95 protein-coding genes and 1 riboswitch are annotated in these 92450 nt (G+C 57.8%); of the genes, 42 read left to right on the top strand and 53 right to left on the bottom strand.

The genetic code is table 11. From position 1 onward, the window contains the following. Window positions 1-4: 4 nt before the first annotated feature. The 4 genes from AC2FJE_RS18655 to ychF form a co-directional block, all read right to left on the bottom strand. Window positions 5-1708, bottom strand: coding sequence for an NAD(P)H-dependent oxidoreductase subunit E (locus AC2FJE_RS18655; protein ID WP_496757574.1), 1704 nt, complete (start codon window positions 1706-1708; stop codon window positions 5-7). 85 nt (window positions 1709-1793) lie between these two features. Beyond that, entirely contained in the window at window positions 1794-2675 is an 882-nt protein-coding gene (locus AC2FJE_RS18660) for a LysR family transcriptional regulator (RefSeq protein WP_496757576.1), read from the bottom strand. Between the two features lie 69 nt (window positions 2676-2744). Beyond that, the gene (locus AC2FJE_RS18665; protein ID WP_496757577.1) at window positions 2745-3254 is read right to left on the bottom strand and encodes a GNAT family N-acetyltransferase; all 510 of its coding nucleotides are present in this window, start codon (window positions 3252-3254) and stop codon (window positions 2745-2747) included. Window positions 3255-3261: 7 nt separating this feature from the next. Continuing rightward, a complete protein-coding gene (gene ychF, locus AC2FJE_RS18670) occupies window positions 3262-4359 on the bottom strand; it encodes a redox-regulated ATPase YchF (protein WP_108860977.1) in 1098 nt (365 codons plus the stop codon). A gap of 199 nt (window positions 4360-4558) precedes the next feature. Between ychF and AC2FJE_RS18675 the strand changes: the two genes are divergently transcribed. From AC2FJE_RS18675 to hmuQ, 8 genes are all read left to right on the top strand, one after another. Next, window positions 4559-5044 (top strand): acyloxyacyl hydrolase, encoded by a 486-nt coding sequence (locus tag AC2FJE_RS18675; protein ID WP_496757579.1) that lies wholly within the window; start codon window positions 4559-4561, stop codon window positions 5042-5044. Between the two features lie 78 nt (window positions 5045-5122). Further along, window positions 5123-5914 (top strand): tryptophan synthase subunit alpha, encoded by a 792-nt coding sequence (trpA, locus tag AC2FJE_RS18680; RefSeq protein ID WP_058279481.1) that lies wholly within the window; start codon window positions 5123-5125, stop codon window positions 5912-5914. Window positions 5915-6067: 153 nt separating this feature from the next. Beyond that, window positions 6068-7234, top strand: coding sequence for an alpha-hydroxy acid oxidase (locus tag AC2FJE_RS18685; RefSeq protein ID WP_109312626.1), 1167 nt, complete (start codon window positions 6068-6070; stop codon window positions 7232-7234). Window positions 7235-7501: 267 nt separating this feature from the next. Further along, window positions 7502-8158, top strand: coding sequence for a 50S ribosomal protein L25/general stress protein Ctc (locus tag AC2FJE_RS18690; protein WP_058279479.1), 657 nt, complete (start codon window positions 7502-7504; stop codon window positions 8156-8158). Between the two features lie 256 nt (window positions 8159-8414). Further along, window positions 8415-9095, top strand: a complete 681-nt coding sequence (gene pth, locus AC2FJE_RS18695; protein WP_282120703.1) for an aminoacyl-tRNA hydrolase — start codon at window positions 8415-8417, stop codon at window positions 9093-9095. 82 nt (window positions 9096-9177) lie between these two features. After that, window positions 9178-10341, top strand: a complete 1164-nt coding sequence (locus tag AC2FJE_RS18700; RefSeq protein ID WP_282120704.1) for a serine hydrolase domain-containing protein — start codon at window positions 9178-9180, stop codon at window positions 10339-10341. A 9-nt stretch (window positions 10342-10350) separates the two neighbouring features. After that, window positions 10351-10728 carry a DUF2237 family protein gene (locus tag AC2FJE_RS18705; RefSeq protein ID WP_109312566.1) on the top strand — a complete coding sequence of 126 codons (378 nt, stop codon included), beginning with the start codon at window positions 10351-10353 and terminating at the stop codon, window positions 10726-10728. 85 nt (window positions 10729-10813) lie between these two features. Continuing rightward, the gene (gene hmuQ, locus AC2FJE_RS18710; RefSeq protein WP_282120706.1) at window positions 10814-11134 is read left to right on the top strand and encodes a heme-degrading protein HmuQ; all 321 of its coding nucleotides are present in this window, start codon (window positions 10814-10816) and stop codon (window positions 11132-11134) included. 31 nt (window positions 11135-11165) lie between these two features. Here hmuQ and AC2FJE_RS18715 read toward each other — a convergent pair whose 3' ends face one another. The 8 genes from AC2FJE_RS18715 to AC2FJE_RS18750 all read right to left on the bottom strand — a co-directional run bounded on the left by AC2FJE_RS18715 (window position 11166) and on the right by AC2FJE_RS18750 (window position 17301). Then, on the bottom strand, window positions 11166-11789 hold the full coding sequence (locus AC2FJE_RS18715) for a class I SAM-dependent methyltransferase (RefSeq protein WP_282120707.1): 624 nt from the start codon (window positions 11787-11789) through the stop codon (window positions 11166-11168). Window positions 11790-11839: 50 nt separating this feature from the next. Beyond that, window positions 11840-13087 carry a tryptophan synthase subunit beta gene (gene trpB / locus AC2FJE_RS18720; RefSeq protein ID WP_282120708.1) on the bottom strand — a complete coding sequence of 416 codons (1248 nt, stop codon included), beginning with the start codon at window positions 13085-13087 and terminating at the stop codon, window positions 11840-11842. A 67-nt stretch (window positions 13088-13154) separates the two neighbouring features. Continuing rightward, on the bottom strand, window positions 13155-13493 hold the full coding sequence (locus tag AC2FJE_RS18725) for a hypothetical protein (RefSeq protein WP_282120709.1): 339 nt from the start codon (window positions 13491-13493) through the stop codon (window positions 13155-13157). A gap of 43 nt (window positions 13494-13536) precedes the next feature. Continuing rightward, window positions 13537-14178, bottom strand: a complete 642-nt coding sequence (locus AC2FJE_RS18730; protein WP_496757585.1) for a phosphoribosylanthranilate isomerase — start codon at window positions 14176-14178, stop codon at window positions 13537-13539. A gap of 9 nt (window positions 14179-14187) precedes the next feature. Further along, the gene (locus AC2FJE_RS18735) at window positions 14188-14538 is read right to left on the bottom strand and encodes a lipopolysaccharide assembly protein LapA domain-containing protein (protein ID WP_058279540.1); all 351 of its coding nucleotides are present in this window, start codon (window positions 14536-14538) and stop codon (window positions 14188-14190) included. Window positions 14539-14545: 7 nt separating this feature from the next. Next, complete coding sequence (ihfB, locus tag AC2FJE_RS18740) at window positions 14546-14830, bottom strand: integration host factor subunit beta (RefSeq protein WP_037310872.1); 285 nt, start codon at window positions 14828-14830, stop codon at window positions 14546-14548. 271 nt (window positions 14831-15101) lie between these two features. Then, on the bottom strand, window positions 15102-16778 hold the full coding sequence (rpsA, locus tag AC2FJE_RS18745) for a 30S ribosomal protein S1 (RefSeq protein ID WP_058279471.1): 1677 nt from the start codon (window positions 16776-16778) through the stop codon (window positions 15102-15104). A gap of 268 nt (window positions 16779-17046) precedes the next feature. Beyond that, on the bottom strand, window positions 17047-17301 hold the full coding sequence (locus AC2FJE_RS18750) for a DUF6525 family protein (protein ID WP_496761289.1): 255 nt from the start codon (window positions 17299-17301) through the stop codon (window positions 17047-17049). Window positions 17302-17514: 213 nt separating this feature from the next. On the opposite strand from AC2FJE_RS18750, the gene AC2FJE_RS18755 reads away from it, so the two are divergent. Beyond that, on the top strand, window positions 17515-18990 hold the full coding sequence (locus AC2FJE_RS18755) for a sulfatase family protein (RefSeq protein ID WP_496757591.1): 1476 nt from the start codon (window positions 17515-17517) through the stop codon (window positions 18988-18990). A gap of 95 nt (window positions 18991-19085) precedes the next feature. Here AC2FJE_RS18755 and AC2FJE_RS18760 read toward each other — a convergent pair whose 3' ends face one another. Further along, window positions 19086-20774 (bottom strand): tryptophan halogenase family protein, encoded by a 1689-nt coding sequence (locus AC2FJE_RS18760; RefSeq protein ID WP_496757593.1) that lies wholly within the window; start codon window positions 20772-20774, stop codon window positions 19086-19088. A 306-nt stretch (window positions 20775-21080) separates the two neighbouring features. Next, on the bottom strand, window positions 21081-21605 hold the full coding sequence (locus AC2FJE_RS18765; RefSeq protein ID WP_496757595.1) for a hypothetical protein: 525 nt from the start codon (window positions 21603-21605) through the stop codon (window positions 21081-21083). Between the two features lie 218 nt (window positions 21606-21823). Here AC2FJE_RS18765 and AC2FJE_RS18770 point away from each other — a divergent pair, with 218 nt between their 5' ends. Beyond that, window positions 21824-22303 carry a YHS domain-containing (seleno)protein gene (locus AC2FJE_RS18770; protein WP_496757597.1) on the top strand — a complete coding sequence of 160 codons (480 nt, stop codon included), beginning with the start codon at window positions 21824-21826 and terminating at the stop codon, window positions 22301-22303. Window positions 22304-22333: 30 nt separating this feature from the next. On the opposite strand, the gene cmk is transcribed toward AC2FJE_RS18770, so the two are convergent. From cmk to miaB, 10 genes are all read right to left on the bottom strand, one after another. Further along, entirely contained in the window at window positions 22334-22960 is a 627-nt protein-coding gene (cmk, locus tag AC2FJE_RS18775; protein WP_496757599.1) for a (d)CMP kinase, read from the bottom strand. A 5-nt stretch (window positions 22961-22965) separates the two neighbouring features. Beyond that, entirely contained in the window at window positions 22966-24318 is a 1353-nt protein-coding gene (aroA, locus tag AC2FJE_RS18780; RefSeq protein ID WP_282170746.1) for a 3-phosphoshikimate 1-carboxyvinyltransferase, read from the bottom strand. 68 nt (window positions 24319-24386) lie between these two features. Continuing rightward, the gene (gene trmB / locus AC2FJE_RS18785; protein ID WP_496757603.1) at window positions 24387-25097 is read right to left on the bottom strand and encodes a tRNA (guanine(46)-N(7))-methyltransferase TrmB; all 711 of its coding nucleotides are present in this window, start codon (window positions 25095-25097) and stop codon (window positions 24387-24389) included. Window positions 25098-25199: 102 nt separating this feature from the next. Then, on the bottom strand, window positions 25200-26381 hold the full coding sequence (gene metK, locus AC2FJE_RS18790; RefSeq protein WP_496699709.1) for a methionine adenosyltransferase: 1182 nt from the start codon (window positions 26379-26381) through the stop codon (window positions 25200-25202). Window positions 26382-26386: 5 nt separating this feature from the next. Beyond that, window positions 26387-26435: riboswitch (SAM-SAH riboswitch) on the bottom strand. A gap of 42 nt (window positions 26436-26477) precedes the next feature. Continuing rightward, the gene (gene lnt / locus AC2FJE_RS18795) at window positions 26478-27974 is read right to left on the bottom strand and encodes an apolipoprotein N-acyltransferase (RefSeq protein ID WP_496757607.1); all 1497 of its coding nucleotides are present in this window, start codon (window positions 27972-27974) and stop codon (window positions 26478-26480) included. Further along, entirely contained in the window at window positions 27971-28858 is an 888-nt protein-coding gene (locus AC2FJE_RS18800) for a hemolysin family protein (RefSeq protein ID WP_108860955.1), read from the bottom strand. Before AC2FJE_RS18800 ends, lnt begins: the two co-directional genes overlap by 4 nt. Window positions 28859-28894: 36 nt before the next feature. Then, window positions 28895-29389: an rRNA maturation RNase YbeY gene (gene ybeY, locus AC2FJE_RS18805; protein ID WP_496757610.1), complete on the bottom strand. Its 495-nt coding sequence runs from the start codon at window positions 29387-29389 to the stop codon at window positions 28895-28897. A 39-nt stretch (window positions 29390-29428) separates the two neighbouring features. Further along, window positions 29429-30451 (bottom strand): PhoH family protein, encoded by a 1023-nt coding sequence (locus AC2FJE_RS18810; RefSeq protein ID WP_496757615.1) that lies wholly within the window; start codon window positions 30449-30451, stop codon window positions 29429-29431. Window positions 30452-30605: 154 nt separating this feature from the next. Beyond that, the gene (locus AC2FJE_RS18815; RefSeq protein WP_496761290.1) at window positions 30606-31361 is read right to left on the bottom strand and encodes an outer membrane protein; all 756 of its coding nucleotides are present in this window, start codon (window positions 31359-31361) and stop codon (window positions 30606-30608) included. Window positions 31362-31554: 193 nt separating this feature from the next. Next, window positions 31555-32874, bottom strand: coding sequence for a tRNA (N6-isopentenyl adenosine(37)-C2)-methylthiotransferase MiaB (miaB, locus tag AC2FJE_RS18820; RefSeq protein ID WP_496757620.1), 1320 nt, complete (start codon window positions 32872-32874; stop codon window positions 31555-31557). 120 nt (window positions 32875-32994) lie between these two features. On the opposite strand from miaB, the gene AC2FJE_RS18825 reads away from it, so the two are divergent. Next, on the top strand, window positions 32995-33858 hold the full coding sequence (locus AC2FJE_RS18825) for a hypothetical protein (protein WP_496761291.1): 864 nt from the start codon (window positions 32995-32997) through the stop codon (window positions 33856-33858). Window positions 33859-33887: 29 nt separating this feature from the next. Here the strand turns inward: AC2FJE_RS18825 and AC2FJE_RS18830 are convergent, their stop codons facing one another. After that, window positions 33888-34685, bottom strand: coding sequence for a phytanoyl-CoA dioxygenase family protein (locus AC2FJE_RS18830; protein ID WP_282170739.1), 798 nt, complete (start codon window positions 34683-34685; stop codon window positions 33888-33890). An 86-nt stretch (window positions 34686-34771) separates the two neighbouring features. Between AC2FJE_RS18830 and AC2FJE_RS18835 the strand changes: the two genes are divergently transcribed. After that, window positions 34772-35662, top strand: coding sequence for a LysR family transcriptional regulator (locus tag AC2FJE_RS18835; RefSeq protein WP_282170738.1), 891 nt, complete (start codon window positions 34772-34774; stop codon window positions 35660-35662). A 1-nt stretch (window position 35663) separates the two neighbouring features. Here the strand turns inward: AC2FJE_RS18835 and irrA are convergent, their stop codons facing one another. Then, window positions 35664-36080 carry an iron response transcriptional regulator IrrA gene (irrA, locus tag AC2FJE_RS18840; protein ID WP_058273233.1) on the bottom strand — a complete coding sequence of 139 codons (417 nt, stop codon included), beginning with the start codon at window positions 36078-36080 and terminating at the stop codon, window positions 35664-35666. 188 nt (window positions 36081-36268) lie between these two features. On the opposite strand from irrA, the gene fabA reads away from it, so the two are divergent. From fabA to AC2FJE_RS18860, 4 genes are read left to right on the top strand one after another with little or no spacing between them, the layout of a single operon-like run. Continuing rightward, the gene (gene fabA, locus AC2FJE_RS18845) at window positions 36269-36778 is read left to right on the top strand and encodes a bifunctional 3-hydroxydecanoyl-ACP dehydratase/trans-2-decenoyl-ACP isomerase (RefSeq protein WP_058279458.1); all 510 of its coding nucleotides are present in this window, start codon (window positions 36269-36271) and stop codon (window positions 36776-36778) included. 31 nt (window positions 36779-36809) lie between these two features. Continuing rightward, the gene (fabB, locus tag AC2FJE_RS18850) at window positions 36810-38039 is read left to right on the top strand and encodes a beta-ketoacyl-ACP synthase I (protein ID WP_282170737.1); all 1230 of its coding nucleotides are present in this window, start codon (window positions 36810-36812) and stop codon (window positions 38037-38039) included. A 5-nt stretch (window positions 38040-38044) separates the two neighbouring features. Next, window positions 38045-38836, top strand: coding sequence for an enoyl-ACP reductase FabI (locus tag AC2FJE_RS18855; RefSeq protein WP_108860946.1), 792 nt, complete (start codon window positions 38045-38047; stop codon window positions 38834-38836). 59 nt (window positions 38837-38895) lie between these two features. Next, complete coding sequence (locus AC2FJE_RS18860; RefSeq protein ID WP_058273151.1) at window positions 38896-39084, top strand: hypothetical protein; 189 nt, start codon at window positions 38896-38898, stop codon at window positions 39082-39084. Window positions 39085-39102: 18 nt separating this feature from the next. Here AC2FJE_RS18860 and AC2FJE_RS18865 read toward each other — a convergent pair whose 3' ends face one another. Beyond that, entirely contained in the window at window positions 39103-39531 is a 429-nt protein-coding gene (locus tag AC2FJE_RS18865) for an FKBP-type peptidyl-prolyl cis-trans isomerase (protein WP_058273150.1), read from the bottom strand. Window positions 39532-39659: 128 nt separating this feature from the next. Between AC2FJE_RS18865 and AC2FJE_RS18870 the strand changes: the two genes are divergently transcribed. The 9 genes from AC2FJE_RS18870 (at window position 39660) to AC2FJE_RS18910 (ending at window position 47833) form a co-directional block, all read left to right on the top strand. Further along, complete coding sequence (locus AC2FJE_RS18870) at window positions 39660-40346, top strand: haloacid dehalogenase type II (RefSeq protein WP_496757627.1); 687 nt, start codon at window positions 39660-39662, stop codon at window positions 40344-40346. After that, window positions 40346-41173, top strand: coding sequence for an alpha/beta fold hydrolase (locus tag AC2FJE_RS18875; RefSeq protein ID WP_496757632.1), 828 nt, complete (start codon window positions 40346-40348; stop codon window positions 41171-41173). Before AC2FJE_RS18870 ends, AC2FJE_RS18875 begins: the two co-directional genes overlap by 1 nt. Then, window positions 41170-42144 (top strand): threonine ammonia-lyase, encoded by a 975-nt coding sequence (locus tag AC2FJE_RS18880; RefSeq protein WP_496757634.1) that lies wholly within the window; start codon window positions 41170-41172, stop codon window positions 42142-42144. Before AC2FJE_RS18875 ends, AC2FJE_RS18880 begins: the two co-directional genes overlap by 4 nt. Window positions 42145-42203: 59 nt before the next feature. Beyond that, complete coding sequence (gene pcaD / locus AC2FJE_RS18885) at window positions 42204-42992, top strand: 3-oxoadipate enol-lactonase (protein WP_496757636.1); 789 nt, start codon at window positions 42204-42206, stop codon at window positions 42990-42992. Window positions 42993-43004: 12 nt separating this feature from the next. Further along, window positions 43005-43733, top strand: a complete 729-nt coding sequence (locus tag AC2FJE_RS18890) for an alpha/beta fold hydrolase (protein WP_496757640.1) — start codon at window positions 43005-43007, stop codon at window positions 43731-43733. A gap of 67 nt (window positions 43734-43800) precedes the next feature. After that, window positions 43801-45000, top strand: a complete 1200-nt coding sequence (locus tag AC2FJE_RS18895) for a TCR/Tet family MFS transporter (RefSeq protein WP_058273145.1) — start codon at window positions 43801-43803, stop codon at window positions 44998-45000. 81 nt (window positions 45001-45081) lie between these two features. Then, window positions 45082-46176 (top strand): Zn-dependent alcohol dehydrogenase, encoded by a 1095-nt coding sequence (locus AC2FJE_RS18900; protein ID WP_496699721.1) that lies wholly within the window; start codon window positions 45082-45084, stop codon window positions 46174-46176. Window positions 46177-46200: 24 nt separating this feature from the next. Further along, on the top strand, window positions 46201-47433 hold the full coding sequence (locus AC2FJE_RS18905; protein WP_282170729.1) for a mandelate racemase/muconate lactonizing enzyme family protein: 1233 nt from the start codon (window positions 46201-46203) through the stop codon (window positions 47431-47433). Window positions 47434-47542: 109 nt separating this feature from the next. Next, window positions 47543-47833, top strand: coding sequence for an ArsR/SmtB family transcription factor (locus AC2FJE_RS18910; protein WP_282170800.1), 291 nt, complete (start codon window positions 47543-47545; stop codon window positions 47831-47833). Window positions 47834-47836: 3 nt separating this feature from the next. Here the strand turns inward: AC2FJE_RS18910 and AC2FJE_RS18915 are convergent, their stop codons facing one another. Continuing rightward, window positions 47837-50833, bottom strand: coding sequence for a cyclic nucleotide-binding domain-containing protein (locus AC2FJE_RS18915; protein ID WP_496761313.1), 2997 nt, complete (start codon window positions 50831-50833; stop codon window positions 47837-47839). Window positions 50834-51076: 243 nt separating this feature from the next. Between AC2FJE_RS18915 and AC2FJE_RS18920 the strand changes: the two genes are divergently transcribed. Beyond that, on the top strand, window positions 51077-51436 hold the full coding sequence (locus AC2FJE_RS18920; protein WP_496761315.1) for a DUF3307 domain-containing protein: 360 nt from the start codon (window positions 51077-51079) through the stop codon (window positions 51434-51436). 12 nt (window positions 51437-51448) lie between these two features. On the opposite strand, the gene AC2FJE_RS18925 is transcribed toward AC2FJE_RS18920, so the two are convergent. The 7 genes from AC2FJE_RS18925 to AC2FJE_RS18955 all read right to left on the bottom strand — a co-directional run bounded on the left by AC2FJE_RS18925 (window position 51449) and on the right by AC2FJE_RS18955 (window position 59425). Then, window positions 51449-52180 (bottom strand): hypothetical protein, encoded by a 732-nt coding sequence (locus tag AC2FJE_RS18925; RefSeq protein ID WP_496761292.1) that lies wholly within the window; start codon window positions 52178-52180, stop codon window positions 51449-51451. Between the two features lie 56 nt (window positions 52181-52236). Beyond that, entirely contained in the window at window positions 52237-53541 is a 1305-nt protein-coding gene (locus AC2FJE_RS18930) for an NAD(P)/FAD-dependent oxidoreductase (RefSeq protein ID WP_496761293.1), read from the bottom strand. Then, complete coding sequence (locus AC2FJE_RS18935; protein WP_496761295.1) at window positions 53538-54212, bottom strand: TetR/AcrR family transcriptional regulator; 675 nt, start codon at window positions 54210-54212, stop codon at window positions 53538-53540. Before AC2FJE_RS18935 ends, AC2FJE_RS18930 begins: the two co-directional genes overlap by 4 nt. Beyond that, entirely contained in the window at window positions 54213-55763 is a 1551-nt protein-coding gene (locus tag AC2FJE_RS18940) for a trimethylamine methyltransferase family protein (protein WP_496761316.1), read from the bottom strand. Window positions 55764-55765: 2 nt separating this feature from the next. Beyond that, window positions 55766-58168, bottom strand: a complete 2403-nt coding sequence (locus AC2FJE_RS18945) for a GcvT family protein (protein ID WP_496761296.1) — start codon at window positions 58166-58168, stop codon at window positions 55766-55768. A 112-nt stretch (window positions 58169-58280) separates the two neighbouring features. Then, complete coding sequence (locus AC2FJE_RS18950; protein ID WP_496757654.1) at window positions 58281-58910, bottom strand: glutathione S-transferase family protein; 630 nt, start codon at window positions 58908-58910, stop codon at window positions 58281-58283. A 17-nt stretch (window positions 58911-58927) separates the two neighbouring features. Next, window positions 58928-59425 (bottom strand): class I SAM-dependent methyltransferase, encoded by a 498-nt coding sequence (locus tag AC2FJE_RS18955; protein ID WP_282170721.1) that lies wholly within the window; start codon window positions 59423-59425, stop codon window positions 58928-58930. Window positions 59426-59658: 233 nt separating this feature from the next. On the opposite strand from AC2FJE_RS18955, the gene AC2FJE_RS18960 reads away from it, so the two are divergent. The 5 genes from AC2FJE_RS18960 to AC2FJE_RS18980 are packed head-to-tail and all read left to right on the top strand — an operon-like array spanning window position 59659 to window position 66880. Then, entirely contained in the window at window positions 59659-61431 is a 1773-nt protein-coding gene (locus AC2FJE_RS18960; RefSeq protein WP_058273134.1) for an ABC transporter ATP-binding protein, read from the top strand. Continuing rightward, window positions 61424-63334, top strand: a complete 1911-nt coding sequence (locus AC2FJE_RS18965) for an ABC transporter substrate-binding protein (protein WP_282170719.1) — start codon at window positions 61424-61426, stop codon at window positions 63332-63334. The genes AC2FJE_RS18960 and AC2FJE_RS18965 overlap by 8 nt, the downstream gene beginning before the upstream one ends. 14 nt (window positions 63335-63348) lie before the next feature. After that, window positions 63349-64377, top strand: a complete 1029-nt coding sequence (locus AC2FJE_RS18970) for an ABC transporter permease (RefSeq protein ID WP_108860926.1) — start codon at window positions 63349-63351, stop codon at window positions 64375-64377. Then, the gene (locus AC2FJE_RS18975) at window positions 64374-65528 is read left to right on the top strand and encodes an ABC transporter permease (protein ID WP_496761297.1); all 1155 of its coding nucleotides are present in this window, start codon (window positions 64374-64376) and stop codon (window positions 65526-65528) included. Before AC2FJE_RS18970 ends, AC2FJE_RS18975 begins: the two co-directional genes overlap by 4 nt. Beyond that, window positions 65525-66880: a CoA transferase gene (locus tag AC2FJE_RS18980; RefSeq protein ID WP_496757665.1), complete on the top strand. Its 1356-nt coding sequence runs from the start codon at window positions 65525-65527 to the stop codon at window positions 66878-66880. The genes AC2FJE_RS18975 and AC2FJE_RS18980 overlap by 4 nt, the downstream gene beginning before the upstream one ends. 88 nt (window positions 66881-66968) lie before the next feature. Here the strand turns inward: AC2FJE_RS18980 and AC2FJE_RS18985 are convergent, their stop codons facing one another. Beyond that, a complete protein-coding gene (locus AC2FJE_RS18985) occupies window positions 66969-69344 on the bottom strand; it encodes a mechanosensitive ion channel domain-containing protein (protein WP_496761298.1) in 2376 nt (791 codons plus the stop codon). A gap of 357 nt (window positions 69345-69701) precedes the next feature. On the opposite strand from AC2FJE_RS18985, the gene AC2FJE_RS18990 reads away from it, so the two are divergent. Genes AC2FJE_RS18990 through AC2FJE_RS19020 form a run of 7 tightly spaced genes read left to right on the top strand, consistent with a single transcriptional unit; the run spans window position 69702 to window position 76199 of the window. Next, window positions 69702-70916 carry a glycosyltransferase family protein gene (locus AC2FJE_RS18990; RefSeq protein ID WP_496757672.1) on the top strand — a complete coding sequence of 405 codons (1215 nt, stop codon included), beginning with the start codon at window positions 69702-69704 and terminating at the stop codon, window positions 70914-70916. Then, window positions 70913-72160, top strand: coding sequence for a glycosyltransferase family 4 protein (locus tag AC2FJE_RS18995; protein WP_282152655.1), 1248 nt, complete (start codon window positions 70913-70915; stop codon window positions 72158-72160). Before AC2FJE_RS18990 ends, AC2FJE_RS18995 begins: the two co-directional genes overlap by 4 nt. After that, a complete protein-coding gene (locus tag AC2FJE_RS19000) occupies window positions 72160-73236 on the top strand; it encodes a glycosyltransferase family 4 protein (RefSeq protein ID WP_496761300.1) in 1077 nt (358 codons plus the stop codon). Before AC2FJE_RS18995 ends, AC2FJE_RS19000 begins: the two co-directional genes overlap by 1 nt. Beyond that, on the top strand, window positions 73233-73817 hold the full coding sequence (locus AC2FJE_RS19005; protein ID WP_496761302.1) for a histidine phosphatase family protein: 585 nt from the start codon (window positions 73233-73235) through the stop codon (window positions 73815-73817). Before AC2FJE_RS19000 ends, AC2FJE_RS19005 begins: the two co-directional genes overlap by 4 nt. Beyond that, window positions 73814-74956: a glycosyltransferase family protein gene (locus AC2FJE_RS19010; RefSeq protein ID WP_496761304.1), complete on the top strand. Its 1143-nt coding sequence runs from the start codon at window positions 73814-73816 to the stop codon at window positions 74954-74956. The genes AC2FJE_RS19005 and AC2FJE_RS19010 overlap by 4 nt, the downstream gene beginning before the upstream one ends. Beyond that, entirely contained in the window at window positions 74953-75708 is a 756-nt protein-coding gene (locus AC2FJE_RS19015) for a polysaccharide deacetylase family protein (protein ID WP_496757683.1), read from the top strand. The genes AC2FJE_RS19010 and AC2FJE_RS19015 overlap by 4 nt, the downstream gene beginning before the upstream one ends. A 14-nt stretch (window positions 75709-75722) precedes the next feature. Next, on the top strand, window positions 75723-76199 hold the full coding sequence (locus AC2FJE_RS19020) for a class I SAM-dependent methyltransferase (protein ID WP_282152660.1): 477 nt from the start codon (window positions 75723-75725) through the stop codon (window positions 76197-76199). Here the strand turns inward: AC2FJE_RS19020 and AC2FJE_RS19025 are convergent, their stop codons facing one another. Further along, window positions 76200-77339, bottom strand: coding sequence for an alpha-D-ribose 1-methylphosphonate 5-triphosphate diphosphatase (locus AC2FJE_RS19025; protein ID WP_282170710.1), 1140 nt, complete (start codon window positions 77337-77339; stop codon window positions 76200-76202). A gap of 52 nt (window positions 77340-77391) precedes the next feature. Between AC2FJE_RS19025 and AC2FJE_RS19030 the strand changes: the two genes are divergently transcribed. Further along, on the top strand, window positions 77392-78075 hold the full coding sequence (locus tag AC2FJE_RS19030; protein ID WP_496761305.1) for a DUF1045 domain-containing protein: 684 nt from the start codon (window positions 77392-77394) through the stop codon (window positions 78073-78075). Here AC2FJE_RS19030 and AC2FJE_RS19035 read toward each other — a convergent pair. From AC2FJE_RS19035 to phnG, 7 genes are all read right to left on the bottom strand, one after another. Next, on the bottom strand, window positions 78057-78605 hold the full coding sequence (locus AC2FJE_RS19035; protein ID WP_282170708.1) for a ribose 1,5-bisphosphate phosphokinase PhnN: 549 nt from the start codon (window positions 78603-78605) through the stop codon (window positions 78057-78059). The genes AC2FJE_RS19030 and AC2FJE_RS19035 overlap by 19 nt on opposite strands. Next, window positions 78602-79285: a phosphonate C-P lyase system protein PhnL gene (gene phnL, locus AC2FJE_RS19040; RefSeq protein ID WP_282170707.1), complete on the bottom strand. Its 684-nt coding sequence runs from the start codon at window positions 79283-79285 to the stop codon at window positions 78602-78604. Before phnL ends, AC2FJE_RS19035 begins: the two co-directional genes overlap by 4 nt. Window positions 79286-79309: 24 nt before the next feature. Next, entirely contained in the window at window positions 79310-80080 is a 771-nt protein-coding gene (gene phnK / locus AC2FJE_RS19045; RefSeq protein WP_496761307.1) for a phosphonate C-P lyase system protein PhnK, read from the bottom strand. Continuing rightward, window positions 80077-80937: an alpha-D-ribose 1-methylphosphonate 5-phosphate C-P-lyase PhnJ gene (locus AC2FJE_RS19050; protein ID WP_496757696.1), complete on the bottom strand. Its 861-nt coding sequence runs from the start codon at window positions 80935-80937 to the stop codon at window positions 80077-80079. The genes phnK and AC2FJE_RS19050 overlap by 4 nt, the downstream gene beginning before the upstream one ends. A gap of 435 nt (window positions 80938-81372) precedes the next feature. After that, a complete protein-coding gene (locus tag AC2FJE_RS19055) occupies window positions 81373-82464 on the bottom strand; it encodes a carbon-phosphorus lyase complex subunit (protein WP_496757698.1) in 1092 nt (363 codons plus the stop codon). A gap of 3 nt (window positions 82465-82467) precedes the next feature. After that, entirely contained in the window at window positions 82468-83043 is a 576-nt protein-coding gene (phnH, locus tag AC2FJE_RS19060; RefSeq protein ID WP_472724327.1) for a phosphonate C-P lyase system protein PhnH, read from the bottom strand. Continuing rightward, window positions 83040-83501, bottom strand: coding sequence for a phosphonate C-P lyase system protein PhnG (gene phnG, locus AC2FJE_RS19065; protein WP_282170702.1), 462 nt, complete (start codon window positions 83499-83501; stop codon window positions 83040-83042). The genes phnH and phnG overlap by 4 nt, the downstream gene beginning before the upstream one ends. Before the next feature lie 103 nt (window positions 83502-83604). Between phnG and phnF the strand changes: the two genes are divergently transcribed. Next, on the top strand, window positions 83605-84315 hold the full coding sequence (phnF, locus tag AC2FJE_RS19070; protein WP_282120764.1) for a phosphonate metabolism transcriptional regulator PhnF: 711 nt from the start codon (window positions 83605-83607) through the stop codon (window positions 84313-84315). Between the two features lie 104 nt (window positions 84316-84419). Here phnF and AC2FJE_RS19075 read toward each other — a convergent pair whose 3' ends face one another. From AC2FJE_RS19075 to phnC, 5 genes are all read right to left on the bottom strand, one after another. Further along, entirely contained in the window at window positions 84420-85040 is a 621-nt protein-coding gene (locus AC2FJE_RS19075; protein ID WP_496757704.1) for an LbetaH domain-containing protein, read from the bottom strand. A gap of 24 nt (window positions 85041-85064) precedes the next feature. Then, entirely contained in the window at window positions 85065-86432 is a 1368-nt protein-coding gene (gene phnE / locus AC2FJE_RS19080; RefSeq protein ID WP_496757707.1) for a phosphonate ABC transporter, permease protein PhnE, read from the bottom strand. Beyond that, window positions 86429-87310, bottom strand: coding sequence for a phosphonate ABC transporter, permease protein PhnE (gene phnE / locus AC2FJE_RS19085; RefSeq protein ID WP_472724332.1), 882 nt, complete (start codon window positions 87308-87310; stop codon window positions 86429-86431). The genes phnE (AC2FJE_RS19080) and phnE (AC2FJE_RS19085) overlap by 4 nt, the downstream gene beginning before the upstream one ends. A 67-nt stretch (window positions 87311-87377) precedes the next feature. Then, window positions 87378-88280, bottom strand: a complete 903-nt coding sequence (gene phnD / locus AC2FJE_RS19090) for a phosphonate ABC transporter substrate-binding protein (RefSeq protein WP_496726761.1) — start codon at window positions 88278-88280, stop codon at window positions 87378-87380. A 65-nt stretch (window positions 88281-88345) separates the two neighbouring features. Beyond that, entirely contained in the window at window positions 88346-89167 is an 822-nt protein-coding gene (gene phnC, locus AC2FJE_RS19095) for a phosphonate ABC transporter ATP-binding protein (protein WP_496761309.1), read from the bottom strand. Between the two features lie 164 nt (window positions 89168-89331). Here phnC and rpe point away from each other — a divergent pair, with 164 nt between their 5' ends. Continuing rightward, window positions 89332-90021, top strand: a complete 690-nt coding sequence (gene rpe, locus AC2FJE_RS19100) for a ribulose-phosphate 3-epimerase (protein WP_496757709.1) — start codon at window positions 89332-89334, stop codon at window positions 90019-90021. 25 nt (window positions 90022-90046) lie between these two features. On the opposite strand, the gene AC2FJE_RS19105 is transcribed toward rpe, so the two are convergent. The 3 genes from AC2FJE_RS19105 to AC2FJE_RS19115 form a co-directional block, all read right to left on the bottom strand. Further along, window positions 90047-90682 (bottom strand): tetratricopeptide repeat protein, encoded by a 636-nt coding sequence (locus tag AC2FJE_RS19105; protein ID WP_496761311.1) that lies wholly within the window; start codon window positions 90680-90682, stop codon window positions 90047-90049. A gap of 186 nt (window positions 90683-90868) precedes the next feature. After that, on the bottom strand, window positions 90869-91189 hold the full coding sequence (locus AC2FJE_RS19110) for a tetratricopeptide repeat protein (RefSeq protein ID WP_496699752.1): 321 nt from the start codon (window positions 91187-91189) through the stop codon (window positions 90869-90871). A gap of 9 nt (window positions 91190-91198) precedes the next feature. After that, window positions 91199-91399, bottom strand: coding sequence for a hypothetical protein (locus tag AC2FJE_RS19115; protein WP_496757714.1), 201 nt, complete (start codon window positions 91397-91399; stop codon window positions 91199-91201). 430 nt (window positions 91400-91829) lie between these two features. Here AC2FJE_RS19115 and AC2FJE_RS19120 point away from each other — a divergent pair, with 430 nt between their 5' ends. Further along, on the top strand, window positions 91830-92171 hold the full coding sequence (locus tag AC2FJE_RS19120; RefSeq protein ID WP_282120772.1) for a RidA family protein: 342 nt from the start codon (window positions 91830-91832) through the stop codon (window positions 92169-92171). Between the two features lie 96 nt (window positions 92172-92267). Here AC2FJE_RS19120 and AC2FJE_RS19125 read toward each other — a convergent pair. Then, on the bottom strand, window positions 92268-92450 hold a 183-nt coding region (locus AC2FJE_RS19125; RefSeq protein ID WP_496691896.1), incomplete at its 5' end, for an EF-Tu C-terminal domain-related protein.

Below are 92450 nucleotides of genomic sequence, written 5' to 3' on the forward strand. Positions count from 1 at the left end.
TCCCTCAGATTTCGTCAGCAAAGTGTTTCATGACCAGACGGATCGGGTTCGGGGCCGCCTGCCCCAGACCGCAGATCGAGGCATCGCCCATGACCTGGCACAGATCTTCCAGAAGATCCTGATCCCACTTGTCAGCCTGCATCAGCTTCACAGCCTTTTCGCAGCCCGCCCGGCAAGGCGTGCACTGCCCACAGCTTTCATCTTCGAAGAAGCGCAGCATGTTCAGCGCTGCATCGCGTGCGGTGTCCTGATCGGACAGAACCACCACAGCGGCGGATCCGATAAAGGTGCCATGTGGCTGCAGCGTGTCAAAATCCAATGGGATATCGTCCATCGACGCAGGCAGCAGACCCGAGGACGGGCCACCCGGCTGATACGCTTTGAAGGTCTGACCTTCGATCATGCCGCCAGCGGCCTCAATCACGTCCAATATGGTCGAACCCGCAGGCAGCAGGTAAACACCCGGCTTGGTCACCCGCCCCGAGATTGAATAGCTGCGCAGGCCCTTGCGACCATTTTTTTCGACAGAGTTCAGAATCTGCGGCCCTTCGCGGCAGATCTTCGAGACCCAATACAGCGTCTCGACATTGTGCACCAAGGTCGGACGATTAAAGACCCCAACCTGCGCCACAAACGGAGGACGGTGGCGCGGCAGGCCCTTCTTACCCTCGATCGACTCGATCATCGCGGATTCTTCACCGCAGATGTAAGCACCAGCACCCCGGCGCAGGTCAATGTAACCCTTTTCGACGATCCCGGCCTCTTCCAACGCGGCAATCTCGCGGGCGAGGATTTCCAGCACCGCCGGGTATTCGTCACGCATGTAGATGAAGCACGTCTCTGCCTCGACCGCCCAAGCAGCGATCAGCATACCCTCAAGGAAAACATGCGGCGCACGCTCTAGATAATAACGGTCTTTGAAGGTACCGGGCTCGCCCTCGTCACCGTTCACGGCCAGATAGCGGGTGCCTTCGTTCATGCGAACAAAGCCCCATTTTTTGCCGGACGGGAAGCCAGCACCACCCAGACCGCGCAGGCCTGAGGACAGAACGTCTTCTTGTACTTTCTCCCAGTCGCCGCTCTCGCGCAACTCTTTCAGCTTGGCGTAGCCACCGTTTGCCTCATAAGCAGCAAAGGTCTCGTATTCGGGCAGATGGGCGTGGGTGTCGTCGGCGGCAATTGCGGCCTGCACCTTTTCAGGCGTCGCTTGGTCGATGTGGTTGTGACCAATCTCAAGCACCGGGGCCGTATCGCAACGCCCCATGCAAGGTGCGCGCACCACACGCACTTCGGATGCATCCAAGCCATCTTCCAGCGCCTTCTGCAACTGCTGGGCACCGGCCATTTCGCAGGAGAGAGAGTCGCAGACACGGATCGTCAACGCAGGCGGCGGCACCTCGCCTTCTTTCACTACGTCGAAATGGGCATAAAACGTCGCGGTCTCGTAGATCTCGGCCTGACCGATCCGCATCTCAACCGCCAGCGCGGCGATATGGTCGGCGCTGATATGGCCGTGCTCATCCTGGATCAAATGCAGGAATTCGATCAACAGATCGCGACGACGCAGGCGGTCGCCCAGTAGGCGCGCAATCTCGGCCTGCGCCTCATCCGTGAACTGACGGCCTTTGGGCGTATGCCGCCCTTTGCCTTTACCTGACTTCCAGACGCCCTTGGGTGCGCCTGATGGCTTGGTATCTAATGGTGCCATGATGCCCTCCGATTAAGGCTCCGTGTCTCATCAGAATAGTATATCGTCAAATCGCTTATCGCTATCGCACGATAACGACACCTTATCACCGCAAAGACGTCACAACAGCGCGCAAAGCCCCAACCGTTGGCAATTCCGGGTCTCGGCTTAAGGTGGCCAGACAAATCGGTTTACTTACAACAGGATCGACCAGAGGCAGCACTTTCGTACCCTTAAGTTCACCCAGCGCCCGAACCAGAACGCGGGGGACAACGGTGGCTGCCAGCCCTTCACGCGCCATGACCATTGAGGCGGTAAAGCCACTGGTTTCAGCGACCACTTGGGGGTGGAGGCCCTGCTCAGCAAAGATGCGGTCCAGAATGCGACGGTTCTGCATCTGCGGCTCAAGCAGGCTGAGTGGAAACTCGGCGACCTGTGTCCATGGGATCGGCCCGATTTCTGCGGTCATATGTGACGGGATCAACAGCACGTAAGTCTCTTCGTACAACGGCTGCACCTGCCGCAAGTCGGTGCCAATGCTGTCGCCATAAGTGATCCCCGCATCCAGACTACCCTCATCCAACCGGTGCTGAATGGACGAGGCCGACATGGTTTCGATCCGTGTGACAACGCGCGGATGCGCCTGATGCAGCCGCTTGATCAGCCGACCGGTAAAGGCAATAGCGGTTGGGATCACCCCCAGTTTGAGTGTCCCGGTAATCTCACCCTTCGAGGCCAGAACCTGCTGTTCCAGCGCCTTTGTCTCATCCAGAATGCGTCGCGCGCGTTGGACGATCATCTCGCCTTCTTCCGTCAGACCCTGAAACCTGTTGGCGCGGCGCACGATGGAGACACCCAGCCGGTCCTCGAGATTCCGAATGCGCATGGAAAACGCTGGCTGAGAAATCCCGCATTCCTCTGCCGCTTTGGCAAAATGGCGATGCCGGGCCAAGGCGCTAAGCAATTGCAGGTCGCGGATTTCGATCATTTTTCGGTATCCCAAGGTGAGGCCAGAAACCCAGATTAGCGCCTTTTACGTTGGGGGAAAGCGATGTGTTCAGGTCAAAGACAAGGCATAGACATTGTTGAGATAGCCCTGATCCGCAATCTGGAACTGGGTTTCGCCAATCTGTACAAAACCATTGGCCAGATAGAAGGCGATGGCCGGATCGTTTTCTGCATTGGTGGTCAACCAGACGGAACCGGCCCGTTGCTCTCGGCAATGCGTCAGTGCTGCCGTAAGCAGGCGCGTGCCGATCCCTTTGCCGTGATGACGCGGCTGAACATAGAATGTCGAAATTTCCATACCCGACCACCCCGCGACGGGGGCATCACAGCCCGGAGAGACGCGAATGAACCCGTCGATCCCCTGTGAATTATTCGACACCAGAATGAACTCTTCCGGATCGCTGATCAGGGCAGCGATACGCGCTGGCGTGAACTCGGTCAGCGCGTAATCCGCGAAAAAACCGCTAACCCCGCGTTTGAGATAGGTGCCGATCCAGACTTCAATCGAGATCGCAGCGATGCTCGACGCATCTGAATGGTCCGCTTCACGCAGGGTCAATCGGCGCTCAGGTATTGAACAAGAAGTGCATCACATCGCCGTCTTTGACGATATAGCCCTTGCCTTCGGCCCGCATCTTACCCGCCTCTTTCGCGCCCTGTTCGCCATTCGCAGCGATGTAGTCGTCATAGGCGATCGTCTCAGCGCGAATGAAACCTTTTTCGAAATCGCCATGGATCACACCAGCGGCCTGTGGCGCAGCGGTGCCGGTGCGGATGGTCCAGGCGCGGGCCTCTTTCGGGCCGACTGTGAAATAGGTTTCCAGCTTGAGCAGGTCATAGCCGGCACGGATTAGACGGTCGAGGCCTGGCTCTTCCAGACCCATTTCCTCCAGGAACATCTGCGCCTCGTCTTCTTCCAGCAGGCTAATCTCTTCTTCGATCTTGGCGCTGATGATGACGTGGGAATTGCCCTGAGCCGCGGCCATTTCAGCCACGCGGGCGGAATATTCGTTACCCTCGGCGGCTTCTTCCTCGGACACGTTGCAGACATAGAGAACCGGTTTTGTGGTCAGCAGCTGCAGCATCGTCCATGCCTTGGCGTCTTCGTCAGAGACTTCGACCAGACGCGCGGGTTTGCCGTCTTCCAGCATCGCCTGCGCTTCAGCCAGTAAACGTTCCTGCTGCTGCGCCTCTTTGTCATTGCCTTTCAGCTTTCGCACCAGATTGGCGCGGCGCTTTTCGATGCTTTCCAGATCGGCCAACATCAACTCGGTCTCGATGGTGTCGGCATCGGCCACAGGATCGACACGGCCGTCCACGTGGGTCACATCGCCATCTTCGAAACAGCGCAGCACGTGGGCAATGGCGTCGGTTTCACGGATGTTGGCCAGAAACTGGTTGCCCAGCCCCTCGCCCTTCGAGGCGCCCTTCACCAGACCAGCGATATCAACAAAGGTCATCCGCGTGGGAATGATCTGTTTCGAGCTTGCGATCGCCGCCAACTTGTCGAGCCGATCATCGGGCACGGCAACATCACCCACATTGGGTTCGATTGTGCAGAACGGGAAATTCGCCGCCTGAGCAGCTGCGGTCTTGGTCAGCGCGTTGAAGAGGGTCGACTTACCCACATTCGGCAGACCCACGATTCCCATTTTAAAGCCCATGACGGCCTCCTGCATACCATTCGAGCGCTGCTTCTATGCAGGTCCGAGGCAATGCGCAAGCCGGACTGCAAAAGGCGCCGCCGATCCGAATTACAACATCACGACCCAGTTGCGCATTCGTGATCTTGCCCGGATTGAAACCAACACACTAAGCTCACCATGTAAGACTTTGTGAACAAACAAATAGTGAATATGAGATATGAAGTATTTAACTGCTACCGTTGCGCTGTTTTTAACTGCCCAAGCGGCGCATGCTCAATCCATTGTCTTTGGCGCCGGGTTCTCGGATTTTTCTGACAGCCTTTCTGACGATGAAGCCGTAATCTCGCTCGAATACCATCACCGTCCCTTTCACGAGGCCACGCGTTTTTCCGCCACATGGGGTGGTGCCCTGACCATAGATACCGCCGCCGACGTTCATATCGGGATTGGCCTGATCGGGACATACACCTTTGCCGACCGTTGGTTCGTCGAAGGAAGCGTTATGCCCGGGTATTTTTCAGAAGGTGACGCACTCAACGATCTGGGTGGTGAATTCCAGATTCGTAGCTTGCTGGGCCTCGGTTACACATTGAACAACGGCAACAGCGTGTCCCTGGCAATTACTCACAAATCGAACGCAAGCACACAGGACGATAACCCGGGCGTCAACTCCGTTTTGCTGCGGTATCATTACGCGTTCTGAAGCAATCTGCCTCGGCGGGATTGATTTCCCCTCAAAGTTTCTGCACATCAGGCCTGAACCTGATTGCAAGGACAGCTTATGACCCGTATCGACGCCAAGTTCGCCGCTCTGAAAGAACAGGGAAAGAAGGCGTTCGTCGCCTACATCATGGCCGGTGACCCGGATTTCGAAACCTCGCTTGAAATCGTAAAGGGCCTGCCCGGCGCAGGTGTCGATGTCATCGAACTGGGTCTGCCCTTTACCGATCCGATGGCAGACGGCCCGACGATCCAAGCCGCCGGTCAACGCGCACTGGACAGCGGCATGACTTTGCAGCGGACTTTGGATCTGGCCCGAGCTTTCCGCGAGACCGACGACACCACTCCGATTGTGCTGATGGGCTACTACAATCCGATCTACAGCCGCGGCGTCGATAAGTTCCTTGCAGATGCCAAAGAGGTCGGAATTGACGGTCTGATCGTCGTCGACCTGCCGCCCGAGGAAGACGAAGAACTGTGCTTGCCTGCGCAGGCTGCTGGATTGAACTTCATTCGTCTGGCCACGCCAACCACCGATGACAAACGCCTGCCCCGCGTTCTGCAGAACACGTCGGGTTTTGTGTATTACGTATCGATCACCGGCATTACGGGTGCGGCCGAAGCCCAAGCCACAAATGTTGGCCCCGAGGTCGCCCGCATCAAATCCGCAACCGATTTACCAGTGATCGTCGGGTTCGGGATCAATACACCTGAAAAATCACAGGCAATCGCAACTGTTGCTGATGGTGCTGTGGTTGGCTCTGCTATCGTCAGCCAGATCGCTGCGGGCAAGCCCACCGGCGAAGTTTTGGATTTCGTGAAATCTCTGGCTGACGGCGCCCACTCGGCCTAAGCGAAGCCTGATCAAATTTCAATGCGGTCGGCCATGTCCGGCCGCGTTTTTTGTTGCCCCGGGATACTTGACGTTGCCTCACAACGTCCCAGCGTTGCGAGGGCCTCAAATGGTTGGTAACAAACATCACCAATACTGCGAAGGCCGAACCTCATGCCCGTCATTACCAATATCGACGATCTGAAACGCATCTACGAACGCCGCGTGCCGCGCATGTTTTTCGACTATGCCGAAAGCGGCAGCTGGACCGAACAGACCTTCCGCGACAACAGCTCAGATTTCGAAGATATCAGGCTGCGCCAGCGGGTCGCCGTGGACATGGACGGGCGCTCGACCGCATCGCAGATGATCGGGCAGGATGTTGCGATGCCGGTGGCTTTGGCCCCAGTGGGCCTGACAGGCATGCAGCACGCGGACGGTGAGATGAAGGCCGCAAAGGCTGCTGAGGAATTCGGCGTGCCCTTCACCCTGTCGACCATGTCGATCAACTCGATCGAGGATGTCGCAGGGCATACAAGCAAACCCTTTTGGTTTCAGCTTTATGCAATGAAGGATCAGGATTACGTCGGTCGCCTGATACAGCGCGCCAAGGATGCCAATTGTTCCGCATTGGTGATCACCCTGGACCTGCAAATTCTGGGGCAGCGCCATAAAGATCTGAAAAATGGCTTGTCCGCGCCTCCGAAACTGACAGCCAAGACAATCGCAAACCTCATGACTAAATGGGCTTGGGGGATAGAAATGCTAGGCGCACATCGGCGCGAATTTGGCAATATCGTTGGTCATGCCGAAGGCGTTTCTGACGCCTCATCGCTGGGCGCGTGGACGGCCGAGCAATTCGACCCCAGCCTCGATTGGAAAAAGGTCGAAAAGCTGATGGAACAATGGGGCGGCAAGGTGATCCTGAAAGGCATTCTGGATGCCGAAGACGCGAAGATGGCGGCTAAGCTGGGCGCAGATGCCATCGTTGTTTCAAACCACGGCGGGCGACAGTTGGACGGGGCGCTCAGTTCGATCCGCGTTTTGCCTGAAATCATGGACGCAGTTGGTGACGACGTCGAAGTCCATCTGGACAGCGGCATCCGGTCTGGGCAGGACGTTCTCAAAGCGCTGGCACTTGGGGCCAAAGGCACTTACATCGGTCGCGCTTTTGTCTATGGGCTGGGTGCGATGGGCCAACAAGGTGTCACCACCGCGCTGGATATCATCCACAAAGAGCTGGATACCACGATGGCCCTGTGCGGCGAGCGGGATGTGAGTAGTCTGGGTCGTCACAACCTGCTGATCCCCGAGGATTTCGGCGGTCGTTGGCAGGCCTGATCTCGCAAAACCTTGCAGCAAACCATGTTAAACGGGGCTCTACGCCCACTGCAGCAAACTGCGAATCCCCTGGGATATTTTTTGCCAGATGAAGCTGGGGATCAGCTCTTCATCTGGCCCCAAATATCCCGGAGCGCGAGGCAGAGCCTCGCAAAGTATGAAGACCGCTAAAAACCCCTTTTCAAACCTGACAATTCAAGCTAAGGACGCGGCTTCACGCGGGCATACAGCCTTGGAGGATGCCCGCCCTAACATTGGAGAATTATCATGGCTGGAGAGATTCCTGATCTCGTAGCTCTGGAACGGACGGGGACAGGCAAGGGCGCCGCTCGTCAGGCACGCCGCGACGGCATGGTTCCGGGCATTGTATTTGGTGGCGACAAAGAACCGCTGCCGATTCAGATCCCGTTCAACGAACTGTTCAAGCGCCTGAAAGCTGGCCGGTTCAAGTCGACCCTGTGGAACCTGAAAGTTGAAGGCCAGGAAGACGTTCGCGTCATCTGCCGCGACGTTCAGCGTGACGTCGTCAAAGACCTGCCGACCCACCTGGATCTGATGCGCCTGCGTCGCACCACCAAGATCGCGCTGTTTATCCCGGTTGAGTTCATCAACGAGGAAGAAGCACCCGGCATCAAGAAGGGCGGCGTTCTGACCGTTGTCCGTCCGGAAGTCGAACTGCTGTGCACCGCAGGTGATATTCCTGAGAAGATCACTGTTGACGTGACCGGCATGAACATCAACGACGTTGCCACCATTTCGTCGGTCGACCTGCCCGAAGGCACCAAGCCGACCATCGATCGTGACTTCGTGATCGCGAACATCTCGGCACCGACCGGTCTGGTAACGGATGATGACGAAGAGGGTGAAGAGGGCGAAGTGGCCGTAGACGAAGTTGAAGTCGTCGGTCAGGAAGCCGAAGAATAAGTTCAGGTTTCAGTACCTTGAATTTGAAACGGGGCTCCTTTGGAGCCCCGTTTTTTTGTCGAATGCGGATCTTCGCGCTAGCTTGCCGCCGGCTCCGGCATTCACTCTGGCGGATTGAAATCACGGCCCCTACTGGCCAGGCGCGCCTCACCTGCTGCTGTTAGCGACAGGCAATGGCAGACGAAGTCTCACTGGAATTCCGATCCAATTCGAGGCATGAGGAAACAAGTCGTACAATGACGCGCGGAGCAGAACCATGAAACTTTTTGTCGGACTGGGCAATCCAGGGCAGAAATATGCCCGGAACCGGCACAATATCGGCTTTATGGCACTGGACAGGATTGCCGACGATCACGGTTTCCGCCCGTGGAAATCAAAGTTCCAGGCAGAAATCGCCGAGGGGCGGTTGGGCTCGGAAAAGGTGCTGCTGATCAAGCCACAAACCTTCATGAACCGCTCGGGTCAATCCGTGGGTGAGGCTATGCGCTTTTACAAGCTGGACTCAACCGATGTGACCGTTTTTCACGACGAGCTGGATCTTGCGCCCGGTAAGGTGCGTGCGAAAGCAGGTGGAGGTCACGCCGGGCATAACGGTCTGCGGTCGATCCATGACCATATCAGCCCGGCCTATGATCGAGTTCGTCTGGGCATTGGGCATCCGGGCCGTAAGGAACTGGTCTCGCCTTATGTCCTGAGTGACTTTGCTAAGGCAGATTCGGATTGGCTGGAAGACGTCTTACGGGGGGTTTCCGAAGGTGCCGGTCATTTGGCAGATGGCGATGGTGGCAAATTCATGAACGCGGTCGCATTGCGCACCGCACCGCCACGGTCATCAAAAACCGCTGCGGCCTCCTCGAAATCGGTCGCTGCAGCTACGCCTGAACCCGAGGCGGACACCAGGTCCGCCATGCAAAAACTGATGGACAAGTTCAAGTAAGGCCAACGATGTTGCCGCTACGTCTCAATTGCGAACTGCGCCAGTCCGCGCTCCAATGCACACCAAAAGCGGGAGGTAACATATGCGAACCCTGATGAAATGGGTGCTGCGCATCGTTTTGATGTTGGTGCTGGCAGCGGTGGTCGTTGGCGTTTGGAAGCGTGAAGAGATTCAGCGCCTGATGGCCGTGAACTCTCTGTTTTCCGAAGAAAAGATCATTCACAACTTCTCTCACATGGATGACGCCTTCCTGACTGTCGACCTGCCAAGGGGGGAAGGTGCGACATTCGAACTGCCCTACGGCCCCGGTTTTGACCTGCCCGAGGGCACGGACAAATGGGTCGAAGACCGGGCTGTAACCTCTTTGCTGGTGATGCAGGACGGGCAGATCAGGTTCGAAGAATACTATTTGGGGACCGCCCCCGAGGATCGCCGGATATCCTGGTCGGTCGCCAAAAGCTATCTGTCCGCCCTGTTCGGCATCCTGATGGCCGAAGGCGCCATCGACTCGCTGGACGATCCGGTGGTCAAATACGCCCCGAAACTGCAGGGCACCGCTTATGACGGCGCAACGATCCGCAATGTTCTGAACATGGCCAGCGGTGTGACCTTCGACGAGGACTATCTGGACTACAACTCCGACATCAACCGAATGGGTCGCGTCGTCGCCCTGGGTGGAGAGCTGGATGACTTTGCCGCCTCGCTGAACGAAACCTTCGTCGAGCCCGGCGAGACATGGCAATATGTCTCGATCGACACACACGTTATCGGCATGGTTGTTCGCGGTGCGACGGATCGGTCTGTGGCTGACTTGCTGACCGAAAAGATCATTGAACCTCTGGGCCTTGAACGCGACGGCTACTATGTCACCGACGGTGCTGGCGTGGCTTTCGTCTTGGGCGGGTTGAACTTCACTACTCGCGACTTTGCCCGGTTTGGACAGATGATCCTGCAAAACGGCGAGCATAATGGCCAGCAGATCGTGCCCGCCGAATGGATTGCGGAATCCGTTTTTCCGAGCGCCCCGACCGAAGCCGGAGAGATCGGGTATGGCTACCAGTGGTGGATCCCCGTCGGCGCGCATGAAGGCGAGTTTCTGGCCCGTGGCGTTTATGGTCAGTACATCTATTTCGACCAACCGCGTGGTGTTGTTATCGTTTCAACCGGGGCTGATCGCAGTTTCCGTGACGATGGCGTCAACGAAACAAACATAGAAATGTTCCGCACAATCGCCCAAAGCCTGTAAGGTGTGCCCATGCAAAAACTGGACAGCATAAACGTTCTGGGGGGCGTCCTTGCCCCCTGCTCCCGCGATCCACAGACCGGTTTTTTTCGGGACGGGGCCTGTAACACCTGCGCCGAAGATCAGGGCAGTCACACGGTCTGCGCGGTCATGACGGCCGAGTTTCTGGCCTATTCCAAGTATGTCGGCAATGACCTGAGCACACCGCGCCCCGAGTTCGATTTTCCCGGTCTCAAGCCCGGTGACAACTGGTGCCTGTGTGCCGGGCGGTTCCTGCAGGCCCATGACGAGGGCTGCGCGCCCAAGGTTGATCTGGAGGCCACGCATCAGCGGGCATTGGACATCGTCCCTATTGGAATTTTACGTGAAAATGCCGTCGAACCTGATTGACCTCAGGGGTAAAAAGACATCAAAGAAACCCGCCAGCCGACACTTTGTTTAGCAAGCGCGAAACCGTCAAAAAACGAGGTAGGCTATGAGCTTTATCGCCATGAACCGCTTCAAAGTCCGTTTGGGCAGCGAAGCCGATTTCGAATCCGTTTGGAAAGACCGCGAAAGCCGGTTGAAAGAACTGCAAGGATTTCAGGAGTTCCGCCTTCTGAAAGGCCCCGAAGGCGACGGGTATCGGCTGTATTCCAGCCACGTGATTTGGGACAATCGCAGCGATTTCGAGGCCTGGACCAAATCCGAACAATTCCGCGATGCGCACAAGAATGCAGGCAACGGCAAGACGCAGTCGGCTCTGATGGGACCACCTCAGTTCGAGGGGTTCGAAACGGTTTTGCATCAGAGCTGATCAATCCATGTCGCCAACACCGGATTGATGTTTACACGGCGCGGGCCAGATAGCCGCGCGATGTGCGCGAGGGCGGACCAGTTGGAAAACTGTGCTCCGCCTCCAACACCCACCCCGCCTCCTTAAGCATCTTGGCCACCTGTTGCGGTCTGTACGACCGGTGACGCCATTGAAGCCAAATAATCGCGTTGCACCAGTGTGGTTTACTGACGACCAACCACAGCTTTGCCGCAGGCGCGGCCTGCCTGCGCATGTGGCGCAGGGCATCGGTAGGGTTATCGCAATGCTCAAGGACATGGGCTGCCAGAACGCAATCAAAAGGCTGGGCTGGTGGAAAATCCTCCAACCGGGATCGCGCGGTATGGGTTGTAACGCCCCTTAGGGCCAGCGCACCCTCGGCCTGTTTCAGCATTTTCCCGGACGGCTCGAGCAGAGTGACTCGAGCTTCGGGCTGAATGACCGCCCGTGCCTCGGCAAAAGCACCTGTCCCGCACCCCACATCCAGCCCGTTCCGGCCTAGATCATCCGCTGAACCGATCGATAGAAACCCCAGATAGGCATCAAAATAGCCCAGCAGACGCATCTTATCCGCCCAGCCGGGGGCTGCGGCATCGTACTTTTGAGCGAGTTTATCTGAACTGGACGCGTCCTGCATACCACGCAGCGTGGCATGAAAGACCCGGGGCGCAAAGCCCCGGGCGCGCGTTATCCGGCCGAACGGCCTTCGGTGTCGGACATATCAAAGTTCAGGTATTTGGCGACCGTCTGAACGTCCTTGTCGCCGCGACCACACATATTCATGCAGATCAGGTGATCCTTGGGCAGTTCCGGCGCGATCTTCATGACATGCGCCAACGCGTGGCTGGGCTCCAACGCGGGGATGATACCTTCGGTTGCACAGCACAGCTGGAACGCTTCCAGCGCCTCTTTATCGGTGATCGAGACATAGTTCGCGCGACCGATATCATTCAGCCAAGAATGCTCGGGGCCAATACCAGGGTAATCCAGACCGGCCGAGATCGAATAGCCTTCGAGGATCTGGCCGTCATCATCCTGCAGCAGGTAGGTACGGTTTCCGTGCAGCACACCCGGACGACCACCGGTCAGCGAGGCGCAATGTTCCATCTTTTCATTCACGCCTTTACCGCCCGCCTCAACACCGATGATGTTGACGCTCTTGTCGTCAAGGAACGGATAAAACAGGCCCATCGCATTCGACCCACCGCCGATGGCGGCGATAAGCGTGTCGGGCAAACGGCCTTCGGCCTTTTGCATCTGTTCCTTAGCTTCCTTGCCGATGATCGACTGGAAATCACGCACCATCGCCGGATACGGGTGCGGGCCCGCCACAGTGCCGATGCAGTAGAACGTGTCGCGCACATTGGTCACCCAATCACGTAGCGCGTCGTTCATCGCGTCCTTAAGCGTGCCACGGCCCGAGGTCACCGGAATCACTTCGGCACCCAGCAAACGCATACGGAATACGTTGGGCGCCTGACGCTGAACGTCGTGTGCGCCCATGTAAACGATGCATTTCAGGCCGAATTTGGCGCAGACGGTAGCTGTCGCCACGCCGTGCTGCCCCGCACCGGTTTCCGCGATGATCCGGGTTTTACCCATGCGCCGCGCCAGAATGATCTGGCCCAACACGTTGTTGATTTTATGCGCGCCCGTGTGGTTCAGTTCGTCGCGTTTCAGATAGATTTTCGCGCCGCCCAGATGCTCGGTCAGGCGTTCCGCGTAATACAGCGGCGAGGGGCGACCCACATAGTTCGCCCACAGATCGTCCATCTCGGCCCAGAAGGTCGGATCATCCTTGGCCTTCTCATATTCCTCTTCAAGCGACAGGATCAGCGGCATCAGCGTTTCGCTGACAAACCGTCCGCCGAAGATGCCAAACCGGCCCTGTTCGTCGGGACCGGACATGAAGGAATTGAATAGATCGTTGGCCATGGGTGTCTCCCTCGTCGTACCCGTTGTTCATAGGAGGTGCTGCCAGGTTTTGCCATGGCAAAACGTATCATTTCGCGGGTCTGTAGCGATGCTTCCAGATCCGCAGGGCCTGTTCTTCGGTCGGCACCGCGATGCATGAGAAATGATGGAACTCATGCGTGATGGACAACCGGTCCGATGCCTCAAGAACCCGCCTGTGTGGTCCCGAATGGGCAAATGTCAGCATGGCCTCGGCGTCTTGCCAAACGCTGAGCGAAAAGTAGAGCCCACCGTGCGGGAACAACTGCGCATGAACGCACAATGGGTCACCACGCGCCTGCTTCAACGCTTGCCCCGCGCGCCAAAAGAACTCTGGCGCGTTGTACCAATGGTTCAGGGTAACCCCGCCAATCGCTGCAAGCATCATTGCTCCTCCCCGACGTTATATACGGGGGAGGTCAGCAAGCAGATCAATGGGCGGCGGACACGAATTCAGAAATCTTAATGGAGTCTTTAACTCCCGGCGCGCTTTCGACACCCGAAGACACATCAACCTGTTTTGCACCGGTCATCCGGATCGCCTCGGCAACGTTATCTGGCGTCAGTCCCCCGGCCAGCATCCATGGCTTTTGCCAGTATTTCCGGCCGGCCAGCAGGCGCCAATCAAAGGCCAACCCATTCCCGCCCGGCAGTTCGGATGTACGCGGAGGTTTCGCGTCGATCAGCAACTGATCTGCAACGTCGGAATACAGGTCAATTGCGCTCAGATCCTCGGCCTCGGCGATGCCGATTGCTTTCATCACCGGCAACCCAAACCTGTCGCGAACCTCAGAAACACGCTGCGGTGTTTCTTTGCCGTGCAATTGCAACATGTCCAAGGGCACGCTTGCGACGACGCGGTCCAGTTCCTCGTCCGTCGCATTAACGGTTAGGGCAACCTTTGCCACGCCTGCCGGCACCAGCTGTGCCAGTGACGCGGCTTCATCAATGCCCAGATGCCGTGGCGATTTGTGGAAGAAGACAAACCCGACATATCGCGCGCCAGCATCAGCTGCTACGCGCACGTGATCAGGTGCGGTCAGCCCGCAGATTTTTACAGCTACGTTCGTCATAAAGGTGCCTTAGCTGGCTTCGTCCAGCAGAGCCAGAACGTCGTCCTTGCCCTCGTTCTGCTTTTTCTTGAGCTTCTTGACCTCACGCTCAAGCTTGCGCACTTCTCCGGTCTTGGTCGAGGCATCGCGGCGGTGTTTATGCTCGCGCAGCCATTCCCACAGGAAGCCGATGATCAAACCGGCCACGACGCCGCCCAGCACCACGATGAACAGTGGCAAAGACGTTGAGAAATTGAGCCCCAGCAACTCGGCCAGGGCATCCGGCATCAGTTTCAACTCGACCATCTGGCGATTGGCCAGCGAGATTGACACAAGAACGATCCCGAGGATCGCCAGGAAAGCATATCGAAGGTAACGCATCATGGTGTCAGGCTTTACCGTTCAATCGGTCCCTTAGCAACTTGCCAGTTTTGAAGAATGGAACACATTTTTCTTCGACCTGCACGGTTTCACCCGTACGAGGATTGCGGCCAACACGCGCGTCACGTTGTTTGACCGAGAACGCACCGAAGCCGCGCAGTTCAACACGGTCGCCACGCGCCATGGCATCTGTCACTTCTTCGAACACGGTATTCACAATCCGCTCGACATCACGCTGATAGAGATGCGGGTTTTCGTCGGCGATTTTCTGAATCAGTTCTGAACGGATCATGAGTGTTACCCTCCCAGGCGACCGGTTAACCATGTCTATACTTCTGGACAGTATAGGAAAAAACCGTGATCGGGGGAACGTAAACTCTGTGTGCAAAGCATTCATTTTACAGAAAAGTCGCGCGATTTTTTGCTTGTTCAGGCAAAATCCGCTCTTAAAGCGTGAACGACGGCCGTAATGAGCCCAAATTTTGGAACATATTGATTCGCAACAAAAACGGCCCCGCGCGTCTGCACGGGGCCGTAAATTCGGCTGAAAATCCAGCCTGAGCTTAGTCGCCGGATTTCAGCGCTGCACCCAGGATATCGCCCAGCGATGCGCCCGAGTCGGAAGAACCGTACTGTTCCACGGCCTCTTTCTCTTCGGCGATCTCACGGGCCTTGATCGACAGACCCAGACGGCGAGTCTTGCTGTCGACATTGGTGACGCGGACGTCGATCTTGTCGTTAACCGAGAAACGCTCGGGGCGCTGCTCTGCACGGTCACGCGACAGGTCGGAACGACGGATGAAGGACTTCATGCCTTCGTATTCTACCTCGATGCCGCCATCTTCGATCGCAGTGACTTCGACAGTGATGATCGAACCGCGCTTCACGCCGCCAACGGCTTCTGCGAACTTGTCACCACCCAGGGCTTTGATCGACAGCGAGATACGCTCTTTTTCCACGTCAACTTCCGAGACAACGGCCGAAACCATGTCGCCTTTGCGGTAGTTCTGGATCGCATCTTCGCCACGTTCGTCCCACGACAGGTCGGACAGGTGAACCATGCCGTCGATGTCGCCTTCGAGGCCAATGAACAGACCAAATTCGGTGATGTTCTTGACTTCGCCTTCGACTTCGGTGCCCTCGGGGTGTGTTTCTGCAAACACTTCCCACGGGTTGCGCATGGTCTGCTTCAGGCCCAGAGACACACGACGCTTGGCGCCGTCGATTTCCAGAACCATGACGTCGACTTCCTGGCTGGTCGAAACGATCTTGCCGGGGTGGACGTTTTTCTTGGTCCAGGACATCTCGGACACGTGCACCAGACCTTCGACACCGGCTTCCAGCTCGACGAACGCGCCGTAGTCGGTGATGTTGGTGACGCGACCCTGATGGACCGAGCTCAGCGGATACTTGGCAGCAACCAGATCCCATGGATCTTCCTGCAGCTGCTTCATGCCCAGGCTGATGCGGTGGGTCTCTTTGTTGATCTTGATGACCTGAACCTTAATGGTTTCGCCGATCGTCAGGATCTCGGACGGGTGATTCACACGACGCCATGCCATGTCGGTGACGTGCAGCAGGCCGTCAACACCGCCCAGGTCAACAAACGCACCGTATTCGGTGATGTTCTTGACCACGCCTTCGACGGTCTGACCTTCGGTCAGGTTGCCAATGACTTCGGCACGCTGTTCGGCACGCGATTCTTCCAGGATTGCGCGACGCGAAACAACGATGTTGCCACGACGACGGTCCATTTTCAGAATCTGGAACGGCTGCTTCAGACCCATCAGCGGGCCAGCGTCGCGTACGGGGCGGACGTCAACCTGCGAACCGGGCAGGAACGCAACTGCGCCACCCAGATCGACGGTGAAGCCACCTTTGACGCGACCAAAGATTGCACCTTCGACGCGCTGGTCGTCGGCATATGCTTTTTCCAGACGGTCCCATGCCTCTTCACGGCGGGCCATCTCGCGCGAGATGACAGCTTCGCCACGGGCGTTCTCTGCGGCACGCAGGTAGACTTCGACCTCGTCACCAACAGCGATTTCAGGGGCTTCGCCGGGATTTGCGAATTCTTTCAGATCAACGCGGCCTTCCATTTTGTAGCCAACGTCGATGATGGCTTGGCCGGCTTCGATCGCCAGTACCTTGCCTTTGACAACAGAACCCTCTTCGGGCGTGTCCATTTCGAAGCTTTCGTTCAGGAGGGCTTCGAATTCCTCCATGGTTGTATCAGCCATCTGGCAGTGTTTTCCTTTACATACGTTTTTACTGGCCGAGCGGTTGTCTCCGCCGGTCTTGTTTCATGGTGTCATCGGACGTGATCCGGTGCGCCCCTGAACAACAAACACAAAGGGCCGAGGTAACCCGGCCCTGCTCAGTAACGTCATCCGGACGTTGACCGCCCTTGTGTAGACAGCGCGCGTATATGCGGAATTCCCAACATGTGCAAGAGGAAAGCCTTGATATACAGGGCATCGACCGCCGTCACACTTGGCACGCCATGTCCTAAACGCGCCGGTCCCGTTGCAACATGGATTGCTCAATCGCATTCAAACGCAAATAGGCATCATCAGGATCATTCGCTCCGCCTACCTTATCCCAAATGCGCAGCGCCGAGGCCGGGCTCCACGGCAAACAAGCCGTGGCAAGCCACAATCGCAATTCGGCAGGCAACGCGTCATAGGCCTGCATTGGCGATCCCGTCTGCCGGCGGCGTTTGATCCGGCTGCGCAAGTTTCGGTTCTTTCTGCGGTCAGTCATTGTGCGCTCCTTTCATCGGCGCGCACGAACCTAGGCTTTCAGGTGTCAGTGGGTCGTCATGCTCGCTCGAAAATTTTGATATGTTATTACATTATTTTTATCCGTATACAACCGCCCTCGTTAGGCGCAACTCCCGATTCCTGCGAAGAATGTCGTGTTTCGAACAGCAAAGTCCGCGCCAATTGCGAAGCTTTGAAAAAGTCGGAGGATTTCATGCGTCAAGACCTGAACTTTCTCGTCATCATTTCAGACGAACACCGCAAAGACGCAATGGGATGCGCTGGCCATCCGATTGTCAAAACGCCCAATCTGGATGCACTGGCCGCGCGCGGAACGATGTTTGAGTCCGCCTACACGCCTTCACCCATGTGCGTACCCACACGGGCGGCGCTTGCGACCGGAGACTGGGTTCACACGACAGGAAACTGGGACAGCGCAACACCCTATGACGGACATCCGCGCAGCTGGATGCGGCAGTTGCGCGATGCAGGGCGCGAGGTCGTCGCTATTGGAAAACTGCATTTCAGGTCCAACGAAGACGACAATGGCTTCTCGCGGGAAATCCTGCCGATGCACGTGGTCGGAGGTGTCGGCTGGGCCGTTGGGCTTTTGCGCGAAAACCCACCAGACTATGATTCGGCATCCGAGCTGGCGGGTGATGTGGGCGTCGGGCCCAGCACCTATACCGATTACGATCTGGACATTACCGCAGCAGCCGAGGCCTGGCTGGCCGATCCCGCGCGACAGGACAAACCCTGGGCTGCATTTATGTCGCTGGTCAGTCCGCACTATCCCCTGACCTGTCCCAAGGAATGGTACGCCCTTTACGACCCAGCTCAGATGGATTTGCCGGTCGGGTATGGCAAAGGGCTGCCTAATCATGAAGAGCTTCGCAACATCGCTGCGTTCTTCAACTACGATGACTATTTTGACGTACAGAAAATGCGCGAAGCCAAGGCGGCTTATTATGGTCTGACCTCACTGATGGATGATTGCGTGGGGCGCATCCTGAAAGCCTTGTCCGACGGTGGTCATGCTGAAAATACGGTCGTGATCTATGTATCCGACCACGGTGACATGATGGGGGATCAGGGGTTTTGGACCAAACAGGTAATGTATGAGGCCAGTGCAGGAATTCCGATGATCGCGGCCGGCCCGGGTATCCCGTCGGGGCGACGCGTCACCACATGTACCAATCTGACCGATATCGCTGCAACCGCCCGGGACGTCTGCGGCGTCGAAGCCGACGAGGGCAACACGGGTCAACCCGGCTTGTCTCTGATCGAGTTGGCAAATGCGCCGGACGACCCCGACCGAACCGGCTTCAGCGAATACCACGATGGTGGGTCAAGAACCGGCAGTTTCATGGTGCGATGGGACGAATGGAAATACGTCTATTATGTCGGACAGCCCCCGCAATTGTTCGACCTGTCAACCGATCCTCAAGAACAGACCAACCGCGCGCTGGATCGGGTAAATGACCCGCAGGTTCAGGCTGCGCTGGTCGAAGGGGAACGCCGTCTGCGAGAAATCTGCGACCCCGAAGAGGTCAACTCCTGCGCCTTTGCCGATCAACGCAAGAAAATCGAAGACCTAGGCGGAGAAGAAGCCTGCCGCACGGCCTTTGTCTTCAATCACACGCCGACCCCGTCCGAGCAGGAAAAGCTGCGTGAAGGACCCGCGCTTTAGCGCAGGTATTTTGCATTTCTCCAGTGGGTCCTCGGTCCGCGCAGCGCAGTTCAATGCTGCCACCACCGCAAAGCTGCGCCGAGCGCTAGGACCTTCTAGAACAGTTGCAGGTCCTTCTTGCCGCTTTGGATTTCGGCAAGGTTCGGCATGTTCTGGATTGCCACGGGTGCAAGTTGTTCGCCCGGCATCGCGACGGTCGGTTGCATCGCAGCCGCCATACCAAAGGCTGAGGGCTGCTCCAGCTCTCCTCGGATATCGCGCAACAGTGTTTTGTGATCCGGCATCGCCTTGAGGATCTGCGCAAGATCCACCTTCGCGCCCTTCCACCACTGGAACCAAATCGGTTTCTTCAACGGCCGCAGACGATCACGGATGCCGGTCCCATAGCCGGTGTCATAGACCTGCTTGCCCAAAAGAACCGTCTGATAAACGCGGAAATTAAACAGTGTGGCGAATTCGATATCGTGTTCCATGGGCAGGCGGTGCTGCCACAATTCCAGGTTTTCGGCCAAACGATCCGGTATCTTCATCTCTGTGCGCGCATCGATCCAATATTGATCATCCGTGCGGTTGCCCAGGCGATAGTGCAGACAGATGAAATCTAGGACCTCATCATACATCTGGTTCATTTGCCGGTTATATCTTGCCCGCAGCGATGGTTCGATGTCGCGTGTAGGCAGGTGTTCTGCGAACCAGCGCACCGCGTGATCAACCATATGGATTGCGGTACTTTCCAACGGTTCAATGAACCCGCCAGACAAACCGATTGCCAGACAGTTCTTGACCCAGGCATTGCGCACGCGCCCGATGCGCATCGGGATCACGCGCGGTGTCAAACCTTTGCCGCTGTCGCCTAGCCATTCGAGATATTCATCTGCCGCCTGATCATCCGTGCGATGCGCCGATGAATACACATATCCTGTGCCCACACGGTTGTAGAGCGGCACCCGCCATGTCCAACCGGCGCCCAGCGCGGTAGACCGGGTGACGCTTTCGATTTTCTCTGGGTCGGGATGTTCAATCTGCAACGCCATGGCGCGGTCGTTGGGCAGGTAATCCGAGTAATCCATAAACGGCTCACCCAGTGCTTTGTTGATGATCAAACCGCGGAACCCGGTGCAATCTATGACCATCTCGATGTCGTGGCGGCCCTTACGCTCTAACATCAGATGGCTGACATTACCCTGTTCATCCAGCTCAACCGCCTGCACCTCATCCTGAATGTGCTCCACCCCGCGCTTGGTGCAGACCTTGGTCAGCATGCCCGCAAATTTCACGGCGTCCAGATGATATGCGTAGCCAAACCGTTGTTCGAACTCGGGCTGACCCAGCGGTCGCCCGCCCTTGCACAGGCGGGCCAGATCGTCGTGCGGCGAGATGGATTGCGTAAAGTCCCGATCGCCATTGCCAAAGCGCAAGAAGTATTCGGCGGCTTCCAATCCTTCCAACAACTGACCGTGGGCAAAAGGGTTCACGTAGTCGATGCGATTGCCCTTTGCGTCCTTATTCCAATTGCAGAACTTCACGCCCAGCTTGAACGACGCATTGGTCTCGCGGAAAAAATCCCGCTCGGAAATGCCCGCTTGGCGCAGTGTGACCGGCATACGCGGTACCGTGGCCTCACCGACGCCAACGGTGGCGATATTGGGGCTTTCGATCAGGCAGATGCGCGGGCGATCCTTGGGGGCCGAGGTGCGTGAAAACACCATGTCCAGTATCAGCGCGGTCATCCAACCCGCCGTGCCACCACCCACGATAGTGATCTTACGCAAACGATTATTCATATTGTTCTGTCCCTGTTGGCTTGAGGGATTTTTTGGCTGCTTCCCCTTTTTGTTTTTGAGGATTGTTTGGCAGCCTTCCCTTCTGGCATGGGCAAAGCATAGCAGGTTTCCTGCGTCCAGCTAGGGTCTAGCGCGCCCTGACCTGAATGTACTTTCCTTCTTTCGGCAAAGCGACGCTCGGTCACGGCACCCTACCCCGGGCAGTACAAATAACCGCGATGCGTTAAAGGCAAACCGGGCCGCCGATGGACCGCAGCTTCTGCGCGGCAACTTGAAATCAGAGCAAACGCAATTCCCGGGCGCGTGTCAGATTTCCTCACCTTTTTTCAGAAGCTCTTCGATCAGATCGCGCTGCAAATCCTGGCTGTCGCCCCCTCCGAATTCCGCCGCGCCACCGGTGTACAAGGTGCCATAAGTCTTGGCGATATTCACTGTCTGGGCCAGCCCCGAGATCAGTTGATTCTTGTCCAGCCGGGATAGCGGATGGATGTACGCAGCCCACAAGATACCGTTCGCAATCGCGTAACGCGCATCCAGCGTACTGTCAAAATTCGCCTGCATCACGCGTTCAAGGTCAGCGGACGACAATTCTTCGGCGCTGCCAATCGCGACCATGGCCCGCATCCGGTCTGCATTGATATCCGTAACGACCAGCACCGTTACGTCCCCAACCTTCAGCTCAAACCCCGGTCCAAACGGTTTCGCGTCAGAATCGAGCGCAAAGATGATCTTTCCCAACCGTTCATACGTCATTGGGGGTTCCGGCTCAGCCGTCTCTTGAGCCAGTGCACTTCCGGCAAGGAAAATCATCAATAAGGCTAGTCGGATCATGGCATCACTCCTGCAGGCTATAGACCGACAATAGGGTCGGGGCGCAGACCTGACCAAACAAAGCTTGGTGAACAGTATTTCGAAGGCACCGACAGCTTTGAACGATCTGCAAGATACTCAGGGCTTTCTGCGATAGCTCGTTCAGAACCTAGTTCCTAGCTTTGGTTCAGCGGCTGGCGGACCTGCTGGCCGGACTCTGAACCGGAAAGGAAATACAAATGAAGTCTCTCGTTCTTACCACCCTGATCGCCACATTGCCCCTGATCGCAGCCCCGGCCTTTGCTGCGGATGAGATCAACGTATCAAACGGTATTTCTGCCGCAGGTGCGCCACTTGCCGCGCATGGGGTCGATCTGGTGACTCTCGTTAACGACGGCAACCCGGTCGATGGCTTTGCCACCCACTCGGCCACTTATGACGGCGCATCCTATTACTTCACGAGCGCCGCCAATCTCGAAGCGTTCGAGGCCAACCCGACGGCCTACCTGCCGCAGCATGGCGGGTTTTGTTCGTTCGGCGTTTCTGTCGGCAAAAAATTCGACGGCGATCCGGATCAATACCTGGTGGCTGACGGAAAGCTGTATCTGTTCCTGAACGCTGATACTCGCGCGGCGTTCCTTGAAGATGTCTCTGCCACATCCGAAACCGCTGACAATCAGTGGTCCAAGATCAAAAGCATCGCGGTCGGAGAACTGTAATCTGGCCACAAAAGACCAAGGCCTGCACGGTTACGACCGTGCGGGCTTTTTTGCTTCAATGACCTTGATAGCTTTTTCCAACGCGGCTTCGACGCCCAAATCTGACGTGTCCAGCAGGACTGCATCCTCTGCTGGCTTCATCGGCGCAGTGCTGCGTTCCGTATCCCGCGCGTCGCGCTCTTTTACGTCCGATAGCACCTGTTCACGCGAGATATCATTACCCTTCGCGCAGAGCTCAAGGAACCGACGCTCGGCCCGAACTTCGGGGCTGGCGGTGACGAACAGTTTCACCTCGGCCTCGGGGCAAATCACAGTACCGATGTCGCGACCATCCAACACAGCGCCCCCGCTGCGGCGCGCAAACGCCCGCTGAAAGTCAACCAACGCGGCCCGAACCTCGGGGATCACAGCTACTTTTGAGGCTGCTTGCGCAATCTCGGCCGTGCGCAAATCGCCCTGCTCCAACTCTTCGGGGGTCAATGCTTGTGCTGCCGCAATCGGCTCCAGTCCTTGCAAGGTCCGTCTGCCGACCGCGCGGTACAAAAGCCCGGTGTCCAGATGCGCGAACCCAAACCGGGCCGCGACCGCTTTTGAGATCGTGCCCTTGCCCGCTGCAGCTGGTCCGTCAATGGCGATTGTGAACTTTGAATCCGACATCAAACCTACCGATTATTTCGCTGCAGTTTCGCACCCAACGTCGCCATCAAAGGTTCAAAAATCGGGAACGAAGTGGCGATCGGGCCCGCATCGTCGACGGTTACACCCTTTTTGGCCCCCATCCCCAAAATCATGAACGACATGGCGATCCGGTGGTCCAGAAAGCTTTCGCAGGTGCCGCCACCGGGGACGTTGCCGATGCCCAACCCTTCAACCGACCACCATTCATCACCTTCTTCGACAGTTACACCATTGGCGCGCAGGCCCTGGGCCATTGCGTCGATCCGGTCGCTTTCCTTTACGCGCAGTTCTTTTACGCCGCCCATCATCGTGACACCGGTGGCATTTGCCGCAATCACGGACAAAACCGGGTATTCATCAATCATCGAGGCCGCGCGTTCCGGTGGAACATCGATCCCCTTCATATCCGGCGAGTACTTTGCGCGCAGATCGGCGACAGGTTCGCCGCCCTCTTCGCGCTCATTCTCATAGGTCAGGTCTGCACCCATCTCGCGCAGCGTAGTGAACAACCCCGCACGGGTGGGGTTCAGGCCGATGCCCGGCACCAAAACGTCCGACCCAGGCGTGAGCAGCGCCGCGCAGACCGGAAAGGCCGCGCTGGACGGGTCGCGTGGCACGGCGATGACCTGCGGTTTCAACTCGGGGCGACCAGTCAGAGTGATAACCCGGCCCTCATCGGTGTCCTCAACGGTGATTTCCGCACCAAAGCCCGCCAGCATCCGCTCGGAATGGTCCCGTGTGGCCTCTTTCTCGATCACCACAGTTTTGCCGGGGGCATTGAGGCCAGCCAGCAGCACCGCAGATTTTACCTGGGCGGAAGGCACGGGTACCTCGTAGCGCACCGGCGTGGAGTCAGCCGCGCCAACGATAGTCATCGGCAAGCGCCCCCCTGAACGGCCCACCGATTGCGTTCCAAACAGCGCCAGCGGATCTGTGACCCGCGCCATGGGGCGTTTGTTCAGGCTAGCGTCGCCCGTAAAAGTCGCCGAAATCGGACAGGTCGCCATCGCGCCCATAATCAAGCGAACACCGGTGCCCGAGTTGCCGCAATCAATCACCTGATCGGGTTCGGCAAAGCCACCGACACCTACACCATGCACAGTCCATTCGCCGCCGCCATGGTCAGTGACCTCAGCCCCGAAGGCGCGCATGGCCTTGGCGGTGTCCAGAACATCTTCACCTTCCAACAGACCCGAGATCCGGGTCTCGCCCACGGCCATCGCACCCAGGATCAGCGACCGGTGCGAAATAGATTTGTCACCGGGCACCTCTGCGGTTCCGGTCAGCGGGCCGCAGGGATGCGAGGTCATCGGGATGGGCGTGCCGTGTCCGGACATGGGGGCTCCTGTTTTCGCTATCAGTTCAAGGCGGATTAGCGAATTGGGGCCGGTTGGTCCAGCCGCAATCAGTCTTTGCGGCGGAAGGTCAGGTAGTGTGGCGTACGGCCTTCACGCAGGGCCTTCTGTTCATAGCGGGTGGAAATCCAGTCATCCCAGGGCTCGCGCCAGTCAGCAGGACGCTCGGCCAGCCATTCGAACCCGGCGCGCGGCACCTCTTCCAATGTCTGGCGCACATAGTCGGGAATGTCCGTAGCAACGCGAAAAATAGACCCCGGCTTCAGGGCACGGGCCAAAGGCTCCAGATGTTCCTGCGTCACGAAACGGCGACGGTGGTGCCGTGTCTTGGGCCATGGGTCGGGATACAGTAGGAAGGCGCGAGAGATGCTGGCCCCGGGCAGAACATCGAACAGATCGCGCACATCGCCCGGATGCACCGCCAGATTTTCAACCCCGGCTTGACGAATCTTACCCAACAGAATCGCGACGCCGTTAATATACGGTTCGGCCCCAATAATGCCGATATCGGGGTTGCTGGCAGCCTGGTGCACAAGATGCTCACCCCCACCAAAGCCGACCTCAAGCCAGACGTCCCTGCCATCGAACAGAGCGTTCAGATCCAGCGGATGGCGTTCGGGATTGGTTTCCCAATCCACCGCACCCGGTGACAGTGCATCAAGGTCTTCGTTCAGATAGGTCTTTTGGCTGGGCTTCAGGGTTTTCCCTTTGAAGCGGCCATAGAAGTTTCTGCGCGGGCGTTGTGGGGTTTGGGTGCTCATGGCGGTGGCCATACTGCGACGCCGAGGTTGGTTCAAGAGGGGCGTAGCAATCACCGTTCAACAAAAAAGCGCGCCGATGTCGGCGCGCTTTGATAATTCGGATCAGACCGTGGCTTTCAGCGCATCGGCCAGATCGGTCCGTTCCCAGCTAAAACCGCCATCCGCCTCGGGTTCGCGGCCAAAGTGGCCGTAAGCCGCCGTGCGCTGATAGATAGGCTTGTTCATCTGCAGGTGCTGCCGGATACCGCGCGGGGTGAGATCCATTACCTGGCCAACAGCCTTTTCGATTTCTGCGTCCGGGATTTCACCAGTGCCGTGAGTGTCGGCATAGATAGACAGCGGCTTGGACACACCAATCGCATAGCTTAGCTGGATCGTGCAGCGTTCTGCCATTCCGGCGGCCACAACATTCTTGGCTAGGTAACGCGCGGCATACGCGGCCGAACGGTCCACCTTGGTCGGGTCCTTACCCGAGAACGCGCCGCCGCCGTGCGGGGCTGCGCCACCATAAGTGTCTACGATGATCTTGCGCCCGGTCAGACCTGCGTCACCATCCGGGCCACCGATCACGAATTTGCCAGTGGGGTTCACGTGCCACTCGGTTTCGTCGCTCAACCACCCTTCGGGCAGTGTTTCACGGATGTAAGGCTCAACAATCGCGCGGATGTCGGCGGAACTCAGCGCTTCGTCCAGGTGTTGTGTCGACAATACGATCGAGCTGACACCCACAGGTTTGCCGTCACGGTAAACGACCGACAATTGCGACTTGGCATCAGGACCCAGCGCGGGTTCGCTGCCATTCTTGCGCACTTCGGCAAGACGGCGCAGGATCGCGTGTGAATACTGGATCGGTGCCGGCATCAGCGCAGGCGTTTCCGTGGTCGCATAACCGAACATGATGCCTTGGTCACCGGCACCTTCGTCCTTGTCTGCGGCGGCATCCACACCTTGGGCGATATGTGCGGACTGTTCGTGCAGCAGGTTCGTTACCTCGACGGTTTCGTGGTGGAACTTGTCCTGCTCGTATCCGATGTCTTTGATGCAGGCGCGCGCAATCTCGTCGATGCGGCCCATGTAGTCGTGCAGCTTTTCCTGATCAGTCAGACCTACTTCGCCACCGATGACGACCCGGTCGGTCGTAGCAAAGGTTTCGCACGCCACGCGCGCTTCGGGTTCTTCATTCAGAAATGCGTCAAGCACGGCATCAGAAATCCGGTCACAAACCTTATCCGGGTGTCCTTCGGAAACGGACTCCGAAGTAAATGTGTAGTTCTGTCGGGACATGAAAGTGCTCCATTAAGGTTTTCCCATCACGCCAGGAAGCCGTTGTGATGAGCATGCAAGGGGATACGCACCATGAAACACAGCGTCAATCCAAAATTACCGTTGTTGTCTTCTGGCGTTGCGTGAAAGCAGCGCATAGAGCGCCAACAGCGCGACAAAGACCGGTGCATCACCCAGCCGGGCGTACACTGTCGGAGCCAGCGCACTGGGCAATGTCGCATCGACAAAACCGGCCTGCCCCAACGGCAAAGCTTCTGTAACCCGACCCAGCGGGTCAATCATCGCCGACACTCCGGTATTTGCCGACCGCATCATTGGCAACCCTTGCTCGATGGCGCGCATTTGCGCCTGAGCCAGGTGCTGATACGGCCCCGAGCGCGTTCCGAACCAAGCGTCATTGGTGATCTGCAGCAGAAAATCGGCACGACCTGGTGCAGACAAGACATCCTGCGTAAAGACCGCCTCATAGCAGATAAGGGGTAACGCCTTCCCCAGCTTGCCAGCGTCCATCAGTGCCGCACCCGGTCCGGAGCTAAAGCCATTGCCGGTGGTAGCAGCCATTCCGTAAATTCCGAACTGAGCCAAGATGTCACCAAATGGGACATATTCGCCAAAGGGCGCCAGATGATGCTTGTCATAAAGCCCCTGCTGCCGGCCATCTTCATCCAGATAGATCATCGAATTGTAAATGCGCGGGCCGTCCCCTCTCTGAATACCCAGAAATACGGGCGTCCCCTGCGCGGCATCGGCGATTGCGGTCAGATAAGGCTGCGCACTGCCCAGCCATGCAGGAACCGAGGTTTCCGGCCAGACAATCAAATCCGGTCGCGGGGCCGCCGCCGTAAACTCTAGTTGTCGGGCAAAAAACAGCGGGGCGTAATCCGGATCCCATTTCTGATGCTGGGGTGCATTTGGTTGAATGAGGCGGACAACATTGTCAGTGTCCGTAACAACCGGGCGCGACATGGCATAAATCAATGCGAAACACGCGGTTCCAACGGTCAGGACTGACGGAACCACATAGCCATCGCGCCGCGACAGCGCGGCCCCGAGCGGCAAAGTCGCCAGCAAAGTCACCGCGCCCAGCCCATATGGCCCGAACAGAGACAATAGCTGCGCGACCTGTGTATTCACCCAGACCTGCGCCAGCCCCGCCCAGGGAAACCCCGTCAGGACATACCCTCGGGCAAATTCCAGCAGTGAGATTGAAATCGCCAGAAACACGGCCTGTGATACGCCATCGCTGTCGGGACGCCGCACCAGCCAAAAGGCAAGCGCCCAAAACAGAGCGAGGCCGCCTGCCATGAATGTCAGGGCAAAAGGCGCCATCCATCCGTGACGCTGGACATCAACGAGGAACGGTTCGACAATCCAACTGAGCGCATGTGCGAAATACCCGGTCGCGAAGGCCCAGCCCAACCACGCCGCCCTCGCCCGCGTCTCAGTCGTAAGAAACAGAGGCGACAGCAGGATCAGTGCGATCACTGTTGCCGGCCAAATGCCGAACGGAGCAAGCCCAAACGCCGCGATCGCGCCCAGCAGAGCTACGGATATTAACCGCAACCAAAACGGCCAGCCCTGTGCAGGGTTCATTCAACGCGATCCGGCAACATGACACGCAGACGTTTGATCCGGCGCGGGTCGGCGTCAATCACCTCGAACTCGGGACCTTCGGGATGCAACACGACCTCGCCCCGTGCTGGGACGCGACCAGACAGCATGAAGACCAATCCGCCCAAGGTGTCGATTTCTTCCTCGTCCACGTCCTCGTGACTTGTCAGAGAACGCCCTATCTCGGCCTCAAATTCCTCCAAGGGGACGCGGGCTTGCACGACATAGTAGCCGGGCTTTTCCTGTATCCAAAGCTGGCCTTCATCGGCATCGTGCTCATCCGCAATCTCACCGACCACCTGTTCGATCAGATCCTCGATCGACACCAGACCATCAACACCGCCGTATTCGTCAATCACCAGCGCCATATGGCGGCGTTCGGTCTGCATCTTCGTCAACAACACGCCAATAGGCATCGACGGCGGCACAAACAGCAAAGTGCGCAGCATCGAGACCAGATCAAACTCTGAACCCGTGCCATTAAATCCGTGCGTAAGCGCAAAATCCTTGAGGTGCACAAACCCCAAAGGCGTATCAAGCGTTCCCTCGTAGACGGGGATCCGGGACAGGCCGCTGTCGCGGAAAACCTGGGCCAGCTCATCCTTGCTGATTGTCGAGGGCACAGACACGATTTCCGCCGTCGGAATAGCCACATCTTCGACCCGCATTCGCCGCAGATTGATCATGCCGCGAGGCTGAACCATGTCGACCTCATGTCCATTGGTCGCGCTGACCTCTTCGTCGCTCTGCGGCGAGAACGCGTCCACTATTCGAGAAAAGAAGCCAGCATTTTTGCTGGCATTTTCACCGCTGTCCTTCGGTTGCGCGCTCTGCGCCGCCATAGAACTGCCGTCTGTATCGCCCATAATCCTGTTCCAAATGATCGGCCAATGCGGCCACTATTACATACTATATGGGTCATCTATACCCATTTTGCCAAGTATCTCGACTTCGACCTCTTCCATCAAAGTGGCGTCGGGGTCACGGATGTGGTCATAGCCCAGCAAGTGTAACACTCCGTGAATGATCAGATGCGTGACGTGATCGTCCATAGTTGTGTTGGCGTCGGCCGCTTCGCGTGCGCAAGTATCAAAGGAAATCGCAATGTCGCCTAGCGCGATTTCGCCCGTAAAGTCTGGCGCGGGTCGGGCAGGTCTCTGCCCCGCTTCGTCAGCGGTCAGCTCTTCGGCTGGCCAACTCAGCACATTGGTCGGAGTGGGCTTTTCCCTAAATTCCGCGTTCAGATCAGCAATTCGCGCATCATCGCAGGCCAGCAGGCTGACTTCGCACAGCTCGGCGTCCAGATCGCAAAAGTCCAAAACAGCCTTTATCGCGCGCACAGCCAACGGTTCAAGCTGTTGCCAGCGCGCATCTTCGATCGTCACTTCCAGGTTCATCTCACCGTGTCCAAAGCCCTGTGGCCGCAACCGGGACGACTATGCTTTCTCGCGGCCCGAGTCGGCCTCATACGCTTCGATAATGGCGGCCACAAGCGGGTGGCGCACAACATCCTTGGACGTGAAGTAGTTGAAGCTGATGTTTGGTATCGTATTCAACAAACGCTCGGCATCGGCCAGCCCTGACTGAACACCGCGCGGCAGGTCAACCTGCGAGCGGTCACCGGTGATCACCATTCGGCTACCTTCACCCAGACGCGTCAGGAACATTTTCATCTGCATGGTCGTGGCATTCTGCGCTTCATCCAGCACAACAAACGCATTCGCCAGCGTACGTCCTCGCATGAAGGCCAGCGGCGCAATTTCGATTCGCTTTTCTTCAATCAGTTTGGCCAACTGCTTTCCGGGAAGAAAGTCATTCAATGCGTCGTACAGCGGCTGCATGTAAGGATCGACCTTGTCTTTCATGTCGCCGGGCAGATAGCCCAGCTTTTCGCCAGCTTCGACTGCAGGGCGGCTGAGAATGATCCGATCTACATGGCCTCCGATAAACATCGACACGCCAGCGGCCACGGCAAGATAGGTCTTACCTGTACCGGCAGGGCCAATTCCAAAGGCCAGTTCGTTCTGGAACAGCGACTGGACATAAGCCTTTTGCGCATCCGTGCGCGGCTCGACCAGTTTCTTGCGCGTCTTGATTTCGACCGTGCCGCCTCTGAACATCTCAAGCTGATCACCGTCGCGGCTGCCGGTTCCCGTCTCCGAGCCACCCATCCGCAACTCGCGGTCCACATCGGCCGCTTCTACGTCACGTCCGCCTTCCAGGCGTGTGTACAGCGCCTGCAGAACCTCGATGGCCTGCTTCTGGGCGTCTTCATCACCCATAACGGCCAACTGATTCCCGCGGCGCACAATTTGAATAGATAGCTTTTGCTCAATATCTGTCAGATTGCGGTCATATTCCCCGCACAGGTCTATTAACAATCGGTTGTCTGGAAACTCAACAAACGCTTCGCGCTGAGGCATTTCATCTTGCGGTGGGTTTAGGGCACCGATGGCCAATCCGCTCTCCTGTCTTGGCGTTTCACCTTGAGCGTAGACAGGAAGTCTTGGTGGGCGCAAGCCACAGTTTCATTTTTTCCGCCCAAATGGCAAAACCGCCAATGCGCCCGGCCCGTGCGCTGCACCTGTTGGCGCCGCTGTTTTAGTCGGCGTGTCAGAACCGATAGTTCAAACCCAGCTTCAGACCGCGATATTTTGGTGTCGATCTGGTTGAGGTTCCATTGCCGAAATCCACGTTTTCAGCGCTGAACTGAACGTATTCGAACTCACCCGTGATCGACCAGTGTTCGGTCAGGTTATGTTCGGCTCCGATGCTGGCGGTAAAGCCGCTGCGTCGGCCGCCACTTTCGAAGAATTGAGAGCCCCCCTGGACGGCCTGTCTGCTTGTTGTGTTGATGTCGCCATTCACATATCCAGCCGACACAAAATACAACACTGTACCGCTTTTATTGGTCAGGCCATTGCGCAGCCGAATCGAGAACACGTCCGATATTTCGGACCCGCCCGTGACCGTCTGGCCGTTGATCTGGTTGGAGGCGTCATCGCTAAGCGAGCCGAACTCGTACCCAAGCTCAAACCCGTAAACATAGTCGCGCCCGCCGCGCGCAGGCAAAACGCCGCGCCACCCGGCACGCACGCCACCCAACGAACCGCTCAGGTCCAGGTCGCCTACTTCCGAGGTTCCGCTGGGTCCAGTCAACCCAAATCGATCGTCGCCCCCGAAAGCGTACGCGCCCGTAGCACCCAGATAAAAGGCGCTGACGTCACTGCCGAACCGTTTTGGGTTGACGACAGGAGGGTCAGAGAGACCTTGATCCAGATTGCCTGCAGCGGTCACGCCGGGAAGCACCGAAACAGCGATCGCGGTTGTAAGGGCGGATCTCAACAGCCGCCCAGAAAAACGTTTCAAAGTCTTCACTCGTACCCTTTCCATTCACCGACCTGCCCATCCCGTCGGCAAGAGATGAGGTTTCCCAAAGGCACAAAACACTCGCCCCCTAAGCAACCTGATTTTTCTCGGAACATAATTCCGAGTAATAAATCAAGGGTAAATTTGGAATTAACAAATCCGCATGGTTTCCAAAATCCAAATAACGGACGCGTTAGCGCAACGCACCCGCCAGTGAATTTGCGCCCGATGACATGATCCGGACATCGCGCAATTCGCCCACCGCAACATCAGCGTCAGATACGTGAACCGAATGAAGATACTCGGATTTTCCGACCATCTGACCTGGCAGACGACCCGGTTTTTCAAACAGAACTTTCACGTCCCGACCAACCATCGCGTCCTGAATCTCGCGCTGGTGACGGGTAATCAACCCCTGAAGCCGCTGCAGACGGTCATCCGCAGCCTTGGGATCAACCTGAGACCGCTCAGCCGCCGGTGTTCCGGGGCGGGTCGAATATTTGAACGAATACGCATATCCGTATTTGACCTCTTCCACCAAATCCATGGTGGCCTGAAAATCCTCTTCGGTCTCTTCAGGGAAGCCGACGATGAAGTCGCCGGACATCACGATATCCGGGCGCGCGGCGCGAATGCGCTCGATCAGGCGCAGATAGCTCTCGGCGGTGTGGCTGCGGTTCATTCGCTTGAGGATGCGATCCGAACCCGACTGAACCGGCAGATGCAGATAAGGCATCAGCTTGTCGCACGTCCCGTGCGCCTCGATCAGGTCGTCGGCCATGTCGTTGGGGTGTGAGGTGGTGAACCGGATCCGCTCCAGCCCGTCGACCTTGTTCAGCTCCCAGATCAGACCGGCCAGCGTCATGTCACCATTCGGACCAGCGCCGTGATAGGCGTTGACGTTCTGCCCCAGCAGAGTGATTTCGCGCACCCCGCGTTCGACCAGATCGTTCGCCTCGCGCAGGATACGATCGGCGGCACGGCTGACTTCGGCCCCCCGCGTATACGGCACTACGCAGAAGGCACAGAACTTGTCGCAGCCTTCCTGCACCGTCAGAAATGCGGTCGGTCCGCGTTTTGCCTTGGGGCGGTTTTTAAGTTTTTCGAATTTGTCTTCTTCGGGGAATTCCGTGTCCAGCGCCTTGGCACCGGTGCGCGTCTTCGCCTCCATCTCGGGCAGGCGGTGATAGCTTTGCGGACCGACAACAAGGTCAACAATCGGCTGGCGGCGCATAATCTCTTTGCCTTCTGCCTGTGCAACACATCCAGCAACACCGATCTTGAGGTCGGGCTTTTCGGTCTTCAAACCTTTGAACCGGCCAAGCTCGGAATAGATTTTTTCCGCAGCTTTTTCCCGAATATGGCAGGTGTTCAGCAGGATCATATCTGCATCATCGGGGCTTTTGGTTTCCACGTAACCCTGACCGCCCAGTGTTTCCGCCATACGCTCGCTGTCGTATACGTTCATCTGGCAACCATAGGTCTTGATGTACAGCTTTTTGGGTTCTGACATGAAAACGGCCTTTGCATTCGCGGGATCGGCGTCGTCTATACCCTACGAACGCCGCTTGCAATGGCGACGCGATTACCCGATTTTGACCCGAAACTCCAGCAAGGCGACAGCGGACAGGCAATGCAATACGAATCTCTCGACTCTTTCCTGCAAACGGGCAAGTCCGCTTTGGCAAAGGGACCCCTCGCGTTGGTTTTTGTCGAAGATGACGTCGAAACTGATAGCACTATCCGTCACCATCTGAATCTGGGCTTCAAGTCCCTGATCGTTTTCATGCCGCAGGAATTTGCGCTGGACCCCGAGCTCGAGGACCGAGTTCACCGCGTCTCTCTCAGCTGCGTCCCGCGCACCGTCGTGTTTGAGACGATCAACAGGATCATTCAGGCGGCGCCAAGTTTGTGGATGTATTACTGCTTCAACGCCGAGTACCTCTTTTTTCCCTTTTGCGAGACGCGCACAATCGGTGAAATGCTGGCGTTTCACACCGAAGAACGCCGCGACTCGATGCTGAGCCATGTTGTCGATCTTTATGCCGAGGATCTGAACGAATTCCCGAACGGCGTCGCACCTGAACACGCGATGATGGATCGCACCGGGTATTTCGCCCAGGCGCGGCTGGATTCGATAAAGCACCCGAAGGAGCGCCAGCTGGATATGTCTGGTGGTTTGCGATGGCGGTTCGAAGAACACGTTCCCGCTCAAAGCCGCCGAATTGATCGGATCGCCCTATTCAAATCCAAGCAAGGATTGTCATTGCGACCGGATCACACGTTCAACGACGAAGAATACAACACGTATTCCTGCCCGTGGCACCACAACCTAACGGCTGCGGTGTGCTCGTTCCGGGCTGCCAAAGCCTTGAAAACCAACGCAGGATCTACTTTCGACATTCCGACATTCCGCTGGCGCAATTCGATTCCGTTCGAATGGTCGTCAAATCAGTTGCTTGAGTTGGGGCTGATCGAAACGGGCCAGTGGTTCTGACCCGCCTCAATGACCTATCCGGAGTCTGATCACCGCCGCAGCAACATCGGAAACCAATCCTCGCGCAAGCGCTGGCCCGGAACCATGTCATGCCCCGGAAACGGCGGCGATGTCCGGCCTGGCCGCTCGACATATCGCGCATCGTCACCAACCAGACGCAGTGAAAACGCGCGGCGGCGGCTGTCGGATTGATTTCCTCGCGCACCGTGAAGCGTGCGATAGTTGAAAGCAACCGCGTCGCCCGGATCCATCTCAAACTCGACAACCCGCATCCCTTCGGCATCCGGGTCCGGGGCCGGGATGTACTGGCCTTCGTCGGGAAAGAACCCATCTTCCGACACCCAGCGAGTCGGCAAGACCTCTTTCTCCCACCGGTGCGAGCCTGCCACACAGCGCAGTGTGGCTTGCGTGACCGGATCAAGCGGCGACCAAAAGCTGATCGTTTGCTGCCCTTCAACAAAGTAATAGGGCCCATCCTGATGCCACGGCGTCGCCATCGAGGTTCCGGGCTCTTTGACCAAAACGTGGTCGTGGAACATCTGCACTGTATCCGACTGCATCAAATCTGCTGCGACTTCTGCCGCCGGGGATTCGTGAATTACCGTCTGAAATTGTTCAATGCGCGACCAATTGCAATAATCGTCGAAAAACCGACCCGTCTGGCCTTTTTTCTTGTTCTCGGATGCATAAGGTCCGGGATCCGCCATATTCGCTGCCACCCCTTCGCGCAGGGCCTCAACGTGATCGGCAAATAGCCCTTTGATCAGGACCACGCCGTCCCGTTGATAGGTGCCGATCATTTCGTGAGTAACCAAGGGGTGCGTCATGTCTGTCTCCGTGCCGGTGGTACGACGATCTGCACATGGATGACCCCTCTGTTCAAATAATATCTTTCTAAGGTAGATTTAATTTCATGTTATATGTTTCACTTCGCCAATACGAATATGTCTGTGCTATCGGCCGCTTCGGCAGCTTGTCTGCCGCGGCGCAACAGCTGAATGTCTCACAACCGGCGCTGTCCACCGCTCTGACGCGCGTCGAATCGCATCTTGGCCATCCGCTATTTTCGCGAAAACGCGGGGCCGCGCTGGCGCTGACCCCGCAAGGACGCAGATTTATCGAAGACGCGGAAAACTTGCTGACCAATGCGGCCCGGCTTGAGAAAGCGGATCAAGTCAGTGCAACCAGGGCACAGTTGCGATTGGGGTGTTTCGTGGATTTGGCCCCTTTTTTGCTGGCCAAGGCGCTGCGCCCGCTGCGCGTGACACTGCCGGATTTGACCGTCTCGTACAAGGTGGACGGGTTCGAAGAGCTAATAACCGACCTGATCGACGGGCGCATAGATTTGGCGCTGACTTACGGCCTGAGCATGGATGCCGAATTTCAACAGCAGACCCTTTTCCCAAGCAGACCAAACGCCATCATGGCCCCGGACCACCCATTGGTACGCGCGCCGTCTGTTTCGCTGAGCGAGCTGGCCGCCCATCCGCTGATCCTGTCAAACGAAGGCCTCTCATCACAGCACGTGCTTGGGCTGTTTCGGCAGATCGGATTGCGACCTTCAGTGGCACACCGGGCGGCAACACTGGAAATCCAGCGCAGTCTTGCCGCTCATCACGAGGGGGTTGCGATCAGCTATGCCACCCCGCCCTCGGACGTCAGCTATGACGGAATGCCCTTGGTCAGCCATCGAATCCTGGATGACATCGCTGCGGAACCTGTGGTTCTGGCCCGTCATGGCACCGGCCCTACAGAGCCACACATCGCGCAGGCGGAACAGATTCTGATGGAGTTTTTGGCCTGAGTTATTTTTTCCGCAGACGGATCACCACATCGACCGACGCGATCTCAACGCCCTCGGGCGCTTCGGGCAGGCGTTGAATCACCAATTGATCCGACGGCGCATCGCTCAGGCGGCTTTCGTCTTCCCAGAAAAAGTGCGGATGATCGTGGGTATTGGTATCGAAATAGCTTTTCGAACCATCAACCGTAATCTCCTGCAGAACTCCGGCATCACAAAACGCGCGCAGCGTGTTGTAGACCGTTGCCAGAGATACCGCGTCCCCATTCTTTTTGGCCGCCTCAAACAGGCTTTCGGCAGTGACGTGCCGATGGCGTCCATCGCCGACTAAAAGCTCGGCCAAAGCGACACGCTGGCGCGTTGGGCGCAGCCCCGCGTCAACCAACCAATCTGTAGCTCTGTTCTGGCTCTGAGGTGTCATCAATCCGAAACCCAATTGTTGCTGAACCATATATAGGTGCTGTGTTCGGGTAATTTCAAATGAAATTCATTCGCAAAGAATGCCGTCTGCACAACAGGATGTGACGTGCTGCTCTTGCAGGACCTTGCATACGGGTGCTAGACGAGGCCAGATATAACGAACGGACCCCTGGCAGGAGAGGCGGCAGAATGGCCCAATTCCCGAGCAGCTTTGACAAGGACGATCTGCTGAAATGCGCCCGTGGCGAATTATTCGGCCCGGGCAATGCGCAATTGCCTGCACCTCCGATGCTGATGATGGATCGGATCACCGACATCTCGGCCGATGGTGGCGCGCATGGCAAAGGCCATATTCTGGCTGAATTCGACATCACCCCTGACCTGTGGTTCTTTGATTGCCACTTCCCCGGCAACCCGATCATGCCCGGCTGTCTGGGGCTGGATGGCCTGTGGCAGCTGACCGGTTTCAACCTGGGCTGGCGTGGCTGGCAGGGACGCGGCATGGCCGTAGGTGTCGGCGAGGTCAAGCTGACCGGCATGGTCCGCCCCGACCGCAAGATGCTGACCTACAAGATCGACTTCAAAAAAGCGATCCAGACCCGCCGTCTGACCATGGGTGTGGCGGATGGTATCGTCGAAGCGGACGGTGAAATGATTTACGATGTCAAAGACATGAAAGTCGTTCTGTCCGAAGCCTGAGCCTGACCGGCCCGAAATAAGGAGCACGCACATGCGTCGAGTAGTTGTCACCGGTTTGGGGGTTGTGTCCTCCATCGGGAACAATGCCCAGGAAGTAATGGCCTCTCTCAAGGCCGGAAAGTCCGGCATCGAGGCCAACGAGCAGATGGTCGAACACGGCTTTCGCAGCCAAATCGCCGGAACGCTCAAGATTGATCCGGCTGAGCATGTAGACAAGCGTACCCTTCGCTTCATGGGTCCCGGTGCAGCATACGCACATATCGCCATGAACCAGGCAATCGCCGACGCGGGCCTGACCGAAGACCAGGTCGTGAACCCGCGCACCGGTTTGGTGGCCGGTTCCGGCGGTCCGTCAACCAGCGCGATGCTGACAGCGCATCAGACAGTCCTGAAAACTGGTGCGACTAAGCGTATCGGCCCGTTCGCCGTGCCAAAATGCATGTGTTCGACGATCTCGGCCAACCTTGCGACCGCGTTCAAGATCAAGGGTATCAACTACTCGATCACCTCGGCTTGCTCGACCTCGCTGCATTGCATCGGCAACGCAGCCGAACAGATCATGCTCGGCAAACAGGACGTGATGTTCGCTGGCGGTGGAGAAGAGCTGGACTGGACACTGTCCTGCCTGTTCGACGCGATGGGCGCGATGTCGTCGAAATACAATGACACGCCGGACAAAGCCTCGCGTGCGTTTGACCAGGACCGTGATGGATTCGTCATCTCGGGCGGTGGCGGGATCGTCGTTCTAGAGGATCTGGAACACGCGTTGGCCCGCGGCGCAAAGATTTATGCCGAAGTGACCGGGTATGCGGCCACGTCTGATGGCCACGACATGGTGGCTCCGTCCGGTGAAGGTGGCGAGCGCGCGATGCGTCTGGCTCTGTCGACCATGCCCGAAGGGCGCAAAGTCGGCTATATCAACGCCCACGGCACCTCGACCCCGGTCGGAGATGTAGGCGAAGTTGAAGCTGTGCGCCGCATCTTTGGCGAAGGCAATGTGCCCCCGATTTCATCGACCAAGTCGATGACCGGACACGCACAGGGCGCCGCAGGCGCGCTTGAGGCGATCTTCTGCCTGCTGATGCTGGAAAATGATTTTATTACGCCGTCGATCAATGTCGACACGCTTGCCGAAGGCATCTTGCCCGGTGAAATTGCAACTCAAGTAGTTGAAAACGCAGGATTGGACAGTGTGATGACCAACAGCTTCGGCTTTGGCGGCACCAACGGCTCCATGATTCTGTCGAAGTATAACGGGTGAATGTAATGTCGGATCTTCTAAAAGGTAAACGCGGCCTGATCATGGGCGTGGCCAATGACCGCTCGATCGCGTGGGGCATTGCCAAAGCCATGCATGAGGCCGGTGCTGAACTGGCATTCACCTATCAGGGCGAAGCCTTCGGAAAGCGTCTTGAACCGTTGGCGCAAAGCCTGGGCAGTGATTTCATGGTGGACGCGGACGTCACGGATGACGCCTCGCTGGATCGCGCATTCGAAGAGCTTGGCGCGCGCTGGCCCACCATTGACTTCGTGGTTCATGCGATCGCCTATTCGGATAAATCCGAACTGACGGGACGTTTTCTGAACACCACGCGTGCCAACTTCAAGCACTCGTTGGACGTGTCGGCGTATTCCTTCATCGAGGTCGCGCGCCGCGCCTATCCGCTGATGCAAGAGAATGGCGGCACACTGCTGACGCTGACGTATCAGGGATCGAACAAGGTTGTTCCGAACTATAACGTCATGGGTGTGGCCAAGGCCGCGCTGGAATCGGCGACCCGCTATCTGGCCAACGATCTGGGCCCGGAAGGCATTCGCGTCAATGCGATCTCGCCCGGCCCAATGAAGACGCTGGCAGGCGCTGCAATCGGCGGTGCCCGCAAGACTTACAAATTCTGCGATCAGAACGCGCCCATGCGCTCGAACGCAACACTCGAGGCTGTTGGCGGCACGGCCGTTTACCTCACTTCAGATGCGGGAGCATGCACGTCGGGTGAGATCATCCGCGTCGATGGCGGCTTCCACGTTCTGGGCATGCCGCAACCCGATCACATGTGACCCGATCTTTCCCTGCCGGTGCCAAGATTTCACCATCTTTCACGGGCAGGGATAGCGGCATGAGCAAAGCCGAACATATCCTTTCCAGCAACACTCGCAGCATCCGGTCGCGCCGCAGATCCGGATTTCTGGGCACGCGTGGCATTGTCGCGTTATTGGCCCTGACCACCCTATTGTTGTTTGTGTTTTTCACACAGCCGCAGATGCGGGAAACCGTCAAAGCCTGGATCAGCCTCATAACAGGCTGATCCGACTCGTTTCCTAGATCAGTTGATCGAAACGACCTCGATATCAAATATCAGATCCTGGCCGGCCAATGGATGGTTGGCATCCAGCGTGACGGTTGCTTCATCGACCTCTACCACCGTTACCGGAACGGCCTGTCCGTCCGGCGTTTGCATCTGCAATTGGGTGCCGGGATCCAGCGGAATATCGTCCGGAATGCCTTCGCGCGGGATTTGCTGGCGCGCCGCGGGGTTGATCGGGCCATAGGCGTCCACGCAGGCGATCTCGACCCGCTTTTTGTCGCCAATGTTCAAACCCGGCATCGCCGAATCCAAACCCGGGATAATCTGGCCCGTACCAACGACGAATTCCAGCGGGTCACGTCCTTCGGAACTGTCAAAGACGTTTCCGTCCAACAGCGTTCCTGTGTAATGGATGCGAACCGTGTCGCCTTGTTTGATTTCGGTCATATTGGTCTCCGGCCTCTTTTGGGGTTTAGCGGCCAAGCCTAGGAGGTAACACGACATTGTAAACCCCACCCTCTTTCATGCCCGTTATTGTTGTGCAAACCTGCGCCGAACGATCAGGAGGGGACCGGATGCCAATCACAACCTGCATTTTCGATGCGTATGGAACGCTGTTTGATGTGGCCGCCGCCGCACGGCAAGCAGCCGGGGAACCGGGCTTTGAGAAACTGCAACTGAAATGGCCCGAACTCGCCAATCATTGGCGCCTGAAACAGCTGCAATACACCTGGCTGCGCGCAGTCACAGACGCACACGCGGATTTCTGGGATGTCACGCAGGATGGCCTCGACTGGGCGCTCGAGGCGACCGGCTTGGACGGCGACGCAACACTGCGGCAACGGCTTCTGGATCTGTACTGGGAATTGCAGGCCTATCCCGAAGTTCCAGAAATGCTGCGCGCATTAAAAGCGGGTGAGTTGCAAACAGCGATCTTGTCAAATGGTTCGCCACCGATGCTGGATGGCGCGGTTCAGTCAGCGGGTATCGGGGACGTTTTGGACGACGTGTTGTCCGTGGAAAGCGTCGGAGTCTTCAAGCCGGATTCGCGGGTCTATGACCTTGTGCAGGAACGGTTCTGCTGTGCCCGGAACGAGGTGCTGTTCGTCAGCTCGAATGGCTGGGACGCGGCCGGGGCAAGCGGGTACGGCTTTGTCACCGCCTGGGTCAATCGTGCCGGGGAACCGATGGACCGCTTGCCATGGAAGCCTGCGCATGTACTGTCCGACCTGACGACTATTCCGCAACTCGCTGGGCTTTAATGGCTTTTTTCACAACTTCTGATGACAGACGTCTTTACTTTGAGGACTCTGGATCTGGTCCGCCTGTACTTTGCCTTGCCGGGTTAACCCGCAACAGCAAGGATTTTTCGTTCCTCACGCCGCATCTGGGCGACATGCGGGTAATTGCGATGGATTACCGTGGTCGCGGACGCTCGGACCATGACCCGGACTTCATGAACTACAACGTCCTTCGCGAATCTCAAGACGCGATCGAGTTGCTGGACCATCTTGGTTTGGACCGTGTGAATGTCATAGGCACCTCGCGTGGGGGACTGATTGCCATGGCGCTTGCCGCCAGCCATCACGAACGGCTGTTGGGTGTTGTCCTGAACGATGTCGGCCCGGTGCTGGAACCATCGGGTATCGCCAAGATCATGGAATTTGTCGGCAAGCAGCCCGTTTCCAAAACACATGATTTGGCGGCTCAGGCGTTGCAGCACGTCTTGGGGCCCCAATTTCCCGGCGTGTCACTAGCGCGTTGGCGGCAGCAGGCGGAAGTCCAATTCGACGAAACGCCTGATGGTCTGACCCTCAGCTATGATCCTGCGCTGCGTACAGCGCTTCTGGAACAGGCCGCTGCAGGGCCCGCCCCTGATCTGTGGCGCCTGTTTGAAGCACTGCAGAGCATTCGAACCGGCGTCATTCGCGGCGCAAATTCGGATATTTTGGGCAAAGACACGCTGACTGAAATGCACAACCGCCACCCTGATCTTATATCGGCAGAAATACCCGACCGTGGTCATCCCCCGTTTCTGGATGAACCACAGTCGGTAGAACTCATTCGCAAGGTACTGGTCACCGCATGAGCACACTTGAAATGATCGAGGCCGCCGCCGAGCGCATCAGGGGGCATGTTCGCGAGACACCGATTCTAACCTCGCCGTTTCTGGACGAAATCGCGGGCCGCCGCGTGCTGGTGAAACCCGAGTGCCTGCAACACACCGGCAGCTTCAAGTTTCGCGGCGCTTGGTCGGCCATTTCGGCGCTCAGCGACGCGCAACGACAACGCGGCGTGATTGCCTATTCTTCGGGCAATCACGCGCAGGGCGTGGCCTTTGCTGCAGCTCAGCATGGGATTTCATCGGTCATTGTCATGCCCTCTGACGCACCGCAGCTAAAGATCAACAACACCCGCGCGCTGGGGGGAGAGGTCGTTCTGTATGACCGCGCGAACGAAAGCCGCGAAGAAATTGGCGAGGCACTGGCGTCCCAACGCAGTCTGACCCTGATCCGGCCTTACGACGAACCTCAGGTCATCGCAGGTCAAGGCACCGTCGGGCTGGAACTGGCGCGGCAGACGGCCGATTTGGGTATCGAGAAGGCGGATGTTCTGGTGTGCTGCGGCGGCGGCGGGTTGACCTCGGGCATTGCGCTGGCGCTGGAAGGCCACGCGCCGGGGCTGCGAGCCCGCCCGTGCGAGCCCCAGGGGTTCGACGACGTCAAACGGTCTTTGGCAACAGGGCATATTCAAAGCAACAACGCTGCATCGGGCAACATTTGCGATGCGATCCTGACGCCGGAACCGGGCCAGATCACCTTTCCGATTCTGAAAAGGCTGTGCGGTCCGGGCCAGTCGGTGTCCGAGGAAGACGCGCTGCGCGCCATGGCGCATGCGTTTTTGCGCCTCAAGATCGTGCTGGAACCAGGCGGAGCGGTGTCGCTGGCCTCGGCCCTGTATCGCGCGGACGAAATCGAAGGCGATGCAGTGATCGTTGTGGCATCGGGCGGCAACGCCGACCCCGAAGTCTTTGGAAAAGCGCTGGAATACCTGACCTGACAAGCCGTTTGGGCTGAGGCAACCTTACTATCGTGCGTATGACGCCAGGGGATTGAGTCGTGCAAATTGCAGACATTGGAAACGTGCAAATCCACTATCGGATCGATGGTGATCCAGACGGCGCGCCGATTGTGTTTGCCAATTCATTGGGAACCGACCTGCGGCTGTGGGACGATTTGCTGCTGCACCTGCCTGCCGGGCTGCGTATCATCCGATTTGACAAGCGCGGGCACGGCCTGTCCTCTCAACCCCCGGCACCTTATTCGATGGGTGCCCTCGTGCGCGATACGGAAGGTCTGCTTGATTTCCTGAAGGTGCGCGATTGCGTGTTTGTCGGCCTGTCGATCGGCGGACTGATCGGACAAGGGCTGGCCGTCAAACGTCTGGATCAGGTCCGCGCCTTGGTGCTGTCCAACACCGCAGCCAAGATCGGCATCCCTTCGATCTGGCAGGACCGCATGGACGCGGTACAAAAGGGCGGGATCGAGGCCCTGGCTGATGCAACCATGGAGCGCTGGTTTTCCAAGGCATTCCGCGCATCGCCCGAGCATCTGCTTTGGCGCAACATGATGGTGCGCCAGCCAGTGGATGGCTATCTGGGCTGCTGCGCGGCAATCTCTGGCACAGACTTCTACACCCCCACCAGTGGCCTACGCCTGCCGACCCTTGGCATCGCCGGCAGCGAGGACGGATCGACCCCACCGGATCTTGTGCGGGAAACCGTTGACTTGATCCCCGGCTCTCGGTTCGAGCTGATGCGACGCGCTGGGCACTTGCCTTGTGTGGAACAGCCGGCAGAATACGCGGCATTGCTGCACAGCTTTCTGACCGAAATCGGACATGTTTGAAGGAGCCTTGGTTTGGCCGATCTTCTATTAGTCCATGGGTCCTGCCACGGTGCCTGGTGTTGGCGCGACCTTATCCCGGCGTTGGAAGCGCTGGGGCACGAGGTACGCGCCATTGACCTGCCCAGCCACGGATCGGATCCGACGCCTGTTGCCGATGTGACGTTGGACAGCTGTCGGGACACGATTTTGGATGCGACCTCGCGCAATACAATCATTGTCGGTCATTCCTGGGGTGGCTACCCGATCAGTGCCGCGGCCGAAGCCGCGCCGGAGGCCATGCGCGCCCTTGTCTACCTTGCCGCCTACGTCCCGCAAGATGGCCTGTCGATGGTAGAAATGCGCAGACGCGCACCCCGGCAGACAATCCATGATGCCGTCGAAAAATCAACCGACGGTCAGTCGTACATGTTTAAGCCGGACAAAATGCACGATCTGTTCTATCATGACTGCCCACCCAAAACGGTGCCGTACGCGTTTGCGCGCTTGTGCCCTCAAGCCATCGCACCACAGGACACCCCCCTGTCCCTGAGCGACAAATTCGACCGGGTTCCTAAGGCTTATATTCGGACAACCAAGGACCGGACAATTCCGACTGAATACCAGGAACAGATGAGCCATAAAACACCCGAAGCTATGCGGCATACGATTGCCACGTCGCATTCCCCGTTTTTTGCGCAACCCCAAAAACTCGCTAATTTGTTGGACAAAATCGCAAAAGACCTGCCAGGGTCACAAGTCTGAGCACATCCCTTTCAACCCGCATCGTCTGCGGATAAGGTCCGCCCAAATTATCATCCTTGCGGTTCAAATGCGTCTTCCCTTTTTCTTCGTCCTTCTCACGGTCATGATCGACGCCATGGGCATCGGCCTTGTCCTGCCTATCATGCCGGAACTGATCGTCGAAGTTCAGGGCGGCACATTGGCGACAGCTGCGATCTGGGGTGGCATCCTCAGCACCGCGTTTGCCGCCATGCAATTTGTGTTCGGACCGGTTCTGGGTAACCTTTCGGATGCTTACGGGCGACGGGTGGTATTGCTGGTCTCGCTGTTCGTCATGTCACTGGACTATGTTGTCATGGCGCTTGCGGGCAGCATCTGGTTGCTGTTGGCCGGACGCATCGTCGGAGGCATTACGGCTGCCACGCATGCAACGGCGGCGGCCTTCATGGCGGATGTGTCGAAACCCCACGAAAAGGCTGCAAACTTTGGTCTATTGGGCGCAGCATTTGGCGTCGGGTTTGTCTTTGGCCCGGTACTAGGTGGGCTGCTGAGCGAATATGGCACACGTGCACCATTTTGGGCTGCGGCGGGCTTGTCTGCACTGGCCTTCGTCATCGGTGTATGTGTCATGCCCGAGACGGTCACCGACAAGACGCGCCGGGCCTTCAGCCTGAGGCGGGCAAACCCAGTGAACTCGTTGCGCGCGATTGCCGCGTTGCCCGGGATCCGGCCGATGCTGTGGGTCTATCTCCTGTACTCAATATCGATCTATGTCTACCCGGCAATTTGGGCGTATTTCACAACCGAACGGTTCGGCTGGTCACCACAAATGATCGGCCTGTCACTAGGCGTCTACGGGATCGGCATGGCGGCCGTTCAGGGCGGCCTGATCCGTCCCGCAACCAAGTATTTGGGGGAACGCGTCACAATCATCTACGGCATGGGGTTCGAGCTGTTTAGCTTTTTTCTTCTGGCCTTCCTGACCAATGGGATCATTGCCTTGATGCTGATCCCGATCACCGCCATCGGAGCAGTTGTGACCCCTGCCCTGCAGGCCCTGATGTCGCGCAAGACGCCCGACTCGCAACAGGGTGAACTGCAGGGTGTACTGACATCCTTGCACGCTTTGTCGATGGTCATCGCACCGTTGCTCATGACCAGCGTGTTCGCTCAGTTCATCAAGCCCGACGCGGCGATCTACTTGCCAGGCGCACCATTCCTCTTGGCATTCGTCATGATGGTGATCTGTCTTCTTGTGTTTTCCCGTTCACGTGGGGTCATGGCATAACTACGACATCCCTTTGACGGATTCCGCCTTGCAGCGTCCCCATAAGCGCGCCACCGTAGCGCAAAGCGAGAGAGGGACAGCATGCAAACCATCAAAGCCGCCGTTTGCCGGGCGTTCGGTGAACCTCTGGTCATCGAAGATATTCAGATCGCGCCGCCCAAGTCAGATGAGGTCGAGGTGACACTGGATGCGGTGGCAATTTGCCATTCGGACATTTCATTTGCCGGTGGTGCGTGGGGCGGGCATCTTCCTGCCGTCTACGGGCACGAAGCTGCGGGCATTATCACTGCGGTCGGCGACTCGGCAGGTGTGTTTCAGGTTGGGGACCCGGTTGTCGTTACCCTGATCCGGGCATGTGGCTCGTGCCCCTCTTGCGCGGGGGGGAAACCAACTGTCTGCGAAACGCCTTATGATAAGGTCAACGGGCCGTTGCGCACAGCAGATGGCGGACCACTGGAGCAGGCAATGGCCTGCGGAGCATTTGCAGAAAAGGTTGTGGTCAGCCACCGGCAAATTGTCAAAATACCACAGTCGATGCCCAAAGACGTCGCCAGCCTGCTGTCCTGCGGAGTGATCACGGGCGTCGGCGCCGCCGTCAACGCCGCCGGGTTGCGGCCCGGACAGGATGTGGTGGTGATCGGCGCCGGAGGTGTCGGGCTGAACGCAATTCAGGGCGCCCGCATCGCCGGTGCACGCCGCATTGTGGCCGTGGACATGACCGAAGAGAAGCTAGCCATTGCCAAGGAATTCGGCGCGACTCACGGCGTTTTGGCCGATCAGAAAGCCCCCTGGAAGGCCGCCTACAAGGCGCTTGGGGGTCGCGGTGCAGATGCCGTTTTGATCACCGTCGGCGCGATTCCTGCCTACGATCAGGCCCCTCGTTATTTGGGTCCGGGTGGTAAGGCGGTAATGATCGGGATGCCGCACTCCGGGGATATGGCAAGCTACGAGCCGGTAGTTCTGGCCGCGCTGGGTCAGGGTTTGATCGGATCAAAAATGGGCGATGTTGTCATCCAGCGGGATATTCCGTGGATGATCGACCTTTATGATCAGGGACGCCTGAAACTGGATGAGCTGATTTCGGGCCGGTGGTCGCTGTCGCAGATCAACGAAGCGATCGAGGACACCAAAACCGGATCCGCCAAGCGTAACGTGATCGTTTTCGACAGGGATTAACCCGGCAGGGCAGGAGACCACCTGATGAAGCTGCAAGACCTCGATATCATTGTCACCGCCCCTCCTGCGCCCGGATGGGGCGGGCGATATTGGATACTGGTCAAAGTCACGACCGATACTGGGATCACGGGCTGGGGGGAATGCTATGCATCCTCGGTTGGCCCCGAGGCGATGCGCCATGTCATTCGGGACGTGTTCGAACGGCACATGCAGGGCGAGAACCCCGAAAACATCGAGCTGATGTTCCGCCGAGCATACTCCAGCGGGTTTACACAGCGCCCCGATCTGACGGTCATGGGGGCTTTTTCCGGATTGGAAATCGCGTGTTGGGATATTCTGGGCAAAGATCGCGATCGCCCGGTCTACGCCTTGCTGGGCGGATTGGTGAACGAACGCATAAGGGCCTACACCTATCTGTATCCCCTGCCCCAACATAATCTGAACGATTTCTGGACGTCGCCTGAACAAGCGGGCGAATGTGCCGCCGAAATGGTCCGGCGCGGGTTCACAGCCGTCAAGTTCGACCCCGCCGGGCCTTACACTGTTCGGGGCGGGCACATGCCTGCGATGTCCGATATCTCGATGTCTGTTGCGTTCTGCAAAGCAATCCGAGAGGCCGTGGGCGACAAAGCCGATCTGCTGTTCGGCACCCACGGGCAATTCAACACCGCGGGCGCAATCCGGTTGGGTCAGGCGCTTGAACCCTATTCACCGCTTTGGTTCGAAGAACCGACACCTCCGGACATGATTGAAGATATGGCTCGTGTCGCGCGGAACGTTCGGATCCCGGTCGCAACCGGTGAACGCATGACGACCAAGGCCGAATTCTCTGCCGTTTTGCGGGCTGGGGCGGCGGAGATCCTGCAACCCGCGCTGGGGCGTGCCGGCGGAATTTGGGAGATGAAGAAAGTCGCGGCCATCGCCGAAGTCTTCAACGCCCAGATGGCCCCACACCTATACGCCGGTCCGATTGAATGGGCCGCGAATATCCATCTGGCCGCGTCCATCCCCAACCTGCTGCTGCTTGAGACCATAGACACGCCGTTTCACGATCAACTCATCAACGGCTCATTGCAGGTTGAGGCCGGATTTGTCCCCGCGCCGACCGCACCGGGCCTTGGCATCGAGGTGAACGAAGACCTTGCACGGGCGCACCCTTTTAACGGTGATGGCCTGCATCTGCAGATGCAGGAAGAGCCCTGTGATTACGTGAACGGAAACGCCTTTCAAGGTGGTGCCCCTGCAACCGAGGGGTGACAACCCAATAGGTCTTGGGGCACATTGACCCAACCCATAGGTGTTAAACAGGCCACGCGTGACACTCGAAGACGACCAAACCGAACAAACCGAAGCTGCGCTATCTGAAATGAAAGAAAGCGCGGCTCGGGCCTCTGCGTTTCTAAAAACGCTCGCGCATGAGGGTCGGTTGATGATTTTGTGCCATCTGGCCGACGGCGAAAAATCCGTGGGTGAATTGGAGGCCTTGTTGCGTATCCGTCAGGCTGCGGTCAGTCAGATGCTGGCGCGCCTGCGCGCTGAAAACATTGTTGCAACGCGCAGGGACGGAAAATCCATCTATTACTCGCTGAACAACGACGGCGCGGCGCAGGTGATCGCTGTACTTTACGACATGTTCTGCAGCCCCGAAAGCGAATAACCCTTAGTTCGATACATAGCCCGCGATCACCTGCAACAGTTTGAACGCGGTTGCGGCGTCGTTTTCGACCACGGCCAGGAATTCCTCTTCACCAATACGCAGGCACGACAGTTCCGTCTCGGCGATCATGCTCAGCGCTCGAGGTTCCTTGCGGATCAGGCCCAACTCTCCGACCAGGGCACCGGGGCCGACCGTGGCAATCAACTGATCCACTCCGTCAGTTTGCGGAAGGTACAACCCGGCCTCCCCGTCCAGCACCACATAGGCACCGTCGGTTGGCTGATCGTCTTTAAGGAAAACAACCTCTCCTGCTTTGGCATCGAACCAGCGCGCGCCAAAGGCCAGCAGGCGCAGCTGTCGGCGGTCCAGCCCGGAAAACAGCGGTGTCTGTTCCAGCGCGCGCAGCTTGCGCGAGAGGTCAGCCGAGGCGGCACTGTCTTCTTCCACGTCCGCAGGTCCTTCATCCGAGACGACCCGACCTTGCCTGATTTCCACATACATGTCGAACACGCTCGGGTTTTCGAACTGGTCGTTCAGGTAGATCACCGTGGTATCCGGCAGCAGAGCGCGTAGATTTTTGTACACGGCCACTTTCGAGGCCATGTCATAACTGGCCAACGCGTCCTCAAGAATCAGAATATCCGGTTTCTTGATCGTCGCGCGCGTAAAAGACAGAGGTTCAGCAAAGACCGCTGGCAGGTTTTGACCACCCAGCGCCACCGGCACGTCATAGATCAGCTCAATCACCAACGGGCGCGCACCGTTTTCGCTCAATACATCCACGATCAGTTTGCGCGCCTCGTCCGAACGGGCGCCGCCGATCTGACTGACCTTTCCAAACAGGGCGTTCTCAAGAACTGTCAATCCGGGCGCGAATTTTGATTTGTCCAAGGGCACAAATACATCCAGCAACCGCTCCAGCAGCTTTTCGGAATGGCTATGTCGCAGCTCAAGGATGCGGTCCTTGAGGTCGTCGGTGAAGGCTGGTCCGATCTGTTCCGCCGAAATCACAAACGGAACGGCCAGCAGGTTTGCCAACTGTTCATCATTCAGCCCCGATACGCCCTCGTTCCGGGTCTTTTCGACAAGCTCGACCGCAGCCTCGTACGTTTGCGCCTCTAGTCCCAGTTTGCGAAACAGCGGGTGATCGGTGCCGTCCAGGCCGAAAATCTGGCGCAGCATCTCAATCACATCGCGTGTCAGGCTCACCAGTGTCTCGTCCAAACCAAATTCGCGCAACTGCTCAAGGAACACGGTCTGCTGCGCCAAAAGCTCTTGTGTGACGGGGACTTTGGGGGTGGCGAACAACAAGTTCTCCGCAACCGGCAAGGCAGGGTTATAGCGATTGCGGTCAAAGATCAGGGCCTGTTGCTCTAGCCCTGTTGCTTTCACCGCATCCTGAACCAAAGGTCGCAGTTCGACCAGTTTGTCGGCCAGCTCGGGATGCTCGGCGGCATCGAAGACCTGTTCGGCCCCGCGCAAAAACAGCGCCGCGCCGGAACCCATCCCGTCAATCAGTTTCAACCACCAGTCGCGCACCTCTTCAGCGCTGTCTAATCCCGCAGTCGTCGGGTCCAGCCAGTTTGCCTTGAAGGGGTCCGGGCTATTGCCGGCCCGCAACGTCTCATCATATCCGGGGTCGTTTGTTTCGGATGTCTGTGGCTTGAACCGCATCGGCATCATGACGTTGTCGCCCAGCGTACCCTGGAACATTACGGGTCGTGACGAAGCATACCCAATACGGGCGGCCACAACGCTTTGATGCAGCTCTGACAAACGGATTTCACCGATCCGAACCCGGCCCGAGCTGGGCAGAATTTCCCGCGTCAGCAACTCTGCCATAGCGCGGCGATCTTCTTCGCTGGGGGCCGCGATCCCGATGATTTTCCCGCTGGGAAAGGACAGGTCCAAATCATCCAAAACCTGGTTACCGTCCATATCGCGGACCGAGACATGGTCGAGCACGATGTCACCGTTCAGCCTTGGCGTGGCCTCGGGTTCGCCATCGAACAGTTTTTCGTCATGCATTCCGGAAGGTGCAAACCGTTCCGTCACCACGTCCCAGCGCAGCGACATGTCCTGTGTCTGGTTATAATAGGTCAGCAGTTCCTTCCACGGTGAGCTGAGATCCTTATACGCAGCCAGGGCCGCAACCAGCGCACCAAGCGAAACCGACCCCTGCAGGACCAGAAGACCGCCAACCAAATAGAACAGGAACGGCGTCATCTGCGAGATGAAGTTGTTTATGAATTTCATAAAGAACTTCTTCTGGTAGATCTCGAACCGGATACCAAAAAGGCGCCCCAGCTGCTCGGACACCATCGCCCGGCGGTATCGCCACCCACCATTGGCACGCAACGTAGACGCGCCCGCCGCGTTCTCGCCGATCTGGGCGGCCAGCAGACGAACCTCTTGAATGCGTTTTTTGTTCAGAAGGTTGATCTGACGCTGCAGTTTCGGAATCAGCCAGGCTTGCAGAGGGATCAGCGCGACTGCCGCCAACCCAAACCAGAAGCTTTGCAGAAACAGGAAGGACAGGATGGTGATCATCTGACCCGCCTGCAAAACCGGTTGGCTGATCGCGTCCCCCATGAGCCCGCCCATCGGCTCGCTTTCGGCGGTGACCATCGACACCAGCTCACCTTGGCTGACGCGTTCGAAATAGGGTTGCGGGAAACGCAACGCGCGGCTGATCAGCACGTACCGGAACCGGCGCAACATACGCTCGCTCAGCACGCCTTTCATGGTGTTGATGCGCATTTTCATCAGGCCATGCGCCAGCACCGCGATCAGAAATCCGATACACAGAATGATGAGGAATGTCGTCTGAGGCAGGCTATAACCCCAGACATCTACAACCGGGCTGGCCGCGCCAATCGCATCGTTGATGATGCGTTTGGGCAATTCGAGCGTCAGATAAAGTAGAGGAAACAACGTCGAGGTCACGGCCAGCAGAATCAACTGGTCGCGTTTCGAGTATTTCCAAATAAACTGGAAAATTGAACGTTCTATGGAACCTGCCCCTACTAAGGATCACCGAAACGATCTTGACGAAAGTGTCGTAAACCCAACACTCTGAATTTACCTTAGTCCAGCCAAAAGAGGCAAATAGTTTCCAATTTCATCAGTTAATTGCCGAGTGTGAACAAGTTCATTTGCGGAACCACAGATTAGTGCCTAGACTCTGTCTGGGACGATTTCGGGAGGACTCATTTGACTGCCAGTATAGGCGCAGTGCTATTGATGCTCTGCTTGTTGCAGATCAAACATATGTTTGCGGATTTTTTTCTCCAGACTCCGAAAATGTTGGCAGGGCGCGGTGAGTATTTCCACCTGGGCCGCGCGCAGCATGCGGGTGTGCATGTCATCGGGTCAGTGATTGTCTTTTTGATTTTTGGCGCGCCGTGGTCGTTTATTTTGATCATTGCTGCACTGGAATGGGTTGTTCACTTCAATATTGATTTCGCCAAAGCCAGCTATTCGGACAAAAAACAACTGATGCCGACGCAAGCCGCGTTTTGGCGGGCTGCGGGTCTGGACCAGTGCCTGCACAACCTGACATACATCGCCATGGTTTGGGCCTGGGCTGAATTCGCGACCTGATCAGCGATTGCTTCAGGCGACGTTTTCCAGGGATTGCGGACAATACGCGTCTAGCCACATTCGATCCAATTGGTCGATTCTAGCGGCGTCGAAACGTTCTTCTTCCTCCCAATAGCGACCAGACGAAACGAAGTAATTCAACTGTGCCTCTGTCTGCAGTGCCGCTTGCATACCCTTTGTCGAAGGCAGCCTGCCAGACATTAGGGTGTCAGTCGTCACCGAAGGAAAGACCAGCCGGCTTTCATCCTGAGACAGTCGAACTACGCGGCAGTTCTGCGCGGCACCGAACAAAGCCAACCGGGCGGATTTTGCCTCGAGCGATCGCAGCGTCACATCAGCGCGCAAAGGGTCGGCTGCTCCGTTGCCGTAAAAATGGGTCTTGCCGGAATTCGGGTAGATCATGTCACAGCCAAAAAAGGCCACGACGGTTGGCTGCAGCGCGGCCAAGGCCCAGTAACCAGCCGTAAACGCCATCGTGCCACCAGCATATACAAATCCGCCGAACTTGTTTTGATGCGGAACGTATTCATCCGCCTCGACGATGCTTTGGCTGCGAACCAGTTCGTCCGGGCGATTGCAGATAGGGAAGTCCTCGGGATGGATGAGGAAATCCCAATCGTCGCGGATACGCCAGGCGTTGTTGATTGCAACGATGTGGGTAAACGGATCCCGCGACCACTCCCGAGCTGCAGCGGCGGCCGGTGCACTTCCAAGTATCAAAACGCGATGCATCGGTTCGGCCATTCTGGGCCCTGCCCTTTTCCAGTTCCCCGGAAGGATAGAGCGATTTTTTTCCTTAACTACCCCAGTACAGAAAAACTGCTTTCTTCGTTGATCGGACGCTTGCGGGAATAGAACCCGACATCAATGCTCCGCCCGATATAGGGAAGTTCATATTGCAGCGGCTGCGCATCGTGATCCGCGCCGCCTTCACAATACGCGATCAGGGCCGTCATCATCTTGCCTGCGATCGGCGCGTTCTTGTACTGGTTCCCACTGGTCCCGCAGGCCATGTAGAACCCCGGCAGGCTGGATTTGTCATAGATCGGAATCCAGTCTGTGGATGCGTCATACAGGTCCACAACTCCGCGCGTTTTGGACGGGATGCCAAGACTTGGGACGCGCTGCGCGTATCGCATGGCCTGCGTTGTCCACTGGTCGGTGAAATCGTGGTTGTAATCCGCATCATCCTCACACCACTGATGCGGGTCACATTCCGGATCTTCCGAGCCAACCAGAATGTGGTTGCCGTGCTCGGGTCGACAGTAGCAGGCAATATCGCTGTCCGAGACAATCGTTCCGTCGTTTTCGAAATCAAACCCCTCGGGTGCGGGGACGTGCACAACCTCTTGCCGCAAGGGGCGGGTTTCGATCGTCATGTCGTCCAGAACACCCGCCATCTTGTTGATGATCGCCGAGCCGGGGCCCGCGACGTTCACGACGACTTTTGCGTGGATTTCTTCGCCCGAGGCAAGTTTGACACCCGAAACCCGACCGTCGCTGGACAATATCTCGACCACTTCGGCACCAGTGCGCACTTCTGCGCCATGCAGCTTGGCAGCATCCATCAAGTTCTGCGCGGACAAAGCCGGGTCGGTGACGTATCCCGCCTGCGGCCAGAACACACCGCCTTGCATCTTGCGCCCGTTCGGGTGCCCGAATTCCGGATCATCCATACGGCGCGCCGGCGCGAAACTGTCCTGCGAGTAGATCGGCAGGCGCTCGGTAACTTTATCGGTTGACCATTCTTCGAACGGGCAATCCAGATCGGCACTGTTCTTCATGTGCTTTTCAAGCAAGCCATTGGCATCGGTCTTCATCACCAGACAGCCGGTCTCGCGAAATTGCGCCAGATTGACATCCTCGGGCAGGCCGAGGTAGTCCGCCCAATCGCGCCAATAGTGGTAACCTTCCCACGCAAACGCCGTTCCATCGAAGGTCGAATAGTGCATCCGAATAATCGCACATGACCCCGCGGTCGAACCGTGGCCAACCTGACTGTTTCGGTCCAGCGACAGGGTTTTCCAGCCTGCTTTGGCCATTTCAAAGGCGATGGCCGCGCCGATCACACCTGTTCCGATGATGATTGCGTCAGGTTGACTCATGAGGCTTCTCCCTTCCAATAGCGCGCTGAATAGGCGCTGAATTCTTCGACTTCTTCGGGCTTGGGCTCAACCCCGGTGAAGACATAAAGGTAATGCGGAACCATTGCGATCCGCGTGGACATTGGCTCGTTCAGCTGCGCCAGATCATAACCGATCTGCATATAGTACAGCACGCGGGCACGCGTTTCGGCCTCGACTTCGGAATAGCCATAGCGCGCGAACATGGCGTGAAGCGCTTCGAGCCTGCGCGCATCCGATTGATCAAGCGCCCGGCGCACTTTGCCTGATTTGCGCGCCCAATCCCGGACGGCAAAATCCAACGCGGTATCGAACAGTTCAGTATTCACCACGCAACGATGCACGTTGCAAACGGCTGCGGTTATCGTATCCGCCGGGGCATTGGCCTGCGCGACCAAAGCCGCTGTATTCGTCGCATGCCAGCGCGCAAGCAGGGCGTCCAAAAGCTCTTGGCGGGATTTGAAGTACCAATAGAAGGAGGATCGTGACACAGCCATTCGTTCAGCCAGGTTCAGGACCTTGATTTGGTCCACACCGTCCGAGATCAGGACATCCATAGCCACGTTCAGCCAGTCGTCACGCGTGACCTTGATATTGCCGACCAAAGGCTCGGCTTCGGGGTCGTCCCTGTGCAGGATGGGCTTGGTACTCATTCAACTCTCCGGCGGAGCGCCGCCCTCAGCGGTACGGCGCGCAATGAACTCATGCAAGGCACCCATGCGGTCGCTGTCACATGAAGGCGCTTTGAAGTCAGACAGAATACTCTTCCAAACCGCGGTCGCGCGATGATTGGCATCCATCGATCCGCGCTCTGTCCAGGTTCCGAAATTTGCATAATCGTGCAAATGCGGTTCATAGAATTCGGTGTTGTACCGCTCCATCGTCTGGCTTGAGGCAAAGAAGTGCCCGCTGGGTTCAACTTCACTCAGGGCGGTGTCGAAACCGATCTCGGCTGTACCTGCCTGCGCCCCTGCACAAAGCTCGGCCACCATGTTCAGAACCTCGGCATCGCAGATCATTTTCTCAAAAGAAACGGTCAAGCCACCCTCCAGCCAACCGGCCGAGTGAATGATTACTGTCGCTCCTGCCATCAGACAGCCCCAAAGACCAAACTGGTTTTCATTCGCTGCTTGAACATCGTTGATGTTCGACGCTGATCCGGCAGCTGACCGCCAAGGTAGGCCCAGATGCCGGGCCAATTGACCTGCGGCAAGCGAAGCCAGGAAATGTGAGGGTGTTCCAAATGCGGGCGCACCCGATTTCATATCCACGTTGCTGGTGAACGTGCCATAACACACCGGCGCACCCGGCTTGGTCAGCTGTGTCAGCGTCAGCGCCGCCAGCGCCTCGGCATGCGACAGCGTAATCGCCCCGGCCACAGTAATCGGGGCCATCGCGCCCATCAGAGTAAACGGCGTGATGATCGACATCTGTCCATTGCGGGCGAAATCTATCAGCCCTTGCGCCATCGGTATGTCCAGCGTGCGCGGGCTGTTCGTATTGATGATCGTGTAGCAATGTGCGCCCGCCTGAAACTCATCGTCCGACAGCCCCCGCGCGATGGACAGCATTTCAAAGCAATCCATCACCTGCGGCGTCCCGCGTGAGAAAAAGAACGGGAACTTGTCGGTCAACTCTATCTGGGCCTGCGTCGTGAAGTAGTGGCGCAGGTTGGTTGGCACGTCCTGAGGCTCGACCTGAGGCGAGATCATCTGGAATACATCGAAATGATGCGTAAGCTTGAGGAACTCCAGATAGTCCTGCCCCGAGGCCGGGCGGCGGCCGCGTTCAAGATCTGTCGCGTTCGGTGCCCCTGCCCCCGGTTGAAACACCAAACTACCTAGCTCAAGGGTGAAGTCTCTGTGTCGCGCGCCTGCATGGCACGCAATCGACTTTGGTGCTGATGCAACGGCGGCTTCAACAATGTCGCGGCCGATAAAGACCATTTCGGTGTCTTCATACACACGCGCGCCAGCCTTTTCAAATATGCGCCGCGCTTCAGGCAACAGACATTTGACCCCTAGCTCTTGCAGTGTCCGAAGTGCTGTCTCGTGCATTTCCGCAATCTGATCCGCCGGGAAAACCTCCATCAAAGGAAACGGATTTTTGAGTTGTCGGTAGTTCACATCGCGTGTTGGGCCAGTGGCGGCATCGGTGCTGCGTCCGCGCCTTCGTCGCCCGCGTTCAGGTGTTTGCGACATCATCATCAGCCCCTCATCGCTTTGCCTTGAGGATCGTAAGGCGAAGGTGCGATGACCCGCGCCGAGCGCTCAACGCCAACTACGTGCACCGACAATTTTGTCCCCGGCTCGGCCTTTTCGCGATTGACCAACGCCATTGCCAGCGACTTTCCAGTGTAGTGTCCAAACCCACCCGAAGTGACGAAGCCAACGCGCTCATCGCCCGCCCAAACGGGTTCGTATCCGCTGGCGTCCGCGTCTGCGGCGTCCACTTCCAGTGTTACCTGAATTTGCGCTGGTCCATTGCCGTCACGTTCTGCGACCGCGGCATCTTTCCCGACAAATTCCTTGTCCCAGTCGATCCAGCGATCCATTCCGGTCATGCCCGGAGTGTAGAGCTGCGTGAACTCGGCCGACCAGATGCCAAAGCTCTTTTCAAGGCGTGTCGACAGCATCGCGTTGAAGCCGCATTCGCGAATGCCCTCCTCGGCTCCGGCCTCCATCAGCATCCGGCGAAGCTTGATGTGATCGCCATAGCGGCAGTTGATCTCGTATCCTTTCTCACCGGTCACGGACATGCGGGCAACACGTGCGCGAACGAGCCCGATGTCGAAATCACCACAGCCCATGAATTTGAGGTCCGAGATGTCCTGTTCGGCCAGTTTTTCCACAACCGCTTGCGATTTGGGACCGACTACGGCGAAACCGCAATATTCCTCGCCCAGATCCCGGACAGTAACGCCGTCGATCATGTGATCGTCGAACCACCGCATGTGCCACGCGCGCAGATAGTAGCTGCCCATGATCCACCAGGTACCATCGCCCCAGTTCAGAACTGTCAGGTCCCCCTTGAGCCGCCCGTTTTCACCCAACATAGGCGCCAGCTTTGCACGACCCGGCGCAGGTAGTTTCGAGACCATGACTTTGTCGAGCCACACTTCTGCATTTGGTCCCGAGACCTCGAACCGCGAAAAGCCCGAGATGTCCAACAAACCAGCACCTTCGCGGATTACCTTGCATTCCTCAGCTACGATTTCGTGTGCATTCGACCGCTTGAGCGTCGGTGTTTCCTCGAACCCTTTCGGCGCGAAATACAACGGCACTTCAAGATCCCAGCTGACGCCCCATTTGCAGCCCGCATCCGTCATCGCGTCATGCGCCGGGGCCATCTTTAGCGGCCGCCCCGCGGGCAGTTGCTCGTTCGGGTAGGTCATAACAAAACGACGGGAATAAAACTGGCCCGTGGTTTCACGGATATACCGCTTGTTCTGCGCAAAATCGCCAAAACGCGCCACGTCCATCGGCCAGGCATCCGCCTCGGGCTCGCCATGGATCATCCACTCGGCCAGTGTCTTGCCGACACCGCCGCCCTGCAAGAAGCCCGCCATGACAGCACAGGCCGACCAATAGCCGCGCTTGCCCGGCACCGGACCGACCAATGGGTTGCCGTCGGGGGCAAAGGTAAAGGCACCGTTTACCCATGTCTTGATGCCCACGTTCTGAATCGACGGATAACGGTCAAAGCCAAGCGTCAGCTCATTCTCGATCCGGTCGAGCTGTTCCTGAAACAGCTCTTCACCATAGTTCCAAGGCGCACCGTCCATGGCCCAGTGTTCGTGATCGACCTCATAAATACCGACCAGAACCCCTTTCTGATCCTGCCGCATATAGGTGAACCCTTCGAGGTCGACGGTCATCGGCATCTCGAAATCTGCCTCGGCGACCTCGGGCACAGTATCAGTGATAAGATAGTGGTGCTTGAGCGGTGAAACCGGCAGCTCCACCCCCGCCATACGCCCCACCTGCTTGGCCCAGAGGCCGGCGGCGTTGACCACGTGTTCACAGGTGATCGTGCCCTTGTCGGTGACGACCTGCCAGCCATCGCCGGTTTGGATTAGTTCTTCGACCATGGTTTCTTCGTAATACTCCGCGCCCCTCTTTTTCGCCGCTGTCGCATAGGCCTGTACCGTGCCAGTCGTGTCGATATACCCCTCGCGGTCTGCCCACATCGCGCCCAAAACGCCGTCGGTGGACATGATTGGGCAACGCCTTTGCGCCTCTTCCGGAGACAGCAATTCGCAGTCATCAATGCCGATAGACTGGAAGATGCGGTAATTCGCCTGCAGCCATTCCCACCGTTCGGGCGTTCCGGCCAACGTCAGGCCACCGGTCATGTGCAAGCCGATATTCTGACCCGATTCCTTTTCGATCTCGCTGAGCAGGTCGATTGTATACGCCTGCAAGGACGCCATGTTTGGGTCCGCATTCAGAGCGTGAATGCCGCCAGCCGCATGCCAGGACGAGCCGGACGCCAGCCGCCGCCGTTCCAGCATAACCACATCTGTCCAGCCAAACTTGGCCAGATGATACAGAACCGAGGCGCCCACGACGCCGCCCCCGATGACCACAACGCGATACTGAGAATTCATCCTTCGCTCCCCTGCATGTCTCACGAGGGACGCTAGAGGCACTGTTCACATCTGTCTAGACATTTCTGTACAGTTCTGCGCCTACCAAGAAACCGCCTTGGTGCGGCAGTTTTCAAAGTTGTGCGCTGGGACGGGAAGCGATCTTATCAAACCACGCTAAAGTGGCTGTGTTTTCTTGCGGAATTCGCTTTTTGATCACGCGGGCAAAGTCAACGAAGACAAAGGTGGAAATGTCAGCCAGAGTGAAATCCGAACCTGCGATGAACGCGCTTTCGCTCAGCCGCTGTTCCAGAAGCGAAAAGAAATGGTCAACGCGCGTTGACCCGCGCTGCGCCAGCTCTGGGATTTGCGGGTGATTCACCGGGCCCGGAATCGCCCTGTCGGCAAAGGCCGGATGGGTATTGCGCAACGCCTCGGCTACTGGCGCGCCGCCCTGTTGCTCAACGATGCTGTTCCACATCAGAACCTGCCCCTTTTCATCGGGTGTGCGCCCCATCAGCGGTGGCTCGGGAAACCGCGCCTCAAGGTAAGCGGCGATCCCCAGATTCTCGGTTAGCGTGCTGCCCTCATCCGTCACCAGCACCGGAACCGTTGCATTGGGGTTCACCGCGCGAAAGTCGTCACTGAGTTGTTCACCTTTGCCGATCGATATTTCTCGGGTTTCGATATCCAAACCCTTTTCGGCAATGAACATGCGCGCCCGCCGCGGGTTGGGGGCCGTGGAACAATCATAAAAAAGCATCGGACTCTCCTGTCTGATCAGCGGCGGTAGATGAAACAGCGCCCCTCGACGGCCCCTTCAGGAAGGGAAACTTCGGTCAAGGTATCGAAATACATCCGGTCGCTGGACACCATCAAACCACCGTCGGCCAATAGCGGCTCGATCAATGGTGAGACAAATCTGGCGAAGTCGTCGTTCTTTTTGCGGTTGTGGCCGCCCAGATCCGCGTGGATCAGACTGGCTGTGGCTCCGAACCGATCCACCGAGGCCGGTAGTGTTTCGCGCACATCCCCCAAAATCACCCGATCTGCGGGCGGCGTGGAATCCGGATGCGACGCCACGGCTCGCTCAAACACATAAACAGGTCGACCTGAAATATACTGCACCATGTGATGATAGGTGCGCCCGTTGCCCAACCCCAGTTCGAACACTGGCCCAGGCATTCCTTTGGTTTCAGAGATGGCGAAATCCAGACAGGCCCGTTGGGACACCATACGGTCGATGAACAGATCCAGGCGGCTTTGGTTGTCGGGCACGGGGAAATCTCTCCTTGATATCAGTCAGCTCATGATTTGGGGCCGACACCGCATGTGATGACAAATCCTCAAGGATTTGTGTAGGTAAATTGGCCTAAGTTTCACATTTTCGCGACAATTCGGCCCAAGAACGGGTTTGACTACACAGGCACAACCGCGCGAGACTAAGTCAAAAAACACAGGGAGTTGAATACGCCGATGTCGAACCACGGACGAACGGGTGGAAAACCCGCATGACTGCGTTGTTGTCCGTCAGAGACCTCAGCATCGGTTTTGGTGCGGGCGACTCAGTTGTCAAAGGTGTCAACTTTGATGTCGAGGCTGGGCAGACATTGGCTCTGGTCGGTGAATCCGGATCGGGAAAAACCATCTCGTGCCGGGCGGCCTTGCGTATTCTGCCACGTGCCGCGCAAATCCGCAGTGGCACGATAACCCTGAACGATTCAAAAGGCTTCGAGGATCTGACCAAGATCAGCGAACGCCAGATGCGCGACATTCGCGGCAATCGGGTTTCGATGATTTTTCAAGAACCGATGCGATCACTATCCCCGTTGCACAAGATCGGCAATCAGGTCAGCGAGGTCTTGTGGCTGCATCGGAGCGCGTCCGAGGCGCAAGCCCGCAAAGAGGTCCTGACCCAATTCGAACGCGTGGGCTTTCCTGATCCGCAGCGCGCTTATGATTCTTACCCGTTCGAGTTGTCGGGCGGCATGCGCCAGCGCGCCATGATTGCGATGGCAATGGTTTCCAAGCCGGAACTGCTGATCGCGGATGAGCCAACGACCGCGCTGGACGTAACGACACAAGCGCAAGTGCTTGGTCTGATCAAAGAACTACAGCGCGAGACAGGAATGGCTCTGATCCTTGTGACGCACGATCTTGGTGTGGTTGCCAATATGGCAGAACAGGTCGTTGTCATGCACAAGGGTCGCGTGATGGAGTCAGGGGCAGCCGCCCCGATCCTAAGCGCCCCGGCGCACCCCTACACACAACAATTGTTCAACGCGGCCCCTGCAATTCCCGACGAAGATTCGGTCGGGCTGCCTATGCCGGATGATGACCTCATTCTACAGATGAAGGGGGTGTCCAAGACCTACACTATGCGGTCCAGCAGGGGCTGGCAGGGGGACAAGCTGATCCATGCCTGCCGAGGTGTGGATCTGAAATTAGCCCGCGGCAAAACACTGGCAATCGTCGGCGAAAGTGGCTCGGGCAAAACAACGGCCGCGCGGATCGCCCTTGGCGCGGAACTGCCCGATCCGGGTGGCGAGGTTCTGTTTCGCACCTCGCCAGGCGAAGACCCGATCACTGTGCACCACATGAACCGCTCTCAGCGCACAGCCTTTCAACGCAAGGCGCAGATGGTGTTTCAGGACCCGTACAGCTCGCTCAGTCCGCGGATGCGCATTCAAGACGCTCTGACCGAACCATTGGAAATCCACTCCATTGGTTCGACCGCCGAACAGCGGGACAAAGCGGTCGAGATGCTGCAGCGCGTCGGACTGAATGGTGATATGCTCAAACGCTATCCCCATGCCTTTTCCGGCGGACAGCGGCAACGCCTGTCGATTGCGCGGGCGATGATGCTGGACCCGCAGCTGATTGTCTGTGACGAACCGACATCGGCACTGGATGTATCGGTTCAGGAACAGATCCTGACCTTGCTGGAAAACCTGCAGGACCGGTTGAACCTGTCCTACCTGTTCATCTCGCACGACCTTGCGGTTGTGGCGCGCATTGCCGACGAAGTGGCCGTGATGCGCCGGGGTCTTGTCGTCGAACAGGCCCCACCCGAGACGCTATTTTATAACCCCCGACACCCTTACACCAAGGCGCTGATTGCCGCCCAACCAGAACCCGACATCAACCGGCCCATCGACCTTAAACTGGTTGCGTTGGGCGCTGGTTCACCAGACAGTTGGGATGACACCTTCCGATTTACGGACTCCGTGATACCCTCACTGGTAGAGATGGAGCCCGGCCATAAGGTACGATGCCATGTTTAAAACCACTCGCCCGCTTATTCTGGCTGCCACGTTGGTCGCCACTTTGGTCCTGCCCGCCACTGCAGGAACACCGACCCCTCAGGAAAGCGAATTCTGGCAAGCCGAGGTCAGCGCCGGGAATCTGCCGCCGGTCGCAGAGCGCCTACCGGCCGAACCTTTGATCGTGGATCTGGCAGCCAAAGGCCGCGAGTTTGGTGCCCCCGGTGGTACCCTGCGCACCATGGTGACCCGGTCAAAAGACATCCGCCAGATGGTCGTCTACGGGTATGCGCGATTGGTTGGGTTTGACGAAAACTACGACATCGTCCCTGATCTTCTGGAGTCCTATGAAAACGAAGGTAATCGAAAGTTCACACTGCATCTGCGTGACGGCCACAAGTGGTCCGATGGATCGCCGTTCACATCCGAAGACTTTCGTTATTGGTGGGAAGACGTTGCCAACAATGAAATGCTCAGCCCGTCTGGCCCACCTGACTTCCTGATTGTTGAAGGTAAAACGCCAACCGTGACCTTCCCGGATGAGACAACTATTGTCTTTGAGTGGGAAAACCCAAATCCTGATTTCCTGCAGTCGCTGGCCCAAGCGCGCCCGCCATTCATCTACCGGCCGTCTGAATTCCTCAAACAGTATCACGAGAAGTTCGCAGATGCTGAAGACCTCGCCTTTCAGGTCGAAGACGCACGGGTCAAAAGCTGGGCGGCGCTGCACAACAAGCTGGACAACCTCTACAAGTTCGACAACCACGAACTCCCGACGCTGCAGCCTTGGCTGAATGCAAGTTCGGGCAAGAAGATCCGCCACAATTTCGTTCGCAACCCTTATTATCACCGCATCGATTCCAACGGCGTTCAGTTGCCCTATATCGACATCGTCGAGATGGAAATCGTCGCTGCTGGCTTGGTCGCGGCCAAGACCAATGCTGGCGAAACTGATCTGCAGGGGCGCGGTCTGGCGTTTCGCGATGCATCTATCCTGAAAAAGGGTGAAGCCGGCGGAGACTACAAAACTCTGCTGTGGAAGACCGGTGTCGCATCGCAAATCGCGATCTACCCGAACCTGAACTACTCGGATGAAGTTTGGCGCGACGTTCTGCGCGATGTTCGTGTTCGCCGGGCGCTGTCCCTGGCCATCGACCGCAAAACCATCAATCAAGCGCTCTATTTCAAACTGGCCCATCCCGGTGCGATGTCCGTTTTACCCGCGTCTCCGTTCTATGACGAGGAAAACGCAAAAGCCTGGGCGCAGTATGACGTTGAGATGGCCAACGCCCTCCTGGACGAAGCTGGCCTGGCCGAGCGCGATAAAAACGGCATTCGCCTGCTGCCGGATGGGCGCCCGATGGAACTGATCATCGAAACCGCAGGAGAGCGGCAAGAGGTTGAGAACGCGCTTCAGATCGTCACCGATACATGGCGTGAAATTGGTGTGGACCTGATCATGCGCCCACTGGACCGGGACATTCTGCGCAACCGCGTTTTTGCTGGCAACACCATGGCCTCAGTTTGGTTTGGCTGGGATGACGGTATCCCGCAGGCGCACACTTCCCCTGCTTATTTGGCACCTACGGATCAGGTGTTTCTGGCCTGGCCCAAATGGGGACAATTTTACCAAACCGGCGGCGATGTTGGTGAAGCGCCTGACATGCCCGAGGCTGAACGTCTAATGCAGCTGGCCCATGATTGGGAGGTAGCTACCACCGACGAAGAGCGTTCGGCAGTCTGGTCAGAAATGCTGAACATCCACGCTGATCAGCTTTTCGCCATCGGAATTCTGAACGGCGCGCCGCAGCCCATCGTAGTGTCCAACCGTCTGCGCAACGTGCCCGAGCAGGGCATGTGGGCGTGGGAGCCCGGCGCACATTTTGGCATTCACCGCCCCGACGAATTCTTTTTCGCCGACTAATCAGGAGCAGCTAAATGGTAATGCTGCGCTATGCGGTGTATCGCTTTTTCACGATGCTGCTGACTTTGCTGGTGGTGTCGGTTCTGATCTTCGTGATCATCAACCTGCCCCCCGGCGATTATCTGAGCAATCAGATCGCGGAATTGCAGGCCTCGGGCCAATCTGCCGGGGTCGCCAAGGCTGAATTCCTGCGCGCGGAATACGCCCTGGATCGCCCCATATGGGAACAGTACCTGGTCTGGATGGGCTTCTGGCCCGGACCGCACGGGTTTGAGGGCCTTCTTCAGGGCAATTACGGCTGGTCTTTTGAATTCGACCGCCCTGTGGCCGAGATCGTTGGCGATACCTTATGGCTGACTGTTGTGGTCAACCTGGCCGCTATCCTGTTCGTCTATGCCGTTGCCCTGCCGCTGGGCGTCCTCGCCGCAGCAAAATCGCGAACCTGGATTGACTATACGTCGGCCTTTGTTGGCTATCTTGGTTTGGCGACGCCCAACTTCCTGCTGGCACTGATCCTGTTCTATTACGGACACCGCTACTTCAACCTGCCCATCGGCGGCCTGATGGACCCATCCTTCGAAGGTCAGCCGATGAGCTGGGAAAAGCTGAAGTCCATTCTTGTCCACCTGATCGTGCCGACTTTCGTCATTGGCACATCTGGCGCCTCTGCCATGATGCAGCGCTTGCGTGCGAACATGCTGGATGAACTGGGCAAACCTTATGTGGAAACGGCCATTGCCAAGGGTATGGCACCATCGCGAATGCTGACAAAGTACCCGCTGCGCGTGGCGTTCAACCCATTTGTTGCAGATATCGGGAACTTGCTGCCGTCGATGGTATCCGGGTCGGTACTGGTCTCAGTCGTGCTTGGTCTGCAAACCATCGGCCCGACCTTGCTGACCGCACTCAAGACCCAGGACCAATTTCTGTCTGCCTTCATTCTGATGTTCGTGGCCTTGCTGACCCTGATCGGCACCATGATCTCTGATATCTTGCTGGTCATGCTGGACCCGCGCATTCGGTACGAGGGGCGTGAAGCGTGACCAAACACACCGACGGTCGCTTTGTCGACGATGCACCTTTCGACGCAGATGCCGCCCTGCAACAGTTAGAGCGCGCAGATCTGGACGCACCCAACTGGGTTCTGGTCTGGCGCAAGTTCAGAACCCATAAGCTGGGTTTGATTTCAGGTGTCTTCCTGCTGTTCTGCTACCTGATGCTGCCCTTCGCTGGATTCATCGCCCCCTACGGCCCGAATGAACGAAACGGCGAACACCTTTACGCCCCACCACAAAGCATCAATTGGTTCCACGATGGCTCCTTCATTGGCCCGTACGTCTATCCGATCGTGGCCGAAGCTGATCTTGAAACCTTTCAATGGAAATTTGTGCCCGACACGGAAGACCCTCGCCCGATCCGCTTTTTCTGCGAGGGGACCGAGTACAGGCTTGCAGGTCTTATCAAATCAGACACCCACCTGTTCTGCGCGCCAGAGGGCGCAACGCTGTTCCTTTGGGGGTCCGATCGTTTGGGCCGCGATGTGTTCAGCCGCATTCTATATGGCGCGCAGCTTTCGCTGACTGTCGGCCTGATCGGCATTTCGGTATCGTTCACCCTTGGCATCTTTTTTGGATCAATCGCCGGGTATTTCGGCGGCAAGATCGATTGGGTCATCAACCGCGTGATCGAGGTCTTGCGCTCGCTACCTGAACTGCCGCTCTGGCTTGCCCTATCGGCGGCGGTGCCCTCAAATTGGAGCCCGGTTGCTGTTTTCTTCATCATCTCGATCATCCTCGGGATTCTCGATTGGCCCGGCCTTGCCCGTTCGGTACGCGCGAAATTCCTGTCCCTAAGGGAAGAGGAATACGTCCGCGCCGCCGAGATGATGGGTGCAAGCTCGGGTCGTGTCATCCGCAAGCACCTGCTGCCGAACTTTATGTCTCACCTGATTGCCTCGGCCACGTTGTCGATACCGGCCATGATCCTCGGGGAAACCGCGCTCAGTTTCCTGGGTCTTGGTCTGCGGGCCCCGGCCGTCAGCTGGGGTGTAATGCTGAACGACGCGCAGAACCTAGCCTCGATCGAGATCTATCCCTGGACGGCAATCCCGATGCTACCGATCATTGTTATCGTGCTGGCATTCAATTTCCTGGGTGACGGGCTGCGTGACAGTCTGGATCCATACCAGCAATGAGCTTGATTTCAGCCCTTCCCGCAACCGACGGATACCGTAAAACGGGCACTGGGGCTTGGTCCAGTGTCTATGCGGTATCTGAACTGGCGACGGCAACTTTTGGCGCGGTGGGTCAGGAACTGGCACGTCTGACGACGGCGCTGAACCTGTCGCCCAGCGCGCCGGACGTGTCTGTGGATCACCGGTTGGCCTCGCTTTGGTATCAATACTCCTTCAAGCCCAATGGTTGGGAGATGCCTAGTCTCTGGGATGCGATAGCAGGCGACTTCCAGACTGCGGATGGTTGGATCAGGTTGCACACCAACCTGCCCCGCCACCGAGCGGCGGCACTTAAGGTTCTTGAGGTCAAAGCAGATCGGGACGCGGTCTCTCAAGCAGTGCGGCGATGGTCCGCAAGCGAGCTGGAATCGGCAATCGTGGCCCAGGGTGGCGTTTCCGCAGCCATGCGCAGCCGGGCAGTGTGGTTAGAGCATCCGCAAGGTCGGGCCGTGTCCCGCGATCCACTGATCGGTTGGCACAGCCCGCGACAGATCAAACTGCGAGATCGATCCGAGGCCACGGCTGAGCGCCCTTTGGCAGGGTTGCGCGTCCTCGACCTGACGCGCGTGCTGGCTGGGCCGGTTTCAACGCGAACCCTCGCCGGTTTTGGTGCTGACGTTCTGCGTGTCGACCCGCCCAGTTGGGACGAGCCCGGTGTCATACCCGACATCTCATTGGGTAAATCCTGCACTTACCTCGATCTGAAATCGCCGTCTGGTTTGGAAAAGCTGCAAGAGTTATTTTCTCAGGCCGATGTGTTCGTCCACGGGTATCGCCCCGGTGCTTTGGATGCGCTCGGCCTGACCAGGGCCAAGCGCGATGAATTGGCCCCAAACCGGGTCGAAGTCACATTAGACGCTTATGGCTGGCAAGGCCCATGGGCCGCGCGGCGCGGGTTCGACAGCCTCGTTCAAATGAGCGCGGGTATAGCGGATGCAGGCCGTGACTGGGCAAATGCGGATAAACCAACACCATTGCCGGTTCAGGCGCTGGATCATGCAACCGGCTATCTGATGGCCGCCGCCGTGCTGTCCGCCTTGGCCGAGGCCGCCGCGGGGAACGCGATCATGCTGGGTCAGCTTTCTCTCGCACGCACGGCCGAGTTGTTGGCCATTCTCGGCAAGTCCGACACGAAAGAGGTCATCACCGGCGCCAGTCCGTCAGACTACAGCCAAGCTCTAGAAGAATCAGGCTGGGGCTCCGGTCACCGCCTGAAACCCGCTCTGACCGTTGGCGACGCCAAGATGTTCTGGGACAAGCCTGCACCTAAACTAGGCACGTCGGCTCCGGTCTGGGCCACGGCCATCACCTGAGCCAATCGCCACGCGGTACGCGCGGCCCGGCCCAACGCTTTGGGTCTCGTCTTGCCAGAGACGTCACCCAAAGGGGCGGGAGACCCCCTCAGCGATCGTCCCCACCCGGACCGATATCGTCCAGGTAATCCTCGTCAATCGCCGCCTGCACCGCACCCGTCACAGCTTCGCGCTGTTTGGGTGTCAGATCCTCGGGGTCCTTGCCCTCGGCCAGGCGCACAGTGACCTCACGGTGTGCGAACTTGATGCCTTCGCGGGCGAACAATTCGCGGATGTCCTGATAGACTTTCTTGCGCACCAACCATTGATCCCCCGGCTTGGTCATGAACTTGACCCGAATGATCATCGCAGAGTCCTGCATTTCGATCACGCCTTGCGACTTCAGCGGTTGGATAAAGTTGTCGCCGATCACCGGGTCGCTCAACAACTCTTGACCCAACTTTTTGATCAACTTACGCACCTTCTCGACATCGGTGTCATACGTCACCCGTAACGGCAGTTTCATGATCACCCAGTCGCGGGAATAGTTGGTCAGAACCTTGATCTCACCAAAGGGGATGGTGTTCAGCGCGCCCAGATGGTGACGCAGCTGGAACGATCGGACCGAGATCTTTTCGACCGTCCCCTTCACGTCGCCGATGTCGATATATTCACCCTTGCGGAATGCGTCATCCATCAGGAAGAACGCCCCCGAAAAGATATCGCGGACCAATGTCTGCGACCCAAAGCCCACGGCCAGGCCCACGACACCAGCACCCGCGAATAGCGGACTGACATTGATACCCAATTCCATCAGGGCAATCAGCGCTATGGTCACAACAACTACGGCCAGAATGGCCCCGCGGAACAAGGGCAACAATGTTGCAAGGCGGCTTTGCCCACCTTCTCCGCCTTCATCGCCCAGCTCAGCCTCACCACCGCCGTCGTCAATCTCCTGCGCGATCTTCGAGTCGATCCCAATGCGGAAGAAATGGAACAGGATGTAACCCATGAAGAGGATCACCATCACGTCCAGCGCCCGCTCGATCGGCAGGTCCTCGCTCCAGCTGGCATCCGGATTCCAGATGACCACCAGCGCATATAGACCGACGACAAAAGCCAGAATACCGGCAACCCGCCGCGCCAGATCTTCGTAGGTCAAGATCGAGTGCTTGCGCATCTCGGCCTGCGGCGTTTCGATCACTTCAACCTCGGCATCCGCCTCATCAGCATCGGCATTCATTGCGTCAAGCTGGTTGTTGCGATTGAAATACCGTTCCAGAAGATAGTTCATGGCCCCATAGGCAACCACGACCGACATAAAGATTGCATAGCTGCTGGCTACGATTGGGATCGAGTTTTGATTTTCCAGCACCAGGTCGACGGCCAGTTTGAACCAGCTGAACACCATGTAAAGGATCAGCACCGGTGCCCATGCGAACGAGATTAGGCGCAGAATCCACGACACCTGATCCGGTGATCGCCCGCCGCGGATAGCGTTCGAGATGGCGCGGGCGTTGAACAGGATCATCAGGACATTGCCGATCGCACCAAACATGGTCAGGCCGCCATAGACCAAGGCGTAGACGTTATAGTTCAGCCCAAAATCAGCGACCCAAGTGGCAAAAAGCACCACGGTAATGTCGTAGGTCGCCAGCGCCGAAGCCCAGATATACAGGCGTTTTGCGTCACGATCCGAGAAAGGCGGCAAGCGATATTGGCTCAGATACGGGGATAGAACCATGCGCCACAGATCAGACACCGTACGCGACAGGAAGAAGGCGGTAAAAATTGCTGTGACCGTGAACTGGATCGAGATGTCCTCAGCCTCGCCGAAAAACACGAAACCGACGATAAGCGCCATCACCATGGCAAAAATCGTGGCGCCTATCCCCATCAGGAACCGGAACACCAAAAACGGCATCTTCTCGCGATAGCCTTGCGGATCTTCCTTGGATCGCGCGACGACGATTCGCTTTGCGATACGCTTTCCGTAGATTTCAATCGACAACCATCGTCCGATCAAAAGGAAAAGAACGTTCCAGAACAGGACCTCGACGTAGGTCTGTATTCGGCCATCCGGGCTGGTCTGACGCAGGATGTATTGCACCTCGAAGATCGAATAAGGCAGCGCCTGAAGCCGTGAATTCATCGAGTCGCGAAACTTCGAAAACCGCTCCTGCGCTTTCATAAGCTGCGAACCATCGCCCATCGGATCCCCGGGTACAGCCTCGGGGGTGACACTGTTTTGCTGGCCGGAAGACACGATTTGCCCGGCGCTGTCGATGACGATCACACTGGCCCCGGCTTCGGTCGCGGAGCGGATCGCCGTAGCCAGATCGCTGTCGCTGGCTGTTTCCGAGCTGCTGCCGCCGGCTGAGGGATACCCCGGTATCAGAGAGGTCTGCGCAACTGCACCGGTGACCAGCGCCAGAGTAAGGGACCAGATTACAACCGTTAACCCAGCCAGCAATGTTCGTGTCATCGGATATTTTTCCAGTTCGCCATTCGTAACACAGGTTATCGAAGCCCGGTGGCGGGTTCAAATATTCAACCCCCGCAGCCTCAACATCGTATCAAGCCGTGTTCCCCGCACCATGCTGTGAACAGAAGTGTTTGCAACCCGGAAAAAACTGAATATGACCAACCTGACGCTGCCATCATGACGGATGGGCAGGAAATTTGATATAGAACAGGGCGCAGATGCGAAACCCACGGCTAAAATCGAAACAAGCCGGTAACGACTGGTAGGATCAGTGATTTTGCACGCGGCTAAAAAAAATATATACGATACGGGTGCAAGCGCGCGGAGTTGCACCAGAACACTGAATTGGGCAAAGGCATGAGCCTAGGAAGACAAAACGATACAACCGGCCGTGCGCCGCGCATCTTGTTCTACAGCCACGATACGTTCGGGTTGGGTCACTTGCGCCGATCCCGTGCACTGGCTGGTGCGATGACGCAGGCTGACCCATCGGCATCAGCGCTGATCCTGACCGGGTCACCCGTGGCCGGGCGGTTCACCTTTCCGCGTCGCGTCGACCACGTGCGTTTGCCAGGAGTGACCAAACGCGCCGATGGATCTTATGCATCCCAGACAATTGGAATGGGCATCGAGGAAGTGACTGAGCTGCGGGCGGGTCTTATCCAGACGGCGGTTCAGCAATTCGATCCTGACGTCCTTATCGTCGACAAGGAACCAACCGGTTTCCGCAGCGAGTTGTTGCCCACCCTGGAAAATTTGCTGCGGTCCCGCCGCACCAAAATGGTCCTGGGTCTGCGTGACGTTTTGGATGAACCCGAAGTGTTGGCCGCCGAGTGGGAGCGGAAAGAAGCCATTGCAGCAACCGAAAGGTTCTACGACGAAATCTGGGTGTACGGACTACGCTCGATCTATGATCCGACCGAGGGCCTGCCGCTCAGCCCTGCCACGCAGTCGCGTATCCATTGGACTGGTTATTTGCGCCGTGATCTTGGGCCGATAGGCGATCCGCCGGAACAACCTTACATCCTGATTACGCCGGGCGGCGGCGGTGACGGCAAAGCCTTGGTGAACCAGGTTTTATGCGCCTATGAAAAAGATCCCAACCTGTCACCGCGCGCTGTCCTTGTCTACGGCCCCTTCCTGTCGGGCGAGCTGCGCGACGATTTCGAAACCCGCGTTGCCGCGCTGAATGGTCGGGTCTCGGCTGTTGGCTTTGAATCGCAGATCGAAACGCTGTTTGCCGGCGCTGCGGGTGTGGTCTGCATGGGCGGCTACAATACGTTCTGCGAGGTGCTCTCGTTCGACAAACGCGCCGTCATCGTCCCACGCACGACACCTCGGCTGGAACAGTGGATCCGCGCCTCACGCGCCGAGGGCCTGGGACTTGTCAGAATGCTGGACGAAAACCGTGACGGGTTGACGGCGGACACGATGATTAAGGCTATTCGCAATCTGCCCGATCAGCCCTTGCCTTCTCAGGCAATCCGCGACGGCCTGCTGGATGGTCTGGACTATGTCACAAGCCGCGTGGACGCGCTGCTTGGTGGGGAACGGGAACGAGCCACCGGATGACTTCAGGAAAACCCAAGCTCGCGGTGCTGGTCAAAGGATGGCCGCGCCTTTCCGAGACGTTTATCGCACAGGAACTGGTCGCCTTGCAGGACGCAGGCCACAGCTTTGACATCTGGTCCCTGCGCCACCCGACCGACACCAAACGTCATCCACTGCATGATCGGTTCAAGGGACAAGTCCACTACCTGCCCGAGTACCTGTATGAAGAACCTGATCGCGTTTGGGCCGCGCGCCACATCGCGCAGACCCTGCCCGGCTATACCGAGGCTTATAAGGTCTGGCGCTCTGATCTGCGGCGCGACCCGACACAGAACCGCATCCGGCGTTTCGGGCAGGCCTGTGTTCTGGCCGCCGAGTTGCCCGGGGAAACGCAGGTGATGTATGCGCATTTCATGCACACGCCGTCGTCGGTCGCACGCTACGCCGCCATCATGCGCGGCTTGCCCTGGAGCTTTTCGGCACACGCCAAAGACATCTGGACGTCACCCGATTGGGAGAAAGCCGAAAAACTGCAGGCCAGCACGCATGGGGCCGCTTTTGGCGCAACCTGTACTGCCATTGGGGCGGAACACTTGCGCAGTTTGGCCGATGATCCGGCGCGGGTCGATCTGATCTATCATGGCTTGGACCTGAACCGTTTTCCCGACCCACCGACCCGCGCAGCTCGGGCACCGGATGGGCGGTTTCACATGCTCTCAGTCGGTCGTCTGGTCGAGAAAAAGGGCTTTGATCGCCTGATCGATGCGTTCGCCACGCTACCCAATTCGCTGGACTGGCACTGGACACATATTGGTGGCGGTGCGCTTGGTGATGCGCTGCGCGAACGGGCTGAGGCCCAAGGTATCGCGGACCGGATCACCTGGAAGGGCGCCTGTGACCAGCCCGAAGTGATCGAGGCGATGCGCGGCTCTGATCTGTTCGTGTTGCCCAGCCGGATCGCGGCTGACGGAGATCGCGACGGGTTGCCAAATGTTCTGATGGAGGCTGCGTCTCAACTGTTGCCGATCCTGTCGACACCGGTTTCCGCCATTCCGGAATTCATAAAAACCGGAACGCATGGCGTTTTGTCCGACGACAACCCGTCCGCACTTGCCAGCGCGATCACCGAAATGGCCGCCGCTCCTGAGCGTACTGCATCTATGGCCAACGCTGCCTATTCCCGCCTGATTGCCGAGTTCCGCATGGACCCCGGCATTGCCCTGTTGTCCAAACGGCTCAGCGCATTGGGCGCGGGCAAAGACTGATGGCCCGCGTCGCCTTTTTCTCACCGATGAAATCTCCGGACAGCCCGGTGCCATCGGGTGACAGGGAAATGGCGCGCAATCTGATCAGGGCGATCGGGGCGCAGGGCGACGAGGTCGATCTCGTATCGGACTTGCGCATTTACGACAAAACGGGCGATCCGGCGGTTCAACAACGTCTCTGTTCTGACGCCGATGCCGAAGCCCGGCGACTGATCGCGGACATGACCCACGACACGGATTTGTGGGTGACGTATCACAACTACTACAAGGCCCCCGATCTGCTGGGCCCTAAAGTGTGCGCCGTTCGGGGCATCCCCTATGTGCAATTGGAAAGTACCCGTGCGACCAGCAGGTTACGCGGCCCATGGTCCGGCTTTGCGCAAGCCGCACATGATGCCTGCGACGCGGCGAACGTCATTTTTTACCACACGGCCAACGATCTAATCACGCTGGAACGTGAAAAATTCGAGGATCAGCGTCTGGTCGAATTGCCGCCCTTTTTGCCAATCTCGAGCCTGCCGCCCGCTTCCTCATGTGACGGGCCGATGCTGACGGTGGGAATGATGCGGCATGGTGACAAACTGGCGTCGTACCAACTGCTGGCGCAGGCGCTGTCGCATTTGAACGGGGATTGGGCTTTGGATATTGCAGGGGATGGACCTGCGCGGGCTGAGATCGAAGACCTTATGACACCGTTTGGCTCCAAGGTCCGGTTTCTGGGGCAACTGGATCGTGACGCCCTGCAAAACTTATACGCAAATGCGTCCATCTTGGTGTGGCCCGGCGTGAATGAGGCATTTGGCATGATTTACCTTGAGGCTCAGGCCAGCGGAGTTCCGGTTGTTGCGCAGAACAGGCCCGGTGTCCGCGATGTTCTGGCGCCGGCCGACTACCCCGAGGTCGAAGCAGGACCCGAAGCGCTTGCCACCAGACTACAGACGCTGATTGGCGACCTTGCCCTGCGCCGTTCGCTTGGCGCGACGGCCCAAAAGTATGTGTCCAACCGCCACCTGATGCCCGCAGCAACCGAACGGTTCTGGCAGGCTGCGCGGCCTTTGATCGGAGGCACCGCATGAGCCAACTTGCTCTTTTGCGCCACGGCCACACCCATTGGAACCGCGCTGGCCGTATTCAGGGCCGCAGTGACATCCCGCTGGACGATGACGCGCGCACCGAACTGGCCGGATATGAATTGCCCGAGTCGTGGAACAAGGCAGCGCTCTGGTCCAGCCCCCTGCAGCGCGCCAGCGAAACCGCCGCATTGGTCGCGGGGCGAGAGCCTAAGGTGTCCGAAGCCCTGACCGAGATGAACTGGGGCGATTGGGAAGGCAAGCGCGGCGTTGACCTGATTGCAGACGCAGACAGCGGATATCGCCATATCGAGGATTGGGGCTGGGACTATTGCCCGCCGAACGGCGAAAGTCCGGCGGAAGTGCGGGCGCGATTGCAACCCTGGCTGGGCGGTTTGCAAGGCGACACTGTCGCCGTGTGTCACATTGGGATCATGCGCGTCATTCTGGCCTCGGCCTGGGGATGGAACTTTGACGGCTCTGCCCCGTTCAAGATCAAGCGCAACCGACTTTATGTCATTGATCTGGATGGTTTTCAGCCGCAACCCGAACCGGTTCGACTGCTGCGACAAGGCCCCCGCGAATGAAAGTCATGATTGTTGTCACCCACCTGTTGGGCACCGGGCACCTGAGCCGCGCGTTGACGCTGGGCCGGGCCTTTGTCGCGGATGGGCATGATACCTTCGTGGTCTCTGGTGGGATGCCCGCTCCTCAGTTGGACACGGCCGGAATGACGCTGTTGGGCCTGCCCCCTTTGCGCTCGGATGGCACTGATTTCACCCGCCTTTTGACACAAGCCGGAACGGTAGCGGATGTCGGGTTTTTCGCGGCGCGCAAAACTGCTCTGGTTGAAGCAATTCGCAGCTTTGCACCGGATGTTTTGATCACCGAGCTTTATCCGTTTGGCCGCCGATCCCTGACAGGTGAATTTTCGGCTGCGCTAGAGGCGGCCCGTGATATGCACCCGCGCCCGATAATTCTGGGATCGATCCGGGACATTCTGGCGCCGCCCTCAAAACCCTCAAAGGCCGAGCGGGCAGAGCAGATTGTCGCAGAGCACTACGACGGCATCCTTGTCCATTCGGACCAGAGCGTTGTGCCGTTGAACGTCAGTTGGCCTGTGTCCGAGCAGCTGGAGGGTCGCCTGTTTTACACGGGTTTCGTGGCTCCGCTGGCCCCAACACCGCACAAGGATGCAACCGGCAAAGGCGAAGTGCTTGTCAGCGCAGGCGGCGGTTCGGTTGGGCAGCCGATTTTTCGCGCGGCCATCGAGGCCGCCCGAAAGATGTCCAACAGGCGCTGGCGCCTTTTGGTCGGCGGGCAAGACGCAAAGGCGCGCATTACAGAACTGCAGAAGCAAGTGGAGGGTGCCCCTGTCACTCTGGAAGCGGTGCGGCCCGATTTTCGCCAGATGCTGCCCCACGCGGCGGCTTCGGTCAGCATGTGCGGCTACAATACGGCATTGGATATTCTGCAGGCAGGAACCGCTGCCGTGTTTATCCCATTTGATGATGGCAATGAGGTCGAGCAGAGCCTGCGCGCCCGCACCCTTGCGGAAATGCCCGCCATCGATGTCATCGCAAGCAAAGATTTGAACGGAGATCTGCTGGCCCAGGCCGTGGGCCGCGTGATTTCATCGGAACCTCGTCCTGTCTCAGATCAGGGGTTCGATGGTGCAGCGCAATCCGTACGCGTCGCCAAAGAACTTTTGGAGCGCCGCGGATGAGCGTTGACTGGCGCGTTTTGACGGATGAGCTGGAACTCTGGCGTCAACAAGGACTGGCGCTGCCTTTGTGGTGGCGCGACGATGATGCGGTTTCCACAACGCCGCAGCTTGATCGCTTGACCGCGATGTCAGACCACCTTGGGGTGCCTGTTCATCTGGCCATCATCCCCCGTGATGTCCAAGACACGCTGATCGAGTATGTAACTGCCCAGCCAAACCTGATCCCGGTCGTGCACGGTTGGGCCCATCAGAACCACGCACCACCGGATGAAAAGAAATCCGAATTCCGCCTGCACCGGCCCATGGACGATATCACTGGGGATATCGGCTCGGGGATATCGCGGCTGCGCACCCTGTTTGCAGATCAATTGTGCCCGATGTTCGTGCCGCCATGGAACCGCATAGCGCCAGAGGTGGTGCAGGAATTGCCCGCAGCGGGGTATCGCATCTTATCGACCGCCACGCCACGGTCCAGCCCGCAGGCAGCGCCCGGATTGGCCCAGATCAACACGCATCTGGATCCAATAGACTGGCGCGGATCACGCGGACTGGCCGACCCGGACATGTTGATCACAAAGACCACTCAGCTGCTGCAAAATCGCCGCGAAGGTCGCGCAGACAACACCGAGCCCTTTGGCATCTTGACCCACCATCTGGTTCATGATGAGGACATCTGGGCCTTTACCCACGACCTGCTAAACCGGCTGCTGGACGGGCCGGGCTTTGTCTGGTCCGCCCCCCAAGCCGACTGAAAACGGAGATCTGAATGAGCCGACTGGATTCCATGCTGCGCCGCCTGACCGCACAACGTGACGGTTTGAATTGGGCGGTAGATCAGATCTCGGGTATGGCAGGCGACGTGCTGGATATGGGCCTTGGAAACGGGCGCACTTATGATCACCTGCGGGAAATTCTGCCGGATCGGAGAATCTGGGTCATGGACCGCGTGCTGCAGTGCCATCCGTCCAGCACACCGCCAGCGGAAGATTTTTTGCAGGGTGAGGCCGAGCCGATGCTGCAGAAGCTGGCAGAAGGTGGACCCAGGATCGCTTTCGGTCACTACGATTTCGGGCGGGGTGTCAAGGAAGAGGACGTTGCCGAAGCGGCGCGCCTTAGCCCACTGATTGCGCAGGTGATGTTGCCCGGTGGTCTGCTAATCTCGGGCCAACCTTTGGTTGGCTTTGAACAGATAAGCGGCCCGGACACCATCGCGCCGGACCGATACTTGTTCTACAGGGCCTGATCAGGCCACGCGTCGTCCGCGCGACCAAACACCATTCAACGCAGGGGTGCCTTCTCGCATCCGGAACCGGATGACGTCCGCCCGGGTGCCCGCCCGCAACTCACCACGATCATCCAGCCCAACGACCTCTGCCGGTGTCTTTGTCACGGTTTTCAAACCGCGGGCAAAATCACCCCACATCTCGCCCAGTTTCACAGCAGACAGCAACAATGCGGATGGCACGTAGTCCGAGGACAGTATGTCGAGATGGCCCAGCTGCGCCAATTCATGCGCAGCGACATTGCCGGAATGCGACCCACCCCGGATCACATTGGGTGCGCCCATCATCACCTTGATACCGTGATTATGACAGGACTGCGCAGCCTCGACCGTGGTCGGGAATTCGGCAAGGGTGATCCCGTGACCGGCCGATACGCGCACCTGTTCGTCCGTCGTGTCATCATGGCTGGCCAGCATTGCACCAAACCGTTTGGCCGCTTTTACCGTCTCTACCTCGTGCAGATCACCATAGCGGTCGCGCATCGCCTTAAGGTCGGCCACGTGTTGCAGAAATCCATCTCCCTCAAGCCCCAGTTTGCCTTTCAGATACGCTTCCAGTTTCGACAAATCGCGGAACTGCCGTTGTCCGGGCGTGTGGTCCATGAGTGAGACCAGACCTACACGGTCTTCGGGCCCGAATTCGTTTAACTCTTCGGCCAGGGTTTCCGAGCAGACCTCGGCCCGCAAATGCAGAAAATGGCTGATCTTCAATGTATCCTGTTCCCGCAACTGCCACAGCTCACGCGACAGACCGCGCGCGTATTTGACATAGCGTTGCCCGGATGGGATCGAGCCTATCCGCATCGCATCGAACACGGTCGTGATCCCGGTACTGGCCAGTTCGGCATCATGGGCCAGAATTGCGGCGGCATGAGGCCAGTCAACCTTGGGACGTGGCTGAATGTGACGCTCAAGGTTGTCGGTGTGAAGTTCGACCAGACCAGGGCAGACATAATCCCCTTCGCAGTCAATTGCACCAGCGGGAACAGTTGCGCCGGTCGCGACCTCGGCAATCGTATCCCCCACAATCCGAAGGCTGCCCACGACCGTCTCATCGGGAAGAACAAGCGTGGCATTGGCAAGTATCATTTCTTCTGTCATCTGAACTTCACAAGGTTTGAGCTATTGGGAAGGCCACGCATAGGAGGCCAATGTGACATTCACGCGATACGCGATCTATTTTGCGCCACCGGCTCAGGCCGAATGGACAATCTTTGCGACCCAATGGTTGGGCTGGGACATGGAAGCCGGAACTGAAGTTGCGCATCCTGTCATTGACGGCGTGGACGTCGCAGCCTCGACCGATGTTCCGCGCAAATACGGTCTTCACGCGACGTTGAAGCCGCCGTTTCGCCTGAACAAGGGACAATCTCTGATCGACTTGCAAGACGCCTGTGAACGGTTGGCCGGAACACAACCGCCCGTCACGCTGGACGGGTTCGAGATCGCCCGGCTGGGTCGTTTTCTGGCCCTGCGGCCGGTAGGTAATACCGACTCGCTGAACGCGCTTGCAGCGGCTTGCGTCCGCGAACTTGACAGCTTTCGCGCCCCCGCGTCCGCCGCGGAACTGGACCGCCGACGTGCCTCGGGCCTGACGCCGGAACAGGACGCCAACTTGCTGCGTTGGGGTTACCCTTACGTGATGGACACGTTCCGCTTTCACATCACCCTCAGCGGAAAACTGGACAAACCCACGCTGAAAACCGTTCAGGCCGCATTGGAGGACCATCTGGTCCCCCTGCTGCCCGCCCCCTGTCAGATCAAGGATCTGGCTCTTATGGGCGAAGCCGAAGATGGGAGGTTTCATCTGATCCATCGCTACGCCCTTTCCGGTTGAAGCCCGGAAAGGATCGCATCAATCGTGACTTCCAGCGGCCCGGAATTATCAACTTCGATCACACGGTTCAGCCCGTCGGGCAAGGGCATACCAGCCCGTCCCAGACGACGCGCCTGATCAGAGGCGCTTTCCCGCCCGCGTACAGAGAGGCGCTGCGCCAGCACCTCAGGGTCCGCTGTCAGCGAAATCACGATCAGGTCGCCAAAAACCGCCTGCGCGTTCAACAAAACCGAACGGGACAGATTGACCAATAGCGCATTCGCCGTTTGCCGTTGGTCTGCGATTTCAATCGGGATGCCGTAGTGCAGCCCATGCGCGTTCCAGTGCAACGCAAAGGCTCCGTCCAGCACCATCTGCTCGAAGATTTCAATCGACACGCGATCAAAATCTTCGCCTTCTTCGCCTTCGGGGCGGGTTATCACCCGGCGAACCCGCAGGATACCTGGCGACGCCGCGACCAACGCCTCCATGACGCTGTCTTTGCCGACACCTGACGGACCAACAACGGCTATGACCGGCGCAAGGCTCACGCGACCATCCCCGGGGTGAATTCAGACACGTTGATCTCGCGATCACAGACCCGGCTGCGCGCTTCGATATCGTGGAAAATGCCAACAATCGCCGCGCCGCGTTCTTTGGCCTCTTCGATCAAAGACAGCACCGTTTCGCGATTTTGCGCATCCAGTGAGGCAGTCGGTTCGTCCAACAGCATCGCAGGGTAATCATGCGCAAACCCACGTGCGATGTTCACCCGCTGCTGCTCACCGCCCGAAAAAGTGGTCGGGCTCAGGCTCCACAGTCTTTCGGGAATGTTCAACCGCCGCAACAAATCTGCCGCCTTATCCAGCGCCGCTTGCTTGTCGCAGCCAACGGCCAACAGCGGCTCGGCCACCACCTCAAGCGTCGGAACTCTGGGGACCACACGCAAGAACTGACTGACATAGCCAAGCGTCTCACGCCGCAAAGCCAGAATTTCGCGCGGTTCGGCCTTGGCGACGTCCAGACCACCGACAAGGACCCGGCCTGATGCGGCCAGATAATTTCCATAGACCACCCGCATCAGTGTTGATTTCCCTGCGCCTGAAGCCCCGGTCAGGGCGACGCATTCACCTGCGGCGACATTCAGAGATGCACCCTGCATCACCGGAATTACGGCACTACCCTGATTGTGCAGGGTAAAGCTCTTGCTGACATTGATTAGCTCAATCATAGCACTTCATCTTTTTCCAAATACTCAAACCTGCAGAACGCTGGACACGAGCAACTGCGTGTAGGCATGTTGTGGATCGTCCAGAACCTGATCGGTCAACCCGGCCTCAACCACTTGACCGCTTTTCATCACCATCAGTCGATCCGCCAGCAGGCGTACGACGGCGAGGTCATGGGTGACGATGATCGCGCTCAACCCCATCTCACGCACCAACCCGCGCAGCAGATCCAGCAGACGCGCCTGAACGGAAACATCCAGCCCGCCCGTTGGTTCATCCATGAACACGAGGCGCGGCCCCGTGACCAGATTGCGGGCAATCTGCAATCGCTGCTGCATCCCGCCTGAAAAGGCCGACGGACGGTCATCTACACGGGATTCCTCAATCTCAACCCGGCCCAGCCAGTCGATCGCACGGTCTCGGATGTCGCCATAGTGACGATCCCCCACCGCCATCAGACGCTCACCAATATTGCCGCCAGCACTGACCGACATCCGCAGGCCGTCTCGCGCATGCTGATGTACAAAGGCCCAGTCCGTTCGGCTCAGCATCCGGCGTTCCGGTTCGGACATGGTGACCGTATCCACTGGACCATCAGCACGTGTGTCAAAAATCACCTGCCCTGCATCGGGTTCCAGATGACCGGCCATGCAATTCAACAGCGTCGACTTGCCCGATCCGCTTTCACCCACGATCCCCATTACTTCTCCAGGGAAGAGATCAAAACTCACATCCAAGCACCCGATCCGCGCGCCATAGCGCTTTTCGATGCCTTTGACCTGCAATAGGGGGGTCATGCCGCATTCTCCTCGGCCAGTCGGCCAACATGGCCCGCTTCACGGCGAGACCGGCAATAATCAGTGTCCGAGCAAACAAACATCCGGTTGCCGGCATCATCCATGATCACTTCGTCCAAATAGCTGTCCTCGGCGCCGCACAAATCGCATGGGTGGTCGGCTTTGGTGGCCTCAAACGGGTAATCCTCGAAATCCAGACTGACGACCTTGGTATGCGGCGGAACCGCGTAAATCCGCTGTTCACGTCCCGCACCAAACAGCTGGATCGCGTCCATCTCAAGTTTTGGATTGTCGAATTTCGGGATCGGCGACGGATCCATCACGTAGCGGTCCGACACTTTCACCGGATAGGCATATGCGGTCGAAATCGCCCCGTGCTGGCTGATGTCCTCGTACAGCTTCACATGCATCAGCCCATATTCTTCGAGGCTGTGCATCTTGCGGGTCTCGGTCTCACGCGGTTCCAGAAAGCGCAGAGGTTCCGGGATCGGCACCTGATAAACGATGATCTGGTCCTTGCGCAGCTTCGCCTCGGGGATGCGGTGGCGGGTCTGGATGACTGTGGCCTTTTCGGTTTCCTCGGTCGTTTCCACACCTGCCGTGTTCTCAAAAAACCTGCGGATCGACACGGCGTTGGTGGTATCATCGGCACCCTGATCGATCACTTTAAACGTGTCCTCGGGCGTCAATGTAGCAGCTGAAACCTGCACGCCACCGGTGCCCCAGCCATATGGCATCGGCATTTCACGGCTGGCGAATGGCACCTGATAACCGGGCACAGCCAGACCTTTCAGAATGGCGCGCCGGATCATTCGCTTGGTTTGTTCGTCCAAATATGCGAAGTTATACTCATTCATTTTGATGTATCACTTTGTTTTTGGTGTTTTTGTGGACGTATTTCTGTTGGGCGCATTGTTATTGGCGCTATTGGTGTATCTTTTCTTTCACTCTCGTCATGCGAAGCGACGACGTCGTGCGCAAAAGAGGGATCCAAATGGCGAATGGAGTTCGGTTGGCGCGCGCACGGACTCGCCACCCGGTAGAAACCTGCGACGCCAATAAGGCAGGTTTGGCAATTCGTCAGCCTGGTGCGTCCCAGTGGGGATGCAGACGCAGTCCAGCTCATAAGCGACCCCTTGCACACAGCTCGGCCTCCAACACTTGAGGAGAGGTAGAGTGGACGCTGCTTTTGCAAACGGACTGCGCGGCGTCTTCGAACGCCAGTTCGTCGGCCCATGCCAAGTGGGGGTGCCAGTCAAGCAGAACACTACCGATTTTGAACACGACGGCCTTCATTCTGCGGCCTCCTTTGGCGTGATTCGCTCTTCGGCCTCACGGCGCAGTTTGCGAACCAGCTCCAGTTCGGACTGAAAGTCGACGTAATGCGGCAGCTTGATATGTTCCAGGAATCCAGTCGCCTGAATGTTGTCCGCGTGGCTAAGGACGAATTCCTCATCCTGCGCGGGCGCACCCAGATTGTCTTCGCCCAACTCTTCCCAACGCAGGGCGCGATCCACCAAAGCCATCGCGATGGACTTCCGTTCAGACTGACCAAAGACCAAACCATAGCCACGGGTGAATTGCGGCGGTTCGGTCTTGGAACCCTTGAACTGGTTCACCGTCTCGCATTCGGTCAGCTCGATTTCGCCGATGTCGATGGCGAAACCCAGTTCCGGGACCTCCATTTCGACCGAGACCTTGCCGATCCGTAACTCACCGACGAATGCGTGGTTACGGGCGTAACCGCGTTGCGTTGAATAGGCCATGCCCAGCACAAACCCCTCATCCCCACGGGTCAGGGATTGCAGACGCAGGGGGCGGTTCGACGGAAACTCCATCGGTTCGCGGGTCAGATCACCCGGGGTGGTGTCACTGGCGGGTTCATCCTGAATGATGTCCTCGCCCTTCAGGAACTTAGTGATATGTGGCGTCGCCTCGGTGCGGGGTTGCGCCGTAGGCGCAGCCGGAACCTCACCTTCTGCGGCCAGTTTGAAGTCCAGCAATCGGTGTGTGTAATCAAAGGTTGGCCCCAGCACCTGCCCGCCCGGCGCATCCTTGAACGTGGCCGAAATCCGGCGATCACACGCCATCTCATCAGTCTTAACCGGGTTCGAATAGCCAAATCGCGGCAATGTCGTCCGATAGGCTCGGATCAGAAAGATCGCTTCAATCAAATCACCGCGCGACTGCTTGATAGCTAGGGCCGCCAAATCAGGGTCGTACAAGGACCCCTCGGCCATCACCCGATTGACTGCCAAACCCAGCTGTTCGCGGATTTGGGCGATGCTCAGTTCGTCAATGTCGGTTGCGCCGCGTCTTTCTTCCGCCAACCAGGCATGTGCGTTTTCGATGGCCGTCTCGCCACCCTTGACTGCAACATACATTGCCTAGGCCTCCACACTGATTTGGGTACTGCGAGGCAGGGCCGCCACCCGGTCGCCGCAGGTAAAAAAGAAGTCACATCCAAGCGGGTACAAAGCCGCGTTGGCCTGCATTGCCAGGGCATCCGGCAAGGAAAGCCGCGCAGTGTCTTTGATCCCTGGACCACTTAGAATGGCACCTGCTTGTTGCAGCGCGTCACATTCAACAATCAAGGTGGCCGAGCGATCTGGGTATTCTGCGGTACCGATACGAAATGATCCCAGTGGGCTGAGCTCGGCCCAACTCCCTACGGCGAAATCTGCTACAGCAGCCTGTGAAATGGGCGCACCTGTGTGAAAGGTCAGCCACTCGCGCACCGCATCGTTGTTGAACGCGCCCGCCAAATGGACCTTTGTCTCGGGGTCACACAAAGTCAGCAGCAAGGTTCCCGCTGCGATCGACAGGGGCTTTGGCGGTTGCGCACCCTTCAGATCACGGATTTCTCCGGGCTGGGCCATTACGGTCATGGCGGCGCGGAATGCATGCGCGGCCTGGACCGGTGCATTCTGAAAACCCCCGGAAAATTGGGTCTGCGCCGTCATGTGTCCTCTCCCCTTACCATGGTGAAAAACTCGACCTTCGTCGCTGCGGCTTTGGAGGCGCGATCTGTTCTGGCGGACTGCATCTGACCCTTGAGCGGCGCGATCACTTGGTCATGAACCGCACCCGCAGCCGAGGTCTGCATCAAGGCATCAATCAACGCGGCCGCCTGGGCCTTGGGCTTGGACCGGCCCTGCACGTATCCATGCCCAACCGTTCCATCCTGCAGCACCAGAGAACACCGCGTGACGGTCATTTCGCCAAGGTTGAACCGAGCGCCAGTGCCACCAGTGCGCCCGCGCACCATGACGCCGCCCACTTCGGGGCTGCGCAGCCATTCAAAATTCGGGCGTACTTCGTACTTGTCCCAAAGGGGCATCAGCGCGCTTTCAGGCGCACGCGCCAGCAGGCCCATCCAGTCCTGTCGCGTTGCCTTAGAATTATATGTTTGATCTGTCATCAAAGCCTCTTGGCCGGGTTGTCTACATGATCTATACAACTAGACAAATACTACATCCCGATGCCTGGGCTGGCAATCCGCAACCTTGTGAAGATTTGATGACATGAGAAAAACACCCGTCTGGAAAAGCATCGCCCTGAACCTGACATCCGACATTGCAGAAGGCCGCTACAACACCGGCGACCGCCTGCCGACCGAGGCGCAATTGGCGGCAAAACACGGGGTCAACCGCCATACGGTACGGCGCGCGTTGTCGGATCTGGCGGACCAAGGTCTGGTGCATGCCCGTCGCGGCGCCGGTGTCTTTGTCGCGGCCCGTCCGACCGATTATGCCATCGGCAAGCGCGTCCGATACCACAAGAGCATCTCGGCCAGCGGTAAGATTCCCGGCAAAAAGATACTTACGCTCACAACGCGCGCCGCAGATGAAACAGAAGCAGAGGCCCTGGAGATCGCTTCAGGCGACCAGGTACACGTATATGACGGACTGTCTCTGGCGGATGGGCAGCCAATCGGGCTGTTCCAAAGTGTCTTTCCCGCGGACCGCTTGCCCGGCATTCTTGAGGCGCTATCCGAGACAGAATCGGTAACGAAGGCTTTGCAGCACTGCGGTGTTAAGGATTACACCCGCATCTCAACCCGCCTGAATGCGCGCGCGGCGACGGCAACACAGGCCCTGCACCTGCGACTGACAGAAGGTGCGCCTGTACTGTATTCCGTCGGCATAAACGCAGATCCTAATGGTCTGCCGATTGAATTCGGGCGTACCGTATTTGCCGGAGATCGGGTCACCCTGACCCTGAACGAGGACTAGGCCGCAGAAACCCTCCCGCCCGTCTCGATCTCCTGACTGAGGTCTCATCCCGTTGGTCATAGCCGATGCGGGTGCGGGCACAGGAGGTTTCGGTTCTTGCCTACTCAAGTCAGCTCGTATTTTTCCAGGAATGCCTCGGCGCTAAATGTTCGGAAATCCGGCAGGGCGGCGCGCAGACGGTCATTGTCCCAATCCCACCAGGCCAGGTCCATCATGCGCTCGGCCACGCCAACCGGATACCGGGTACGGATCGGTTTGGCGGTCACGCCGCCTACAATTGTATAGGGCGCTACATCCTTAGTGACGACAGACCCCGAGGCAACCACCGCGCCGTCCCCGATGGTCACTTCAGGTTTGATAATTGCCGCATGCCCAATCCAAGTATCATGGCCGATCCGGGCGACGCGACTGGCGCGATGTTTGAACCAATCCGCGTCATCCTCGGCATCATCCCAGTAATCTGCCGAACGATACAGGAAGTGATGCAATGACGCCTTCTCCATCGGATGATCTGTCGCGCCGATCCGAGTGAAACTGGCGATATTGGCGAACTTCCCGATCTCGGCATTCGCAATGTCACAGGTCCGGTCGCAATACGAATAGTCGCCAAAAGCAGAGTTCACAACGCGGCTTCCCGCGCCAATTTCGACAAATTCACCGAAGGAACTACCCGAGATTTGGCAATCAGGATGGATAAACGGTTGGTCGGAACGCAGTCGTGCCATGGTTTTGTAGTCCTTAGTCATGAGTCACGGCAAAAAGAACGACTTTGCCTTTGTGTCCCTGGCTTTGCGTATCTTGCCTGTCTCACCCTGGATAAGCCGGCGGCGCAGCCAGCCCGAGAACCAGTCCATCAGCATCACCATCAGAATGATCAGAACGATGTAATAGGCGACCTCTTCCCAATCCTTCTGGGTGATGATCGCTTGCGTCAGCAACAGACCGATGCCACCGCCGGTGATCGCACCGATCACAGTTGCGCTGCGGGTGTTTGATTCAAGGAAGTAGAGCAACTGACTTAGCAGCACCGGCGTCACCTGTGGGATCACACCATAGCGATAGCGTTGCGGTGCATTCGCCCCGGTGGATTGCACACCTTCGATCTGCTTTTCGTCGACGTTTTCTAGCGCTTCCGAGAAGATCTTGCCGAACGTGCCGGTATCGGTCACCAGAATTGCCAGCGCTCCCGTCAGCGGGCCGGGTCCAAAAGCGCGAGCCAGAACAACCGTCCAGATCAGCGCGTCTACGCCGCGTACAAAGTCGAACACACGCCGTGTCAGAAACCGGACGGATTTGAGCGGGTTGAAATTTCGCGTGGCGAGAAACGCCAAAGGCAATGCGATCATACCTGCGCCTAACGTGCCGAGAAATGCCATCAGGATGGTTTCAAAAATGGCCCAGACAACATCCTGATGCCGCCACATCTTGTTGGTCCAGAAGTCATTCAAGATCGCTCTGGCCTCGCCTTGCGCAGCCAGACCGGCCAATTCAGGGAACGACTTACCATAGTAAGGGCTATCAAGCGTGAACCAGAACAGCTCCCACCCATTGAAATAGCGGAAGACCTCGGACCGGTTGCGGGTCACGGTCAGGCGCCCCGCATCCGTTGTAATCGCCATGCGGTTTTTTGAAACGTTGATCCAATCCGGCGCCTCGCCCGCGGGCAGTTCAGCCTGAACACCAGCAGAGCGGGTCGGTGTCGCGCGGACGATGCCATAGCCGGGGATATCGTATTCCACTGTCTCGGGACCAAAGCGGACGATGTGGCCGTCTTCCAGATCAATGACCGTAGTCTCGCCTAAACTCACCCAGCCCGGAGCCTCACCGTCGGGGTAGCGGCCCTTGCGTTCACCTTCGATGGCGGTGGAAACCTCACCGGTGCGATTGTCACGCGAAACATGCGTTTTGTAGCTGTAGCTGTCTGCAATCAGCGTTTTGCCGTTCTCCCAGTTCGCACGCTCGGCCATTCCAGACACGTCGAAAGCAAAGAACACGTAAATCAGATAGACAAAAACAAGCGCGGGCAATCCAAAGTTGGTCAGCCGTTTGCGGTTGAACAAACGATCAGCCTCGGCCTTCAACTCATCGATGGTCAGGTCGGTGGCAAAAGTGCTCATGCCCGCGCTCCTTTCTCGGAACCGTGGGTCAGACGCGCACGCAACAGACCCGACATCTGATCGACAACAACAATCGTGACGAACAGCAGAAGGAAAATAGCAGCAGCTTCGTCATAACGCCCCTGCCCCCAGGACATCGCGTTGCGCAGCTCGTAACCCAAGCCGCCGGCGCCAACAAAACCAAGAATGGCCGAGGCGCGAATGTTGATCTCGAACCGCAGCAGCGCATAGCTGACATAGTTCGGTCCAACCTGCGGGATCACGCCCAGATACATCCGCTGAGACCAGTTTGCACCGACCGAATGCAGCCCTTCGACCGGCTTCAGCGAGGCATTTTCGTTCACTTCCGAGAACAGCTTGCCAAGCGCACCCGCCGTATGAATGGCAATGGCAATCATTGCGGGCACCGGACCACCGCCCAACACAAAGATCAAAACCAAAGCGATAACGATTTCAGGCACCGCGCGAAAGATATCAGCGATGCGACGAAACAGCGGGATAAGCGAGGGCCACAATGCCATGCCACGCGTGGACATCAGCGCCAGAAACGTCCCGGCGATGGCCCCTATCAACGTCGAAGCCGCAGCGATATTGAGTGTCTCGACCAGAGCCGGGAAAAACTTCACAAGGTTCTCCGGCATCGCGCCGATCTTTTCCCATGCTTCCGACAGAACCTCGGTCGGGTAGTCGAGGATACGGTGCCAGCCGTCGACAAAGCTGCCGGCATTACGGTCGTCGGCAGTGCGGAAACCCGCTGCCATCATGGCCACGAATACGATCAGAAGGATACCACCATAGACCCGCTTGCGTCGTGTCATCTCGGAATAGTCGGCCCGGATCTGGTCGACGCTGGGGGACCCTACGGTCAGGTCTGTCATGGAATGCTCCTGAGTGGAAAAACGGGGTCCGGTTGTGCGCCGGACCCCGATCATTGTGCTTACGGACTTAGTTGGACTTCAGCTTGCGCGCTTCGATAATGATTTCGTAGGCGTCGTGGGTGATCGGCATAAGGCCTTTGGATTCACCGCCCAGAACGTTGTACATGCAGTCCGGATCAATCGAATTCATCGAGGCCAGCATACCGGTCATCTTGATTTTGACATCCTCGGGCAGTTCGGTGCGCAGAACAAACGGGCCTTCAGGGATCGGAGCGGATTTCCAAATCTCGACCAGATCGTTCATGTCGACCAGGCCGGCATCCACGGCACGGCGCAGCGCGCCGGACTGATAACCGTCTTCCCAGTCCCCAAGGCCGTCGGCCCATGTCACGCCACCGTCGACATCACCGTTGTTTACGGCCACAATGGTCTGCTCATGACCACCGGTGAATTTGACTTCACCAAAATAATCACCCGAGGTCATGGTTGCACCGGTTGCCTGCGGAATTTCGATCGACGGGATAAGGAAGCCCGAGGTCGAATTGGGGTCGCCGAAGCCAAAGGTCTTATCCTTCATGTCTTCCAACGAGGCAATGCCACTATCCTTGCGGGCAAATCCGATCGAATAGTAGCCATAGCTACCATCCGTGTTGACTTTGACCAGAACAGGCTCGACCGCCTCAGGATCGCTCAGGTAGGTTTTGGCGTACCCTGATGCACCCAGCCAAGCCATGTCGATAGTGCCGCCAAGCAGCCCTTGAATGACGCCGTTATAGTCCGCCGGTGCAAACAGTTTGGTTTCAACACCCAGCAATTCCTGGGTCTGCTCGCGCAGGCATTCCTGCTTGCTCAGACGGTCCTGTGCGTTTTCTCCGCCCAGAATACCAATGCGGAATTCGGAAATATCTTGCGCCATGGCTGGCGCGGCTATCGCAGTTGTGGCCACCAGGGCGGCAATCAGTTTTTTCATCTGTCTCTCTCCGGTTTGATATGCCGGCCTTTCATCGGCCGGTCGATGAAAGGGGTGAATTGGGCCTAGATGGTCGCCTCGGCTTCCATCAACGCTTTTGAGGTCGCGTCGAGTGTTTCAATCTGGGTCGAAGTTGCCTCTTCCGAGAAGCTGGCGTCGGCGCCGTAAATTTCGCGGGCCACGCCAGTTGTCAGTTGCTCGGGCAACCCGTCGAAAACGATACGTCCGTCGCGCATACCGACGACCCGGTCACAATAGCGGCGGGCGGTATCCAGCGTATGCAGGTTGGCGATGACGGTGCGGCCGTCTTCTTCATGGATGCGGCGCAGCGCCTGCATCACCACCTGCGCGTTCATCGGGTCCAGCGAGGCGATGGGTTCGTCCGCCAGAATGATCTTAGGGCCCTGCATCAGGGCGCGCGCGATGGCGACGCGCTGTTGCTGACCACCCGACAGCGCTTCGGCGCGTTTGGGCGCGTGCGCGGCGATGCCGAGGCGATCCAGAATATCAATCGCACGGTGGATATCTTCCATCGGGAACAGGTTAAACATGGTCGCCAGTGTCGAGTGGCGGTTCAACGTGCCATGCAGCACGTTCGACACCACATCCATGCGCGGCACCAGATTGAACTGCTGAAAGATCATCGCGCAATCAGCCTGCCATGCGCGTTTATCACGGCCTTTCAGCTTGGTGATATCACGACCTTGAAACAGGATCTCGCCGTCGCTTGCATCCGTCAGACGATTGATCATCCGCAACAACGTCGACTTGCCCGCGCCGGACCGCCCGATGATGCCAATCATGCATGGCTTGTCTACATCCAGCGTCGCTGCATCAACGGCCACGTTGTCGCCAAAGCGCTTGGTCAGTTTTTCTATCCGCAGCACGTGCCACCCCCAATTCGTGTTGGCGACCAGCTACAGGCGGGATTCAACGGCTTTGTGTCGGCACAGTGAAAGTTTTGTAAACACCCCTGCGCACCGAGGGCCTACCCATTGGCGCATATCGCCGCTATACGCTGTGCCAACACGCTATCCATATGAGGCCATTCATGAGCTTTGACCGCAGCATCAAGATCGCCCCGTCGATCCTGTCCGCAGATTTCGCCAATTTCGGTGCCGAGATTCAGGCCATCGAAGCCCAGGGGGCGGATTGGGTCCATATCGACGTCATGGACGGCCATTTCGTGCCCAACCTGACCTTTGGCCCGCCCGCCGTCAAAGCGTTCCGCCCTCATGTCAAAACGGTCATGGACGTACATCTGATGATCGCGCCGGTTGATCCCTACATTCAGGCCTACGCGGATGCAGGGGCCGATATCCTGACCGCACATGTCGAGGCCGGGGCCCATACCCACCGTACTTTGCAGGCGATTCGCGCCGCTGGCATGAAGGCGGGCGTTGCGTTGAACCCCGGCACCCCGGCCGACGCGGTTGAACACTTGCTGGACCTGACCGATCTGGTTTGCGTCATGACAGTGAACCCCGGTTTTGGCGGCCAGAAATTCATCGACATGACCAACAAGATTCGCAAACTGCGGTCGATGATCGGAGACCGTCCAATCCATATCGAGATTGACGGTGGCGTCGACCCCAAGACGGCCCCGCTGGTGGCCGCAGCTGGTGCGGATGTGCTGGTTGCAGGTTCAGCCGTATTCAAGGGCGGTTCGGTCGATATCCCGGACGTCTACGGCGCAAACATCAAAGCGGTTCGTAGCGCGGCGGAATCGGCGACCTCGTAAACATCACTGCATCCAAAGTGACGCGCTAGTTGGAACGTTGCGCGTCACTTGTCGCATCCGGTTGGCGGTTCTTGTACCGAGCACGCATCTTGATCGCTTGCATGAACCGCCCCTCGGCCACCAAAGCGGCCAGAAAGTTGCCAAGATAGTCCTGGTGCAGGCCTGCGGCGGTGGCAGAATCGAACATGCTTTCTGCTGCATCGAACCTGTCCTCGGCCAGCAGCACCAGCGCATTCGTATACTGCTCAAACTCTCCATCGGGGTAGAGACCAAGCGCCTGATCAATGGCATCACGGGCTTCATCCGTGTACCCCAGCCCTAACGCGATATCCGCATGCAGGCGGTGGTCAAAGCGGTCGGCACCCTCAAGCGCGACACTGCGTCGAATGTGGAAAAGAGCGGCTTCATACTCGAGGTCGTCCGCCAACAGGCTGGCCCGCCAATAAAGCAGATAACTACCCGGTCCCACCCGGCTTTCCGCCAGCTCCAACACCTCATGCGCCTGTGATCTTTGGCCTAAGTCTGACAGCGCCCGCGCCTTTCGCACGTAGCCGTCCGTGTCATCAGGTTCGGCCTCAATCACCGCTTCGGCATCTTTCAATGCCTGTTTGGGCCGATCCAGCATCAGCAGGATAAGGGACCGGCGCGATAATGCGGTCACGAAATCCGGCTTCAGTTCCAATGCCCGACTTACGTGGTCAAACGCAGCTTCTCAATCGTTCTGCTCGGACAACAGAAAGGCGACACCGTATTCCGCATATGGATCATATGGATCCAGTTCGCTGGCGGTTCTGAACAGGCTCAGCGCTTCGCCCTGCCGGTTACGATCCACCAATTTCCAGGCAAGCTACCGCATCGCCCAAGTGTATTCAGGGTTCAGGGCCAGAGCGGTTTGCATCATCTCTTCGAATTCGGCAAAATCCATCTCTCCGGCCCGACGCGCGCTGGCGGCCAGACCAGCCATGTTGCTTGCATTGGGCTTGCGCGATATGGCTTGCCTGAACAACGCGGTCGCAGCCGCATAATCATCGCGATTGTAATACACCCACGCCCGCCCCTGCAGCCCAAGCTCGGTATCGGGATTCAAGGCCAGAATTTCGGCAAATGCGTCATCGGCCTGATCCATATCGTCGAGATCATAATAGGCCCATGCAAGTTTATCCAACATCTCACTACGCTACCGATCAGACGCGCCGACATCACCCAGCCCGTGCTGGCAGATTTCGATGATACGCTCTGGGGTGTCGCTCTGATCCAAACAGGCGGAAACATAGGTTTCCTGAGAGTTCGTAAGGAAAGGCTTGGCTTGTCCTACGCCAGCCACCGCAATCGCTGCCGTTAGGGAAATTCCCGATAATTTAGTTAACAATTTGATCATGCTGCCGAAAACCTGAATGTCTGCCGCAAGAATACTGACAATTGTGAAAAGAAAAAGACCGCCCCAATTGAAGCGGCCAAATAATTCGCCTGTGTGCCGGAAGAAACCCCGCCGCAAATCTTTCAGAGATTTTACGGATGGGCTGTGGGGTGGCGGTGGCTGTTTTGTTGTAGGTATCAACAGCTCCTACAATCCACGCCGAGGCCACTCAGCGCCGGGATGGAAAAGCCCGTTCGCGTTTGAACGGAAGGTGGCAAAAACAAGCAATCGAGCCGGTACGACTGCGTGATAGATCCACGCGCTTTCAGATCACGTTTGTTTCCTGTGTATTAAATTTCTCTGAAACGCACTCAAACGGTTTCCGTTTGCCATACTGGTGGATTGTGACCATGAACGAACGTATCCGACACCAAAAAACGAGAATACCCCCATGATTGAACGCATAGATACCGGCGAACGGTCCTCAAAAATTGTAAAACACAACGGCGTAGCCTACCTGACCGGGCAAGTCGCCGAGGGCGAGACAATTCAGGAACAGGTCCGGATTTGCCTCGAGAAGATTGACGCCCTTCTCGAACAGGCTGGCTCATCGCGCGAAAAGATGCTTCGCGTGACGATTTGGCTGGCCGACATGAAGGATTTTGCAGGTTTGAACGAGGTCTGGAATGCCTGGGTTCCAAAGGGCCATGCCCCAGCGCGGGCTTGCGGCGAAGCCAAATTGGCGCGCGCCGAGCTGAAGGTGGAGTTCATCGTCGACGCGGCTTACGACTAATTCCTGTCCGCGCAATGCGTGCTGACCATAGCAGGAATGCAAACAAAAAAAGGGCGTCCCGAGGGACGCCCTTTTCGTTTGATATCTCGAGAGCGATTACTCGACGATTTTCGACACGACGCCGGCGCCGACGGTGCGGCCGCCTTCGCGGATGGCGAAACGCAGGCCGTTTTCCATCGCGATCGGTGCGATCAGTTCAACTTCGAACGACACGTTGTCGCCGGGCATAACCATCTCGGTGCCAGCTGCCAGAGTCACGGTGCCGGTCACGTCAGTCGT

Source organism: Ruegeria sp. CDSC002, assembly GCF_059610905.1.

What these genes read in the sequence shown, in the direction of transcription:
- AC2FJE_RS18655 (WP_496757574.1), bottom strand. Translation starts at nt 1,708, where the DNA reads ATGGCACCATTAGATACCAAGCCATCAGGCGCACCCAAGGGCGTCTGG.
- AC2FJE_RS18660 (WP_496757576.1), bottom strand. Translation starts at nt 2,675, where the DNA reads ATGATCGAAATCCGCGACCTGCAATTGCTTAGCGCCTTGGCCCGGCAT.
- ychF (WP_108860977.1), bottom strand. Translation starts at nt 4,359, where the DNA reads ATGGGCTTTAAAATGGGAATCGTGGGTCTGCCGAATGTGGGTAAGTCG.
- AC2FJE_RS18675 (WP_496757579.1), top strand. Translation starts at nt 4,559, where the DNA reads ATGAAGTATTTAACTGCTACCGTTGCGCTGTTTTTAACTGCCCAAGCG.
- trpA (WP_058279481.1), top strand. Translation starts at nt 5,123, where the DNA reads ATGACCCGTATCGACGCCAAGTTCGCCGCTCTGAAAGAACAGGGAAAG.
- AC2FJE_RS18685 (WP_109312626.1), top strand. Translation starts at nt 6,068, where the DNA reads ATGCCCGTCATTACCAATATCGACGATCTGAAACGCATCTACGAACGC.
- AC2FJE_RS18690 (WP_058279479.1), top strand. Translation starts at nt 7,502, where the DNA reads ATGGCTGGAGAGATTCCTGATCTCGTAGCTCTGGAACGGACGGGGACA.
- pth (WP_282120703.1), top strand. Translation starts at nt 8,415, where the DNA reads ATGAAACTTTTTGTCGGACTGGGCAATCCAGGGCAGAAATATGCCCGG.
- AC2FJE_RS18700 (WP_282120704.1), top strand. Translation starts at nt 9,178, where the DNA reads ATGCGAACCCTGATGAAATGGGTGCTGCGCATCGTTTTGATGTTGGTG.
- AC2FJE_RS18705 (WP_109312566.1), top strand. Translation starts at nt 10,351, where the DNA reads ATGCAAAAACTGGACAGCATAAACGTTCTGGGGGGCGTCCTTGCCCCC.
- hmuQ (WP_282120706.1), top strand. Translation starts at nt 10,814, where the DNA reads ATGAGCTTTATCGCCATGAACCGCTTCAAAGTCCGTTTGGGCAGCGAA.
- AC2FJE_RS18715 (WP_282120707.1), bottom strand. Translation starts at nt 11,789, where the DNA reads ATGCAGGACGCGTCCAGTTCAGATAAACTCGCTCAAAAGTACGATGCC.
- trpB (WP_282120708.1), bottom strand. Translation starts at nt 13,087, where the DNA reads ATGGCCAACGATCTATTCAATTCCTTCATGTCCGGTCCCGACGAACAG.
- AC2FJE_RS18725 (WP_282120709.1), bottom strand. Translation starts at nt 13,493, where the DNA reads ATGATGCTTGCAGCGATTGGCGGGGTTACCCTGAACCATTGGTACAAC.
- AC2FJE_RS18730 (WP_496757585.1), bottom strand. Translation starts at nt 14,178, where the DNA reads ATGACGAACGTAGCTGTAAAAATCTGCGGGCTGACCGCACCTGATCAC.
- AC2FJE_RS18735 (WP_058279540.1), bottom strand. Translation starts at nt 14,538, where the DNA reads ATGCGTTACCTTCGATATGCTTTCCTGGCGATCCTCGGGATCGTTCTT.
- ihfB (WP_037310872.1), bottom strand. Translation starts at nt 14,830, where the DNA reads ATGATCCGTTCAGAACTGATTCAGAAAATCGCCGACGAAAACCCGCAT.
- rpsA (WP_058279471.1), bottom strand. Translation starts at nt 16,778, where the DNA reads ATGGCTGATACAACCATGGAGGAATTCGAAGCCCTCCTGAACGAAAGC.
- AC2FJE_RS18750 (WP_496761289.1), bottom strand. Translation starts at nt 17,301, where the DNA reads ATGACTGACCGCAGAAAGAACCGAAACTTGCGCAGCCGGATCAAACGC.
- AC2FJE_RS18755 (WP_496757591.1), top strand. Translation starts at nt 17,515, where the DNA reads ATGCGTCAAGACCTGAACTTTCTCGTCATCATTTCAGACGAACACCGC.
- AC2FJE_RS18760 (WP_496757593.1), bottom strand. Translation starts at nt 20,774, where the DNA reads ATGAATAATCGTTTGCGTAAGATCACTATCGTGGGTGGTGGCACGGCG.
- AC2FJE_RS18765 (WP_496757595.1), bottom strand. Translation starts at nt 21,605, where the DNA reads ATGATCCGACTAGCCTTATTGATGATTTTCCTTGCCGGAAGTGCACTG.
- AC2FJE_RS18770 (WP_496757597.1), top strand. Translation starts at nt 21,824, where the DNA reads ATGAAGTCTCTCGTTCTTACCACCCTGATCGCCACATTGCCCCTGATC.
- cmk (WP_496757599.1), bottom strand. Translation starts at nt 22,960, where the DNA reads ATGTCGGATTCAAAGTTCACAATCGCCATTGACGGACCAGCTGCAGCG.
- aroA (WP_282170746.1), bottom strand. Translation starts at nt 24,318, where the DNA reads ATGTCCGGACACGGCACGCCCATCCCGATGACCTCGCATCCCTGCGGC.
- trmB (WP_496757603.1), bottom strand. Translation starts at nt 25,097, where the DNA reads ATGAGCACCCAAACCCCACAACGCCCGCGCAGAAACTTCTATGGCCGC.
- metK (WP_496699709.1), bottom strand. Translation starts at nt 26,381, where the DNA reads ATGTCCCGACAGAACTACACATTTACTTCGGAGTCCGTTTCCGAAGGA.
- lnt (WP_496757607.1), bottom strand. Translation starts at nt 27,974, where the DNA reads ATGAACCCTGCACAGGGCTGGCCGTTTTGGTTGCGGTTAATATCCGTA.
- AC2FJE_RS18800 (WP_108860955.1), bottom strand. Translation starts at nt 28,858, where the DNA reads ATGGGCGATACAGACGGCAGTTCTATGGCGGCGCAGAGCGCGCAACCG.
- ybeY (WP_496757610.1), bottom strand. Translation starts at nt 29,389, where the DNA reads ATGAACCTGGAAGTGACGATCGAAGATGCGCGCTGGCAACAGCTTGAA.
- miaB (WP_496757620.1), bottom strand. Translation starts at nt 32,874, where the DNA reads ATGTCAGAACCCAAAAAGCTGTACATCAAGACCTATGGTTGCCAGATG.
- AC2FJE_RS18825 (WP_496761291.1), top strand. Translation starts at nt 32,995, where the DNA reads ATGCAATACGAATCTCTCGACTCTTTCCTGCAAACGGGCAAGTCCGCT.
- AC2FJE_RS18830 (WP_282170739.1), bottom strand. Translation starts at nt 34,685, where the DNA reads ATGACGCACCCCTTGGTTACTCACGAAATGATCGGCACCTATCAACGG.
- AC2FJE_RS18835 (WP_282170738.1), top strand. Translation starts at nt 34,772, where the DNA reads ATGTTATATGTTTCACTTCGCCAATACGAATATGTCTGTGCTATCGGC.
- irrA (WP_058273233.1), bottom strand. Translation starts at nt 36,080, where the DNA reads ATGACACCTCAGAGCCAGAACAGAGCTACAGATTGGTTGGTTGACGCG.
- fabA (WP_058279458.1), top strand. Translation starts at nt 36,269, where the DNA reads ATGGCCCAATTCCCGAGCAGCTTTGACAAGGACGATCTGCTGAAATGC.
- fabB (WP_282170737.1), top strand. Translation starts at nt 36,810, where the DNA reads ATGCGTCGAGTAGTTGTCACCGGTTTGGGGGTTGTGTCCTCCATCGGG.
- AC2FJE_RS18855 (WP_108860946.1), top strand. Translation starts at nt 38,045, where the DNA reads ATGTCGGATCTTCTAAAAGGTAAACGCGGCCTGATCATGGGCGTGGCC.
- AC2FJE_RS18860 (WP_058273151.1), top strand. Translation starts at nt 38,896, where the DNA reads ATGAGCAAAGCCGAACATATCCTTTCCAGCAACACTCGCAGCATCCGG.
- AC2FJE_RS18865 (WP_058273150.1), bottom strand. Translation starts at nt 39,531, where the DNA reads ATGACCGAAATCAAACAAGGCGACACGGTTCGCATCCATTACACAGGA.
- AC2FJE_RS18870 (WP_496757627.1), top strand. Translation starts at nt 39,660, where the DNA reads ATGCCAATCACAACCTGCATTTTCGATGCGTATGGAACGCTGTTTGAT.
- AC2FJE_RS18875 (WP_496757632.1), top strand. Translation starts at nt 40,346, where the DNA reads ATGGCTTTTTTCACAACTTCTGATGACAGACGTCTTTACTTTGAGGAC.
- AC2FJE_RS18880 (WP_496757634.1), top strand. Translation starts at nt 41,170, where the DNA reads ATGAGCACACTTGAAATGATCGAGGCCGCCGCCGAGCGCATCAGGGGG.
- AC2FJE_RS18895 (WP_058273145.1), top strand. Translation starts at nt 43,801, where the DNA reads ATGCGTCTTCCCTTTTTCTTCGTCCTTCTCACGGTCATGATCGACGCC.
- AC2FJE_RS18900 (WP_496699721.1), top strand. Translation starts at nt 45,082, where the DNA reads ATGCAAACCATCAAAGCCGCCGTTTGCCGGGCGTTCGGTGAACCTCTG.
- AC2FJE_RS18905 (WP_282170729.1), top strand. Translation starts at nt 46,201, where the DNA reads ATGAAGCTGCAAGACCTCGATATCATTGTCACCGCCCCTCCTGCGCCC.
- AC2FJE_RS18910 (WP_282170800.1), top strand. Translation starts at nt 47,543, where the DNA reads ATGAAAGAAAGCGCGGCTCGGGCCTCTGCGTTTCTAAAAACGCTCGCG.
- AC2FJE_RS18920 (WP_496761315.1), top strand. Translation starts at nt 51,077, where the DNA reads ATGCTCTGCTTGTTGCAGATCAAACATATGTTTGCGGATTTTTTTCTC.
- AC2FJE_RS18925 (WP_496761292.1), bottom strand. Translation starts at nt 52,180, where the DNA reads ATGGCCGAACCGATGCATCGCGTTTTGATACTTGGAAGTGCACCGGCC.
- AC2FJE_RS18930 (WP_496761293.1), bottom strand. Translation starts at nt 53,541, where the DNA reads ATGAGTCAACCTGACGCAATCATCATCGGAACAGGTGTGATCGGCGCG.
- AC2FJE_RS18935 (WP_496761295.1), bottom strand. Translation starts at nt 54,212, where the DNA reads ATGAGTACCAAGCCCATCCTGCACAGGGACGACCCCGAAGCCGAGCCT.
- AC2FJE_RS18940 (WP_496761316.1), bottom strand. Translation starts at nt 55,763, where the DNA reads ATGATGTCGCAAACACCTGAACGCGGGCGACGAAGGCGCGGACGCAGC.
- AC2FJE_RS18945 (WP_496761296.1), bottom strand. Translation starts at nt 58,168, where the DNA reads ATGAATTCTCAGTATCGCGTTGTGGTCATCGGGGGCGGCGTCGTGGGC.
- AC2FJE_RS18950 (WP_496757654.1), bottom strand. Translation starts at nt 58,910, where the DNA reads ATGCTTTTTTATGATTGTTCCACGGCCCCCAACCCGCGGCGGGCGCGC.
- AC2FJE_RS18960 (WP_058273134.1), top strand. Translation starts at nt 59,659, where the DNA reads ATGACTGCGTTGTTGTCCGTCAGAGACCTCAGCATCGGTTTTGGTGCG.
- AC2FJE_RS18965 (WP_282170719.1), top strand. Translation starts at nt 61,424, where the DNA reads ATGTTTAAAACCACTCGCCCGCTTATTCTGGCTGCCACGTTGGTCGCC.
- AC2FJE_RS18970 (WP_108860926.1), top strand. Translation starts at nt 63,349, where the DNA reads ATGGTAATGCTGCGCTATGCGGTGTATCGCTTTTTCACGATGCTGCTG.
- AC2FJE_RS18980 (WP_496757665.1), top strand. Translation starts at nt 65,525, where the DNA reads ATGAGCTTGATTTCAGCCCTTCCCGCAACCGACGGATACCGTAAAACG.
- AC2FJE_RS18985 (WP_496761298.1), bottom strand. Translation starts at nt 69,344, where the DNA reads ATGACACGAACATTGCTGGCTGGGTTAACGGTTGTAATCTGGTCCCTT.
- AC2FJE_RS18990 (WP_496757672.1), top strand. Translation starts at nt 69,702, where the DNA reads ATGAGCCTAGGAAGACAAAACGATACAACCGGCCGTGCGCCGCGCATC.
- AC2FJE_RS18995 (WP_282152655.1), top strand. Translation starts at nt 70,913, where the DNA reads ATGACTTCAGGAAAACCCAAGCTCGCGGTGCTGGTCAAAGGATGGCCG.
- AC2FJE_RS19000 (WP_496761300.1), top strand. Translation starts at nt 72,160, where the DNA reads ATGGCCCGCGTCGCCTTTTTCTCACCGATGAAATCTCCGGACAGCCCG.
- AC2FJE_RS19005 (WP_496761302.1), top strand. Translation starts at nt 73,233, where the DNA reads ATGAGCCAACTTGCTCTTTTGCGCCACGGCCACACCCATTGGAACCGC.
- AC2FJE_RS19010 (WP_496761304.1), top strand. Translation starts at nt 73,814, where the DNA reads ATGAAAGTCATGATTGTTGTCACCCACCTGTTGGGCACCGGGCACCTG.
- AC2FJE_RS19015 (WP_496757683.1), top strand. Translation starts at nt 74,953, where the DNA reads ATGAGCGTTGACTGGCGCGTTTTGACGGATGAGCTGGAACTCTGGCGT.
- AC2FJE_RS19020 (WP_282152660.1), top strand. Translation starts at nt 75,723, where the DNA reads ATGAGCCGACTGGATTCCATGCTGCGCCGCCTGACCGCACAACGTGAC.
- AC2FJE_RS19025 (WP_282170710.1), bottom strand. Translation starts at nt 77,339, where the DNA reads ATGACAGAAGAAATGATACTTGCCAATGCCACGCTTGTTCTTCCCGAT.
- phnL (WP_282170707.1), bottom strand. Translation starts at nt 79,285, where the DNA reads ATGATTGAGCTAATCAATGTCAGCAAGAGCTTTACCCTGCACAATCAG.
- phnK (WP_496761307.1), bottom strand. Translation starts at nt 80,080, where the DNA reads ATGACCCCCCTATTGCAGGTCAAAGGCATCGAAAAGCGCTATGGCGCG.
- AC2FJE_RS19050 (WP_496757696.1), bottom strand. Translation starts at nt 80,937, where the DNA reads ATGAATGAGTATAACTTCGCATATTTGGACGAACAAACCAAGCGAATG.
- AC2FJE_RS19055 (WP_496757698.1), bottom strand. Translation starts at nt 82,464, where the DNA reads ATGTATGTTGCAGTCAAGGGTGGCGAGACGGCCATCGAAAACGCACAT.
- phnH (WP_472724327.1), bottom strand. Translation starts at nt 83,043, where the DNA reads ATGACGGCGCAGACCCAATTTTCCGGGGGTTTTCAGAATGCACCGGTC.
- phnG (WP_282170702.1), bottom strand. Translation starts at nt 83,501, where the DNA reads ATGACAGATCAAACATATAATTCTAAGGCAACGCGACAGGACTGGATG.
- phnF (WP_282120764.1), top strand. Translation starts at nt 83,605, where the DNA reads ATGAGAAAAACACCCGTCTGGAAAAGCATCGCCCTGAACCTGACATCC.
- AC2FJE_RS19075 (WP_496757704.1), bottom strand. Translation starts at nt 85,040, where the DNA reads ATGGCACGACTGCGTTCCGACCAACCGTTTATCCATCCTGATTGCCAA.
- phnE (WP_496757707.1), bottom strand. Translation starts at nt 86,432, where the DNA reads ATGAGCACTTTTGCCACCGACCTGACCATCGATGAGTTGAAGGCCGAG.
- phnE (WP_472724332.1), bottom strand. Translation starts at nt 87,310, where the DNA reads ATGACAGACCTGACCGTAGGGTCCCCCAGCGTCGACCAGATCCGGGCC.
- phnD (WP_496726761.1), bottom strand. Translation starts at nt 88,280, where the DNA reads ATGAAAAAACTGATTGCCGCCCTGGTGGCCACAACTGCGATAGCCGCG.
- rpe (WP_496757709.1), top strand. Translation starts at nt 89,332, where the DNA reads ATGAGCTTTGACCGCAGCATCAAGATCGCCCCGTCGATCCTGTCCGCA.
- AC2FJE_RS19110 (WP_496699752.1), bottom strand. Translation starts at nt 91,189, where the DNA reads ATGTTGGATAAACTTGCATGGGCCTATTATGATCTCGACGATATGGAT.
- AC2FJE_RS19115 (WP_496757714.1), bottom strand. Translation starts at nt 91,399, where the DNA reads ATGATCAAATTGTTAACTAAATTATCGGGAATTTCCCTAACGGCAGCG.
- AC2FJE_RS19120 (WP_282120772.1), top strand. Translation starts at nt 91,830, where the DNA reads ATGATTGAACGCATAGATACCGGCGAACGGTCCTCAAAAATTGTAAAA.